General features: G+C 68.2%; 113 protein-coding genes and 3 pseudogenes (2 of these 116 only partly in view). 74 read left to right on the forward strand and 42 right to left on the reverse strand.

Going from position 1 to position 111,168, the window contains the following annotated elements; translation table 11 throughout:
- The 12 genes from rplN to sppA form a co-directional block, all read left to right on the forward strand.
- Positions 1-262 carry the 3' portion of a 50S ribosomal protein L14 gene (gene rplN, locus AC5Y39_RS13110; RefSeq protein WP_499912249.1) on the forward strand. 107 nt of this gene lie to the left of the window's left edge, so the window shows 262 of its 369 coding nt (coding positions 108-369); its start codon lies off the left edge, out of view; the stop codon is at positions 260-262.
- Positions 263-583, forward strand: a complete 321-nt coding sequence (gene rplX, locus AC5Y39_RS13115; protein WP_499912247.1) for a 50S ribosomal protein L24 — start codon at positions 263-265, stop codon at positions 581-583.
- The gene (gene rplE / locus AC5Y39_RS13120; protein ID WP_500020199.1) at positions 580-1,143 is read left to right on the forward strand and encodes a 50S ribosomal protein L5; all 564 of its coding nucleotides are present in this window, start codon (positions 580-582) and stop codon (positions 1,141-1,143) included. The genes rplX and rplE overlap by 4 nt, the downstream gene beginning before the upstream one ends.
- Positions 1,143-1,328, forward strand: coding sequence for a type Z 30S ribosomal protein S14 (locus AC5Y39_RS13125; RefSeq protein WP_500020197.1), 186 nt, complete (start codon positions 1,143-1,145; stop codon positions 1,326-1,328). Before rplE ends, AC5Y39_RS13125 begins: the two co-directional genes overlap by 1 nt.
- Before the next feature lie 13 nt (positions 1,329-1,341).
- Positions 1,342-1,740, forward strand: coding sequence for a 30S ribosomal protein S8 (gene rpsH / locus AC5Y39_RS13130; RefSeq protein WP_499912241.1), 399 nt, complete (start codon positions 1,342-1,344; stop codon positions 1,738-1,740).
- Between the two features lie 15 nt (positions 1,741-1,755).
- Positions 1,756-2,295, forward strand: coding sequence for a 50S ribosomal protein L6 (rplF, locus tag AC5Y39_RS13135; RefSeq protein ID WP_500020195.1), 540 nt, complete (start codon positions 1,756-1,758; stop codon positions 2,293-2,295).
- Entirely contained in the window at positions 2,296-2,694 is a 399-nt protein-coding gene (gene rplR, locus AC5Y39_RS13140; protein WP_500020193.1) for a 50S ribosomal protein L18, read from the forward strand.
- 31 nt (positions 2,695-2,725) lie between these two features.
- The gene (gene rpsE / locus AC5Y39_RS13145) at positions 2,726-3,394 is read left to right on the forward strand and encodes a 30S ribosomal protein S5 (protein WP_499912234.1); all 669 of its coding nucleotides are present in this window, start codon (positions 2,726-2,728) and stop codon (positions 3,392-3,394) included.
- Positions 3,395-3,396: 2 nt separating this feature from the next.
- The gene (rpmD, locus tag AC5Y39_RS13150) at positions 3,397-3,588 is read left to right on the forward strand and encodes a 50S ribosomal protein L30 (protein WP_499912232.1); all 192 of its coding nucleotides are present in this window, start codon (positions 3,397-3,399) and stop codon (positions 3,586-3,588) included.
- Positions 3,585-4,028 carry a 50S ribosomal protein L15 gene (rplO, locus tag AC5Y39_RS13155; protein WP_500020191.1) on the forward strand — a complete coding sequence of 148 codons (444 nt, stop codon included), beginning with the start codon at positions 3,585-3,587 and terminating at the stop codon, positions 4,026-4,028. The genes rpmD and rplO overlap by 4 nt, the downstream gene beginning before the upstream one ends.
- 118 nt (positions 4,029-4,146) lie before the next feature.
- Entirely contained in the window at positions 4,147-4,353 is a 207-nt protein-coding gene (locus AC5Y39_RS13160) for a hypothetical protein (protein WP_500020189.1), read from the forward strand.
- Positions 4,354-4,394: 41 nt separating this feature from the next.
- On the forward strand, positions 4,395-6,164 hold the full coding sequence (sppA, locus tag AC5Y39_RS13165; protein ID WP_500020187.1) for a signal peptide peptidase SppA: 1,770 nt from the start codon (positions 4,395-4,397) through the stop codon (positions 6,162-6,164).
- 8 nt (positions 6,165-6,172) lie between these two features.
- Here sppA and AC5Y39_RS13170 read toward each other — a convergent pair whose 3' ends face one another.
- Genes AC5Y39_RS13170 through AC5Y39_RS13180 form a run of 3 tightly spaced genes read right to left on the reverse strand, consistent with a single transcriptional unit; the run spans position 6,173 to position 8,949 of the window.
- Positions 6,173-7,072, reverse strand: a complete 900-nt coding sequence (locus tag AC5Y39_RS13170) for a class I SAM-dependent methyltransferase (protein WP_500020185.1) — start codon at positions 7,070-7,072, stop codon at positions 6,173-6,175.
- Between the two features lie 10 nt (positions 7,073-7,082).
- Complete coding sequence (locus tag AC5Y39_RS13175; RefSeq protein WP_500020184.1) at positions 7,083-8,021, reverse strand: class I SAM-dependent methyltransferase; 939 nt, start codon at positions 8,019-8,021, stop codon at positions 7,083-7,085.
- Between the two features lie 10 nt (positions 8,022-8,031).
- Positions 8,032-8,949 (reverse strand): SAM-dependent methyltransferase, encoded by a 918-nt coding sequence (locus AC5Y39_RS13180; RefSeq protein ID WP_500020182.1) that lies wholly within the window; start codon positions 8,947-8,949, stop codon positions 8,032-8,034.
- 230 nt (positions 8,950-9,179) lie between these two features.
- On the opposite strand from AC5Y39_RS13180, the gene secY reads away from it, so the two are divergent.
- From secY to AC5Y39_RS13230, 10 genes are all read left to right on the forward strand, one after another.
- Positions 9,180-10,511 (forward strand): preprotein translocase subunit SecY, encoded by a 1,332-nt coding sequence (secY, locus tag AC5Y39_RS13185; protein WP_500020180.1) that lies wholly within the window; start codon positions 9,180-9,182, stop codon positions 10,509-10,511.
- Complete coding sequence (locus AC5Y39_RS13190) at positions 10,508-11,053, forward strand: adenylate kinase (RefSeq protein WP_499912215.1); 546 nt, start codon at positions 10,508-10,510, stop codon at positions 11,051-11,053. Before secY ends, AC5Y39_RS13190 begins: the two co-directional genes overlap by 4 nt.
- A gap of 1 nt (position 11,054) precedes the next feature.
- Entirely contained in the window at positions 11,055-11,852 is a 798-nt protein-coding gene (map, locus tag AC5Y39_RS13195; protein WP_500020178.1) for a type I methionyl aminopeptidase, read from the forward strand.
- Positions 11,853-11,976: 124 nt separating this feature from the next.
- On the forward strand, positions 11,977-12,492 hold the full coding sequence (locus tag AC5Y39_RS13200; RefSeq protein ID WP_499951865.1) for a sigma-70 family RNA polymerase sigma factor: 516 nt from the start codon (positions 11,977-11,979) through the stop codon (positions 12,490-12,492).
- Positions 12,489-13,223, forward strand: coding sequence for an anti-sigma factor family protein (locus tag AC5Y39_RS13205; protein WP_500020176.1), 735 nt, complete (start codon positions 12,489-12,491; stop codon positions 13,221-13,223). The genes AC5Y39_RS13200 and AC5Y39_RS13205 overlap by 4 nt, the downstream gene beginning before the upstream one ends.
- 74 nt (positions 13,224-13,297) lie before the next feature.
- Complete coding sequence (locus AC5Y39_RS13210; protein ID WP_500020174.1) at positions 13,298-15,019, forward strand: thiamine pyrophosphate-binding protein; 1,722 nt, start codon at positions 13,298-13,300, stop codon at positions 15,017-15,019.
- The gene (locus AC5Y39_RS13215) at positions 15,000-15,695 is read left to right on the forward strand and encodes an SRPBCC family protein (RefSeq protein ID WP_500020172.1); all 696 of its coding nucleotides are present in this window, start codon (positions 15,000-15,002) and stop codon (positions 15,693-15,695) included. The genes AC5Y39_RS13210 and AC5Y39_RS13215 overlap by 20 nt, the downstream gene beginning before the upstream one ends.
- 7 nt (positions 15,696-15,702) lie before the next feature.
- Positions 15,703-16,722 carry a 3-oxoacyl-ACP synthase III family protein gene (locus AC5Y39_RS13220; protein ID WP_500020170.1) on the forward strand — a complete coding sequence of 340 codons (1,020 nt, stop codon included), beginning with the start codon at positions 15,703-15,705 and terminating at the stop codon, positions 16,720-16,722.
- Complete coding sequence (locus AC5Y39_RS13225; protein ID WP_500020168.1) at positions 16,722-17,786, forward strand: pyridoxal phosphate-dependent aminotransferase; 1,065 nt, start codon at positions 16,722-16,724, stop codon at positions 17,784-17,786. Before AC5Y39_RS13220 ends, AC5Y39_RS13225 begins: the two co-directional genes overlap by 1 nt.
- A 50-nt stretch (positions 17,787-17,836) precedes the next feature.
- Positions 17,837-18,334, forward strand: coding sequence for a MarR family winged helix-turn-helix transcriptional regulator (locus AC5Y39_RS13230; protein WP_500020166.1), 498 nt, complete (start codon positions 17,837-17,839; stop codon positions 18,332-18,334).
- On the opposite strand, the gene AC5Y39_RS13235 is transcribed toward AC5Y39_RS13230, so the two are convergent.
- Both AC5Y39_RS13235 and AC5Y39_RS13240 read right to left on the reverse strand, forming a co-directional pair.
- Entirely contained in the window at positions 18,331-19,548 is a 1,218-nt protein-coding gene (locus AC5Y39_RS13235) for a GAF domain-containing sensor histidine kinase (RefSeq protein ID WP_500020164.1), read from the reverse strand. The two genes, AC5Y39_RS13230 and AC5Y39_RS13235, sit on opposite strands and share 4 nt — an antisense overlap.
- Complete coding sequence (locus AC5Y39_RS13240) at positions 19,545-20,219, reverse strand: response regulator (protein WP_500020162.1); 675 nt, start codon at positions 20,217-20,219, stop codon at positions 19,545-19,547. The genes AC5Y39_RS13235 and AC5Y39_RS13240 overlap by 4 nt, the downstream gene beginning before the upstream one ends.
- A 92-nt stretch (positions 20,220-20,311) precedes the next feature.
- Between AC5Y39_RS13240 and AC5Y39_RS13245 the strand changes: the two genes are divergently transcribed.
- The gene (locus AC5Y39_RS13245; RefSeq protein ID WP_500020160.1) at positions 20,312-20,815 is read left to right on the forward strand and encodes an HAD family hydrolase; all 504 of its coding nucleotides are present in this window, start codon (positions 20,312-20,314) and stop codon (positions 20,813-20,815) included.
- A 78-nt stretch (positions 20,816-20,893) separates the two neighbouring features.
- Here AC5Y39_RS13245 and mmsB read toward each other — a convergent pair whose 3' ends face one another.
- From mmsB to AC5Y39_RS13265, 4 genes are all read right to left on the reverse strand, one after another.
- Positions 20,894-21,778 carry a 3-hydroxyisobutyrate dehydrogenase gene (gene mmsB, locus AC5Y39_RS13250; protein WP_500020158.1) on the reverse strand — a complete coding sequence of 295 codons (885 nt, stop codon included), beginning with the start codon at positions 21,776-21,778 and terminating at the stop codon, positions 20,894-20,896.
- Positions 21,778-22,938 carry an acyl-CoA dehydrogenase family protein gene (locus AC5Y39_RS13255; protein WP_500020156.1) on the reverse strand — a complete coding sequence of 387 codons (1,161 nt, stop codon included), beginning with the start codon at positions 22,936-22,938 and terminating at the stop codon, positions 21,778-21,780. The genes mmsB and AC5Y39_RS13255 overlap by 1 nt, the downstream gene beginning before the upstream one ends.
- Before the next feature lie 4 nt (positions 22,939-22,942).
- A complete protein-coding gene (locus AC5Y39_RS13260; RefSeq protein WP_500020154.1) occupies positions 22,943-24,463 on the reverse strand; it encodes a CoA-acylating methylmalonate-semialdehyde dehydrogenase in 1,521 nt (506 codons plus the stop codon).
- 142 nt (positions 24,464-24,605) lie between these two features.
- Positions 24,606-24,980, reverse strand: coding sequence for a heme-binding protein (locus tag AC5Y39_RS13265; protein WP_500020152.1), 375 nt, complete (start codon positions 24,978-24,980; stop codon positions 24,606-24,608).
- A 260-nt stretch (positions 24,981-25,240) separates the two neighbouring features.
- Between AC5Y39_RS13265 and AC5Y39_RS13270 the strand changes: the two genes are divergently transcribed.
- The 3 genes from AC5Y39_RS13270 to AC5Y39_RS13280 all read left to right on the forward strand — a co-directional run bounded on the left by AC5Y39_RS13270 (position 25,241) and on the right by AC5Y39_RS13280 (position 26,865).
- Positions 25,241-25,807 carry an RNA polymerase sigma factor gene (locus AC5Y39_RS13270; protein ID WP_500020150.1) on the forward strand — a complete coding sequence of 189 codons (567 nt, stop codon included), beginning with the start codon at positions 25,241-25,243 and terminating at the stop codon, positions 25,805-25,807.
- The gene (locus AC5Y39_RS13275; RefSeq protein WP_500020148.1) at positions 25,804-26,517 is read left to right on the forward strand and encodes a Rieske (2Fe-2S) protein; all 714 of its coding nucleotides are present in this window, start codon (positions 25,804-25,806) and stop codon (positions 26,515-26,517) included. The genes AC5Y39_RS13270 and AC5Y39_RS13275 overlap by 4 nt, the downstream gene beginning before the upstream one ends.
- A 72-nt stretch (positions 26,518-26,589) precedes the next feature.
- Positions 26,590-26,865, forward strand: coding sequence for a hypothetical protein (locus AC5Y39_RS13280; protein WP_500020146.1), 276 nt, complete (start codon positions 26,590-26,592; stop codon positions 26,863-26,865).
- A gap of 17 nt (positions 26,866-26,882) precedes the next feature.
- Here the strand turns inward: AC5Y39_RS13280 and AC5Y39_RS13285 are convergent, their stop codons facing one another.
- The 7 genes from AC5Y39_RS13285 to AC5Y39_RS13315 form a co-directional block, all read right to left on the reverse strand.
- Positions 26,883-29,765 (reverse strand): MMPL/RND family transporter, encoded by a 2,883-nt coding sequence (locus tag AC5Y39_RS13285; protein ID WP_500020144.1) that lies wholly within the window; start codon positions 29,763-29,765, stop codon positions 26,883-26,885.
- Entirely contained in the window at positions 29,762-30,175 is a 414-nt protein-coding gene (locus AC5Y39_RS13290; protein ID WP_500020369.1) for an MmpS family transport accessory protein, read from the reverse strand. Before AC5Y39_RS13290 ends, AC5Y39_RS13285 begins: the two co-directional genes overlap by 4 nt.
- Positions 30,176-30,234: 59 nt before the next feature.
- Positions 30,235-30,717, reverse strand: a complete 483-nt coding sequence (locus AC5Y39_RS13295) for a MarR family winged helix-turn-helix transcriptional regulator (RefSeq protein ID WP_500020142.1) — start codon at positions 30,715-30,717, stop codon at positions 30,235-30,237.
- Between the two features lie 84 nt (positions 30,718-30,801).
- Entirely contained in the window at positions 30,802-31,413 is a 612-nt protein-coding gene (rfbC, locus tag AC5Y39_RS13300; RefSeq protein ID WP_500020140.1) for a dTDP-4-dehydrorhamnose 3,5-epimerase, read from the reverse strand.
- Complete coding sequence (rfbB, locus tag AC5Y39_RS13305) at positions 31,410-32,405, reverse strand: dTDP-glucose 4,6-dehydratase (protein WP_500020138.1); 996 nt, start codon at positions 32,403-32,405, stop codon at positions 31,410-31,412. The genes rfbC and rfbB overlap by 4 nt, the downstream gene beginning before the upstream one ends.
- 19 nt (positions 32,406-32,424) lie before the next feature.
- Positions 32,425-33,279 (reverse strand): LLM class F420-dependent oxidoreductase, encoded by an 855-nt coding sequence (locus AC5Y39_RS13310; protein WP_500020136.1) that lies wholly within the window; start codon positions 33,277-33,279, stop codon positions 32,425-32,427.
- Between the two features lie 11 nt (positions 33,280-33,290).
- Entirely contained in the window at positions 33,291-34,133 is an 843-nt protein-coding gene (locus AC5Y39_RS13315) for an LLM class F420-dependent oxidoreductase (protein WP_500020134.1), read from the reverse strand.
- Between the two features lie 117 nt (positions 34,134-34,250).
- Here AC5Y39_RS13315 and AC5Y39_RS13320 point away from each other — a divergent pair, with 117 nt between their 5' ends.
- The 3 genes and pseudogenes from AC5Y39_RS13320 to AC5Y39_RS13330 form a co-directional block, all read left to right on the forward strand.
- Positions 34,251-35,501 (forward strand): HNH endonuclease signature motif containing protein, encoded by a 1,251-nt coding sequence (locus AC5Y39_RS13320; protein ID WP_500048226.1) that lies wholly within the window; start codon positions 34,251-34,253, stop codon positions 35,499-35,501.
- Positions 35,502-35,835: 334 nt separating this feature from the next.
- Positions 35,836-36,234: a hypothetical protein gene (locus AC5Y39_RS13325; RefSeq protein WP_500017801.1), complete on the forward strand. Its 399-nt coding sequence runs from the start codon at positions 35,836-35,838 to the stop codon at positions 36,232-36,234.
- 60 nt (positions 36,235-36,294) lie between these two features.
- Positions 36,295-36,485, forward strand: a pseudogene (locus tag AC5Y39_RS13330) (SDR family NAD(P)-dependent oxidoreductase); the annotation flags it as partial.
- A 30-nt stretch (positions 36,486-36,515) separates the two neighbouring features.
- On the opposite strand, the gene AC5Y39_RS13335 reads toward AC5Y39_RS13330, so the two are convergent.
- Positions 36,516-37,976, reverse strand: coding sequence for an ATP-binding protein (locus tag AC5Y39_RS13335; protein WP_500017803.1), 1,461 nt, complete (start codon positions 37,974-37,976; stop codon positions 36,516-36,518).
- Positions 37,977-37,986: 10 nt separating this feature from the next.
- The gene (locus tag AC5Y39_RS13340) at positions 37,987-39,651 is read right to left on the reverse strand and encodes an NAD(P)/FAD-dependent oxidoreductase (RefSeq protein ID WP_500017805.1); all 1,665 of its coding nucleotides are present in this window, start codon (positions 39,649-39,651) and stop codon (positions 37,987-37,989) included.
- A gap of 156 nt (positions 39,652-39,807) precedes the next feature.
- Between AC5Y39_RS13340 and AC5Y39_RS13345 the strand changes: the two genes are divergently transcribed.
- The 9 genes from AC5Y39_RS13345 to truA all read left to right on the forward strand — a co-directional run bounded on the left by AC5Y39_RS13345 (position 39,808) and on the right by truA (position 45,121).
- Complete coding sequence (locus tag AC5Y39_RS13345) at positions 39,808-40,080, forward strand: hypothetical protein (RefSeq protein ID WP_500017807.1); 273 nt, start codon at positions 39,808-39,810, stop codon at positions 40,078-40,080.
- 272 nt (positions 40,081-40,352) lie between these two features.
- A complete protein-coding gene (infA, locus tag AC5Y39_RS13350; protein ID WP_003418601.1) occupies positions 40,353-40,574 on the forward strand; it encodes a translation initiation factor IF-1 in 222 nt (73 codons plus the stop codon).
- A gap of 68 nt (positions 40,575-40,642) precedes the next feature.
- Positions 40,643-40,756: a 50S ribosomal protein L36 gene (rpmJ, locus tag AC5Y39_RS13355; RefSeq protein WP_003879483.1), complete on the forward strand. Its 114-nt coding sequence runs from the start codon at positions 40,643-40,645 to the stop codon at positions 40,754-40,756.
- Between the two features lie 217 nt (positions 40,757-40,973).
- Positions 40,974-41,348 (forward strand): 30S ribosomal protein S13, encoded by a 375-nt coding sequence (gene rpsM / locus AC5Y39_RS13360; protein WP_499911296.1) that lies wholly within the window; start codon positions 40,974-40,976, stop codon positions 41,346-41,348.
- Positions 41,349-41,351: 3 nt separating this feature from the next.
- Positions 41,352-41,777 (forward strand): 30S ribosomal protein S11, encoded by a 426-nt coding sequence (gene rpsK / locus AC5Y39_RS13365; protein ID WP_499911298.1) that lies wholly within the window; start codon positions 41,352-41,354, stop codon positions 41,775-41,777.
- Between the two features lie 27 nt (positions 41,778-41,804).
- The gene (gene rpsD, locus AC5Y39_RS13370; protein ID WP_500017809.1) at positions 41,805-42,410 is read left to right on the forward strand and encodes a 30S ribosomal protein S4; all 606 of its coding nucleotides are present in this window, start codon (positions 41,805-41,807) and stop codon (positions 42,408-42,410) included.
- Positions 42,411-42,486: 76 nt separating this feature from the next.
- The gene (locus AC5Y39_RS13375) at positions 42,487-43,542 is read left to right on the forward strand and encodes a DNA-directed RNA polymerase subunit alpha (RefSeq protein WP_499911304.1); all 1,056 of its coding nucleotides are present in this window, start codon (positions 42,487-42,489) and stop codon (positions 43,540-43,542) included.
- 39 nt (positions 43,543-43,581) lie between these two features.
- A complete protein-coding gene (rplQ, locus tag AC5Y39_RS13380) occupies positions 43,582-44,244 on the forward strand; it encodes a 50S ribosomal protein L17 (protein ID WP_500017811.1) in 663 nt (220 codons plus the stop codon).
- 4 nt (positions 44,245-44,248) lie between these two features.
- A complete protein-coding gene (gene truA, locus AC5Y39_RS13385) occupies positions 44,249-45,121 on the forward strand; it encodes a tRNA pseudouridine(38-40) synthase TruA (RefSeq protein WP_500017813.1) in 873 nt (290 codons plus the stop codon).
- A 1-nt stretch (position 45,122) separates the two neighbouring features.
- Here the strand turns inward: truA and AC5Y39_RS13390 are convergent, their stop codons facing one another.
- The 4 genes from AC5Y39_RS13390 to AC5Y39_RS13405 are packed head-to-tail and all read right to left on the reverse strand — an operon-like array spanning position 45,123 to position 52,376.
- Positions 45,123-47,201 carry an FAD-dependent oxidoreductase gene (locus AC5Y39_RS13390; RefSeq protein ID WP_500017815.1) on the reverse strand — a complete coding sequence of 693 codons (2,079 nt, stop codon included), beginning with the start codon at positions 47,199-47,201 and terminating at the stop codon, positions 45,123-45,125.
- Positions 47,198-50,401: an ATP-binding protein gene (locus AC5Y39_RS13395; RefSeq protein ID WP_500017817.1), complete on the reverse strand. Its 3,204-nt coding sequence runs from the start codon at positions 50,399-50,401 to the stop codon at positions 47,198-47,200. Before AC5Y39_RS13395 ends, AC5Y39_RS13390 begins: the two co-directional genes overlap by 4 nt.
- Positions 50,398-50,952, reverse strand: a complete 555-nt coding sequence (locus AC5Y39_RS13400; RefSeq protein ID WP_500017819.1) for a hypothetical protein — start codon at positions 50,950-50,952, stop codon at positions 50,398-50,400. Before AC5Y39_RS13400 ends, AC5Y39_RS13395 begins: the two co-directional genes overlap by 4 nt.
- The gene (locus AC5Y39_RS13405; protein WP_500017821.1) at positions 50,949-52,376 is read right to left on the reverse strand and encodes a hypothetical protein; all 1,428 of its coding nucleotides are present in this window, start codon (positions 52,374-52,376) and stop codon (positions 50,949-50,951) included. The genes AC5Y39_RS13400 and AC5Y39_RS13405 overlap by 4 nt, the downstream gene beginning before the upstream one ends.
- A gap of 191 nt (positions 52,377-52,567) precedes the next feature.
- Here AC5Y39_RS13405 and AC5Y39_RS13410 point away from each other — a divergent pair, with 191 nt between their 5' ends.
- Entirely contained in the window at positions 52,568-53,212 is a 645-nt protein-coding gene (locus tag AC5Y39_RS13410; RefSeq protein WP_500017822.1) for a hypothetical protein, read from the forward strand.
- A gap of 35 nt (positions 53,213-53,247) precedes the next feature.
- Positions 53,248-54,261, forward strand: coding sequence for a polyprenyl synthetase family protein (locus AC5Y39_RS13415; RefSeq protein WP_500017824.1), 1,014 nt, complete (start codon positions 53,248-53,250; stop codon positions 54,259-54,261).
- Between the two features lie 4 nt (positions 54,262-54,265).
- Here AC5Y39_RS13415 and AC5Y39_RS13420 read toward each other — a convergent pair whose 3' ends face one another.
- The 3 genes and pseudogenes from AC5Y39_RS13420 to AC5Y39_RS13430 all read right to left on the reverse strand — a co-directional run bounded on the left by AC5Y39_RS13420 (position 54,266) and on the right by AC5Y39_RS13430 (position 56,688).
- Positions 54,266-54,928 carry a cutinase family protein gene (locus AC5Y39_RS13420; protein ID WP_500017827.1) on the reverse strand — a complete coding sequence of 221 codons (663 nt, stop codon included), beginning with the start codon at positions 54,926-54,928 and terminating at the stop codon, positions 54,266-54,268.
- A 58-nt stretch (positions 54,929-54,986) separates the two neighbouring features.
- Positions 54,987-55,637 carry a cutinase family protein gene (locus AC5Y39_RS13425; RefSeq protein WP_500017829.1) on the reverse strand — a complete coding sequence of 217 codons (651 nt, stop codon included), beginning with the start codon at positions 55,635-55,637 and terminating at the stop codon, positions 54,987-54,989.
- A gap of 2 nt (positions 55,638-55,639) precedes the next feature.
- Positions 55,640-56,688: pseudogene (locus tag AC5Y39_RS13430) on the reverse strand (EamA family transporter).
- 74 nt (positions 56,689-56,762) lie between these two features.
- Between AC5Y39_RS13430 and AC5Y39_RS13435 the strand changes: the two are divergent.
- Together AC5Y39_RS13435 and eccB are read left to right on the forward strand one after the other, a co-directional pair.
- Positions 56,763-57,308 carry a CGNR zinc finger domain-containing protein gene (locus AC5Y39_RS13435; protein WP_499911329.1) on the forward strand — a complete coding sequence of 182 codons (546 nt, stop codon included), beginning with the start codon at positions 56,763-56,765 and terminating at the stop codon, positions 57,306-57,308.
- Positions 57,309-57,372: 64 nt separating this feature from the next.
- Positions 57,373-58,767 carry a type VII secretion protein EccB gene (eccB, locus tag AC5Y39_RS13440; protein WP_500017831.1) on the forward strand — a complete coding sequence of 465 codons (1,395 nt, stop codon included), beginning with the start codon at positions 57,373-57,375 and terminating at the stop codon, positions 58,765-58,767.
- On the opposite strand, the gene mycP is transcribed toward eccB, so the two are convergent.
- Positions 58,687-60,129: a type VII secretion-associated serine protease mycosin gene (gene mycP / locus AC5Y39_RS13445; protein WP_500017833.1), complete on the reverse strand. Its 1,443-nt coding sequence runs from the start codon at positions 60,127-60,129 to the stop codon at positions 58,687-58,689. The two genes, eccB and mycP, sit on opposite strands and share 81 nt — an antisense overlap.
- Positions 60,078-61,409, reverse strand: coding sequence for a type VII secretion integral membrane protein EccD (eccD, locus tag AC5Y39_RS13450; protein WP_500017835.1), 1,332 nt, complete (start codon positions 61,407-61,409; stop codon positions 60,078-60,080). Before eccD ends, mycP begins: the two co-directional genes overlap by 52 nt.
- 118 nt (positions 61,410-61,527) lie before the next feature.
- On the opposite strand from eccD, the gene eccCa reads away from it, so the two are divergent.
- From eccCa to AC5Y39_RS13470, 4 genes are read left to right on the forward strand one after another with little or no spacing between them, the layout of a single operon-like run.
- On the forward strand, positions 61,528-65,313 hold the full coding sequence (gene eccCa, locus AC5Y39_RS13455; RefSeq protein ID WP_500017837.1) for a type VII secretion protein EccCa: 3,786 nt from the start codon (positions 61,528-61,530) through the stop codon (positions 65,311-65,313).
- Complete coding sequence (locus AC5Y39_RS13460; protein ID WP_500017838.1) at positions 65,310-66,533, forward strand: type VII secretion-associated protein; 1,224 nt, start codon at positions 65,310-65,312, stop codon at positions 66,531-66,533. The genes eccCa and AC5Y39_RS13460 overlap by 4 nt, the downstream gene beginning before the upstream one ends.
- Positions 66,534-66,551: 18 nt before the next feature.
- The gene (locus AC5Y39_RS13465; protein ID WP_500017840.1) at positions 66,552-66,875 is read left to right on the forward strand and encodes a WXG100 family type VII secretion target; all 324 of its coding nucleotides are present in this window, start codon (positions 66,552-66,554) and stop codon (positions 66,873-66,875) included.
- An 8-nt stretch (positions 66,876-66,883) separates the two neighbouring features.
- The gene (locus AC5Y39_RS13470) at positions 66,884-67,180 is read left to right on the forward strand and encodes a WXG100 family type VII secretion target (protein ID WP_499911343.1); all 297 of its coding nucleotides are present in this window, start codon (positions 66,884-66,886) and stop codon (positions 67,178-67,180) included.
- Between the two features lie 68 nt (positions 67,181-67,248).
- On the opposite strand, the gene AC5Y39_RS13475 is transcribed toward AC5Y39_RS13470, so the two are convergent.
- From AC5Y39_RS13475 to AC5Y39_RS13500, 6 genes are all read right to left on the reverse strand, one after another.
- Positions 67,249-67,938: a TetR/AcrR family transcriptional regulator gene (locus AC5Y39_RS13475; protein ID WP_500017842.1), complete on the reverse strand. Its 690-nt coding sequence runs from the start codon at positions 67,936-67,938 to the stop codon at positions 67,249-67,251.
- A gap of 26 nt (positions 67,939-67,964) precedes the next feature.
- Positions 67,965-69,617: an allophanate hydrolase gene (locus AC5Y39_RS13480; protein WP_500017844.1), complete on the reverse strand. Its 1,653-nt coding sequence runs from the start codon at positions 69,615-69,617 to the stop codon at positions 67,965-67,967.
- A complete protein-coding gene (gene uca, locus AC5Y39_RS13485) occupies positions 69,617-73,231 on the reverse strand; it encodes an urea carboxylase (RefSeq protein ID WP_500048227.1) in 3,615 nt (1,204 codons plus the stop codon). The genes AC5Y39_RS13480 and uca overlap by 1 nt, the downstream gene beginning before the upstream one ends.
- The gene (locus tag AC5Y39_RS13490; RefSeq protein WP_500017969.1) at positions 73,228-73,845 is read right to left on the reverse strand and encodes an urea amidolyase associated protein UAAP2; all 618 of its coding nucleotides are present in this window, start codon (positions 73,843-73,845) and stop codon (positions 73,228-73,230) included. Before AC5Y39_RS13490 ends, uca begins: the two co-directional genes overlap by 4 nt.
- 65 nt (positions 73,846-73,910) lie before the next feature.
- Entirely contained in the window at positions 73,911-74,777 is an 867-nt protein-coding gene (locus AC5Y39_RS13495) for an urea amidolyase associated protein UAAP1 (protein WP_500017848.1), read from the reverse strand.
- 8 nt (positions 74,778-74,785) lie between these two features.
- A complete protein-coding gene (locus tag AC5Y39_RS13500; protein WP_500017850.1) occupies positions 74,786-76,375 on the reverse strand; it encodes an APC family permease in 1,590 nt (529 codons plus the stop codon).
- Between the two features lie 296 nt (positions 76,376-76,671).
- Between AC5Y39_RS13500 and rplM the strand changes: the two genes are divergently transcribed.
- The 7 genes from rplM to AC5Y39_RS13535 all read left to right on the forward strand — a co-directional run bounded on the left by rplM (position 76,672) and on the right by AC5Y39_RS13535 (position 81,947).
- Complete coding sequence (gene rplM, locus AC5Y39_RS13505) at positions 76,672-77,115, forward strand: 50S ribosomal protein L13 (RefSeq protein ID WP_500017852.1); 444 nt, start codon at positions 76,672-76,674, stop codon at positions 77,113-77,115.
- A gap of 20 nt (positions 77,116-77,135) precedes the next feature.
- Entirely contained in the window at positions 77,136-77,567 is a 432-nt protein-coding gene (gene rpsI, locus AC5Y39_RS13510) for a 30S ribosomal protein S9 (protein WP_499911536.1), read from the forward strand.
- Positions 77,568-77,793: 226 nt separating this feature from the next.
- Positions 77,794-78,483 carry a hypothetical protein gene (locus AC5Y39_RS13515; protein ID WP_500017854.1) on the forward strand — a complete coding sequence of 230 codons (690 nt, stop codon included), beginning with the start codon at positions 77,794-77,796 and terminating at the stop codon, positions 78,481-78,483.
- A gap of 144 nt (positions 78,484-78,627) precedes the next feature.
- Positions 78,628-79,965, forward strand: coding sequence for a phosphoglucosamine mutase (gene glmM / locus AC5Y39_RS13520; RefSeq protein ID WP_500017856.1), 1,338 nt, complete (start codon positions 78,628-78,630; stop codon positions 79,963-79,965).
- Between the two features lie 37 nt (positions 79,966-80,002).
- Positions 80,003-80,305 carry a type VII secretion target gene (locus AC5Y39_RS13525; RefSeq protein ID WP_500017858.1) on the forward strand — a complete coding sequence of 101 codons (303 nt, stop codon included), beginning with the start codon at positions 80,003-80,005 and terminating at the stop codon, positions 80,303-80,305.
- 119 nt (positions 80,306-80,424) lie between these two features.
- Positions 80,425-81,777, forward strand: a complete 1,353-nt coding sequence (locus AC5Y39_RS13530; RefSeq protein ID WP_500048228.1) for a hypothetical protein — start codon at positions 80,425-80,427, stop codon at positions 81,775-81,777.
- Complete coding sequence (locus AC5Y39_RS13535) at positions 81,774-81,947, forward strand: hypothetical protein (RefSeq protein ID WP_500017862.1); 174 nt, start codon at positions 81,774-81,776, stop codon at positions 81,945-81,947. The genes AC5Y39_RS13530 and AC5Y39_RS13535 overlap by 4 nt, the downstream gene beginning before the upstream one ends.
- Here AC5Y39_RS13535 and AC5Y39_RS13540 read toward each other — a convergent pair.
- The gene (locus AC5Y39_RS13540; RefSeq protein ID WP_500017864.1) at positions 81,937-82,791 is read right to left on the reverse strand and encodes a dienelactone hydrolase family protein; all 855 of its coding nucleotides are present in this window, start codon (positions 82,789-82,791) and stop codon (positions 81,937-81,939) included. The two genes, AC5Y39_RS13535 and AC5Y39_RS13540, sit on opposite strands and share 11 nt — an antisense overlap.
- A 55-nt stretch (positions 82,792-82,846) precedes the next feature.
- Between AC5Y39_RS13540 and glmS the strand changes: the two genes are divergently transcribed.
- The 12 genes from glmS to AC5Y39_RS13600 all read left to right on the forward strand — a co-directional run bounded on the left by glmS (position 82,847) and on the right by AC5Y39_RS13600 (position 95,887).
- Positions 82,847-84,712 (forward strand): glutamine--fructose-6-phosphate transaminase (isomerizing), encoded by a 1,866-nt coding sequence (glmS, locus tag AC5Y39_RS13545; RefSeq protein ID WP_500017866.1) that lies wholly within the window; start codon positions 82,847-82,849, stop codon positions 84,710-84,712.
- 112 nt (positions 84,713-84,824) lie between these two features.
- Positions 84,825-86,246, forward strand: coding sequence for an NAD(P)H-hydrate dehydratase (locus AC5Y39_RS13550; protein WP_500017868.1), 1,422 nt, complete (start codon positions 84,825-84,827; stop codon positions 86,244-86,246).
- A gap of 14 nt (positions 86,247-86,260) precedes the next feature.
- Entirely contained in the window at positions 86,261-87,643 is a 1,383-nt protein-coding gene (gene gad / locus AC5Y39_RS13555) for a glutamate decarboxylase (protein WP_500017870.1), read from the forward strand.
- 64 nt (positions 87,644-87,707) lie between these two features.
- Complete coding sequence (gene alr, locus AC5Y39_RS13560) at positions 87,708-88,871, forward strand: alanine racemase (protein WP_500017872.1); 1,164 nt, start codon at positions 87,708-87,710, stop codon at positions 88,869-88,871.
- Between the two features lie 199 nt (positions 88,872-89,070).
- Complete coding sequence (locus AC5Y39_RS13565; RefSeq protein WP_500017970.1) at positions 89,071-90,075, forward strand: alpha/beta fold hydrolase; 1,005 nt, start codon at positions 89,071-89,073, stop codon at positions 90,073-90,075.
- Positions 90,068-90,520, forward strand: a complete 453-nt coding sequence (tsaE, locus tag AC5Y39_RS13570; protein ID WP_500017874.1) for a tRNA (adenosine(37)-N6)-threonylcarbamoyltransferase complex ATPase subunit type 1 TsaE — start codon at positions 90,068-90,070, stop codon at positions 90,518-90,520. The genes AC5Y39_RS13565 and tsaE overlap by 8 nt, the downstream gene beginning before the upstream one ends.
- The gene (gene tsaB, locus AC5Y39_RS13575; protein WP_500017876.1) at positions 90,499-91,146 is read left to right on the forward strand and encodes a tRNA (adenosine(37)-N6)-threonylcarbamoyltransferase complex dimerization subunit type 1 TsaB; all 648 of its coding nucleotides are present in this window, start codon (positions 90,499-90,501) and stop codon (positions 91,144-91,146) included. Before tsaE ends, tsaB begins: the two co-directional genes overlap by 22 nt.
- Positions 91,143-91,622 (forward strand): ribosomal protein S18-alanine N-acetyltransferase, encoded by a 480-nt coding sequence (gene rimI, locus AC5Y39_RS13580; RefSeq protein WP_500017878.1) that lies wholly within the window; start codon positions 91,143-91,145, stop codon positions 91,620-91,622. The genes tsaB and rimI overlap by 4 nt, the downstream gene beginning before the upstream one ends.
- Positions 91,619-92,644: a tRNA (adenosine(37)-N6)-threonylcarbamoyltransferase complex transferase subunit TsaD gene (gene tsaD / locus AC5Y39_RS13585; RefSeq protein WP_500017880.1), complete on the forward strand. Its 1,026-nt coding sequence runs from the start codon at positions 91,619-91,621 to the stop codon at positions 92,642-92,644. Before rimI ends, tsaD begins: the two co-directional genes overlap by 4 nt.
- Before the next feature lie 172 nt (positions 92,645-92,816).
- Positions 92,817-93,119, forward strand: a complete 303-nt coding sequence (groES, locus tag AC5Y39_RS13590) for a co-chaperone GroES (protein ID WP_156687331.1) — start codon at positions 92,817-92,819, stop codon at positions 93,117-93,119.
- Positions 93,120-93,196: 77 nt separating this feature from the next.
- Positions 93,197-94,819: a chaperonin GroEL gene (gene groL / locus AC5Y39_RS13595; protein ID WP_500017882.1), complete on the forward strand. Its 1,623-nt coding sequence runs from the start codon at positions 93,197-93,199 to the stop codon at positions 94,817-94,819.
- Between the two features lie 564 nt (positions 94,820-95,383).
- The gene (locus AC5Y39_RS13600; protein ID WP_500017884.1) at positions 95,384-95,887 is read left to right on the forward strand and encodes a toll/interleukin-1 receptor domain-containing protein; all 504 of its coding nucleotides are present in this window, start codon (positions 95,384-95,386) and stop codon (positions 95,885-95,887) included.
- A gap of 7 nt (positions 95,888-95,894) precedes the next feature.
- Here AC5Y39_RS13600 and AC5Y39_RS13605 read toward each other — a convergent pair whose 3' ends face one another.
- From AC5Y39_RS13605 to AC5Y39_RS13620, 4 genes are all read right to left on the reverse strand, one after another.
- Entirely contained in the window at positions 95,895-96,215 is a 321-nt protein-coding gene (locus AC5Y39_RS13605; RefSeq protein ID WP_500017886.1) for a hypothetical protein, read from the reverse strand.
- Positions 96,212-96,589, reverse strand: coding sequence for a Gp19/Gp15/Gp42 family protein (locus tag AC5Y39_RS13610; RefSeq protein WP_500017888.1), 378 nt, complete (start codon positions 96,587-96,589; stop codon positions 96,212-96,214). Before AC5Y39_RS13610 ends, AC5Y39_RS13605 begins: the two co-directional genes overlap by 4 nt.
- A 217-nt stretch (positions 96,590-96,806) precedes the next feature.
- On the reverse strand, positions 96,807-97,094 hold the full coding sequence (locus AC5Y39_RS13615) for a hypothetical protein (RefSeq protein WP_500017890.1): 288 nt from the start codon (positions 97,092-97,094) through the stop codon (positions 96,807-96,809).
- A gap of 236 nt (positions 97,095-97,330) precedes the next feature.
- Complete coding sequence (locus tag AC5Y39_RS13620; protein WP_500017892.1) at positions 97,331-98,323, reverse strand: MOSC domain-containing protein; 993 nt, start codon at positions 98,321-98,323, stop codon at positions 97,331-97,333.
- 277 nt (positions 98,324-98,600) lie between these two features.
- Between AC5Y39_RS13620 and AC5Y39_RS13625 the strand changes: the two genes are divergently transcribed.
- On the forward strand, positions 98,601-99,473 hold the full coding sequence (locus tag AC5Y39_RS13625) for a hypothetical protein (RefSeq protein WP_500017894.1): 873 nt from the start codon (positions 98,601-98,603) through the stop codon (positions 99,471-99,473).
- On the opposite strand, the pseudogene AC5Y39_RS13630 reads toward AC5Y39_RS13625, so the two are convergent.
- Positions 99,470-99,781, reverse strand: a pseudogene (locus tag AC5Y39_RS13630) (GreA/GreB family elongation factor); the annotation flags it as partial. The gene AC5Y39_RS13625 and the pseudogene AC5Y39_RS13630 sit on opposite strands and share 4 nt — an antisense overlap.
- Before the next feature lie 359 nt (positions 99,782-100,140).
- Here AC5Y39_RS13630 and AC5Y39_RS13635 point away from each other — a divergent pair.
- Both AC5Y39_RS13635 and AC5Y39_RS13640 read left to right on the forward strand, forming a co-directional pair.
- Positions 100,141-100,458, forward strand: coding sequence for a DMT family transporter (locus tag AC5Y39_RS13635; RefSeq protein WP_500017896.1), 318 nt, complete (start codon positions 100,141-100,143; stop codon positions 100,456-100,458).
- Between the two features lie 158 nt (positions 100,459-100,616).
- Positions 100,617-101,366: an SDR family oxidoreductase gene (locus AC5Y39_RS13640; RefSeq protein WP_500017898.1), complete on the forward strand. Its 750-nt coding sequence runs from the start codon at positions 100,617-100,619 to the stop codon at positions 101,364-101,366.
- 7 nt (positions 101,367-101,373) lie between these two features.
- On the opposite strand, the gene AC5Y39_RS13645 is transcribed toward AC5Y39_RS13640, so the two are convergent.
- Positions 101,374-101,664: a WhiB family transcriptional regulator gene (locus tag AC5Y39_RS13645; RefSeq protein WP_500017900.1), complete on the reverse strand. Its 291-nt coding sequence runs from the start codon at positions 101,662-101,664 to the stop codon at positions 101,374-101,376.
- A 351-nt stretch (positions 101,665-102,015) separates the two neighbouring features.
- Here AC5Y39_RS13645 and AC5Y39_RS13650 point away from each other — a divergent pair, with 351 nt between their 5' ends.
- The 3 genes from AC5Y39_RS13650 (at position 102,016) to AC5Y39_RS13660 (ending at position 104,582) form a co-directional block, all read left to right on the forward strand.
- Positions 102,016-102,801 (forward strand): hypothetical protein, encoded by a 786-nt coding sequence (locus AC5Y39_RS13650; RefSeq protein ID WP_500017902.1) that lies wholly within the window; start codon positions 102,016-102,018, stop codon positions 102,799-102,801.
- A gap of 82 nt (positions 102,802-102,883) precedes the next feature.
- Positions 102,884-103,456, forward strand: coding sequence for a sigma-70 family RNA polymerase sigma factor (locus AC5Y39_RS13655; RefSeq protein WP_499911410.1), 573 nt, complete (start codon positions 102,884-102,886; stop codon positions 103,454-103,456).
- Positions 103,449-104,582: an anti-sigma-D factor RsdA gene (locus tag AC5Y39_RS13660; RefSeq protein WP_500017904.1), complete on the forward strand. Its 1,134-nt coding sequence runs from the start codon at positions 103,449-103,451 to the stop codon at positions 104,580-104,582. Before AC5Y39_RS13655 ends, AC5Y39_RS13660 begins: the two co-directional genes overlap by 8 nt.
- A gap of 7 nt (positions 104,583-104,589) precedes the next feature.
- Here the strand turns inward: AC5Y39_RS13660 and AC5Y39_RS13665 are convergent, their stop codons facing one another.
- On the reverse strand, positions 104,590-104,994 hold the full coding sequence (locus AC5Y39_RS13665) for a DUF5319 domain-containing protein (protein ID WP_499911414.1): 405 nt from the start codon (positions 104,992-104,994) through the stop codon (positions 104,590-104,592).
- Positions 104,995-105,153: 159 nt separating this feature from the next.
- Here AC5Y39_RS13665 and guaB point away from each other — a divergent pair, with 159 nt between their 5' ends.
- From guaB to AC5Y39_RS13680, 3 genes are all read left to right on the forward strand, one after another.
- Complete coding sequence (gene guaB, locus AC5Y39_RS13670; RefSeq protein WP_500017906.1) at positions 105,154-106,719, forward strand: IMP dehydrogenase; 1,566 nt, start codon at positions 105,154-105,156, stop codon at positions 106,717-106,719.
- A 112-nt stretch (positions 106,720-106,831) separates the two neighbouring features.
- The gene (locus AC5Y39_RS13675; RefSeq protein WP_500017972.1) at positions 106,832-107,959 is read left to right on the forward strand and encodes a GuaB3 family IMP dehydrogenase-related protein; all 1,128 of its coding nucleotides are present in this window, start codon (positions 106,832-106,834) and stop codon (positions 107,957-107,959) included.
- A gap of 126 nt (positions 107,960-108,085) precedes the next feature.
- Positions 108,086-109,822 carry an FAD-dependent oxidoreductase gene (locus tag AC5Y39_RS13680; RefSeq protein WP_500017908.1) on the forward strand — a complete coding sequence of 579 codons (1,737 nt, stop codon included), beginning with the start codon at positions 108,086-108,088 and terminating at the stop codon, positions 109,820-109,822.
- Between the two features lie 2 nt (positions 109,823-109,824).
- On the opposite strand, the gene AC5Y39_RS13685 is transcribed toward AC5Y39_RS13680, so the two are convergent.
- Positions 109,825-111,168: the 3' portion of a glycoside hydrolase family 65 protein gene (locus tag AC5Y39_RS13685; RefSeq protein WP_500017910.1), read on the reverse strand. Its footprint extends 1,008 nt past the window's final position; only the last 1,344 of its 2,352 coding nucleotides appear in the window; its start codon lies beyond the right edge, outside the window; its stop codon occupies positions 109,825-109,827.

A 111,168-nucleotide genomic window follows, 5' to 3' on the forward strand; every position in this document is an offset into this window, starting at 1 on the left:
CGACGTGATCGTCGCGACCGTGAAGGAGGCCATCCCTGGCGCCAACGTCAAGCGCGGCGACGTGGTGCGGGCCGTCGTGGTGCGTACCGCCAAGGAGCGCAGGCGCGCGGACGGCAGCTACATCAAGTTCGACGAGAACGCGGCCGTGATCATCAAGGCCGACAACGATCCACGCGGCACGCGCATCTTCGGGCCCGTCGGCCGCGAGCTGCGCGAGAAGCGGTTCATGAAGATCGTCTCGCTGGCCCCGGAGGTGCTGTAGATGAAGATCCACAAGGGCGACACCGTGCTCGTCATCTCCGGTAAGGACAAGGGCGCCAAAGGCAAGGTGCTCAAGGCGTTCCCGAAAGACAACAAAGTGCTCGTCGAGGGCGTCAACCGGATCAAGAAGCACACCGCCGTCTCCACCAACCAGCGCGGCGCCCGCTCGGGCGGCATCGTCACGCAGGAAGCGCCGATTCACGTCAGCAACGTGATGATCGTCGACTCCGACGGCAAGCCCACCCGCGTCGGCTACCGCATCGACGAAGAGACCGGCAAGAAGGTTCGCGTCTCCAAGCGCAACGGCAAGGACATCCCATGACGACGGTCGAGAAGACCCAGCCCCGCCTCAAACTCCGCTACCGCGAAGAGATCCGTGCCGCGCTGCAGCAGCAGTTCGGCTACGCGAACGTGATGCAGATCCCGGGCATCGTCAAGGTCGTCGTCAACATGGGCGTCGGCGACGCCGCCCGCGACGGCAAGCTGATCAACGGCGCAGTCAACGACCTGGCGCTGATCACCGGCCAGAAGCCCGAGATCCGGCGGGCCCGCAAGTCGATCGCGCAGTTCAAGCTCCGCGAAGGCATGCCGATCGGCGCGCGGGTGACGCTGCGCGGCGACCGGATGTGGGAGTTCTTGGACCGGTTGATCACGATCGCGCTGCCGCGTATCCGCGACTTCCGCGGGTTGAGCCCCAAACAGTTCGACGGCACCGGCAATTACACCTTCGGGCTCACCGAGCAGTCGGTGTTCCACGAGATCGACGTGGACAAGATCGACCGGCCGCGCGGCATGGACATCACCGTCGTCACCTCGGCGACGACCGACGAGGAAGGGCGAGCGCTGTTGCGGGCACTCGGCTTTCCGTTCAAGGAGAACTGATGGCGAAGAAGGCCTTGGTCAACAAGCAACAGCGCAAGCCGAAGTTCAAGGTGCGCGCGTACACGCGGTGCAGCCGGTGTGGCCGTCCGCACGCGGTGTATCGCAAGTTCGGCCTGTGCCGAATCTGCCTGCGGGAGTTGGCGCATGCCGGTCAGTTGCCGGGCGTGCAGAAGAGCAGTTGGTGAAGAGGACGCCGTTATGACAATGACCGACCCGATCGCAGACTTTCTGACGCGTCTGCGCAACGCCAACTCGGCGTACCACGACGAAGTTCGGCTGCCGCACAGCAAGATCAAGGCCAACATCGCCGAGATCCTCAAGAACGAGGGCTACATCGCGGACTACCGCACCGAGGATGCCCGCGTCGGCAAATCGCTTGTGGTGCAACTGAAGTACGGTCCCAGCCGGGAACGAAGCATCGCCGGACTGCGGCGCGTGTCCAAGCCCGGCCTGCGGGTGTACGCCAAGTCCACCAACCTGCCGCGGGTGCTCGGCGGCTTGGGTGTGGCCATCATCTCCACCTCGTCGGGTCTGAAGACCGACCGTCAGGCGGCCCGCGAGGGCGTCGGTGGCGAAGTCCTCGCGTACGTGTGGTGAGGGGGAACGGAACAGATGTCGCGTATTGGTAAGCAGCCGATTCCCGTTCCGGCGGGCGTCGACGTCACGATCGACGGCCAGAACGTCTCGGTGAAGGGACCCAAGGGCGAGCTCGCGTTGCAGGTTGCCGAGCCGATCACCGTGTCACGCAACGACAACGGTGAGATCATCGTCAGCCGGCCGAACGACGAGCGGCGCAACCGCTCGCTGCACGGACTGTCGCGCACGCTGGTGAGCAACCTGGTCACCGGTGTGACGCAGGGCTACACCACGAAAATGGAGATTCACGGCGTCGGCTACCGCGTGCAGCTGAAGGGCAACAACCTCGAATTCGCGCTCGGCTACAGCCATCCAGTGGTGATCGAGGCGCCTGAGGGCATCACGTTCGCGGTGGAAAGCCCGACCAAGTTCTCGGTTTCGGGCATCGACAAGCAGAAGGTGGGCCAGGTCTCGGCGAACATCCGCCGGTTGCGCCGTCCGGACCCGTACAAGGGCAAGGGCGTGCGCTACGAGGGCGAGCAGATCCGCCGCAAGGTCGGAAAGACGGGCAAGTAAATGACGAGTACCGAAAACAAGCACAAGCCGGTCGGCCAGAGCGTGGCCGCTGTCCGGCGTGCCGGGCGGCTGCGCCGCCACGCCAGGCTGCGCAAGAAGCTGTCGGGAACGGCCGAACGCCCCCGCTTGGTGGTGCACCGGTCGTCGCGGCACATTCACGTGCAGCTGGTCAACGACCTCACCGGCACCACGCTGGCCGCCGCGTCGTCCATCGAGGCCGATGTGCGGGCAGTGCAGGGCGACAAGAAGGCTCACAGCGTGCGGGTGGGGCAGTTGATCGCCGAGCGCGCCAAGGCTGCTGGCATCGACACCGTGGTGTTCGACCGCGGCGGCTACACCTATGGCGGCCGGATCGCCGCGCTGGCCGATGCGGCGCGAGAAGGCGGGCTGAAGTTCTGATGACTTTGACTTTCGACGAAGGGACAGCATGATGGCCGAGCAGGCGGGTGGCCCGCCGGTATCCGAGGGCCGCACCGAAACTCGCGACCAGCGCGACGGGCCCCGCGAGGGGCGCGGCCGCCGCGAGGGCCGTGGCCGCGACGGCGGCGAGAAGAGCAACTACCTCGAGCGCGTCGTCGCGATCAACCGCGTGTCCAAGGTGGTCAAGGGCGGCCGCCGGTTCAGCTTCACCGCGCTGGTGATCGTCGGCGACGGCAACGGGATGGTCGGTGTCGGCTACGGCAAGGCCAAAGAGGTGCCGGCCGCGATCGCCAAGGGCGTGGAGGAAGCGCGCAAGAACTTCTTCCGGGTGCCGCTGATCGGCGGCACGATCACCCATCCCGTACAGGGCGAAGCCGCCGCGGGCGTGGTGCTGCTGCGCCCGGCCAGCCCGGGTACCGGCGTGATCGCCGGCGGCGCCGCGCGTGCAGTGCTGGAATGTGCCGGCGTGCATGACATTCTGGCCAAGTCGCTGGGCAGCGACAACGCGATCAACGTGGTGCATGCGACGGTGGCCGCGCTGAAGCTGCTGCAGCGTCCGGAGGAAGTGGCGGCCCGCCGCGGTCTGCCGATCGAGGACGTCGCGCCGGCCGGCATGTTGCGTGCTCGGCGCGAGAACGCAGCGCTCGCGGCGTCGGCGGCGCGTGAAGGAACGGCGTGACCATGGCAGACGTTCGAATCACCCAGGTGCGCAGCACCATCGGCGCCCGCTGGAAGCAGCGGGAAAGCCTGCGGACATTGGGCCTGCGGCGCATCCGTCATTCCGTGGTGCGTGAGGACAATCCGCAGACCCGTGGCCTGATCGCGGTGGTGCGCCACCTCGTGGAAGTAGAAGCAGTCGAGGCGAACAAATGACGATCAAGCTGCACGACCTCAAACCCGCACCCGGGTCGAAAACCAAGCGCACCCGCGTCGGCCGCGGTGAGGGCTCGAAGGGCAAGACCGCCGGCCGCGGCACCAAGGGCACCAAGGCACGCAAGAACGTGCCGGTGACATTCGAGGGTGGCCAGATGCCGATCCACATGCGGCTGCCGAAGCTGAAGGGCTTCCGCAACCGCTTCCGCACCGAGTACGCCGTCGTCAACGTCGGCGACATCAACCGGCTGTTCCCCGAGGGCGGCGAGGTCGGCATCGACGAGCTGGTGGCCAAGGGAGCGGTGCGCAAGAACACCCTCGTCAAGGTGCTCGGCGACGGCAAGCTCGGCGTCAAGGTGTCGGTGAGCGCGCACAAGTTCAGCGGCAGTGCCCGCGAAAAGATCACCGCCGCAGGCGGATCCGTCACCGAGCTGTCCTAGCCTCATCGCGCCGAGCGTGCCCGCGCGGCGGTGACGAAACGTCGCGGTAACGAAGCGTTTCCTCACGGCAATCTGCAGAAGTTAGCGTGCCTGCGATGCGAAAGCGAGGTGAGCAACTGTGACGAAAACGGTCCTGGTGACACTCGGCGCGGCAGGGATTGCGGCGATGACGGTTCTGACCGTCGTGTTCGGCAGCAGCCAGCAGGCCAGCGCCGACAACAAGTTCGGCGGCGCCGGCACCACGATCACCCAGTCGACGCCGCCGAGCGTTCCGGAGACCCCGTCGGCTGCGCCTGCGGTGAAGGCCACACCGTACGGCGGCTAGCCACCCGGTTGCGCCGGCTCGCCAGCGCATAGGGTGACGGTATGTTCAGCTTCCTGCCCGGCGTACCCGACCTCGACGACCTGAGATCCCTGAGCCGCAAGGTCGACACGGCCCGGCATCACGGCATCCCGAAGGGCTGCGTGCTGGAACTCGATCTGCAGGCGGTACCGCCGGAGACCGGAGGCTTCGATCCATTGGCGGTGATCACCGGCGGCGGGCGCCCGTTGCTGTTGCGCGAGGCCGTCGCCGCGATTCATCGGGCCGCCGATGACAATCGAGTCAGCGGGCTGATCGCGCGCGTGCAGATCCCGGCCGCACCTGCGGGGCCGATACAAGAACTGCGCGACGCGATCGCGGCGTTCACCGCAGCGAAACCGTCGCTGGCGTGGGCCGAAACATACCCCGGCACACTGGCTTACTACCTCGCGTCGGCGTTTCGCGAGGTGTGGATGCAACCCTCAGGCACCGTCGGGCTGGTGGGGTTCGCCGCCCATGCGCTGTTTCTGCGCGGGGCACTGGAAAAGGCCGGCATCGACGCGCAATTCGTCGCGCGCGGCGAATACAAGTCGGCGGCAAACCTTTTCACTCAAGACAGCTACACCGACGCCCACCGCGAAGCCGACACCCGACTGGTGGAGAGCCTGCACAGCCAGGTGTGGCAAGCGATCGCAGAGTCGCGCAAGCTCGATGTCGCCGACGTCGACGCGCTCGCCGACCGCGCGCCCCTGCTGCGTGACGACGCGGTCGCCGGCGGGCTGGTGGACCGGATCGGCTTCCGCGACGAGGCATACGCCCGCATCGCCGAGCTGGTCGGCGCCGACACCGACGACCCCGAGAAGGAACCGCCGCGGCTGTATCTCGCCCGCTACGCTCGCACGCAGCGCCCGAGCTTGCCCACGCCGAAAGTGCCTGGGCGCAAAGACAAGCCGACGATCGCCGTCGTCACCGTGGCGGGTGCAATCGTCAGCGGCCGCGGCGGCCCGCGGCCATTGCCGTTGGGATCGAACAGCTCTGGCGGCGACACCATCGCCGCGGGACTGCGCGAGGCCGGTGCCGCCGACGACATCGCCGCTGTGGTGCTGCGCGTCGACAGCCCGGGTGGGTCCGTCACCGGCTCGGAGACCATCTGGCGCGAGGTCAACCGCCTTCGCGGCCAAGGCAAGCCGGTGGTCGCGTCGATGGGCTCGGTCGCCGCTTCCGGTGGGTACTACGTGTCGATGGCCGCCGACGCGATCGTCGCCAACCCCGGCACCATCACCGGCTCGATCGGTGTGGTCACCGGCAAACTCGTCGCTCGCGAGCTCAAGGACAAGCTGGGGGTGCGCTCAGATGCCGTGCGCACTAACGCAAATGCCGACGCCTGGTCCATGGACACCCCTTTCACCGAGGAGCAGCGCGCCCAGGTCGAAGCAGAGGCCGACCTCTTCTACGAGGACTTCGTCAAGCGCGTCGCCGACGGTCGCAACCTTTCGGTCGACGACGTCGACAAGGTGGCTCGCGGCCGGGTGTGGACAGGCGCAGATGCCCTCGACCGCGGCCTGGTCGACGAACTCGGCGGGCTGCGCACAGCAATCCGGCGTGCGAAGATCCTGGCCGGCTTGGACGCCGACGAAGAGGTCCACATCGTCAGTTATCCCGGCGCGTCGTGGCTGGAGTTTCTGCGGCCCCGGCCGTCGTCACAACCCGCCGCCGCGTCGCTACCGGAAGCCGTAGCCGTGGTCCTGGGCCGATCGGTCGCCGGGCTGGTCGACCAGGCCGGGCGCGCCGTCAGCGGCGCCCAGGTGCTGTGGCTGGGGGAGCACCGCTTCTGAGCGCTTGGCTACATCAGCACCGCGCTGACGTAGCTCAGATCCGCGAACGGCGTCATCGCCTCATCTTCGGGGAACTCGAACCCGTTGTCCGCGTAGGCTTCTCGCATCGTCAGGGCTGACACCTGCCACCCCAGCGAGGTGAGGTATTCGGTGACGTGGCTGCGTTCGCCGTCGTAGATCAGCTCGGAGAAGTCGAAGTCGGGGCCGTACTTCTTCATCCGCTCCTTGATGCGCTGCGACCGTTCGTCGGAGAAGACGTTGGTGCCCGGGATGTGCTCGGTGGCCACCCGACTGCCCGGCACGCTCAACTCGGTGATCGTGTCGAACAGCTTGTCCTGGGCGTCCGGCGGCAGGTAGATCAGCAGCCCCTCGGCGCTCCACGCCGTGGGTGTGCTGGGGTCGAAGCCGTTGTCCAGCAATGCCTTTCGCCAGTCGTCGCGCAGGTCGATGGCGACGGGGGGGTGGCCGGCCGTAGGCTGGGCGCCCAATTGCGCCAGCGTCCTGGTCTTGAAGTCGATGACCTCCGGCTGGTCCACCTCGTAGACCACTGTGCCGTCCGGCCACGGCAGCCGGTATGCCCGCGCATCAAGCCCGGCGGCCAGGATCACGGCTTGACGCACACCGGCGGCGCCGGCGTCGGTGAACACGTTGTCGAAGAACCGCGTGCGCACGGCGATGCCCTCGGCGGAGCGCCGGACGCTGAACTGCGGGTCCACTTCCGACAGGTCGATCTCGCCGTCGAGCACCTGGTTGAAGTAGCGATGGCCGACCGCTCGCACCAGCGGCTCGGCGTACGGGTCGTCGATCAGGCGCTCACGCGTGCCCAGCGCACGCTGCGTCGCGACCATCGTCGCGGTGGCGCCCACGCTCGTGGTCAAATCCCAGGTGTCGTTGTCGGTTCTGGCCATGGCTGCTCCTTCAGTCGCGGACCGCCGTGACGGCAACGCTGTTTCGCATGGGCGCGGTCGAGTCGTCGGTGGCCATCTTGCGGCCGTACTTGGCGAACACCTCGGCCCGCGTCTCGGTCGACACCCGCCAGCCCAGCCCGGCGAGGTAGTCGGTGGCCGGGGTGCGGTCCTCGTGATACATCAGCTCCGAGAGGTCGAGGTCGAAGCCGCGCTCGCGAAATCTGCGCGCCATCTCCTTCTGCCGCTCGGCGATCGCCGACGGGCCGTCCGGGTGGTACTCGGTGGCCAGCCGGCTACCCGCGGCGCTCAACGCGGTGATGTTGTCGAACAGCCGGTCCTGTGCGTCAGGCGGCAGGTAGGCCAGCAACCCCTCGGCGCTCCACGCCGTCGGGCGCGTTTGGTCAAATCCGTTGGCCCGCAATGCCGCCGGCCAGTCGTCGCGCAGGTCGACGGCGACGGTCCGGTGCTCGACGGGCGGCTCGGCGCCGAGCTCGGCCAGCGTGCGGGTCTTGAAGTCGATGACCGCCGGCTGGTCGATCTCGAACACGACGGTGCCAGCCGGCCAGGGCAGCCGGTAGGCGCGGGAGTCCAGACCGGAGGCCAGGATCACGACCTGCCGGATGCCGGCGTCGCCGGAGTCTGGGCCCGATGTCGCCGCCGAAACGGCTTCGACGAAGAAGTCGTCGAAGAACTTGGTCCGCACTGCCATGACCTCGATGATCGGCAGCGTGTCCTGCGGCTCATCCGGGTCGTCGGCCAACGAGATCTCGCCGTCGAGGGCCTTGACGAAGAAATCGATGCCGACCGCCCGCACCAGCGGCTCGGCGAACGGGTCGGTAATTAGCGGATCGGGTGCCCGGCTCGCCATCGCCCGCGCCGCGGCGACCATCGTCGCGGTCGCGCCCACGCTGGACGCCAGGTCCCAGGTGTCGTTGTCGGTGCGTGCCATTGCGTGTCCTCTACTTCAGGGTGGCGTCGACGTAGAGCAGTTCACCAAAACTCGGTACATAGTCGTTGGGCGGCAGCCCGTAGCGCACGAACAGCTCCGAGGCGGTCGCGCCCGTCGTCTCCCAGCCGTGTGCGGCCAGATATGCCGGCGCCGGGGTGCGCTCGCCGATGTACACCAGATCGGCCAGGTTGATGTCGAAGCCGTGCCGCTGCCAGCGTTCCGACGCCGTGCGCATCCGCTTCTCGATCTCGGCTCGGTCCAGGGCGCCGGGGTTGGCCGCCGTCTCGGTGGCGAACCGGCTGCCTGAAGCGCTGAGTGCGGTGACGTCGTCGAGCAGCCGGTCCTGCGCGTCGGGTGGCAGGTAGCCCAGCAGTCCCTCGGCGATCCAGGCCGCCGGCCGGTCCGGGTCGAACCCGGCGTCGCGCAGCGCGCCCGGCCAGTCGTTGCGCAGGTCGACCGCGAGGGCGCGGCGATCGGCCGTCGGCTCGGCGCCGAGCCCGGCGAGCGTGCGTGTCTTGAAGTCGACGACTGCGGGCTGGTCGATCTCGAACACGACGGTGGCCGCCGGCCACGGTAGCCGGTAGGCGCGCGAGTCCAGGCCGGAGGCGAGGATGACGGCCTGGCGGATGCCGGCGTCGCCGGCCTGGAGGAAGAAATCGTCGAAGAACTTGGTGCGCACCGCGATCCCGTCGACGAAGCGCCGCGCGCCCGTCTCCGCGTCGTCGTCGACCTCGGCGAATGTGACCACGCCGGTGGCCAGCTTGGTGAAGACGTCAACGCCGACGGCCGACACCAACGGCTCCGCAAACGGGTCGCTGATCAGCGGGCGCTCGGCCCGGCTCGCCGCGGCACGGGCCGCCGCGACCATCGTGGCGGTGACGCCCACGCTGGACGCAAGGTCCCAGGTGTCGTTGTCGGTCCGTGGCATCGGGCTCCTCATTACTTAGCTGATGTAACTGTACGCCGCTTTTCTGGGCGCCCTCTTCAGCGCACTGACGGCAGTGCGCAACTGTTAGTCTCGTAGACTGTTTGTCGCCTGACATCCGCCTGGGGCGGGGATCGGCGCGACCCGCAAGAACCTGACAGACCCGACCAACCCGACGCTGGTGATAACCAGCTCATTGCATGCCGCCGACGCTCGGCTGCGCAGGAGGAAGAGTGCTTTCGGCTTTCATCTCGTCACTGCGGACAGCCGACCTGCGAAACAAGATCCTGTTCACGCTGGGAATCCTGTTGCTGTACCGGCTCGGCGCCTCGCTGCCGTCGCCGGGGGTCAACTACCAGAACGTCGACAAGTGCATCAACGAGCTGGCCGGCGGTGACAACGCCCAGATCTACTCGCTGATCAACCTGTTCTCCGGTGGTGCGCTGCTGCAGCTGTCGGTGTTCGCGGTGGGCGTGATGCCCTACATCACCGCCAGCATCATCGTGCAGCTGCTCACCGTGGTGATCCCGCGGTTCGAGGAGCTGCGCAAAGAGGGCCAGTCCGGCCAGACGAAGATGACGCAGTACACGCGCTACCTGGCGATCGCGCTGGCCATGCTGCAGGCGGGCGGCATCGTCGCGTTCGCGGGCAGCGGCAACCTGCTGCAAGGCTGTTCGGTGGGCCACGAGATCATCGCCGACCAGTCGATCTTCACGCTGGTGGTGATCACGTTGGTGATCACGGCCGGCGCCGCGCTGGTGATGTGGATGGGCGAGCTGATCACCGAGCGGGGCATCGGCAACGGCATGTCGCTGCTGATCTTCGCCGGCATCGCGGCGCGCATCCCGGCCGAAGGCAAGAGCATCCTCGACTCGCGCGGCCCCGGAATCTTCGCCGCGGTGTGCGTGGCCGCGCTGGTGATCATCATCGGCGTGGTGTTCGTCGAGCAGGGCCAGCGCCGCATCCCGGTGCAGTACGCCAAGCGCATGGTCGGCCGGCGCATGTACGGCGGCACCTCCACGTACCTGCCGCTGAAGGTCAACCAGGCCGGCGTCATCCCGGTGATCTTCGCGTCGTCGCTGATCTACATCCCGCACCTGGTCACCCAGATCGTGCGCAGTCGCAGCGCCACACCGGGCACCAGCTGGTGGGAGAAGTTCGTCGGAAGCTATCTCGCCGACCCCAGCAACCCTGCCTACATCGCGATCTACTTCGGCCTGATCGTGTTTTTCACGTACTTCTACGTGTCGATCACATTCAACCCGGATGAGCGAGCCGACGAGATGAAGAAGTTCGGTGGCTTCATCCCCGGCATCCGACCCGGCCGTCCGACCGCCGATTACCTGCGCTACGTGCTCAACCGCATCACGCTGCCCGGGTCGATCTATCTGGGCGTCATCGCGGTCCTGCCCAACCTGTTCCTCGAGATCGGCAGCGGCGGCGGCGCGCAGAACCTGCCGTTCGGCGGGACCGCGGTTCTGATCTTGATCGGCGTCGGGTTGGATACGGTCAAACAGATCGAAAGCCAACTGATGCAGCGCAACTATGAAGGATTCCTGAAGTGAGACTCGTTCTGCTCGGCCCGCCGGGCGCCGGTAAAGGGACGCAGGCGGCCAAGCTGGCCGAGAAGTTCGGGATCCCGCAGATCTCCACGGGCGACCTGTTCCGCAGCAACATCAGCGAGGGCACCGAGCTCGGGCTGGAGGCCAAACGGTACCTCGACGCCGGCGACCTGGTGCCCTCGGAGCTGACCAACGCCCTGGTAGAAAAACGCATCGACGAACCCGACGCCGCCGAGGGGTTCATCCTGGACGGCTACCCGCGCTCCGTGGAGCAGGCGGAGGCGCTCACCCGGATGCTGGCCGACCGCGGCACCAAGCTGGACGCGGTGCTGGAATTCCGGGTCTGCGAGGAAGAGCTGCTCAAGCGGCTCAAGGACCGCGGCCGCGCCGACGACACCGAAGAGATCATCCACAACCGGATGAAGGTCTACCGCGACGAGACGGCACCGCTGCTGGAGTACTACGACGGCACCGTGAAGGCCGTCGACGCGGTCGGCACCATGGACGAGGTCTTCGCCAGGGCGTTGCGCGCCCTCGGTAAGTGACGTGATCGCGCTGCCGGGACTGCGCAATCGCAAGGTCGTCCCGCAACGCAGCGCGGGTGAACTCGACGCGATGGCCGCTGCCGGGTCGCTGGTGGCGGCCGCACTTCGTGCCGTGCAGGCGGCCGCTGGGCCGGGAGTGTCGACGCACGAACTCGACCAGATCGCCGAAGCGGTGATCCGCGACGGCGGCGGCATCCCGTCGTTCCTGGGCTACCACGGCTATCCGGCCACCATCTGCTCGTCGGTGAACAATCGCGTGGTGCACGGCATTCCGTCGACGACCGAGATCCTGGCCGAGGGCGATCTGGTGTCGATCGACTGCGGTGCGATCGTCGACGGCTGGCACGGTGACGCCGCCGTGACGTTCGGCGTGGGTGAGCTGACTGCCGTCGACGCCGCGCTCTCCCAGGCCACCCGGGAGTCGCTGGAAGCCGGGATCGCCGCGATGGTGCCGGGCAACCGGCTCACCGATGTGTCGCATGCCGTGGAGCAGGCCACCCACGCCGCCGAGGCGCGCTACGACCGCGCGTTCGGCATCGTCGAGGGTTACGGCGGCCACGGCATCGGCCGGCGCATGCACATGGATCCGTTCCTGCCCAACGAGGGCGCGCCGGGCCGCGGGCCGTACCTGGCGTCCGGGTCGGTGCTGGCCATCGAGCCGATGCTGACGTTGGGCACCACCAAGACCGTCATCCTCGACGACCAGTGGACCGTCGTGACCGCCGACGGCTCGCGTGCGGCGCACTGGGAGCACACCGTGGCCGCCACCGACGACGGGCCGCGTATCCTGACGCTCTAGCGCGCTGTAGCAGCGCCCGCCGGCTGCCCGAGGCGAATCGCTGAAAACCCCACGAGCTGCGCATTCGTGGGCCTATGAATGAACCGGAATACCGCCAACGTCGTGTCACAGACGGAGGTTGGTAATGGACGACCCAGAAGCCGCCATGATGCGGGCGCTCTACGACGAGCACGCCGCGGCGCTGTGGCGTTACGCCTTGCGGCTGACTGGGGACAGGGCTCGTGCGGAGGACGTGGTGCAAGAGACGCTGCTGCGGGCGTGGCGTCATCCCGAGGTGACCGGAGACGCCGAGCGATCGGCGCGGGCATGGCTGTTCACGGTCGCGCGTAACCTCGTCATCGACGAGCGGCGCAGCGCGCGGTACCGCAGCGAGTCGAGCAGCCCCGACATCCAGAACCTGCCCGACCGTGCCGGGCCCGACGAGGTGGATTCCGCGCTGGACCGGCTGCTTTTGGCCACCGCGCTCAGCCAGCTCACCGATGAACACCGTGCGGTGATCCGGCGGGCCTACTACCAGGGCTGGAGCACCGCCCAAATCGCGACGGACTTACAGATAGCGGAGGGCACCGTGAAATCCCGCCTTCACTACGCCGTGCGGGCGTTGCGGCTCAATCTGCAGGAAATGGGGGTGACACGGTGACGCAATTCGGGTTTCCCCAAGGCGACGTAGCCGACGGCGACCGCTACGTGACGTGGGACGCCGCCTACGTCCTCGGTTCGCTGTCCAGCAACGACCGTCGTGAATACGAGGCGCACCTGGAAACCTGCGAACGCTGTCGCGCTGCCGTCGCGGAAATCAGCGGCATTCCGGCTCTGCTGGCCAAGCTGGATCTCGACGACGTCCGCGCGCTCGACGACGCGCAACCCGAGCCGCCGCTGCGGCCCGAGGTCCTCGACTCGGTGCTGGACAAGGTGCGCTGGCGGCGCAGGCGTTCGCGCTGGCTCACCTCCGCGGCGGTGGGGCTGGCGGCCGCGCTGCTCGCGGTGGCGGTGATGATCGCGATCCGGCCCGACACGGTGGGATCGCAGAACGACTCTCCGCAGACCACCGCCCAGGGCCTGGAGATGAAGCATGTGTCCGATACGACGATCAACGCCAGCATCACGATGACCTCGTTCAGCTGGGGCACCCGCATCGACATGGCCTGCTCCTACGGCGACTGGGGCAACAGCGGCAGCACCGAACCGCAGACTCTGGGGATGGTGGTCGTGGGCCGCGACGGCAGTCGCACACAGGTTGCGACATGGCTCGGGCTATCCGGCGCGACGGCGCTGCCGAGTGCCAACACTCCGCTGCCGAAGGACGAAATCGCTGCGGTGCAACTGGTTTCGGCCGACAACGATCGCGTTCTGCTCGAAAGCCGGCTGTGATCCTGTTCACGCCGTGAACCCAGCGCCCTGACGGGTCGTGTACTTGTCAGGCGCTACGCAAGGCAGGTGGGTTCATGGCAAGGCAGTACCGGGTGGTCGACCACATCGTCGAACACCTCGCCGCCATCGGGATCACCCACCTCTTCGGCGTCGACGGCGCGAACATCGAAGACCTCTACGACGCCGCGCATTTCCGGCCGGACATCACCGCAGTGCCGGCCAAGCACGAGTTCTCGGCAGCCACCATGGCCGACGGCTACAGCCGCAGCGGCGCAGGCTTGGGCGTGGTGGCGGCCACCTCCGGCGGCGGCTCGCTGAACGTGGTGCCCGGGCTGGGCGAGGCGCTGGCCAGCCGGGTTCCTGTGCTGGCCCTGATCGGGCAGCCGCCCACGGCGCTCGACGGCCGCGGCAGCTTCCAGGACACCAGCGGCCGCAACGGCGCCTTGGACGCACACGCTCTGTTCTCGGCGGTGTCGGTGTACTGCGAGCGGGTCACCACGCCCGCGGACATCATGCCCGCGTTGACCCGTGCGATCGCCGCGGCCCGCACCGGCGGTCCGGCAGTTCTGTTGCTGCCCAAGGACATTCAGCAGGCCAAGATCAACTGCACACCGCCGGGCGATCCGGGCTTGCACCACCAGATCGGCGATCCGCATCCGATCGCGCGCGCGTTGCGCCGTGCGGTCGGGCCGGTGACCATCATCGCCGGCGAGCAGGTGGCCCGCGACGACGCCCGCGCCGAACTCGAACAGCTGCGCGCGGTGCTGCGGGCGCGGGTCGCCACGGTGCCCGACGCCAAAGACACGGCAGGCGTTCCCGGGCTCGGCTCGTCGTCAGCTCTCGGGGTGACCGGCGTGATGGGGCACCCGGGTGTCGCCGACGCGGTGGCGCGCAGCGGGCTGTGCCTGCTGGTGGGCACCAGGCTGTCGGTCACCTCCCGCGCGGGACTCGACGACGTGCTGGCGTCGGTTCCCACAGTCTCGCTGGGCTCGGCGCCGCCATACCTGCCGTGCACGCACGTGCACACCGACGACTTGCGCGGCTCGCTGACGCTGCTCACCTTGGCGCTGGCCGGCTCCGGCAGGCCGGCGGGAATCCGCGTGCCGGATTCCGTTGGGCGCAGCGAACTCTCGCCGCCCCCGTACGACGGACCCGGTATCCGGTACCGCGACGCGATGGCCGTCCTGGACAAGGCACTGCCCGTCGGCGTCGACGTGGTCGTCGACGCCGGCAACACCGGCGCCGCGGCGATCCACTACCTGCCGGTCCGTCGCGACGGACGGTTCCTGGTGGCGCTGGGCATGGGCGGAATGGGCTACAGCTTCGGCGCGGGTATCGGCATGGCCTTCGCTCGACGCCGCCGGACCGTGGTGATCGCCGGCGACGGCTCGTTCTTCATGCACGGCATGGAGATTCACACCGCCCTGCAATACGGGCTGCCGGTGACGCTGGTGTTGTTCAACAACAATGCGCACGCGATGTGCGTGACCCGCGAACAGCTGTTCTACGACGACCTCTACAGCTACAACAGGTTTCGGCCGGCCAACCTCGGGGCTGGCCTGGCCGCGATGTTTCCCGAGCTGCCTTCCGTCGACGTGGCCGACACCGCCCACTTCGCCGATGCTGTGCGCGCCGCGCTGAGCGTCGACGGGCCGTCGGTGGTGAGCGTGGAATGCGCCGCCGACGAGATCCCGCCGTTCGCGCCGTTCCTCACCGCCGGCGCATCCAAAGCCCAAGGCGTCAACAATCATTCGATCCCGAAGGAGAATCCCCGCGATGTCGTTGCCAGCACTTGAGGACATCACCTCGCATCACCTTGCCGAAACCGGTGCCGCTGGCCCCATCGAGGGCCTGATCCGGATCGAGACCACTCCCAAAGAGAAGGCCACCCCGCTGATCATGGAACAGATGCGGTCGGTCTACCCGCACGACATGGTGTTCGGCGAATACTGCACCGTGAACGACTACATCGACTGCCCGCCCGGCGAGCTGTTCGACTACATGGCCGACACCCGCAGCCTCGAAGAGTGGACCTACAGCCTGCGGGGCTTCGCCCCGACCGAGGAACCGGGCCTGTGGATCGCACACGACAAACTCGGAGCAGCCACCGAATCTCAGCCTGGCAGTGCGATTTTCACTCGCACTGTGGCCAACTCGCAAGCGCGTACCGTCGACTATCACTGCGCGTGGGACCAGGGCAAGCACCTGTGGATGATCTACCTGATGCGCATCGTCGACGCGCAGCTGGTGTTCGACAAACCAGGCTCGGTGGTGTTGTGGACCAACTGCCATCACCCGTTCTACGACAAGAATCCCTATCCGGAGACCGCGCCGCCGAAGCGGCCGGTGTGGGTGGGCGATTTCTGGGACATGTTCGGACCCGGGCATCTGCTCGAGCTCAAGAACCTCAAGGCGATTGCCGAATACCGCCACCACAACGGCCTGCCGGTGACCCCGGACTGGATGAGATGAGGATCCGATGAGCAGTATTCCCGTCAGCCTGGTCGACGTGTCGACGTACCTTCCCGGGGCGCCGATACCCGCCGATTACTACGCGCAGTTCGCCGAATCGGACGACTTGCGCGACAACGTGATGTTCCGGGCGCCCAAGTTCCGTCATCACGTCGGTAAGGACGAGACCGCGACCGACATGATCGAGCAGGCCGCCGCCGGACTGATCGCCCGCCACGGCGAAGACGCAGTCACCGGCGCAGACGTGTTGCTGACGCACACGCAGCTGCCCGACATCCCCGTCTTCGGCTGCGGCAGCAGCGTCGCCGATCGCCTCGGTATGCGCCCGGAGTGGGTCTTCGACCTGCACAACGGCGGATGCGCGGTGTTCGTGCTGATGATCAAGCTCGCGCGTCAGCTGCTGACCTCGGGCGCAGGGCGTTCCGCGCTGCTGTGCATCGCGCAGAATTCGGCCGGAAAGGTGTTCGACCAAGAGAAGGTCCGCACGAAGGCGCAGGCAGCGGTTCCCGGAGACGGCGCGGCGGTCGCGTTGGTGACGGTGTCGGACTCGTCGCCCGTGCTCGACGTCGAGTGCCGCACGTATGGCGAGTATTCGGCCGACATGACGATCTCCTTCGACGTGCCGCGCAGGTGGTGGGAAGCCGGTCCGGGACAGGGCAGCGTCGGCTTTACGGAAGGCAAGATCACCAAGGTGCTGGCGCGGGGCAACCGGCTGGTGCCCGAGGTGTCCTACGCAGTCTGCGACCGAATCGGCCTGCAGCCCAAACAGATCGACGTGCTGGTGACGAACCAGCCCAACCGGGCGTTCCTGCGCAACTGGCGCGAAGCGCTCGAGCTGCCGCGAGAGCGGCACGTGGACACGTTCGATCAGTGCGGCAATCTCTTCGGTGCCGGTATTCCGGTGAACCTGGACCGGGCGATCTCCGACGGCCGGCTCGAGGAAGGCGACGTGGTGATGATGTCGGGGTTCGCCCACGCCGGTGACTTCGCCGGTGCTGCGGCAGTGCGGTGGGGCGGCCGGGGCTGATGGCGTTTCCACAGCACGAGACCACCGTCGCCGAGGTCGTCGGGGCGCTGCCCGACGCTGTCGACCCATATGCGTTGTCGCTCAACGAGAATCCGTTCCCCCCGCTGCCCGCCGTGCGCGCCGCTCTCGTGAAGGCAATCGACGTTGCGAACCGCTATCCGGAGTTTCTGCCGCTGCAGCTGCGCAGCCTGATCGCGGGCCGGGTGCATGTCCGGGAGGACCAGGTAGTGCTCGGTGCGGGTGCGACGGGCGTGGTGTTGCAGCTGCTGCAGGCCGTGACGCGGCCCGGCGACAAGATCGCGATGACGTCACCGACGTTCGACGGCTACCCGATCTTCGCGCAGATGGCGCGACTCGTGTCGGTGCCCGTGCCGCTGGATCCGCACGGGCATCATGACCTCGACGCGCTCGCCGACGCGGCGCGCACCGCGAAGGTGGTCGTGCTGTGCCGGCCACACAACCCGTCGGGAACGCTGGAGCCGGCAGCCGACGTGGTGAGGTTTCTGCGGCGCGTGCCGCCGGACACCCTGGTGCTGCTCGACGAGGCCTACGTCGAATTCGTCGCACCCGAACACCGCCTCGACGCACCGGCGCTGGTGCGGGAGTTCCCGAATGTGTTTGTGCTGCGGACCTTTTCGAAAGCGTATGGGCTCGCCGGACTGCGCATCGGATACGGGTTCGGCGCACCCGAGCTGGCCAAGCAGCTGTGGACGCTACAGCTGCCGTTCGGCGTCGGCATCACCAGCGCGGTCGCGGTGGCAGCTTCCTATGATGCGGAAAACCAACTGCGCCAACGCATCCGGTTCATCTCGGCCGAGCGGTGCTATCTGCAGCGGCGGCTCCGGGCGCTGGGCGTATACAGCTATGACGCGCATGCGAACTTCGTGTACCTGCCCGCCCGCGGCGGACGCAGCTGGCGCGAGGCGTTCGACGGGGCCGGTGTGCGGGCCCGGCACTACGCCGACGGGGGAGTGCGGGTGACGGTCGGGGGGCGTGCGTCAACCCGCGCGGTGCTGGCCGCCGTGTCCGCCGATACCTCGTCGCATGACGCGACGCACGAGTAGAGCGACCGTGGCTACGTGTCGACGACCGCCGGTGTGCGGTATGAAGAGGCGTGCCTTCGCAGAAGCGCGATCCGATCGCCCAAGCGCGCGCCAACTGGCAGCGCGCCGGGTGGGGTGACGTCGCCGACGGAATGGTGGCGGTCACGTCGGTGATGCGGGCGCACCAGATCCTGCTGGCCCGGGTCGAAAACGCGTTGCGCCCCTATGATCTGAGCTTCTCCCGGTTCGAGCTGCTGCGTCTGCTGGCGTTCAGCCGCACCGGCGCACTGCCGATCGGCAAGGCATCAGACCTGCTTCAGGTGCACGTAACCAGCGTGACCCATGCGATCCGGCGGCTGGAGGCAGCCGGGCTGGTCGAGCGGGTGCCGCATCCCACCGACGGGCGCACCACGCTGGTCCGGATCACTGCGCTGGGCCGCTCGAGGGTCGAAGAGGCGACAGTCACGCTCAACAAGGAGGTTTTCGCCGACCTCGGGATGTCGCCTGCGGAGTCGCAGGCGCTCTCCGCGTCGATCGAGACGCTGCGCCGCCACGCCGGCGACTTCTAGGCGGGTGTCGGGAGCGGGATCGTCGCGGTGACTGCGGTTCCGGCGCCGGGCCGCGACCGGATGTTGAGCCGGCCGCCGACGATCTCCGCCCGTTCGGCCATCGACAGCAGCCCGTAGCCGCCCATCTCGTCGCTGCCCAGCGGATTCTCGAACGTGTCGAACCCGACGCCGTCGTCGACGATCTCCAGCCGCGCGACCCCGTCCTCTACGGCGAACGTCAGCCTGGCGGTGCTGGCCTTCGCATGCTTGACCACGTTCTGCAGGCACTCCTGCGCGATGCGGTACAGAGCCAGCTCGATGTGGTCGGGCAGCCGGGTGTTGTCCAGGTGCACGTCGAGGTCGATCTGGGGGATCGACCGGGCCAGGCTGGCCAGCCCGCCGGCCAGGCCGAGGTCGTCGAGCACCGGCGGTCGCAGACCTCCGATCGCCGCTCGGGCCTCCTGCAGCGTCAGATCGGCGAGCTCTCGCGCCTTCTCCAGCTGCTCGGCGACCGCGTCGGAGTCGTTGCCGACGGCGCGCTGCGCGGCGTCGAGGCGGTACGACAGCGTGATCAGCCGCTGGCTGATGCCGTCGTGGATGTCCGCGGCCAGCCGGCGGCGCTCCAGCTCCTGCGCCTCGATCACCTGCTCGACGAAGTTCTCGTGCGCGCGTTCGCGGGCCACCAGCTGGCGGTGCAGCCGCGCCTGGTGCAGTGCCCCCGCGATGAGCCGGCCGATCACCAGCAGCAGCTGCACATCGCGGTCGGTGAACTCACGCCGCGCGACCGTGTGCACGTTCAACACGCCGACCAGCCCGCCAGGGTCGGTCTCCATGGGCACCGAGACCATCGACGTGAAGTCGCGGCCGCGCAGCGACTGGAACGGCAGGTAGCGCGGATCGGATTCTTTGTTCTCGGTGATCACCACCGGTTCGCGATGGCTGGCCACCCATCCGGAGATACCGGACCCCAGCGGCAGCCTGATCTTGCCGACCTGGCTGTCGAACGGCGGCGTCGCGCCGGTCAGCGTCAACGACTGGTTGGTGTCGTCGAGCACGTGCACGAAGCACACGTCGGTGCCGGTGGCGTCGGTGATCATCCGGGCCGCGGCCGCAGCCAGCGGTTCCACGCCCGGGCCGCTGGATGCCGCCTGGATCAGTTCCCGCAGCAGTGCCAGTTCACGGTCGGCCCCCAACTTGTACCGGCCGAGGTCGCGGACCGCCCGGGGCCGCGTCATTGGTAGATACCTTCGCGCAGTGCGGTGGCCACCGCGCCGGTGCGGTCGCTGACGCCGAGCTTGCGGTAGATCGACCGCAGATGGCTTTTGACGGTCTCGTCGCCGATCACCAGCTTGTTGGCGATGCCGCGGTTGGACAATCCGCTGACGACGTATGACAGGATCTCGCTCTCGCGCTGGGTCAAGCCGTGGCGCGCGCCGGGCCAGAACTCGTCACGCTGCATGCGTGCGGCGGTGTCGACGGCGCGCGCGGCCATGCCGGGGTCGATCGCGGTTTCGCCTTTGTGGACGAATTCGAGTTGGCGGACGAGCTCGTCGCTGCTGATGCTCTTCAGCAGGTAACCCGACGCCCCGACCCGCAGCGCCTGGAAGAGGTATTGCTCGTCGTCGTAGACCGACAGCATCACGACCTTGCGGTCGGGGTCTTTGCTGCGCAGCGTCTGGCACAGGTCGAGCCCGCTGGAGCCCTGCATGCGCACGTCGCACAGCACGATGTCCGGGCGGAGCTCGTCGATCACGGGCAGCGCACGCTCGGCGCCCACGGCCTGGCCGACGACTTCGACGCGGTCGGCGAACGCGGCCAGCATCGCCTTGAGGCCTTCGATCACCATCTCGTGATCGTCGACCAGGACGATGCGCACCGGTGCCGAAGGCTCTGTGCCGTCACGCATGCGAAAACAATAGAGCCGGGGGAGTGGCAACCGCCTGCACAATCCCCCTTGCGGGGGATGTCGCGGCGGCCCGGCCGTCACATCCTGATGACATGCCGGGCCAGACTCTTGCAGCGAGGTCGTTCTGGTGGGACCGATCCACCGACGTCGACGTGGACCCATTGGCCGCGGTGATCTTCGACCTCGATGCGATGGCCGAACTCGGTGACGACGGCGAGCTGGCACCGCGGCCTGGTCTGATCGACTTGGTGATGAGTTTGTTCGTCGCCGGCGTGTGGGTCGGAGTTGTCAGCACGAAGCGTCGGGCCGAGGTGGGGCCGCTGGTGCGTGACCTGGTCGGGGACGGGCTCGTCGAGACGATCGTCACGATCGACGACATCGACTCCAGTGCGGAATCGGCTCTCTACGAATCGGCGCTGTGGGAGTTCGGCATCGGGCCCGGCAGTGCGCTGGCTGTGGTCGGTCCATCGGGCCGCACCGCCGCCGCCGACGCCGGCCTGGCCGCGGTGTCGGCGGATTTCGACGATCTCGACAGTGCGGCCGCTTGCGAACGGGTTCACCGCCGCAGCTGGACCACGCAAAAGCGAGCCGCCTGACTCGCCAGCCTCCCGGCTGTGCATTTTCGGACGCGCTGATCGGCGTGTCCCGTGCGAAACCGCACACTCGGCGAGGGGCTAGGTGCCGCGCAGCATCTCGATCACCGCACTGAAGTCCTTGACGGCGTTGGCCGCGGCGGACCTGACGAACTCGGCGTAGATCTCGGCAGCATGGCTGCCCAGCGGCGCCGCCGAACCCGTCGAGCGCACCGCGTCCATCGCCAAGCCCAGGTCCTTGTTCATCAGCGCGGCGGCGAACCCTGGCTTGAAGTCGTTGTTGGCCGGCGACGTCGGGACCGGGCCTGGCACAGGGCAATTGGTATGCACCGCCCAGCAGTTTCCGGTGGCGCCGGTGATCACGTCGAACAGCGACTGCGCCGAGAGCCCCAGCTTCTCGGCGAGCACGAACGCTTCGCCGATCGCGATTTGCTGCACCGCCAGGACCATGTTGTTGCACAACTTGGCGGCCTGGCCCGTGCCAGACGGTCCGCAGTGAATGATCTTGCCCGCCAACGGCTCGAGCACCGGCCGGGCGCGTGCCACAGCGTCGTCCTCGCCGCCGACCATGAACGCCAGCGTGCCCGCCGTCGCGCCCTTGACCCCGCCGGAAACCGGGGCGTCCAGTTGCGCGAAGCCGCGCTCGACGGCTTGCGCGTGAATCGTGCGGGCGTCGTCGACCGAGATCGTCGACGTGTCGATCAACAGCGCACCCGGCTTCGCGGCGGGGAGAACCTCTGCGTAGCAAGCCTTTACGACCTCACCGTTGGGCAGCGAGGTGACCACTACCTCGGCGTCCGCGACAGCAGAGGCGCCGTTGTCGAACACCTGCGCGCCCTTGTCGGCGGCGGCAGATTTCAGCGCGGGCACCGGGTCGAAGCCGTGCACGGTATACCCGGCCGCCACCAGATTCGCCGCCATCGGGCCGCCCATGTTGCCCAGGCCGAGGAACGCAATCGTCGTCATCAGTTCTGCCCCTTTACCCGAGCGGCCTCAGCGCGCCCGACGACCACTCGCATGATTTCGTTGGTGCCTTCGAGGATGCGGTGCACACGCAGGTCTCGGACGATTTTCTCCAGACCGTACTCGCGCAGATAGCCGTACCCGCCGTGCAGTTGCAGCGCCTGGTCGGCCACCTCGTAGCACGCATCGGTGACGTAGCGTTTGGCCATCGCGCACAGTGCGACCTTGTCCGGCTCGTCGTCGTCGAGCGCAGTTGCCGCACGCCACAACAACATTCGCGACGACTCCAGGGCAGTGGCCATGTCGGCCAGCGTGAACCGGATCGTGGGCTCGTCGAGCAGGCTGGTGCCGAACGCGTCACGGTCGCGCACGTAGGCGGCGGCCTTGTCGTAGGCGGCCTGCGCGCCGCCCAGAGAGCACGCTGCGATGTTGATCCGGCCACCGTTGAGCCCGTTCATCGCGATCCCGAAGCCGGTGCCCTCGCCGTCGGCGCCGCCGAGCATCGCGTCCGCCGGCACCCGCACCCCGTCCATGATCACTTGCGCCGTCGGCTGTGCGTGCCAGCCCATCTTCTGTTCCTGCGCACCGAAACTCAGCCCGGGCGTGCCGTTTTCGACGATGAACGCCGAGATGCCGCGCGGGCCTTCACCTCCGGTGCGGGCCATCACCACGTAGACGTCGGATCTGCCGGCTCCGGAGATGAACTGCTTGACGCCGTCGAGAACATAGTCGGACCCGTCGCGGACCGCCCGGGTGCGCAACGCGGCAGCGTCGGACCCGGCCGATGGCTCGGTGAGGCAGTAGCTGGCGACGGCCTCCATCGACGCCAGCCGCGGAACCCACGTCTTGCGTTGTTCGCGAGTGCCGTAGCGGTCGACCATCCACGCGCACATGTTGTGGATCGACAGGAATGCGGCGGTGGTGGGATCGGCCATCGCCAGTTGTTCGAAGATCCGCACCGCGTCCAGCCGGCGTAGTCCGCTACCGCCGACGTCCTCGCTGCAGTAGATCGCCGCCATCCCCAGTTCGGCGGCTTCGCGTAGCTCGGCGAGCGGGAAGTGGTCGGTGGCGTCCCACTCCAGCGCATGTGGCGCAAGGCGTTTGGCGGCGAACGCCGCGGCCGTCTGGATGATGACGCGCTCGTCGTCGTCGAGGCGGAACACGGCGCTATTTCATGGCGGGGATCACGAACTCGGCACCGTCCTTGATCCCCGACGGCCAGCGTGAGGTCACCGTCTTGACTTTGGTGTAGAACTGGATCGACGCCGGACCGTGCTGGTTCAGGTCGCCGAAACCCGAACGCTTCCAGCCGCCGAACGTGTGGTAGGCCACCGGAACAGGGATCGGTACGTTGACCCCCACCATGCCCACCTGCACGCGGGACACGAAGTCGCGCGCGGTGTCGCCGTCGCGGGTGAAAACCGCGACGCCGTTGCCGTATTCGTGCTCGCTCGGCAGCCGCAGTGCCTCCTCGTAGTCGTGCGCGCGCACGATGCACAGCACCGGTCCGAAGATCTCGTCGGTGTAGATCGACATGTCCGGGGTGACGTGATCGAACAGCGTGGGCCCGATGAAGTAGCCGCCCTCGAGGTTCGCGTCGCCGAATTGCAGGTCGTCGCTGGCCCGTTCGCGACCGTCGATCACGGCTTCCGCGCCGGCGTCGACGCCCTGCTGGATGTAGTCCTTCACCCGGTTCAGCGCGGCCTCGGTGACCAGTGGGCCGTAGTCGGCCTTGGGATCGAGGCTGTGGCCGACGCGCAGGTTGTTGATCCGGTCGATCAGCCTGGCGCGCAACCGTTCTGCGGTCTGCTCACCCACCGGCACCGCGACCGAGATCGCCATGCACCGCTCACCGGCGCTGCCGTAGCCGGCGCCGATCAGCGCGTCGACGGCCTGGTCGAGGTCGGCGTCGGGCATCACGATCATGTGGTTTTTGGCGCCGCCGAAGCACTGCGCGCGCTTGCCGTGCGAGGCCGCGCCGGCGTAGATGTACTGCGCGATGTCGGAGCTGCCGACGAACCCGACGGCCTTGATGTCGGGATGGGCCAGGATCGCGTCGACGGCCTCCTTGTCGCCGTGCACCACCTGGAAGACGCCCTTGGGCAGGCCGGCTTGCTCGAACAGCTCGGCGAGCCGCACCGGCACCGAGGGGTCACGCTCAGATGGCTTGAGAATGAACGCGTTTCCGCATGCCAGGGCGGGGCCCGCTTTCCACAGCGGGATCATCGCGGGGAAGTTGAACGGGGTGATGCCGGCGACGACGCCGAGTGGCTGACGGATCGAGTACACGTCGATGCCGGAGCCCGCCCCCTCGGTGTACTCGCCCTTCAGCAAATGCGGGATGCCGACGGTGAATTCGATGACCTCGATGCCGCGCTGGATGTCACCGCGCGAGTCGGCGAGCGTCTTGCCGTGCTCGAGGGAGAGCAGCTCGGCCAGTTCGTCCATGCTCTGGTTGACCAGGTCGATGAACTTCATCATCACACGGGCCCGGCGCTGAGGATTCCACGCCGCCCACTGTTTCTGCGCCTCGACCGCGATGGCGACCGCGGCGTCGACATCGCCCGCCGTTCCCATCGGCACCTGCGCCTGCACCTGTCCCGTATTCGGGTTGTAGACGTCGGCCGTGCGCTTCGACTGACCCAGCGTGCGCTGGCCGTCGATGAAATGCGGAATCTGAGTCGTCATGAGAGGCCCCGTGGAATCGGCGAAGATGATTACTAGGACATCCTAGTAAGCGGCAGGCCTCGGCTTCAATACCGGGTCGCCGACGGCGCGCTCAGCTAGGCGACGCGCGAAAAGCGCGTCGCCTGATCCATGCTCAGGAGACTCAGCCCTGGGCGCCCTGCGGCTTGGTGAAGAACGCGCCGCAACGGTTCTTCATGTCTTTCATGGGCTGCCGGATCCCGCGAAGGTCGGACGCCACGGTGGGGTTGGCGTTCATGTAGTCGTGGATCTGGTTGCGCATGGCGTCGTGCGGCTGGCCGGCCAGGCCAGAGAAGAACGCGTTGACGTCGGGGTGAGAGCGCAAATAGTTGGCGGTCGCCGACGAGACGTCGGACATCACCTGCGCGCGGTCGGCTGCACTACAGCCCGGCGGAGGATCCGCGACCGCCGGCGCGGCATTCCACAGCATGGTCCCGGCGAGGGCGGCCCCGCTGACTGCGATGGCGACAGCATGGCGCCTGGAGGTGGATGACTTCATGGCGACTCCTTTGTCGTGCGTTGGCTCCATACCGCTGAGCACAGGGTTCTTCACGGTAACGCGCAGCGCCGGGTGCCGAGGCGTCTTTGACCTGGGTGATTGCTGAAGATGTCGGTGGCTTCGGACCGTCTCCGCACCGAGCCAGGGCTACAGTCGAAGAACTTCGCGCGGACGACCGCCGTGTAACCCGGTGACCTATCTCCTCGAGGACAGCGCCGCCATAGCAGGCGGTGGTCCGGCCACAGTGAGGGAGATCCGCGGTGCCGGTGCCACATGAGTCGGGCCGGGATCTGCGGCTGGTTGCCACCGCGTGCTACCCGAATTGGGAAGCGGTCTACGAAGACAACGTGACGTGGGTGTACCGCAGCATCTTCGGGCGCGTCGGCAACCGCGCCGACGCCGAGGATCTCACTTCCGAGGTGTTCTTGACCGCGATGCGGCCATTGCGGTTGACGGCCAGCGTGCCCGAGGTGCGCGCGTATCTGCGCGCCACGGCCCGTACCGTGCTGGCGGCACACTGGCGAGCCACGATGGGGCGCGAGATCACCACCCTCGACGACGTCGCGGCCCCCGACACCGCACCCGACGCGCAACCCAGCACCGCCCCGCAGCGAGCGGCAGCGGTGCTGGACCGGCTGCCCGACCAATACCGGCGGATTCTGGAGTTGCGCTTTCTGCAAGGCAAGTCGGTGCGCGATTCGGCCAGCGACCTCGGAGTCAGCATCGCGAACGCGAAGGTGTTGCAGCACCGCGCGCTGCGATTGGCCGCGCAGATGAACGAGAGCCAGACGAACGAGGCTCAGAGCAGCGAGGGAGGTGCTCGATGACCCGCCGGGAACTGCGTCGGTACCTCGACGACCTGCTGGCCGGCCGGCGCCCGAAGCCGTTCACGCCCGACGATTTCGAAGCCGCACAGATCCGCACCGCCATCGATCTGCGCGCCGCGCGGCCAGGCAACGACGAGCCGCGCGCAGAGTTCGTCGAAACCCTCAAAGACCGCCTCGCGCAACAGATGTCAGGCCAGGCACCGGAGGCCGGGACGCCTGCGCCGCCGCCAGGTTTGAGCGCGACGCGCCGACAGGTGATCGTCGGCGGCGCGGCGGCTGCCACCGCCGCGGTGGCAGCGGTATCGGTCGATCGGCTGGTCGTGGGCACCCGACACCAGCCGCCCGGTCCAGCGGACACCGCCTCGCGACTGGTGCCCAGTGACGGCACCTGGCAGGCGGTCGCGGACAGCGCCGATGTGCCCGAAGGGTCGGTCCACCCCTTCAACCTGGGATCGATCGACGGATTCGTGCATCGGCGCAACGGTGTGGTCCAAGCGGTATCGGGGGTGTGCACACACCAGGGCTGCAAGCTGTGGTTCGACCAGGGTGCCGACCGCTTGCGTTGCCCGTGCCATTCCACGTCGTTCTCGCCGGCGGGCCAGGTGATCACCCACGCGTTGCCGATCGCTCCGAAGCCGCTGCCGCATCTAGAGGTCAGGGAGCGCGACGGCGTCGTCGAAGTGCTGGCGCCGCCGGCGCAGCCGGCCTGAGGATCGTGTAACCCCGGTCGCTATTTCTTCGTGAGGGATCCACCTCAATCAGCAAGCGGCACTGGAGCTTTCATGATCACTACTGGACTCACCGCACAACTCGCATTTGCGGCCGCCGCCTCGATGCTCGCTGCCAGCCCAGCCGCTGCTCCTACCGACGTCGGCGGGTCGGCCGCCGACGTGATCCAGCAACTCGGTGACGCCGGCTACAGCGTCCAGGTGAACGGCTCGGCCCAAGTGCCACTTTCGCGCTGCACGGTGACCGGCGTGCACGGGTTGCCCATCACCGCCCGACCCGCCCCGCTGACCACCGTGTACGTCGACGTCGACTGTCCGGACGACGACTGACGCTGTGCGGCTTGGACTTACGGCCGTACCGGGATGGCGTCGGTGTCGGCGTCAGGGGCCGGCGTCTTGATCCGACGCAAACCGTAATCGCCGCGCGGATGGATGACTTGCGGCCACCAGAACCACCGGCCCAGCAGCGTGGCTATCGACGGCATGAGCAGTGACCGCACGATCAAGGTGTCGAGCAACAGGCCGATCGCGATCGTCGAGCCCATCTGGGCGAGCACCCGTAACTCGCTGCCCAGCATCGCGGCCATCGTGAACGCGAACACCAACCCGGCCGCGGTCACCACCCCGCCGGAACCGGCCATCGCGCGCAGGTAGCCGGTTTTGAGTCCCGCCTGGATCTCCTCTTTGAAGCGGGAGACCAGCAGCAGGTTGTAGTCGGAACCGACGGCCAGCAGGATGATCACGCACATCAACATCACGATCCAGTGCACGCGGATGCCCAGAAGGTCTTGCCAGATCAGCACCGAAAGCCCGAACGACGCCGCGATCGAGCTGGCTGCGGTCCCGACGATCACCAGCGCCGCCACCAAGCTGCGGGTGATGATCAGCATGATCATGAAGATCAGCGTGAGCGCGGAGACGACGGCGATCATCAGGTCGTACTTGGCGCCGTCGGCCATGTCCCGGTAGGTGGCGGCCGTGCCGCCCAGATACACCTTGGCGCTGGACAGCGACGACTGCTTGAGCCCTTCCTGAGCGGCGGTGCGTTCCGCGTTGACCCGGTCGATGCCCTCCGGGGTCATCGGATCACCTTGATGGGTAATGAAATAGCGCGCCGACTTGCCGTCGGGGGACAGGAACATCTTGAGTCCACGCTGGAACTCCGGGTTCTGGAACGCTTCCGGCGGCAGGTAGAACAGGTCGCCGTTCTTGGCGGCGTCGAAGCTCTGTCCCATGACGATCGCGGTGTCGTTCATCGCCGCCATCTGCCCCTGCAGCGCCGACATGGTGCTGTACGTCGACAGCATCAGTCCGCGGGTCATGCGCATGGTGGCGATCGTCGGCGGCAGCAGCGCAGCCATCTGCGGCATCAAGGTGTCGAGGCGTTCGATGTCGGCGGTGAGCTTGCCGGTGTCGTCGGTGAGGGCATCGACACCGTCGACCGTGTCGAACAGCGACCTCAGAGACCAGCAGATCGGGATGTCGTAACAGTGCGGTTCCCAGTAGAAGTAGTTGCGGATCGGGCGCCAGAAGTCGTCGAAATCCGCTATGTGACCGCGCAATACGTCGACGTCGGCCTGCAGCTGCTTGGTGTCGGCGGTGGTGGCGTGCGTGGCGTCGACGACCTGCAGCATGACGTGATACATGTGCTCCATGGTGTCGGCCATGACGCCCATGTCGTCGGCCATCTTGCGCATGTTCGCGATGTTGATCTGCTGAAACGGATACTGCTGCATGGTGGTCTGACCCTGCATGCTGCTGAGGAACGGAATCGAGCTGTGCTGGATTGGAATGCCCAGCGGGCGGGTGATGTCCTGCACCATCGCGATGCCCGGGATGTTGAGGACGTTGCGCGCCACGCGGTCCAACACGAGCATGTCGGCGGGATTGCGCATGTCGTGGTCCGCCTCCACCATGAGGATGTCCGGGTTCATCCGGGCCTGCGAGAAGTGTCGGTCCGAAGCCGCATAGCCCAGATTGGCCGGCGCACTGGTGGGCAGGTAGAACCGGTCGTTGTAGTAGGGGTGGTAGCCGGGCACGGCGACCATGCCGACCAACACCGCCGCGGCGCTGGCAGCCAAGATCGGCGCGGGCCAGCGCACCACGGCCGTGCCCACGCGCCGCCACAGTTTGCCTTGAGCGCGTTTGGCTTCGAAGCGGCCCGCAAGTCCGCCCAGGAACAGCACTGCCGGCCCGAGCGTCACAGCGGCCGCCACCACCACCAGCATCCCGATCGCGACCGGCACGCCCATCGTCGAAAAGTACGGCAGCCGAGCGAAACTCAGGCAGTAGGTAGCCCCGGCGATGGTCAAGCCGGAGCCCACGATCACGGGTGTGACGGACCGGAAGGTGGTGTAGTACGCCTCTTCTCGGTCCTCGCCAGCGGCGCGGGCCTCGCTGTAGCGGCCGAACATGAAGATGCCGTAGTCGGTGGCGGCCGCAATGCCCAGCATCGTGAGGATGTTGGAGGCGAATGTGGTGAGCCCGAAAGCGTTGAGGCTGCCCATGAGTGCCACCACACCGCGTGCGGAGGCCAGCCCGATGAACGTCAGAAACAGCTGAACCAGCGTGGTGACGATCGACCGGTAGACGATCAGCAGCATGATCGCGATCGCGACCAATGTGAACAGCGTGATCTTGGCGAGGCTCGCGTTGCCGATGACGTGCAGATCGTCGGTCAGCGCCGCCGGCCCGGTGACGTAGGCCTTCACCCCCGGCGGCGGCTGGGTGTGGTCGATGACCTTGCGCACTGCCTCCACGGAGTTGTTGGCTTCCGTGGTGCCCTGGTCACCGGCGAGATAGACCATCACATAGGCGGCTTTCGCATCCGAGCTCTGCGCGCCCGCCGCGGTCAGCGGATCTCCCCAGAAGTCCTGGATGTGCTGAATGTGGGCCGGATCCTGGTTCAGCTGACGAATGATGTTGTCGTAGTAGTGATGTGCGTCGTCGCCGAGCTTGTCCTGGCCTTCGAGAACGATCATCACGGTGCTGTTCGACTTGAACTCGTCGAAGTTGTGGCCCATCAGCTTCATCGCCACCATCGACGGCGCGTCGTTGGGCGCCATGGGCGCGGAGTGCGCCTCGCCAACCTTCTCCAAGGACGGCACGAAAACGTTCAGGGCGATGGTGATCGCCAGCCAGAACAGGATGATCGGCACCGCCAGGAGGCGGATGGCGTGCGGGAAGAACGGCCGCTTGGGTTGCGGCGCTGCATGCTTGGTGTCTGTCATGCGGACTTCACCAGGCAGAAGGTTTGCGGGTTGACGCCATCTGTGTGCCTTTCGTCGCGTACCACGCCGTCCACAGTGATCCGGCAACCGACTTCACCGCCGTCGCTCTGGGCGATGATGTTGCCGCTGACCGCCGGAAGGGTGGTCGATATCGTCGTCGACCACGGCAGCGTCACATCCAGTTCGTGGATGTTGGCCTCGGCGTCGAAGTAGTTGACCTTGGCGGTGCTGCCCGAGGCGCCAAACACGTCGTACACCAAGATCTTTGGATGGAACTGCACGATCTCGATGCCGGCGTTGGCGTTGGCGTTGAGGTCTTGTGAGGCGAAGACCTTGTGCAGTCGTGACACCACCAAGCCCGAGACGGCAAGCACCACGACGAGAACCAACGGTATCCACGCGCGCCTCATCAGGCGGCCGAGCGCCCCCGCCGCCGCGCGCACCCGCTCCCGACCCTTCACCTGTGAGCTCAGGCCTCCTTGCCGCATTTGAGATCCAACGACGCAGCATTTTCGACAAGTCGATTCAGCAGCGGCAGCGCCACCTGCGCCGAAAGCCACAGCGCGAACTGCTCTTCGGCAGACAATGTGGTCAGCAAGGCGGCCAGCCGGTCGCGCCGGGTAGCTGTGCGTTGATCCAGCAGCGCCTGGCCCGCTTCGGTGATCGCGACCAGGCACACGCGGCCGTCGTCGGGGTCGGGCTGCCTGGTCACGATGCCGTGGCGCTCCAGCCGCTGGATCAGCTGAGTCATCGACGGCTGGCTGACTCCCTCCTTGGCAGCCAGCGCCGTGAGCCGGGTCGGACCGTCGCGGCTCACCCTGTTGAGCAGGTACCCGGCCGACACGCTCAGGCCGGACCGGTCGCTCAGGTACCGCACTGTCAGATCCGTCGCCTGATCGAGGACCTCCCCGACGGTGTCGCTACCGTGGCGGGGCAGGGACGACGGATCCACGAGCAGAACTTATATCACGGTGCCTATTTATCGACAACGCATAGGTGCAGGGACTTGCGATGCGGGGTAGGAAGCATCACGGGGCTAATGCAGTCGCCGCAACTGCTCGACGAAGGCGCGAGCGTCGTCCCACGTGGGCAGCAGGCCCGCATCGCGGAGCTCCTGCAGGCTGGGCGCCGCCGCGTCGCGTCCCGACATCCGCGGCTGCGCACCGTCGACCACAGGCCAGTGGATCGCGAGCTGGGGGTCCGTCGCCGAGATCGTGTGCTCGCGGCCGGGGTCGTACGGCGCCGAGCACAGGTACATGACCGTCGAATCATCCTGCAGCGCAAGGAATCCGTGCGCCAGCCCTTCCGACAGATACACCGATCGGCGATCCCGGTCGTCGAGCAGCACGGAATCCCACTTGCCGAAGGTCGGTGAGCCCACCCGGATGTCGACGACCACGTCGAACACCGCCCCCCGCACGCACGTCACGTATTTCGCTTGGCTGGGCGGCAGCTGGGCGAAGTGCAGGCCGCGCAGCACGCCGGCCGCCGACACCGAGCAGTTGGCCTGGTGGAAATCGAAGCGGTGCCCCGCAAAACCACTGAACTCTCGCTGGGTGAACCATTCGAAAAACAGCCCGCGGTCGTCGGGATACATGGAGTGGCTGATTTCCCACGCGCCCGCGATGGCCAACTCGCGCGCCGTCATTGGCCGCGCTCGGCGTATCGCGCCTCGACGGCGTCCTTCAGTGGCCGCCACCACGACTCGTTGTCGCGATACCAGTCGATCGTGGTGCGCAGACCTTCGGTGAAGTCGGCATGTGCTGGCGTCCAACCCAATTCGGAGCGCAGCGGCGTCGGATCGATCGCATAGCGCAGGTCGTGGCCGGCGCGATCCGGCACATAATCGAAATCGTCTGGCTCGCAGCCCATTTCGGTCAGAATCAACCGCATGACCGACAGATTGTCGCGTTCGCCGTCCGCGCCGATCAGGTAGGTCCGCCCGATGCTACCGTCCTCGAGGATCCGCCAGACCGCAGCGTTGTGGTCGTCGACGTGGATCCAGTCGCGCACGTTGGCGCCGTTGCCGTAGAGCTTCGGACGCCGGCCCGTCAGCACGTTGGTGATCTGGCGCGGAATGAACTTCTCCACATGCTGGTACGGCCCATAGTTGTTGGAGCAGTTGGATATTGTCGCTCGCACGCCGTACGAGCGCACCCACGCCCGCACCAGCATGTCGGCGGCGGCCTTGGTCGACGAATACGGGCTCGACGGATTGTAGGGCGTGTCCGCGGTGAACCGGTGCGGATCGTCCAGTGCGAGCTCGCCGTACACCTCGTCGGTGGAGACGTGGTGCAGCCGGACCCCGTGCCGGCGGACCGCTTCGAGCACCGTGAACGTGCCAATGACGTTGCTGCGCAAGAAGGGCTCCGGGTCGGCCAGTGCGTTGTCGACGTGCGTCTCGGCGGCGAAGTGCACCACCACGTCGGCATCGGCCACCAGCGCAGAGATCAGGCCGGGGTCGGTGACGTCGCCCTCGACCACCTCGATCGCGTGCTCCAAGCCGGCCAGCGACTCGCGGCTGCCCGCATACGTGAATGCGTCGAGCACCGTCAGCGACACATCCGGGCGTTCGCGCACGGCGGCGCGGACGAAGTTGGCGCCGATGAACCCGGCGCCGCCCGTCACCAACACCCGCATGGGCAAACAGTAACGGTCGTCAGTCGCCCTTCAGCTCCAATGGCCCGGCGAGCTCGGTGAGCGTGGGGATCAGCCGCTGCGAGCCGCCCAGCACCTGGATCGCGACGTGATCCGCCCCGGCTCGCAAGTGTTCGCCCAGCCGCGCGGCGATCTGCTCCGGCGTGCCGTAGGCCACTACGGCGTCGATCAGCTTGTCGCTGCCCGGCTTGGTGACGTCGGAATCGGTGAAGCCCAGCCGCTTCCAGTTGCTCACGTAGTTCCTCAGGCCGAGGTAGAACTCCACCGTCTTGCGGCCGATCTCGCGCGCCTCGTCAGCGTCCGTGGTGAGCACCACCTTGTGTTCGGGTGCCAAGAACACCGACGGCCCGACGAGATCGTGGGCTTGGGCGGTGTGCTCGGGGGTGGTCAGGTATGGATGTGCGCCGGCGCTGCGACGTGCGGCCAGCTCGAGCACCTTCGGGCCCAGCGCCGCGAGTACCCGTCGGCTGGTCGGGACGCCGGCCGCATCGAGGCGATCGAGGTAGGCCACCAAAGCGTCGTAGGGCTTGCTGTAGTCCTGACTGTGCTCGGGATGCCCGACGCCGATTCCGAGCAGAAACCGCCCGGGGTAAGCCTTTTCGATGCGGTGATACGACTCCGCGACCTCGTCCGCGGGCGCCGACCAGATGTTCACAATGCCCGTCGCGAGCGTGATCGACTCCGTAGCATCCAGGATCGGTTCGGCGAACTTCAGCTCGGCGGCCGGTGACCCACCCACCCAGATCGCGCCGTAGCCGAGTTTTTCGATCTCGGCCGCCTGCTCAGGCTTCACCGGTCCGCCGGTCCAGACGCCGTAGCGGCCGACGTCGGGCTTGAGCAGTGATGGGTCGGTCATGGTGTCCCTTTCTAAGTGCTTCGCGTGGCCAGTCCGAGCGGACCGGCCAGTTCGGCAAGCGTCGGAATCAGTCGGTCTTGGTTACCCAAAATTTGGATCGGAACATGGTTGGCGCCGGCGTCCAGATGTTGTGTCAGCCGCCTGGCGATCGCGTCGGGCGTTCCGTAGGCAACCAGCGCGTCGACGAGCCTGTCGCTGGGCGGGCGGCGTACGTCGTCGTCGGTGAAGCCCAGGCGCTTCCAGTTGCTCACGTAGTTCGTCAGGTTGAGATAGATGTCGAGGGCCTTGCGGCCGATGGCACGGGCCTTCTCGGCGTCGGTGGTCAGCACGACCTTGTGTTCGGGCGCCAGGAACGCCTGTGGGCCGATCAGATCACGCGCCTTGGCGGTGTGTTCTGGCGTCGTGAGGTACGGATGGGCGCCGGCGCTGCGCTCGGCAGACAGCTTCAGCACCTTCGGGCCGAGTGCGGCGATGACTCGGCGCTGCTTGGGCACGCCGTACTCGTCGAGCTTGTCCAGGTACTCGGTGAGCGCGTCGATGGGTTTGCGGTACTCGGTGTGCGCCTCGGGGTGTCCGACGCCGATGCCGAGCACAAACCTTCCGGGATAAGCCTTTTCGATGCGGTAAAACGATTCGGCGACGGGCCCGGGCGCGGCGGTCCAGATGTTGACGATTCCGGTGGCCACCTTCAGCGTGGTGGTCTTCTCGAGGATCGGCTCCACCCACTCGAGCTCGGCCGGGGGAGAGCCGCCGACCCAGACGGCGCCATAGCCGAGTTTCTCGATCTGCGCTGCTTGTTCGGGGGTGACTCCGCGTCCGAACGATCCGAACTTGCCAAGGTTCAGCTCAGTCATGACACCTCCAACCCTGGTTCGGTCGGCCGCTATTCCATGTCGACATTTGGCTGGTCCGGGGCGCCGGCAGAAGTCTGGTACCGGAACTTTGTCGGTGGTGGGTGCGATGCTGTCGTCGTGTCTTCTTCCGCTTCTGGTGGCGCTGTTGCGGTGAGCCCGGCCGAGCGTCTTGAGGTGTTGTTCGGGGAGTTGGCGGAGTTGGCGGGTCAGCGTAATGCGATTGATGGGCGCATCGTGGAGATCGTCGCTGAGATCGATGGTGAGGGGTTGTGGGGGGCGACCGGGGCGCGGTCGGTGCCGGCGTTGGTGGCCTGGAAGCTGGGGGTGTCGTCGTCGACCGCGCACACGATCACTACGGTGGCGGGCCGGCGTGAGCAGTTTCCGCGGTGTGTGCAGGGGCTGGCCGAGGGCCGGTTGTCGTTGGATCAGGTCGGGGTGATCGCCGCACACGCAGCCGAGGGCTCTGATGAGCATTATGCGCAGCTGGCTAGCGTGGCCACGGTGGGTCAGTTGCGCACCGCGGTCAGGCTCGAACCGCGACCCGAACCGCAGCCGCAACGCGAGCCGCAGGCGTCGATCACCAAGAGCTCCGACGAACAGTTCAGTTACTGGCGGATCAAACTGCCGCATCTGGAGGCGGCGACGTTCGAGGCGGCGTTGGCGTCGCATCTGGAGGCGCTGATCGGCGAGTGGAAACACGACCACGACACCGACGACCGCCCGTCAGAGACGGCGCCGCCCATGCCCAGCAGCGTTGAGGCGTTCATGCGGCTGGTCGAGACGGGCTGGGATGTCGAGGCGGCGCGCCGCCCGCACGGCCAGCACACCACGGTGGTGGTGCATCTAGATGTCAAAGACCGTGTCGCGGCGCTGCATCTGGGTCCGGTGCTCACCGACGCCGAGCGCCGCTATCTGACCTGTGAGGCCACCTGTGAGGTGTGGTTCGAACGTGACGGGCAACCGATCGGGGCCGGGCGGGCGAGCAGGGTGGTCAGCCGGCGGCTGCGCCGCGCGCTCGAGCATCGCGACCGCACCTGCGTGGTGCCCGGGTGCGGAGCGACGCGGGGTCTGCACGCCCATCACATCCGCCATTGGGAAGACGGCGGCGCCACCGAGTTGGCCAACCTGGTGCTGGCCTGCCCACATCATCACCGGCTGCACCATCGCGGCCTGATCACCATCACCGGACCCGCCGACGCTCCCGTCGTCGCCGACAGCGCGGGCCGACCACTGAGCGCCGCCTCGCTGGCCCGCCCACCCAAGCACCCCCCGCCCGCGGTCCCACCATGCCCCGGACCCACCGGCGAACGCGCCCAGTGGTGGTGGTACCAACCCTTCCAACCCCAACCACCACCGACTAACAACTGACGTATGTCTCCCAGCGTCGGGCATCGCCACCGCGTTGCCTCGTAACCGATTGGCACACAGCGGAATTCGTTCACAGTCTACGCACCAACCGCAGGATCCGCCTCGCCGCCCGCCCTCACAACGGCCTCTTCGCAGTGCCGTCGTCACGATCCGCGCGACTTCCGCTGCCATCGTCACGTGCTCGATTGTGCATCGCAGCCGCCCGATCGCGCCCTGCTAACCACGCCGCGCCGACGTCGTCGACGAACGACCGACACCCGCCCGCGCCAGTCGATGTGCAGCGCGGCATCGACGAATCTCGGCGCGGGCCGAAACGTCGCGGCTTCGAGCCCGCATGGCAGCCGCTGCCAATCCCGTTGAGGCGGTGGCATGTTGGATCGACGCGCGACTGGACCTGGCGTTCGACGAGCGCAACACGTCCGAACTGCGCCACTTCTCGATCGAGGCGCAATCGCAGATGTTCGCCTCGCCCGACAAGGTCGCGACGGCGTTCGGCGAAATGCTGCGACCGCTCATCGAGCAACTCGAAAAGGGAAGAGAAACAGGATATTTCCGTCGCGTGGATCCCGAGGCCGACGCGGAGGCCATTCACGGCGTGGTGTGGGTGTGCACCCAGCGGCAGTGGATCACCGGTGACCGGACGGGCGGTGAGGCGCGTCGGCACACGAAGCAGTTCTGCTTACGCGGGATCGGCGTCACACCCGACGTGATTGCGTCGGTCCTGGAGGACTAGCGCTTCACCGGAAAGGAGACTGGGTGGACCTCGGATTGGCCGGCGCCACTGCGGTCGTGACCGGCGGTCGTCGCCTACACCGCATCCAAGGCCGCGCTGAGCGGCGTCACCAAGAATCTCGCGAAAGCCTTGCATGAGAAGGCATTCTGGTGAACTGCGTATGCCCAGGCACCATTGTCACCGCGAGCTTCACCGACGCGCTGACCGACGTCCTCGCAGCCGACGGCTTGGACGCCGCGAATCCCGTCGACGGCGGGTCAGTTTCATCTGAATGGCGGGGACTACTCGGGATTGGGCGCATCAGGTGCGGGCGCCACCAACGGCAACACGATGATGAAGCGCGTGTTGCCGGGCTCGGATTCGACGCGCAGGTTGCCGTGATGCTTCTCGACGACGATCCGCCATGCCAGGTCCAGCCCGAGCCCGGTGCCTTCGCCGTACGGCTTTGTGGTGAAGAACGGGTTGAAGATGCGGTCCACGATCTCGTCCGGGATACCTGGCCCGTCGTCGCAGATCTCGATGCGGACGTGGTCGTCGTTCTCGCGCATGGTCCGCACCGTCAGCGTGCCGGCGCCGTCCATCGCCTGCACCGCGTTTTCGATGATGTTGGTCCAGACTTGATTGAGATCGCCTGGGTAACAGAGGATTTCAGGCAGCGACTTGTCGTATTCCTTGACCAGCCGAATCGGATTGTCCTTGCCTACCCGGTCGCCGAACATCATCAGCGTGCTGTGCAGCAGCTCGTGGACATCGGAAGCCTGATACGGCGCGCGGTCCATCTGCGAGTACTGCTTGGCCCCGGCCAGCAGCACCGAAATGCGCTTGCTGGCCTCGGTTATCCGGTTCACCGCGAGCTCGGTGTCGATCGTGTATTTCAGCCAACCGACTGCCCCCTGCAATGACGCGGTCGCGTCCACGTCCTCGATCGACGCGGACACCCGCTCCAGCCAGTCGATGTCCAGGCCGGCTTCGACGAACGTCGGCGCGTAGTCCCACGCACCGGCGATGCCGTGAGTTTCGAGCCAGTCGCCGATCTGGTCCTCACGGTCGGAGGTCTCCAGCGCGGTGAGCTCCACCGGCTTGGCTTTGGCGACCAGCTCGGCGACTTCCTCCTGGATGCCGACCAAGACGCGCAATGCCTCCGGGGTGAACTTGCCGTCGGCGAGCATCGCGAGCTTGTGCCGCATCTTGCCGACGTTGTCGCGCAGGTTGGCCACGTCCCGGGTGATCGCGGCGGCGGGATTATTGAGCTGGTGGGTCAGCCCGGCGGTGATCTGGCCCAGCGCGAGCAGTTTCTCGCGCTGACCGATGATCTGGCGCTGCCGCAGCCCGCCGACTTTGTGCCCCTCGAGCAGGTGCACGGCCATCGGGAATTCGGCCTGCATGAAGCGGGCGAACGCGTCGGCGTCGAGGACGAAGAACCGCGACGGGCGGGTCACGCGCACGGAGGCTTCGTAGACGTGCTCCTCACCGGGGACGTACGCCGACCAGGCCCCACAGTACACGCCGCGTTGCGAGGTGCGGTTCGTTTCGATGTCGACGCCGCCGGAGCGCTTCGACATCACCAACTCGCCGTCGAGCAGCACGTAGAAGCATGTGGCGGGCTCACCTTCGATGCAGATCGGGCCGGGCTCGAAGGTTTCGATGTGGCCGTCCTTGCACAGGGTCGCGAGCTGCTCGTCGGACAGCGCCTCGAACAAGAACAGCGTCCGCAGCTCGTCGGGCAGGCAGTTCTCACCCATGCTGTCTCTCCTACGCCTCGGCCAGGTATCGATGCACCAGCATCACGGCCATCGACCCTTCGCCGACAGCGGCCGCCACGCGTTTGGCGGACTGGGCTCGCACGTCACCTGCAACGAAGACACCGGGCACGCTTGTTTCCAGGTGGTGCGGCGGCCGGGTGAGCGTCCAGCCGCACACGTTCTTCAAGTCAGGGCCGGCCAGCACGAAGCCGTGGTCGTCGCGAGCCACCACGCCGTCGAGCCACTCGGTGCGCGGCTCGGCACCGATGAAGATGAACATCCGCCCGCACGTCACTTCCTCGACCGCACCGCTGCGCCGGTCTTCGAGCACCAGCTTCTCGAGCCTGTTGTCGCCGCACGCCTGTGTGACCACCGTGCAGGTCCTGACCTTGATGTTGTCAATGGCTTCGATCTGCTGGATCAGGTAGTACGACATCGACGACTCCAGCGACGAACCGCGCGCCACCAGCGTCACCGACTTCGCATATCTGGCCAGATTCACGGCGGCCTGCCCCGCCGAGTTGGCCCCGCCGATGACGTACACCTCTTCGCCGTCGCACTCAGCGGCGATCGACGTCGCCGCCCCGTAGTGCACCCCGACGCCGGTCAATCGATCGCAGCCGTCGGCGGGCAGTTGCCGATACGACACCCCCGTGGCCAAGATCACCGCCCGCGCACCGATCGAGCGACCGTCGGACAGTTTGACGCTGCGGGCCGCGCCCTTGACCTCCAACGCGACGGCCTCCTGGGCCGTGATGAGTTCCGCGGCGAACTTCTCGGCCTGGCGCCTGGCGCGGTCTGCCAGCTGGGCACCCGAAACCCCGTCGGGGAAGCCCAGATAGTTCTCGATCCGCGAGCTCTGGCCGGCTTGGCCGCCGGTCGCGGTGCGCTCGATCAGCACGGTTTTGAGGCCCTCGGACGCGCCGTACACCGCCGCCGCCAGCCCCGCCGGGCCGCCGCCGATCACCACCAAGTCGTAGAAATCCTCGGCCGGCGTGGTGGTGAGCCCGAGGGTCGCCGCGAGCTCCGCGTCGGCGGGGTTCACCAGTGTCTCGCCCTGCTCGGTGATCACCACCGGAAGCGTCAGCCCGTCCTCGCCGGCAGCTTCCAAAAGTCGCTGCCCCTCGGGTTCGTCGGCGCGAAACCACGTGTAATACAACTGATTTCGCGCCAAGAACTCGCGCACGTGCGACGATCTCGCATTCCACGGGTGACCGATGATCTTGGTGTGCGGAATCACCCGGTCACCGGCTGCCCGCCACGCCTCGAGCAACGCGTCGACCACCGGGTAGAGCTTCTCCTCCGGCGGGTCCCACGGTTTGAGGAGGTAGTGGTCGAGGTCGACGACGTTGATGGCCTCGATCGCGGCGTGGGTGTCCGCATAGGCGGTGAGCAGGACCCGTCGGGCCAGCGGGTAGATGTCCATCGCCTCTTCGAGGAACTCGATGCCGCTCATCTGCGGCATGCGGTAGTCGGCGACGAACACCGCCACGGTGTCACCGCGCAGCTTGAGCTCGTGCAATGTCTCGAGTGCGTCCGGGCCGGATTCGGCGCGGATGATGCGGTGGTGCTCTCCGTATTTGCGGCGGAGATCGCGGGCGACCGCTCGGGACACGGCGGGATCGTCGTCGACGGTGAGAATGACGGGTTTACGGGGCTGGGAGGGTCCAGTCATCGCTGTCAAGTATGCGCTCACGCGTCGTCTCGTTCGCCGGCGCCGAGGCCGTCGGCCAAATGCAGCAAAGCGCAGCGGGTGTGGTGCGGGCTGCTTTAATTTCCAGGAGAGCGAGCGGCATCGGGTCGTTTGCCTCCGACGACAGAGAGAACCGCGATGAGAAAGACCATCGCAGCCCTGACGGCCGCGGGCTCGCTGACAGCTGCCGGGCTGCTGACATCATCGGTGGGGCACGCGATGCCCCTCGACCCGTACCAGGCGGTGTGCGACGCGTACGGCGCCGAAGCGTCCGGGCTGGTGATTCGCGGGGCGGCTCGCCCTATCTCCGCGCGGATGCTCGTCGAGGCGGGAACCAGCTCGTTCGACGTGCACAACGTCATCGACACGGTGGTCTCGACGCGCTGCCCGCAGTACAGCAACCTGCTGTGACGGGGCGCCTGGGCGATCGCCGGAACGCAGCGGCGTCCAGGTAGAAGCGCCGCGGCGGCCGCCGTGGGACAATTTTGGCTTGCGCCCGTCGACCCGGTATCGTGGAGCGACGGTGCGGCAACGCGCCGGCTCCTGCGTGCCCTGGCATCTCGCGGAATTCCGGAATGATTCCGCGTCCCGCCCACGTTTCGAAGTCGGGGTGAATACTGCACTTGATGGGAGGCTCCCCCAGGGAGCACCCATCGCAGCCGGAGTTAGGGATTGCGGAGGTTATGGCAAAGAAGGACGGCGCCATAGAGGTCGAGGGTCGCGTGGTCGAGCCTCTGCCCAATGCGATGTTTCGCATTGAGCTGGAGAACGGTCACAAGGTGCTCGCCCACATCAGCGGCAAGATGCGGCAGCACTACATCCGCATCCTGCCCGAGGACCGGGTGGTCGTGGAGTTGTCTCCGTACGACCTGTCCCGCGGCCGCATCGTGTACCGGTACAAGTAACCCGACGAACTGGGTGTGACGAGCGCTTGCGCGCGTCACCGACAAACCAAGAAGGATCGAATACAGCCGTGAAGGTCAACCCCAGCGTGAAGCCGATTTGCGACAAGTGCAGGGTGATCCGTCGGCATGGGCGGGTCATGGTGATCTGCTCCGATCCTCGCCACAAGCAGCGGCAGGGATGAGCGCTTGCGCGAAGACCAGAGCGCAGGGATGAGCGCTTGCGCGAAGACCAGAGCGCAGGGCTAACGCATCCGCCTTAGTCGCCACAACTGAATGCAGACCTCCCAGCACCACTGAGCGGATACGCCGCTCATAACGTCCGGACCGGAGGCCGGACCCCTGCAGAGCAGGGAACGGGCTGGGATCAGACCTCCGCATAGAGAAGAAGGACACCGCCTGATGGCACGTCTTGTGGGCGTCGACCTGCCGCGCGACAAGCGCATGGAGGTCGCGCTGACGTATATCTACGGCATCGGCCGCACCCGCTCCAACGAAATCTTGGCCGCCACCGGCATCGACCGGGACATGCGCACCAAGGACCTCACCGACGAGCAGCTGACCCAGCTGCGTGACTACATCGAAGCCAACCTCAAGGTGGAGGGCGATCTGCGCCGCGAGGTGCAGGCCGACATCCGCCGAAAGATCGAGATCGGCTGCTACCAGGGTCTGCGCCACCGGCGCGGACTTCCGGTGCGCGGCCAGCGGACCAAGACCAACGCGCGCACCCGCAAGGGCCCCAAGCGCACCATCGCCGGCAAGAAGAAGGCCAGGTAACCGATGCCACCAGCAAAAAAGGGCGCGACTGCTCCGAAGAAGGGGCAGAAGGGCCAGAAAGGCCGCCGGCGGGAGAAGAAGAACATCCCGCACGGTGCCGCGCACATCAAGAGCACGTTCAACAACACGATCGTCACGATCACCGACCCGCAGGGCAACGTGATCGCGTGGGCGTCATCGGGACACGTCGGCTTCAAGGGGTCCCGCAAGTCGACCCCGTTCGCCGCGCAGCTGGCCGCCGAGAACGCCGCCCGCAAGGCGCAGGAGCACGGCGTCAAGAAGGTCGACGTGTTCGTCAAGGGCCCGGGTTCGGGCCGCGAAACCGCAATCCGCTCGCTGCAGGCCGCCGGCCTGGAGGTCGGCGCGATCGCTGATGTCACCCCGCAGCCGCACAACGGCTGCCGGCCGCCAAAGCGGCGGAGAGTCTAGGGCCTGGGCTAGGAGGAGAAGGACTTCATGGCTCGTTACACCGGACCCGTCACCCGCAAGTCGCGGCGTCTGCGCGTCGACCTCGTCGGCGGCGACCAAGCGTTCGAGAAGCGGCCTTATCCGCCCGGCCAGCACGGCCGCGCGCGGATCAAGGAAAGCGAATACCTGCTGCAGCTGCAGGAGAAGCAGAAGGCGCGCTTCACCTACGGCGTGCAGGAAAAGCAGTTCCGCAAGTACTACGAAGAAGCGGTGCGCCGCCCCGGCAAGACCGGCGAGGAGCTACTGCAGATCCTGGAGAGCCGGCTGGACAACGTCGTGTACCGCGCCGGGCTGGCGCGCACCCGCCGGATGGCGCGGCAGCTGGTCAGCCACGGGCACTTCACCGTCAACGGCGTGAAGGTCGACGTGCCCAGCTACCGGGTGTCGCAGTACGACATCATCGACGTGCGCGATAAGTCGCTGAACACGGTGCCGTTCCAGATCGCGCGGGAAACCGCAGGGGACCGGCCGATTCCGGGCTGGCTGCAGGTGGTCGGGGAGCGTCAGCGCATCCTCGTGCACCAGCTGCCGGAGCGCGCTCAGATCGACGTACCGCTCACCGAGCAGCTCATCGTCGAGTTCTACTCGAAGTAAAAGACTTTCGGCCGTCCGGATGGCGGCCGGGGACGCGGCATCAAATAGCGGGTGCCGTGAAGGAGGAAGAAAACACATGCTGATTTCTCAGCGACCCACACTGAGCGAAGAGGTTGTCGCCGACAACCGGTCGCGGTTCGTCATCGAGCCGCTGGAGCCGGGATTCGGTTACACGCTGGGCAACTCGCTGCGCCGCACGCTGCTGTCGTCGATTCCCGGCGCGGCCGTGACCAGCATTCGCATCGACGGCGTGCTGCACGAGTTCACCACCGTGCCCGGCGTCAAAGAGGACGTCACCGACATCATCCTCAACCTCAAGGGCCTGGTGGTCTCGTCGGAGGAAGACGAGCCCGTGACGATGTATCTGCGCAAGCAGGGCCCGGGCAACGTCACTGCCGGTGACATCGTGCCGCCTGCCGGCGTGACCGTGCACAACCCGGACATGCACATCGCGACGCTGAACGACAAGGGCAAGCTCGAGGTCGAGCTCGTCGTCGAACGCGGTCGCGGCTACGTGCCGGCCGTGCAGAACAAGGCGTCGGGCGCCGAGATCGGTCGCATTCCGGTCGATTCGATCTACTCGCCGGTCCTCAAGGTCACCTACAAGGTGGAGGCCACCCGCGTCGAGCAGCGCACCGACTTCGATCGGCTGATCCTCGACGTCGAGACCAAGAACTCGATCAGCCCCCGTGACGCATTGGCGTCGGCGGGCAAGACGCTGGTCGAATTGTTCGGTCTGGCAAGGGAACTCAACGTGGAGGCCGAGGGCATCGAGATCGGGCCGTCACCTGCGGAGGCCGACCACATCGCGTCGTTCGCGCTGCCGATCGACGACCTCGACCTGACGGTGCGCTCGTACAACTGCCTCAAGCGCGAGGGCATCCACACCGTCGGCGAGCTGGTCGCGCGCACCGAGTCCGACCTGCTGGACATCCGCAACTTCGGCCAGAAGTCGATCGACGAGGTCAAGGTCAAGCTGCATCAGCTGGGCCTGTCGCTCAAGGACAGCCCGGCCGGTTTCGACCCGTCCGAGGTCGCGGGTTACGACGCAGCCACCGGCACATGGCACGGCGATTCGGCGTCGTACGACTTCGACAACGACCAGGACTACGCCGAAACCGAACAGCTGTAATACGCGCCCGTCCTTTTCTCGCACAAGGAGATACGAGCAATGCCCAAGCCCACCAAGGGCCCTCGCCTCGGCGGGTCGTCCTCGCACCAGAAGGCGATCTTGGCCAACTTGGCCACCTCGCTGTTCGAGCATGGCCGCATCAAGACCACCGAGACCAAGGCCCGGGCGCTGCGGCCGTACGCGGAGAAGCTGATCACTCACGCGAAGAAGGGCACGTTGCACAACCGGCGCGAGGTGCTCAAGAAGATCCGTGACAAGGACGTCGTGCACACCTTGTTCGCGGAGATCGGGCCGTTCTACGCCGACCGCAACGGTGGCTACACCCGCATCATCAAGGTCGAGCCGCGCAAGGGCGACAACGCGCCGATGGCGGTGATCGAGCTGGTGCGGGAGAAGACGGTCACGGCTGAGGCCGATCGCGCCAGGCGGGCCGCGGCGTCACAGGCCGCCAAGAAGGCGGCGCCGGTTGCCGCTGCGGCCGCACCGCAGGCGGCGGTGGAGCCGGAGGCGACGGCTGGTCCGGAGACCGAGACTGTGGCTGACGTCGAGGCAGAAGACGCCGCGATCGAGGAGGCTCAGGCCGCCGAGGCCGCCGACGAGGCCTCGGCCGAGGAGCCGACAAGCACCGACGAGGCCTCGGCCGAGGAGTCGAAAACGGACGAGGCCTCGGCCGAGGAGCAGAAAACCGACGACGAGTCGTAGCGTCATGCGCGACGAGCCCGCCATTCACCCGGATGGCGGGCTCGTCCGTCTCCGCCTCGACATCGCCTACGACGGAACGGAATTCGCCGGCTGGGCGGTCCAGGGTGAGCAGCGCACCGTCGCCGGCGTCCTCGAGGAGGCGCTGTCGACGGTATTCCGCACACCGGTGCGGGTTTTCGCCGCCGGCCGCACCGACACCGGCGTGCATGCCACCGGCCAGGTCGCCCACGTCGACGTGCCCGCGAGCGCGCTCGGCCACGCCCGGCCGCGCCGGACACCCGTGGGTGACCCTGAATTCCGGCCGCTGGTGCGACGGCTGGCCCGCTTCCTGCCCGTCGACGTCCGGGTCCGCGACATCACCCGCGCACCCGACGGCTTCGACGCCCGCTTCTCGGCGCTGCGCCGCCACTACGAGTACCGGTTGTCGACCGCACCGTACGGCGTCGAACCGCAACTGTCGCGGTATGTGACCGCGTGGCCGCGGCAACTGGACGTCGACGCGATGACCGCGGCATCGAAACAGCTTCTGGGACTTCACGACTTCGCGGCATTCTGCCGTCACCGCCCGGGTGCCACCACAATTCGCGATCTGCAGTGCTTCCAGTGGAGTCGTGACGGTCATCTGGTTACCGCCCGTGTCAGCGCAGACGCGTTCTGCTGGTCGATGGTGCGGTCGCTGGTCGGTGCACTGCTGGCCGTCGGCGACGGCCGACGCGACGCGAAATGGCTTGCTGCCCTTCTCAATTCGACCCGCCGATCGAGCTCGTTCGCAGCTGCTCCTGCGCATGGCCTCACCTTGGTGGGGGTCGACTACCCGCCCGACGGCGAACTCGCGGCGCGGACACTGGTCACCCGCGAGCTGCGCACCCGCGACTAGGTCAGGGCATGTAGAAACCGCGGATGCGGTGGTAGCGTCCGCGGCCCAGCAGCGCGTTGGCGGCTTCCAGCCCCGACATCACTGCGGCCTCGATGCAGCCGGCGTTCATTCCGGAGTCGGTCCAGTCGCCGGCCAATATCAAACCGCCGTAACCGCTTTCGTCCGGGCGCAGCCGGTAGCGCTCGGTTCCCGGTACGGACTGCACGTAGCGATCCGACGGGTCGACGTTGACGCTGACGTGCTGAGTGGCCAGCGCCGCGCGGCCTCGCTGGCCGTCGGCGCCGCTCAACAGATCCCACCTGAAGCCGTGGTCGTCGAATGCGCGTGGGAAATACGGCCTCAGGTGGCGATCGATGTACTGGGCCGCTTCCGTATGCACCACGTCGCGGTAGCGGCGCGCATAGCCGGCGCCGGTTTCGGTGGTGGGCCACGCCGCGTTCAGCGTGCCGCAGAAGTACGCGACCGCACCGGGACGCTGCTCGTCGGGCCAGTCCTCGGCCCACAACGTCTGCGGCATCGAGGCCCACGTCTCGAACGGGCGCAGGTAGGCGCTGATCGTGACACCTGGCTCAGTCCACCCGAGTTCCGGTTCGCCGGGCCGCAACCAGATCTGGAACGCCTGCGTCGCCACCGTGCGGATGTGCGTCGTCATCTCCTGCCACTCGGGCCGGTCGGCGATGAGCTCTTCTGCGACCACGGGCAGCATGCCGACCGACACCGCGAGCACCACGTGGTCGAAGTCGGCACCGCGTCGCAGCACCCGTGCTTGCGCGTCGGCGTGCTCGGCCCAATGCGTTTCGAGGGCGTGCCAGCCGCCTGGCGGCTCAGGCTGACCGGGGGCAAGTTGGTCGAGCAGCGGCCGATGGGGGAAGACGGGCAGCCCACGCACCCGCGTCAGCGGCTCGTAGTGCTCGACGCCGTCGGCGAGCCGGACCTGGCGTGCCATCGAGATCGCCGCGATGCCTTGGCGGCGTTCGTCCAGATGCAGCGCGTCGAGCCGGTGGAAGAACTCGAAATCGACGCCGCGCCGCCGCAGCGCCTGGTACAACGGCGCGATCACGATGTCGCCCATGCCCGCTGTCATCTTCCAGAAAATGGCGCCCTTGTAGTCGAACAGCACCAGGCCGGTGAGGAACACCGCGAGCCCGGCACCGAAGGCGGGTCGCGCCGGATCGGCGTCCTCGTATCCGAATACCAGGTCGTAAAGTCCTCGCACCAGCGAGAACTCGAGCACGTCGGGATGCGCGCCGTGGCGCAGGATCCAGTCGCCGAAGTCTTCGTCGTTGATGGCGCGGAAGCCGCGGGGATCGGTGACCAGGTTGTCGGCGAGGATGCCTCGGATGACGGCCGTCATGAGCGACAACAACAGCCACGACCGCTTGTGGTCAGCGCGGCGCTCGTAGTCCAGCGCGTGGCGTACGGCGTCGAGTGCGTCGTCGATCATGCGGGTGGCGCTGCGCCGGCCGCGCCGAGGATCGGCCAGGGCCAGCAGTGCGGCGAGCGCGCTGTCGGCCACCGCGGTGAGCCAGCGCTGGGCGGCTGGCGGCTCGGGGCAGCAGGACAGCACGAGCCCGGAAGGACTTGCGCTGCGCTGGGATTCGGCGAAGTCGCGGACCAGCTGGACGGCACGGCGGGTGAACTCGATGACGGTCATCTCCCGGCCGGTGCTGTCCGGCTCGCCGGGTGAGCCGGTGTTGCGGGTGAACGTGCCGAGCCACATCAGCCAGTCGTTGCCGAACCGGTCGGCCAGCCCGAGGTTGTCGCCGGGTATCAGCGCCTGATCCCAGGTGCGGATCGGTGCGCCGGGATCGGTTGCAATGCGGTCTAATTCGGCATAGCACTCTCGCAGCAGGCCGAATGCGTTCTCGTAGGAGCCCAGCCAGATGTGCAGGCCGTGTTCTTCGATGCGGCCGTGCTCGCCGCGGCTGGACGCGCCTTTGCCGCCGAGTCGCCAGCCACGCTGGTAAACCGTGATCGCGTCGAAGCGGTCACGCCAGCCGGGCTCGCTGAGTCGCCAGGCGGCGCTCAAGCCGGCCATGCCGCCGCCGAGGATCGCGACCTTGCCGCCGGGCCTGCTCACGCCAGCAGCGCGCGCGCCCGGTCGAGCTCCGGCCAGGTGCTGTCGGCGGGGAAGCGGCTGATCGTGTCGGCGAGCTGCGCCCGGGCGGCATCGTGGCGCAGCTCGAAATCGTCCATGGCAGCGCGTAATTCGAAGATGTGCGCGTGCTGGCGCCTGGCGACGTCGAGGGCGGCACGCAGGTCGGCGGCCCGCGCCTCGTCGTCGGCGGCGGTGCGCGACCGCAGCCGCAGCAGCTCTGACCGGTAGAAGCACACCCCGGTGTCGTCGACGAGCTTTAGTGCCGTGTCCAACCGCGCCGCGGCCTCCTGGGTGCGGCCGGCCGCGATCAGCAGCCGTGCCAACACCCCGTCGTAGAAGGTGACGAAGAGCCGCGCCTCGGCCTCGCGCCACGCGTCGACGAACATGGCCATGACCGCGATGTGGTTCTGCAGCTCGTCGACGTCAACCGGATCCGCATTCAGCGCGAAAAATGTTGCGACAGTTGCTTGTTCGGTGGTCGCCACCATGGCCCAGAAGTCGAATCCGTGCCTCTCGGCTTGTGCGGCCAGCGATTCGACGAGCCGCGCTGCCGCGTCGAGCTGGCCCGCCTCCAGCCGCATCCATGCCTCGTAGGAGCGCGCGTAGGCCTGACTGAACGGACCCTGGGGGAAGTCGAGCCCTTCGACGATACGCCCGGTTTCGGCGAATTCGGCTTCCGCGCCGGCGAAGTCGCCCTGCACGGCACGGGCCAGGGCCAGATGCGTGTGCATGGACGCGACCGGCTCGTTGGGCACGAACCACACCGTGTCGAAGTCGTCGATCTGCACCTGCGCGACCGACTCGGTGGCCTGCTCGAGCAGGCGCCGCGAGGCCTCGAAATCGCCTGCGTACCACGCCAGCATGCCCATGGCGGCGTCGTTTTCCGACCGGAACCATTCCTTCGCGTTGTCGAGGTTGCCGCGTAACGACTCGGAGACCTGTGCGGCCCGGTGCAGGTCCGCGCGCGGCAAGAAGTACGCCCACAGCGCGACGAGCGTCGCGACGAGTTCGTCTTCGCGCAGATCGGTGCCCGACAGCTCCAGGCAGCGTTCGAAGTCGGCGGCCGCACCGGGACTTGCGGTGCCTTCGGCCGCTGACGCGAGGAATCCGCGGCGCAGCCGCAGCGCGATCTCCCGACGATCACGTGCGGGGCTGGGCGGCATTCGTTCGATCTGCTCCACCGCCCGAGTGAGATAGGTGCGGGCCTCCTCCAACGCGCCGCGCCGCCGGGCGTCGGTGGCCGCCTGTTGATATGCCACCGCGGCGTCCTCGTACCGCAGCGCCTGGTCGTAGTGCAGCGCGACCAGATGCCAGTCCGGATCGCTGCCGCCGTGCGCGCTCACCAGCGCGTCGGCGGCGCGGCCGTGCAAGCGCCGCCGCACGGTCGGTGGCGCCAGTTCATATGCGACCTCCCGCAACAGTTCGTGACGGAACCGCCAGGCGTCGGTGCGAGTCGGCTCGAACACGTGCGCCTGCTCGAGCTCGGCAACGGCAGCGGCGAAATCGTCGTCGGCCATGTCGAGCACCGCGAGCATCAGGCTGCGGTCGAATTCGCGGCCGATCGCGGCGGCGGCTTCGACCACCGGGATCACGTTGTCGCTGGCCCGAAGTCGCGCAAACAGCGGCTCGTAGAGCGCATCGGGAACGCGGTGCCACCGGAATTCATCGGTGGGCTGGTCGTGGATCTTGGTGACCACTTCTTCGACGTACAACGGCACGCCGTCGCAGCGGCGGCGGACTTCGGCCTGCTGCTCTTCGGACAGGCCCGGATCGATCGCGGCGCTGAGTTCGTCGGTCTCGGCTGCCGTCAACGGCTGCAACTCGAATGTCTTGACGTGCGCCAGATTCGGGAAACATCCCGCGTCGCGGGCGGTCAACACGACCAGCAGCCGACCAGTTTCGGTGGCCAGCAGCGCGTCGAGCACGTCGAGGGTCGACGCGTCGAACCACTGCACGTCCTCGGCGAGGACCACCCCAGGTCCGCCGCCCAGGCACGCCACCAGATAGTCGCTGATGGCCGCGACGATCTGGTCGTAGAGCTTGGTGCCCTCCGTGGGCACCGGCTGGTAGCCGTACTCTGCGCCGACGCCCAGCACGGGCGCCAGCAGCGGCAGGGTCGCGTCGACGTCGAGCCCATGCGCCCGAAGTTCTGCCTCGAGGCGGCGGATCCGCTCAGCCTGCTCGGTCAGCCGGTCGATGCCGCAGCGACGTTCCAGCAGTGTGCGCACCGGGTGCAGGCCGGCGTCGGCATGGAACGGGGATCCGACCAGCGTCAGCACGCGGCCACCTGACTGGCGCGCCAGATCGGTGGCGACAGCGGCCAGGCGGCTCTTGCCCATGCCGGCCTCCCCGAAGAACCCCACGCCGGCGACGTCCAGCGTCCCGGCCTGCGCCCGAGCCCAACTGTGCTGCAGGTAGGCGATTTCGCGCTGTCGGCCGATCAAGGGCCCGAGCGGGACTCTGGTGCCGCTGCGTTCGGCGACCACCCGGTAATGCTCGATGAGCTCCTCGATGCCCTTCACCGTCCGGGCGGGCTGCGCCTCGAGTTCGAAGTCGTCGGCAATCAAGCCGCCGATGGCCGCGGACACGACGACGGAGTTCGGCGGCGCGAGCTCTGACACCCGGGCGGCCATGTTGGCTCCCAGCCCGTACACGTCGTCCTGGGAGCGGTCGAGGTAAACCAGCCCGCGGTGCACACCCACCCGCACCGCGATCCCGAAACCGAAACGCGTGCTGACCTTTTCGCTGAGCGCAGCGACGTCGAGGGTGATGTCCAGCCCGGCTTGCACGGCGCGGCGGACGTCGTTCTCGTGGGCGATCGGGTGCCCGAACACGGCCAGCAGCCCGTCGCCTTTGGTGGAGAAGATGTGGCCTTCGTATCGGTCGACGATCTGCTTGACCTGATCGCGGTACCGTCCGATCACCGTGCGGTAGATCTCCGGCTCCACCCGCGTCGACAGCGCAGTCGAACCCACGATGTCGGCGAAAAGGATTGTCAGCCGCCGAAGTTCGCCGCGCCCCGGCGGCGCGGCGAGGATGTCCTCGGCTTCGGGATTGTGGCGGTCCACCTCGAGCACCTGCTCGGCAAGCTCGGCGGCGGTGATGCGATCGCCCCGGTTGATCGCTTGAACTGCCCGGTCAAGCAGTTCTCCGATAGGTGATCTGGGAGCGGCTGGAGTCACAGGTCGACGAGGACCGTCATCGTTTCGTCAACTGGCGCTGTGCCGGTCTGACCGGCGGTGGTCAGCCGCACCTGCCCGCGATACGTCGCGCTTCTCACCTCGGGCCACGCCACTGCGATACGGAACGTGGTCGCGGACTTGGCCAACACCGGCGGAAGGAACGTGACCAGGTGGTCGGGGATCGTGTACGACGAATCGCCCTCTCGGGCAAAGCTTTTCGCGATCGACAGGGCGCGTGGGTGATCGGCGCCGGCGATCGCGATGTCGGCGGACTCCACAGCCCCTGTTGCGCAACATGTCCCGCAGCCGGCGGCGCATCCCGCCGGTCCGCACGGCGCGGACATCATTTCCGATGCGGTGTGCAGCCCAGCGGTGACGGCGATGTCGAAAAGCGCACGCATGGACTGTGCCCACTGCTCGGCGCCGTATGTGCCCTCGTCGATGTGGTCGTTCGCGTCAGTCGCAACCTCACCGGCCCGGGTGATCAGGCACCGGTACAACTCCGCGCATTGCTGAATGCTCGCGGAGATGTGCGCCGTGCGCGAGGTCACGCGCCACCTCCTTCGGTCGATTCGCGCAACCTCTGCAAGTACCGCAGGGGGTCGGTGGCCAGCCGCACCGCGAATTCCGCACCGAACGCCATCATCTCCGGGACGGGCACCACTCCGCCGGCGCACTTCTGCGCAAGCGCCATGCTCTTCTTCGACATGTCGTCGATGCACTCGGTGAGCATGTCGACGGCGACGGTGACGGCCTGCCGGCTGGCGCCGTCGGTTTGGCACGACGGGGCAGCGCCGAGCGCTCGGCACGGATCGAGAGGCTTGGGCGGTGTCGCCGGCGCCTGAGGCGCCCGGGACGCCGTCCAGTTCTGCCATCCCACGGCGTTTTGGCGCCGCTGCTCCACGCCGCCGAGCAGCATCTCCATTCCCTGATCGGCGTATCCGCAGATGCACGCAAGCTTCTCGATGGCGACAGGCGATAAGTTGCGGAACGCAACCACCTTTCGGGTGATCACCCGCACGCCCCGCCTCGACGGGTCGGCGGCCGTGGCGACCATCCGGATGAAGCCCTCGTCGACGAGCGTCAAGCCGTCTCCCGCAGCGGTCGGATCGGGGTGCTCGTCGAGTTCGTAGTTGACCCACGCGGTCGGGAACCCGGTGGAGGCGCCGGCGGGGTCTTCGCCCCTCCAGTACCGAAGCGGTGTCTTCATCACAGGAGAGCCGGCCACTTTGCAAGTCATGCTGACGTGTTCGAGCGTCCAGCTCCACCCGTCGTCGGGATGAATGCCGTGCGGTTCCATGGTGCAGAAGAACGGCAGACACCGGTTCCAATTACGGGGGTCCGCAACGTCTTTCACCTCGTTGAAGGATGCCCTGGTGCTGGTGAAATCAGTGGTGAGCACGACGCAGGTGTGGCCGCAGATCTGGCGCAGGGTGTGGTCACAGAGGGGGATCTCGGCGACCACGGGGTCAATCAGAGAGCGCTCTGTGGCAATCCGCATCACGCGCTGCCAGTCGCCGCGGAACGCGAACTCCGACCGCAGCAGATCAAACAGCTCTTCTGCGCGCGCTTCGGCGGTTCCGCTGCGGTCGTCGGCCGGCGTAGCCATGCCGAGTGCGGTCACGTAGTCCTGTTCGGAGGCGTCGACCGGGCCGCCCTCCAGGTGGCACAACGCTCCCAGCGCGTACACCATCCGAGACAGCTGCGGCTTGGTCAGCGGCTCGCCGCCTTGGTCGATCGGCATGCTGTTGCCTTCGACAAGGTCGCCGATCGCGCCGCGCACGCTCGGGAAGGCCAGCGTCCGGCCCGGCATGTCGTCGAAGAACTGTTCGATTTCGGCGAACCAGCCGCTGTGCGGCCCCGTGGTGCCGGGCAGGTACTGTTCGACGACGGCCGCTGTGGCGGGTTCTTCCGATTCGGAGACCAGCCGGTCCATGGCGCCGTAGAGCGCCATCAGAGATTGCACCGCCGCCATCGGGTCCTCCAGCCGGTATGGCTGGCTAGCATACCGGCGAGCGGAGTGTTTCCACATGTCATCGCGATGATCGATGCTGCTCACTTTCCCGCGGCAGGCGACTTTCCCGATGGACCGCCGTCCCTGCATGTGCTGCCCTAGCATTGCGTTCGGCTGGTCGCCACCAGGCAGAAGTAGGCGGGAGGACGTCGGTGGCACATCGGGCTGACCACGGCAGCACCGACGATCTGCCGTGGTCGTCGGTGTTCGATCCGGCCGCCAACGCCCGTGCGCTCAGCGCGATTCAGGCCGAAGGCTTCCGCGCCGCCAGCCAACTCGTGGATCGGTTCGTCCGGATCGTCACGCCCAACGGATCGCCTGCGACGGGCACCCCGGCACTCGGCAACGGCGCCGAGGCGTCGTCGGCGTCGGATGCCGAGAGACTGACCAGGGCGTGGTGGTCGGCTGTCGGGCAGTTCTTGCTCAGAGCTGCACCCGGCGCTTCCTCCGCTGTCGACCTGACGCACTCGGACGGTGGAGTGTCACTTCGGGCAGCGGCCGGCGGCACGGCATGCGCTGAAGTGTGGTTGCACAACCGCGGCGCCGACGATCTCGGGCAGGTTGTGTTGCGTTGCAGCGACTTACTGGCGCACGACGGTTCGTTGATCACCGCAGACCACGTCACGTTCGACCCGGCCGTGGTTCCGTTGCCGCCACGGTGCAGCCGCGGAATATACGTCAAAGTTCAAGTGCCCCAAGCCTTATCGGCTAACATCTACCGCGGCACCATGCTGGTGAGCGGCCATCCCGAGCTGTGGTCGCCGGTGGTGCTGTCCGTCACCGCAGAGGCGCCGTGACCAGCACTGCGGATCGAACCGATCTCGTTTCGGCCGTGGAGGACCGCCTCCGGGCGGTGGCGAAGCTGGTCCGGCGGTCGATGCTGGACACGATGCCCGACGGCGAACCGAACCAGTGGCTGTACGCGCCGATGCGCGAATACCCGTCGCGCCCGGGCAAGGCGTTGCGTCCCGCGCTGTGTCTTTCCGCCGGGCGCGCGTTCGGCGCCGACGAGAACGATCTGCTCGGCCTGGCGGTGGCCATCGAATTGCTGCACAACGCATTTCTCATCCACGACGACGTGGCCGACGGCAGTGAGATGCGTCGCGGCCGCCCCACGCTTGCGGCCACCTACGGAATCGGCGCCGCGGTGAACGCCGGCGACGGGCTGGCGGTGGTGGCCGGCCAGGTGCTGCGCCGCGCCACCCGCCGGTTCGATCGCGACTTGGCCGACCTCGTCTGGGGCGAATTCGACACGATGGCGATGCGCACGCTCGAGGGCCAGGCCACCGAATTGGGCTGGCGGCTGGACAACGTGGAGGCGCTTCGCCCCGAGGACTATCTGCACCTGATCATGCACAAGACGTGCTGGTACACGATCATCCACCCGCTGCGGGTCGGCGCGATGGTCGGTTCGCGCGGCACCGCTGAGCTTGGCCCGCTGGTGCGGTTCGGATTCCACTTCGGCGCGGCCTTTCAGATCCGCGACGACCTGCTGAATCTCGTTGGCGACGAGGCGATGTACGGCAAGGAGATCCTGGGTGATCTGTACGAGGGCAAGCGCACGCTGACGCTCGTCCACCTGCTCAGCGTCGCGCAAGGCGCCGACGCTGCGTTCATGCGCGACTACCTTCGGCGCGACCGTTCCACGCGCACACCGCAAATGGTGGCGGCCGTGCGCGCGATGATGGACGACTACGGAAGCATCCAATTCACAAGCGAATACGCCGAAGGCATCCTGCTTGTCGCGGAGGAGTACTTCGAGCAGGCGTTCGCCGACGCCCAGCCCGGACCCGATCTCGACTTCCTGCGCGCACTGGTGCCCTACGTGTGGGCGCGCTGGCGCTGAGCAGTCAGAGCCGGCCCGCGGCGAAGTCCGCCGCCTGGTTCACCAGTCCCGCCGAAATGTACGCATTGGCACTGTGATCCGGCCAGTTCTTGTTGGCGTCGCCGAGATCGCTGTTGGAGCAGATCGGGTCGTTGGCGTGGCACAGGTCGATTGTCTTGTCGCCGTAGGCCGGATTGAAGTCGGAGAACGGTCCCAGCACCCGGCGAGTTCCGTTGCCGAACATCACTACCGCGGCGATGTGGGCGTCGGAACCCAGCGGAAGCGGGTTGTTGAAGCCGAACACCGGTGCGGGCACGGCGAGTACGACGTCGACCACACCGGCGCCAAGTGAGTAGCCGCCGAGCACCAGCTGGGTATTCGGGCAATTGGTCGCGTTGTACTGAATGCGCTGGCTCATGTCGTTGGCGCCGAGGTCTACCTCGTAATCGGCCGGGTAGTTGACCGCGTAGAAGCCGACCGACTTGCCCTTGACCCGTGAGCGCAGGGCGTTGACGAATGCGGTGCCGAGTATGCCTGGGCCGGCGGGTTCTTCACGGCCGCGTGCGAAGATCACCTCGACGTTCGGGCAGTTCGCGGCTGTGGCGGGCGGCGCGATGATCAGGGCGCACGCTGCCAAGACTGCGGTGAGAACGGCGACGAAACATTGACGCGGATGCAAGGCGTTCATCGTGACGATGTTAGCGATGATCGCCGGTTGCGTCGTCCGCTTGCCCGATCAGGGGCTCTTACACCAGTCCGGCAACGAAATTCGCGGCTTCGTTCGTCAAGCCCGCAGTCACGTAGTCGTGGTGCGCGAACGGATTGCGGCCGCCGGAGCAAATCGGGTCGCCGTCTTTGCACAAGTCGATGGCTTTACCGGCGACAAGCGGGGCAGCCGACGACACCGGCTTGCCGAATTTGGTCGACGGATTGCCGAACACCGCGACGGCGGCGACGTGGTTGGCTGCCGACGCCGGCAGCGGCACACCGATGTTCGTGCCGAGGATCGGAACGTTCAACAGCATGTCGACCACTGCTGCGCCCTGCGAAAAGCCGCCCAGGACAAGCTTGGTGGACGGGCATGTCTTCGCCATGTCGATGACGTGCGCGCTCGCGTCGGCGGCTCCGTCACCCGCGGCGAGGAAGTCATAGCTGGCGGGGTAGTTGACCGCGTATGCGCTTACGCTGCGGCCGCCGACCTGTTCGCGAAGTGCATCGACGAACGCCTGACCGACTTCACCGACCCCGGCGGGTTCCCTTGTGCCGCGAGCGAATACCACTTCGATGTCGGGGCACGGCTGAGCCGACGCGGCGGGGAGGCCGCCGGGCAACCAGACCACGGCGCCGGCCGCGGTCAGCGCGGCGGCAAAGAAACGACGAAGACTCACGCCGGTCATCCTCACATACCGGACTCGGTGGCAGGCAAACCGGCGGCCAGCGCCGGCCCGTCGGCACGGCCGCGGCCGTGCTGGTCAACGATGTCCGCCGGGCCTACCTCCGGCCAGCCGGCCGCCGCGACGACGTCGACCGGCCGGGCGTGCTCACGACCGGCCAACGCCAGCCCCAGCAACACCACGGCGCCGCCGAACGCCTGTGCCGGGGTGATCGCCTCGCCGACCAAAATCCACGCGGCCAGCACCGCGCACAGCACTTCGCCCAGGCCCATCAGCGACGCGTAGCTGGGGCGCAGCCGCGCCACGCCGCTGATGCCGAGCGTGTAGGCGACCGCGGTGCAGACCACTCCGAGCGCGAGGACGGGAACCCAGATCGGTGTCTGGTGGCCGGCGACGACGGTGTGCTGCGCAGTGAACGCCAGCGGCAGCGCGCCCGTCACACCCAGTGCCGCCACCGCGGCGGCGCCGACGATCAGGCCACCGGCCGCCAGGGTCACCGACGTCAAGCCGCTGCCGTCGGCGGCCACCCGGTCCGACAGCAGGAAATAGCAGGCGGCGCAGACTGCGGCGCCGAGCGCCCACGCCACCCCGGCTGGATCCACATGGGCGCGGAGAACACGTCGAGCACGACGACCGTGCCGGCCAGCGCGAGCGCCGCGCCGGCCAAGGTACCGGCGCCGGGGCGTCGCCGAGTGGTCGCCCAGAGCCAGCCGACCACCAGCACCGGTGCCAGATACTCCAGCAGCAGCGCAACGCCGACTGACAGCCGCGAGACGGCGTTGTAGTAGCAGAGCTGCGCGCCGGCGATCGGGACCACCCCGTAGAGCACCACAGTTCTGGCGTGTTGGACGGCTTCGCGCAGCCAGCGGCGGTGGGCCAGGGTCGCGAACAACGCCATCACCGCGGCGCCGACGGCAAGCCGGATCGTCACCGCCGCGTTGGGCGACCAGCCGGCAGCCATCAGCGCTTTCGCGAACGGCCCGGACATGCCGAACGTGACGGCCGACCCGAGCGCGAACGCGACGCCGAGCCGGAAGGTGCGTTGCGCGCCCATGACACCCTTTCCGCTGGTAACGAGTAAAATCTGCTTTGGTACTGACGCTACAAGCGCGCGTCGTCAGGAGTCAAATGCTTTTCAGTCATGACACGGAGGTCACACTGCGGGCCGCGTGCTCGCTGATCAACAGCGACCGCGTCGACGGTGAGCGGCTGGGGTCTCAGGCGGCGCTCGACGAGTACTTGGACTCTTACGGCTGGACGGGGCGGCGCGACCACGACGACGCCGAGCTGGCGGCAGTGCACAAGTTGCGGGCACGACTGGGCCGCATCTGGGAGTCCGCCGACGACGAGGAGCGGGCCGTCGAGCAGGTGAACGCGCTGCTGTCCGACACGCACGCCGCGCCGTGGCTGACCCGGCATCCGGAGATGCCCGAGTGGCACCTGCATCTGGCGTCGGTGCGCGATCCGCTGGCGCAGCGCATGGGCGCCGAGATGGCGATGGCGCTGGCCGACGTGATCCGGGCGGGTGAACTGCGGCGGCTCAAGATCTGCGCGGCACCGGATTGCCGTGCGGCGGTGATGGATTTGTCGCGCAATCGATCGAGGATCTTCTGTGACACCGGGAACTGCGCCAACCGTCAGCACGTGGCGGCCTACCGCGAACGCAGGCGGTGAAATTGCCGCCGCGCACCCTGCTCTCGCGGAGTTAGGTTGGTGCCGGCGGCACATTGGGGGGACAGTGGCTCGGCAACCGACGACCCGGCTCGCGGTCAGCGGGCATCGATTCCTGTTGCGGCGCATGGGGAATGCGTTGGTGCGCCGGGATGTGCGGATGATCGACGAACCGATGCGCGCGCAAGCCAGGTCGATGGTGACCGGCGCCGTGCTGACCGTGGTGGCGCTGGCGGCGTGTGCGGTCGTCGCGTTGGTGCGCCCGCAGGGCGCGCTCGGGGACGCCCCTATCGTGATGGTGCGCGAGTCCGGTGCGCTGTACGTCCGTGTCGGCGACACGCTGCATCCGGTGCTGAATCTCGCGTCGGCGCGCCTGATCACCGGCACGCCGGCCACTCCGCGAATCGTCAAGCAATCCGAACTGCGCAGGGCCAATCTCGGCGCAACGCTGGGCATTCCGGGCGCACCGGCGACACTGCCGGAGCCGCTCGCAGCCGGTGAAGCGCAGTGGGACGTGTGCGACGACGCGGCTGCGACAACCGTGATCGTCGGGCCGGTGGGCGACAATCGGCCGCTGCACGGTGACCGCACCATGTTCGTCCGCGCGCGCAGCGACTCGGCGACATACCTTCTCTACGACGGGCGCCGGGCCCGCGTGAGCTCGGCCGACTTCGCGGTCGCGAAGGCGCTGCGGTTGGACGGCGTCGAGCCGGTCGAGGTGTCGTCGGCAGTGTTGAATGCAATCCCCGAGGCGCCGGCGATCATGGCGCCGGTGATTCCGTCGTCCGGTTCACCGGGGCCGGCGTCGCTGGGCGGGGCGCCCGTCGGCTCGGTGGTGCGGGTCGCGCGGGCCGACGGCGACGAGTTGTACGGCGTGCTGGCCGATGGTGTGCAGCGGATCGGGCATGTGGGCGCGGATCTGTTGCGGTTCAGCGACTCGCACGGCGCGTCGGACATCACCGCGGTCACCGCCGACGCGATCAGCGATCTGCCGCAATTGGACAGTCTGCCTGTGGCCACGTTCCCCGACGTGGTGACACCACCGGTGAGCGAGCGCGTCGTGTGCGCGCACTGGGGACCGGACGGCGGGGTCACTGTGGCAGCCGGGTCCAGGTTGCCGGTGACCCCGGGGCAGGCGCCCGTCGCCCTTGCCCAGGCAGACGGTGCCGGCCCCAACGCCGACGCGGTGTTCGTGCCGCCGGGGCGCTGCCTCTACGTGGAGGCAACAGGCCGATACCTGGTCACCGACACCGGCGTGCGATTCGGGGTGCGCGACGCCGAAAGTGCTGCGGCACTTGGCCTTCCGACGACACCCGTGCCTGCATACTGGCCGATCCTGAAACTGCTCGCCGACGGGCCCGAACTCAGCCGCGCCGCCGCCTCAGTGGCCCACGACGGAATCGCCCCCGACCGCGGTGGTGTCGCGCTGCCCGGCGACGGCACTGCGACGGCGCCGCGCTAGCCGATTCGCGGGCGCGAGCAGTGCCAGCGCGGCAGCCAGAAATGCCGCGCACCCCGCAAGACCGACGAAAGCCGTTGAGCGGCCGTTGCTTTCGGGCTGACGGGCCGGCGCCGCAGGTGCCAGCGGGCGCTGCGCCCACGCCGGTGAGGCGCTCTGGCGCCCGTCGGTCAGGGCGGCCAGCGGGTCGACGATGCCGTTGCCGACGTTCGGATTCCAGCCGCCGGATGGCCGGTGTGCGGTGGCTTCGATACGTTGCATCACTTGCCGCGCGGTCAACTCGGGGAAGCGCGCACGCACCAGCGCGGCGACTCCGCTGACGACCGGGGCCGCATAGCTGGTCCCGGCGATGGCGGAGCCGCTGGCGCCGCGGTAGGTGTTCGCCAGCCCGGTGTGGTCGGGATTCAGCGACACAACTGCCTCGCCGGGTGCCGCGACGTCGACCCACGGCCCGGCCAGGCTGAACGGCGACGGCGACCCGTCGGGGCCGACGGAGCCGACCGTGAGGACGTAGTCGTCGTACCAGCCCGGGCTGACCGCGACATCGGCGGTCTCCCAGTCGGGTTCGTGCAGCCGCGCGGGTGCCGGGTTCTGTTGCGGGCAGTTGCCGCCGGGGCCGACGTTGCCCGCAGCCACTACGACGACCACGTCTTTGACGTCGACCGCATAGGCGACGGCGGCACCGAGTGCACCGTCGCGCAACGCTGCACCGGCGGTGCATGCGACCGAGGAGATGTTGATCACCGTTGCACCCTTGTCGGCAGCGGTGCGCACCGCCATCGCAAGCGTCTCCACCGTCCCGGTGCCGAAGTCGCGGGCACCTACCGGGCCGTACTTGACGCTGGTCTGCCGGATCGTCAGCACCGACACACCGGGAGCGATCCCGGCGAACCCGTCGGATTCGGCTGCCGCGGCGATGATTCCGGCGACCAGCGTCCCGTGGGCATCGCAATCCTCGCGGCCGTCGCCCGTCGAGGCGTAGTCGCCGCCGGAGATCAACCGGGGCAGCCGGGGATGTGTCGACACCCCGGTGTCGATCACCGCGACGGTCTGGCCTTCGCCGGTGGACAGCGCCCACAGCGGGCGCAGGTCGAACGGTGTCAGCTGGGTGCCCGACGCTTGTAGGTTCCGGTCGAACACGGCTGTGGTGCAGTCGGATTGCTTGCGGGTGGGCGCCGGCGGCCGCGGCGGTGCAGCGGGCGGGAGATCGGACTGGTCGACTGCGGGCGGTCGCACTGCGGAGGCGACCGGCGCGGGTGACAACCCAGCCAGGCCAAGCGTCAGGGCAGTGGCTGCGGCGAGCCGGACGACGGTCACGACAGCGCCAATCCGCGGGTGTAGGCGAATACGCCGCTGGCCCAGCATGTGAGCGGGATGATCGCGGCCAGCGCCACGGACTGAGCTACATCGACGGCTCGGCGTCTGACCGGCGAGCCGGCCATTGCTCGGGGTGCCGCCGCGGCCAGTGACGCGGCGACAATGGCGGCCGCGGCCCCTATCCAGTGCGCATGCTGTGGCCACTGGCCGACCGCCCAGACCGCTGCCGCCGCGAATGCCGTTGCGCCGCAGAGGAGTAACGCCGAAGCTTGCACCAGATCGACATGGAGGTCAGTGCGCAGGGTCAGTGCGACGCCGACGACGGCGGCCAATGCCGCCCCGGCGGCTGACCCGCCGTGAACCGCCAGCCAGGCGCCCAGTGCTGCTGCGGCCCCGAATCCGCACACCAGTCCGTTGACCATGCCGTGCGCGCGCCGTGAAGCGGCAGCGACCACGTCGGCGTGGTCTTCGTGGGCTAGACGAGGTACCGGCAGACGCCCCAGCCAGATGGCCAACCGCGGAGCGACGGCGAGCAGGATGGCCGCTGCTGCGGTGAGCACGGCCCCGGCTGCGGTGACCTCGCCTACCGCGACGACCTGCATGCAGGCGGCGCCCGCGGCGAGAAATCCGAACGCCGCAGCACCAGTGAAGACGACGAGCCCGGTGCGGGTGCAGCGGGCGGTGACCACCGACACCGTTGCGCCCAGCGCACTTGCCAGCATGAGTTTGGGCGCCAGCACGGTCCCGGGCACAGCCAGATAGCCGGCCGTTGATGCCAGTGCGGTCGTACAGCAGCCGAAGATCAACGCTGCCAACAGTTCTCGATACACCCGCGCGCACACCACCGCGGCGACGAGCGCGCCTGTGCACAGCGCTGCCGCCACCACAGCGGCGGCGCCCGATGTCGACCGCAGCACTGCGTAGATTGCCAGCGCGGTCCCGCACAGCGTGGCAGCTGACGCAGCGACGCGCGTCGCCGCCGAATTCCACTGCGGCGTGGCGGCGAGCGCCGCTGCGATCAAGGCGGTCGTGTCGTCGATCGGCAGTGCCGGCGGCTGCAGGCTGCTGCGACGTAGCCACAGCAGATCGCCGTCGTGAATGCCGTTGTCGCGCAGCGAAAGATACGGCGTCAGCGGTCGGCCGTCGACATGGGCAAGGTGCCAGTCCGTCGGCACGTCGGCCCAATGGTGCCCGTCGACCGCCACCTGGTTGACGATCGCGGGCAACAGCCCCGCGATTCCGGCATCCGCCGGTAGCGCGAAATCTGTTCGCTGCGTTCCGAATTGCACGCCGATGCGGCACACATCGGCCATGACGGTTCTCGACATCGCCATTCCCCCTCGTCGTGGCTGACGCTAACCGACGGATGCAGACTGCGGCGGGTTGTGCACAGCCGCCTGTGGATAGCCGGTTGCGGCTCGGCGGGGACGGCGCAAGCGTGGCCGCATGCCGGACTGGCAATCGAGCGCCCGCGCTGCGGGGCCACCACTACCCGACGGTGACGTCGTCGTCGAAGCGCCCGAGGACCCGCCGCGGCCGTCACCGGTGCACCCGCTCACGCGGCTTCTGCCGATCGTGATGTTCGTCGGGATGGCCGGCATGACATTGCTATTCGTCAGGTCAGGTGCCGGCGCCGCCCACAATCCGACGGCATTGCTCTTCCCGGCGATGATGGCGATGTCGTCGATCGGGATGATCGCGCAGAGTCGAGGCGGGGGCGCCCGCACCGCTGAGGTCGACGAAACCCGCAAGGACTATTTGAGATACCTCGACCGGCTGCGAGGCGACGTCGCCGAAAACGCACATCGGCAGTGGGAATCGCTGCGGTGGCAGCATCCCGACCCTTCGGCGTTGTGGACACTTGCCGGCACCCGGCGTATGTGGGAACGCGGCAGCGCCGATTCGGATTTCTGCCACGTCCGCATCGGGCTGGGCAGCCAGCGAGCCGCCGCCGCGATAACCGCACCCGACCTCAGCCCGGTCGACCAGCTCGAGCCCGTGGCAGCGATGGCGTTGCGCAACTTCCTGCGCGTCCACTCCGTCGTTTCGGAGCTGCCGATCACATTGGCGCTCAGGCGGTTCGGCGTGGTCTCGGTGCAAGGGGCGCCCCGGCATGCCCGGGATCTGATGCGAGCGATGGTGTGCCAACTCGCCGTTCTTCACGGCCCGGAGTCGCTCGCTGTCGCCGCGGTGGTCGACGACGCGGCAGCCCAGGAATGGGACTGGCTGAAGTGGCTGCCGCACCATCAGCATCCAAGCGCAACTGATCCTGGCGGCACGGCGCGGATGCACTACCGCAGCATCGAGTCCGTCCAAGGCGGTCCGGCCCGGCACATGGTGCTGGTCGTCGACGGGGCAGACGTGGCCGCGGCGGACCGCCGCCTCGAGCGCGGCGACGTGACGATCTTGGAGCACGGTAACCGGTGCCATGCGGCGGCTTGCCTTCGGCTCGACGTCTCGGCCGACGAGGTCGCGGTGCTCGCAGACGTCCGCGAAGTGGTCGCCCGGCCCGATGCGATGACGGTTGCCGACGCCGACGTGTGTGCACGGCGACTGGCTTCGTACCGGAACGCCACCGGCACGCGCACCGTTGAGGGCCGGCCGCAGGATTGGGCACACCTGGTAGGCATGGCCAACCCCCGAACGATCCATCCCTCGACGGCCTGGCGAGAGCGATTGCCGCAGCACAGGCTTCGCGTGCCCGTCGGTGTCACACCGTCCGGCACTGTGGTCGAGCTGGATCTCAAGGAGGCCGCGGAGAACGGCATGGGCCCGCACGGGCTGTGTGTGGGTGCCACCGGCTCAGGCAAGAGCGAGTTCTTGCGCACGTTGACCCTCGGGCTGATCGCAATGCACCCGCCCGAGTCGCTGAACCTCGTGCTCGTCGACTTCAAAGGCGGCGCAACGTTTCTGGGCCTGGACCGCGCCCGACATGTGTCGGCGGTGATCACGAACCTGTCCGACGAGGCGCACTTGGTCGCACGCATGAAGGACGCGCTGGCCGGCGAGATGAACCGGCGGCAAGAGATCTTGCGGGCGGCCGGCGGGTACTCCAGCGTCGCCGAGTACGAACGGGCACGGCAGGCCGGCGCCTCGCTTCCTGCGCTACCGGCTCTCGTAGTGATCGTCGACGAATTCTCCGAATTGCTCAGCCAGCATCCCGATTTCGCCGAAACCTTCGTCGCGATCGGCCGACTGGGCCGCTCACTGCGGATGCACCTGCTGCTGGCCAGTCAGCGCCTCGACGAGGGCCGGTTACGCGGCCTGGAATCCCACCTGTCGTACCGGGTCTGCTTGAAAACGTTCTCGCCCAACGAGTCCCGTGCGGTGATCGGCCGTCCGGATGCCTTCCACCTACCCGCCACACCCGGCGCAGCGTTCATGAAGGTCGGATCCGACGAGCCGGTGGCGTTTCAGACCGCGTATGTGTCCGGGCCGTGCAGCATCGCGGATGCGGCTCCAGCACACCAGGTCAAACCTGCGGTGCGTGTGTTCACCGCGGCGCCGATGGGCCCGACGGTCACCCTCCAGCAGCCGGCCGCTTGGGCGAGCGGCAAGACCGTCATGGACACGGTGCTCGACCGGCTAGCCGGACACGGCACTCCCGCGCACAAGGTGTGGCTGGCACCGTTGACTCAGTCGCCGCCGCTCGACGAGCTGCTCAGCCACTGGCGCGGGCTGCTCACCGTGCCGATCGGCGTGGTCGACCGGCCGTTCGCGCAGCGCCGCGACCCGCTGCTCGTCGACTTGTCCGGCGCGGCCGGCAACGTCGCGATCGTCGGAGGGCCGCAGTCGGGCAAGTCGACGGCGGCGCGGACGCTGGTCACCGCATTGGCCGCCACCCACGGACCGGATCAGGTGCAGGTCTACTGCATCGACCTCGGCGGCGGTGTGCTGTCGTCGCTCGCCGCGCTGCCGCACGTGGGTTCGGTAGCCGGCAGAACCGATGCCGACGTCGTGCGCCGGACCGTCGCCGAGCTCGCCGCGGTGTTGCGCACGCGCGAGACGGTGTTTCAGCGGCTCATCATCGACTCGATGGCCGAATACCGACGGCGCCGCACGGCTGGCGACCCTGGTGTCGCCGACGACCGGTTCGGTGACGTCTTCCTGGTGGTCGACGGATGGGGCAGCCTGCGTGACGATTTTGACGACTTGGAACCCGCGATCACTGCGCTGGCGACACGCGGCTTGTCATATGGCGTCCACGTGGTACTGACGGCCTCTCGGTGGGCGGAGATCCGGCCTGCGTTGAAGGATCAGCTCGGTACCCGCGTCGAGCTGCGGCTCGGCGAGCCGGGCGACTCGGAGGTCAATCGCCGTGCAGCTCAACAGGTTCCGCTGGGCCAGCCGGGGCGCGGCATCACCTCGGACGGCATGCACATGCTCGTCGGGCTGCCACGGCTCGACGGCAAGCACGACACCGCGGACCTTTCCGCGGCGCTCGCCGACGCGGCCGCGGCGATCCGGACCCGGTACCCGGCGCTCACCGCACCTCCAGTGCGGCTGCTGCCGCAGCGCGTCGACCACAGCGCGATTGTTCAACAGCTGCCCGACGCAATGGCGCTCGGCCTCTACGAGGACGAACTCGATTGTGTTGCACTGGAGTTCACTCAGCAGCAGCACATGCTGATTCTCGGTGACAGCGAATGCGGCAAGACGGCGACGCTTCGGCTGCTGTGCACTGAACTCGTCCGCAACCACAGCGCCGACGAAGCGCAGCTGGTGATCGTCGACTACCGGCGCACGCTGCTGAGTGTGGTCGAATCCGAGCACCTGGCCGGATACGCGATGTCTGAACCGGTGTTGTCGGCACAGCTTTGCGCACTCGTGGACCGGCTGAGGGCGCGCCTGCCCGGGCCGGACGTCGACCAACGGCAATTGCGCTCGCGGTCGTGGTGGTCGGGCCCGGAACTGTACGTGATCGTCGACGACTTCGATCTCGTCTCGGCCGCTCAATTCGCACCGGTGGTCGAATTGCTGCCGCACGCACGCGATGTGGGCCTTCATGTGGTAGTGGCGCGCCGCTCAGGAGGCGCGGGGCGGGCACTGTTCGACCCGCTGCTCGCGCGGATGCGTGAGCTCGGGTGCATCGGGCTGATGATGAGCGCGAGCCCCGACGAGGGTGTGCTGCTGGGCACCTCTCGACCGGGCCCGCTGCCGCCGGGACGTGCACGTTTGATCACCCGCGGCAGCGAACGGGTCGTGCAACTGGCCTGGGTGCCAGGCCCGTGACCGACACGCCCGTGACCGTCGTGGCCGTCGGCCCGTGCGTCGTGAAAAGCGCAGCGACAACCCATGATCGCGCAGCCGTGGCCATCGACGGCATCGACGACGAGTTCGTGTCGGTCGACGGACAGCCCGTCGCCGTGGCGGCGTTGTGGCATGAGATGTTCGCCGCCATGCTCGACGGCGCCGCGGTGCTGATCTGCTCGTCGTGGTGGCCGCAACGTCGCATCGCGACCATTCGGGATGCCGCATGCAGCGTGGTGTCCGAAGTCGAGGTGATCCGCCGGGCGGCAGTGCTCGCAGCCGCGGTCCGGCGGCACCCGGCGGTGGTCGTCGAGATCGCCGAATCGCTTGTGGCGCTGAGTCGTCCGGCCGATGACAGGCCGGCCCGGGCCGTCACGCGGTTGGGCGAACCAGCCGAGGTCGCCGCCGAAGTGGCGGATGCGGTGAGGTCACTGGCCGGTGGACACGGCGCGGTTGTCGTCGACTGCGCCGACGGCGTCGGCGGGGCGGCGGAACTCGGCCGACTGATCGCCGACGTGGGTGCATTCGAGGTCACCGTCGTCGACGACAACCGGCTGATGGATGTGGCCGGGACACTGGCCGCCCATCACGACTCGCCCGCGCCGGTCGACGCGCCGCCGGCGTCGCGACGGCCGTCGCGCCGGCTGTGGCAGACGATGGGCGCGGCCGTGGCGGCGGTTGCCGTGGGGGCGATCGTCGCCGTCGCGGGCGGGCCGGCCCGCCCGTCGCCGACCATGCTGGTCGAGGGCAGGGTGGTGGTCGAAGTGCCCGCGGATTGGACCGCGCGGCACATCACGAGCGGCCCGGGATCGGCACGGGTACAGGTGAGCTCGCCGGCCGATCCGCACGTTGCCGTTCATCTCACGCAGTCGCCGGTACCGCCCGGCGAGACGCTGCAGACCACCGCCGACACGTTGCGTCGCGCACTGCGCCAGGAACCACCCGGCGTCTTCGTCGACTTCGATGCGGCCGCCCGTCGGGCGGCCCGGCCTGCGGTCACTTACACCGAGGTCCGGGCGGACCACGACGTGCGCTGGACAGTGCTGCTCGACGGCAGGGTGCGGATCAGCATCGGCTGCCAGAGCCCCCGCGGGTCCGAGGAGGCGGTGCGGGCGGCGTGCGAGCGGGCCGTCGCGACCGCTCGAGATGCCGGCGAAATCGCGGGAACCGTTGCGCCGCAGCCACAGTCCAACACCACATAACCACCTGAAAGGACCGACATGACCTCACCCGGGCCGGGCAGTCTCAGCACCGACTTCGACCTGATGCACAACGTCGCGGGCAAGATCGACGCCCGCAACGACGAAATCCGCACCATGCTGCGTGGCTTCATCGACCGGATGACGAACGTGCCCGCGTCGGTCTGGGGCGGCAACGCCGCGACGGCCTTCAAAGGCGTCGTCGACCGCTGGAACAGCGAGTCGGTGAAGCTGCACCAGGCGTTGCAAGGCATCGCAGAAACCATCCGCGCCAACGAGCGGGTGCTGCGCGATGCGGGCGAGACCCACTCGCAGCAGATCGGCGCCATCGGCGGAAACCTCTAGGAGACGTGATGGATCCGGTTCTCTCGTACAACTTCGCCGAGATCGAGTTCTCGGTGCGCCAAGACATCCATGCGACTGCGGGGCGCCTCAACGCCGCGCTCGACGACCTGCGCGCGCAGATCACCCCGCTGCGCCAAGTCTGGACACGCGAGGCCGCCGACGCATACCAGGTCGAGCAGTCCATGTGGGATTCGTCGGCCGCCGCGCTGAACGACATCCTGTTCCGGCTGGCCAACGCCGTCCGGGATGGCGCCGACGATGTCGCCGCCACCGACCGCCGGGCCGCGAACGCCTGGGGGCGCTGAGCCCCGAAGACCACTGTGCGGGTCTCGATGGAGGGGAGCCGTCGGGACCCGCACAGGCATGCCCGCTGTCAGACGAGCGCGGCCAGCGCGGCGGCCTCCGTCCGGGCCGCCTCGACGGCCCCGTCGGAGAGTCCGCACACCCGCAGGCACGCCGCCCCGATCACACCGGCGTCGGACTGGTCAGGGTCGCGTGCCCGGCGAATCTGGATGACCACCTCGGTGAGCTGGATCAGCAGCTCGCCCAACTGCGTCGCCGTGACGCCCGCGCGCACCGACGGGGTGGCCGCGAGCATTCCCAGCCGGCCATAGGCCTCCTGCAGCTGGCGTCGCTCGGCCCGGAAGCTGTCGTAGCGTTCGTGCTGAATCTCCGGCAGCAGGTAGAGGGTGCCGACGTTGTGGGGAATGCGGGTCAGCGTGCCGACGTCGACCGTGGCCAGCAGGTACAGCGCCGCCGCGGCGCTCGCCCGTTGCGGCACCAGCGCCTCGATCGCCTCCACCGCGTCCAGACTGGGCCTGACCGACGTGGTGAGTAGCTCGATCAGCAGCTCGTCCTTGCCGGCGAAGTGGTAGTACAGCGACGCCTGCCGGATGCCGACCCGTTCGGCGATCATCCGGGTGGAGGTGGCGGCGAAGCCGTGTTCGACGAACAGCGCGGCGGCGGCGTCGAGGATCTGCTGGCGCGGCGACGTGTCGGCGTCGGGCTCCTCCGGCGTGTGGCGGGGTCGCCCGAGCCGAGGCCGCGACACCATGTCGCTCATCTTCGCACGACCGGTCGGCGGGCCGGTCACGTCGCGACGGCCGCGAGGTAGTTGCGCCAGCCACCGCAGTCGCTGATGTCGGGCGCGTCGGCCACTGCGGCCGGTTCGACGAGAAAGCCGCTGACCTCGCGGCCGTCGGCCAGAGCCACCTTGCCGATCACCATCGGGGCCGGCACCGTGGCGACGAACGTTCCGAACCCCGCGGCGGGCAGCCGCCACAGTTCCCCGGCCACGCTGACCCCGCCCCCGCCGACGCGCACCAGACCCGGCTTAGCGGGCACTGTGCGCAGCGCGTGCAGCCGGTACTGCGGGGCCGTCGCCGCCGGGCCGACCAGCGTGCCGCCGGCCTCGACCAGCTGACGGTTCAACGGTTGACCGCTCAGATGCGCACCCACGACGAACAGCTCGACCGCCGGATTGGCGAACCGCTGGGCCAGCTCGGCGAGCGTCCGGTCGCTGAACGCGTCCCCGGTGAGCATCACACCGAACGGCAGACCGTCGACGAAGCCGGCGGGAATGGCCAGCGCCGCGAAGTCCAGAAGGTTCGCGAAGTTGGTGAACCTGCCCATGCGGTCGTTGGCGCCGACGGGATCGGCGGCGACCTGCGCCAGCGTGGGATGCCACGTGGTGGTCGGAGTCAACAGTGCGGCGCAGCCGTCCAGGGCGGCGCGCGCCGCGGCGGCAAGGTACGCCAGCTTGGCGGTGTCGGCTGCCCAGTCGGCGGCGGTCTTGGTGCGGGCGGACAGGATGATCGCCGCCACGGTGGGGTCGAGCGTGGTGCCGACGAGGTCGGTGTGCTGCTCGATGTGTGCGCCGACCGTCGCGTAGCGCTCGGAAACGAATGCCCCGCGATACAGCAGCGCGGCGGCCTCCAGCAGCGCGGTGATGTCGGTCTCGACGATCTCGGCGCCGACCGCCGCGAACCGGTGCACCGCCGCGGTGAAGGCCTCCCGCCAGCCGTCGGCCAGCCCGTCCAGCTGGTGTGCCGCCGGAACCGCGATACGCGGGTGTGCCGGCGCGGGCGGGATCGGGGATTCGGTGCGGCACAACGGGGAGCCGTCGGGACCGGTCATCGTCTCGGCCGCGGCGCGGGCCAGCGCCATATCGCGGGCGAAGACACTGACGCAGTCCAGCCGGTAGCAGGCCGGCACCACACCGGTCACCGGAATGAGACCCCGTGTCGGCTTGACGCCGACGATGCCGTTGAGCGCGGCGGGCACCCGCCCCGACCCGGCGGTGTCGGTGCCGAGCGCGAAGTCCACCATGCCCAGCGCCACCGCGACCGCCGAACCTGACGACGAGCCGCCGGCGATGCGCGCCGGGTCCCACGCGTTGCGCACCGCGCCGTACGGGCTGCGGGTGCCCACCAGCCCGGTGGCGAACTGATCCAGGTTGGTCTTGCCGAGCACTACCGCCCCGGCCGCGCGCAGGCGGGCGACCGCGGTCGAATCGCGTTGCGGCACATAGCGAAACGACGGGGCAGCCGCCGTCGTCGGCAGCCCCGCGACGTCGATGTTGTCCTTGACCGCGAACACCCGCCCGGCCAGCGGCAGGCCGGGGTCGACGGCGCCGGCTTCCTCCAGTGCCTCGTCGCGGTCGCGCAGCGTGATCCACACCTCCGGGCGGTCCGCCGCACGGATCCGCTCGAACGCCGACGCGACGCTGCCCCGGGGGTCCATCAGCGCACCGCGGCCAGCAGCTGGCCCGGCGCCACCTGGTCACCGGCCTTGACGTAGACCTCGACCAGCGTGCCGCTGGCCGGCGAGGTGACGTGGCTTTCCATCTTCATCGCCTCCAACGAGAACAGCGGGTCGCCCTCGGTCACCGGGCTGCCGACGTCGGCGCGCACCTGCCACACCGTCGCGGTGAACGGCGCGGTGACCGGGGCGGCGCCGTCGGGAACCGAAACCTGTTGCGGCGCAGCCTCGGCCGGCTCGTCCCGGCGGTCGAACTCGCCGGCCAGCCGCCAGCGCTGCTTTTCGGCCTCGAACGCGGCCGACTGCCGGGCCCGGAACTGCGCAATCGAGTCGGCGTTGTCGGCGAGGAACCGGGTGTAGTCGGCGAGGGCGAAAACCGAGTCGACGGTGTCGAATTCGGCCCGCCCGGCTTCGGTTTCGGCACGCAGCTCCAGCAGTTCGTCGGCGCCGACGGGGTACCACTCGATGCGGTCGAAGAACCGCAGCGCCCACGGGTTGCCGCGGAACAGGCCGCCGGAGCGGAACCGGTTCCAGATCTGCACGGTGCGTCCCACGAACTGGTACCCGCCGGGTCCCTCCATGCCGTAGATGCACAGGTACGCCCCGCCGATGCCGACCGAGTTCTCCGCGGTCCAGGTGCGCGCCGGGTTGTACTTCGTGGTGACCAGACGGTGGCGCGGGTCCAGCGGCGTGGCCACCGGTGCGCCCAGGTACACGTCGCCCAGCCCCAAGACCAGGTAGCTGGCCTCGAAGACGATGCGGTGCACGTCGTCGACCGACTCCAATCCGTTGATGCGCCTGATGAATTCGATGTTGTCCGGGCACCACGGTGCGTCGTCGCGCACGCCGGCCATGTACCGCTCGATCGCAAGCCGGGTCGCCGGGTCGTCCCAGCTCAGCGGCAGCCGCACGGTGCGGGACGGGACGACGAGCTCGTGGGTGGGCGGCACCTCGGTCTCCAGTTCAGCCAGCAGCGCGGCGAGGGCGCGAGGCGACAGGAGGCTGGGATCGGTGTGGATCTGCAGCGACCGGATGCCGGGGGTGACGTCGACGATGCCGGCCGGGGCGTGCGCGGCCAGCGTCTCCTGCAGGGCGTGCACCCGCATCCGCAGCGACAGGTCGAGCTCCATCGGCCCGTACTCGACGAGCAGGTTCGCGTCGCCGTCGCGCCGATACGTCACGGCGGGACGATCGTCGTCGGCGTCGAGGCGGGCGAGCACTCCGTCGTCACCGTCGCCGCCGCGGCTGCGGACGGTGCGCGACGAGCATTGCGCCGCAAGCGAACTCGCGTCGGCCTCGCGGACGGCGACGAAGCGGACGGTGTCGCCGGGGCGCAGCTGGCCGAGTTTCCAGCGCTCCGCGGTCGCGACGACCGCCGGGCAGACGAAGCCGCCGAGCGACGGGCCGTCGGGGCCGAGGATGATCGGCGTGTCGCCGGTGAAGTCGATGGCGCCGACCGCGTACGCGGTGTCGTGAACGTTCGACGGGTGAAGGCCCGCGTCGCCGCCGTCGCGGCGCGCCCACTCGGGTTTCGGTCCGATCAGGCGAATCCCGGTGCGCGCCGAGTTGTGGTGAACCACGTAGTCGGTGGTGAACAACACGTCGATGTCGGAGCGGGTGAAGAACTCCGGCGCGGCGTGCGGTCCTTCGAGAACCCCGATCTGCCAATGGCTTTGGATCGCGGGCCGTCGATGCGCGGGGGTGGGCCCGGCGATCCGGCCCAGCCCGCTGGCGTTCTCCGCCGAGTCGGCCGAGCGGGTGCGCAGCACGTCACCGGACACCAGCGCCCGGCCGGCATGCCCGCCGAACCCGCCGAGGGTGAACGTCGACGCGCTGCCCAGATACGACGGCACGTCGATGCCGCCGCGGATCGCCACGTACGTGCGCAGGCCCGGTCCCGCCGAGACGCCGAGCGCCAGCACGGCGCCGCCGGGAACGTCGAACGGCTCCCACATCGCGACCGGCTGGCCGTCGACACTCACCGACACAGGTGCGCCGGCGACACACACCACCGACGGCGCCGAGAAACGCACGCGCAGACCGCCGGCGGTGACCTCGAGCCCGGCCGCGCCGGCGGGATTGCCGACCGCGAGGTTGGCCTCGGTGAACGAGACCGCGTCGAACGGGCCGCTCGGCGGCACGCCGACGTGCCAGTAGCCGAGCCGGCCGGGCAGGTCCTGCACCGTGGTCAGCGGGCCGGGGTCGAGCACGTCGATGCGCGGGTCGGGATCACCGCTGCCCGCGAGGCTGGAGGTGCAGTGCGCCGCCGCGCGCAGCGCGGTGTCGTCGGTGAGCACGCGCAACAGCCCGAGGTTGGTGACGACGCCGTCCACGCGGCTGGCTGCCAGCGCCTCGCGCAGCAGGTCCAGCGCGTCGTCGCGGGTCGGCCCGGTGGCGACGAGCTTGGCCAGCATCGGATCGTAGAACGGCGAAACCTCAAGTCCCGCCTCGATGTAGCCGTCCACGCGCACGCCCGGGATCGCGTCGGCGCCCTGCCCGGGAAAGACCGCGTAGGTGACCAGGCCGGACGACGGCAGTGAGTCCTTGGCCGGGTCCTCGGCGTAGACCCGCGCCTCGACCGCGAACCCGCTGGGAGCCCAAGTGCGGGTGAACACGTCGTCGACGCTGCCGTCGCGGGCCAGCGCCAGCATCAGCTCCACCAGGTCCACCCCGAAGATCTCCTCGGTGACCGGATGCTCCACCTGCAGGCGGGTATTGACCTCCAGGAAGGCGGCTTCTTCGCGGATCGGGTCGTAGACGAACTCGACGGTGCCGGCGCTGCGGTAGCGCACCGACGCGAGCAGGTCGCGCGCCGAGGTGTGCAGCAGCTCGCGCACGTGGTCGGGCAGCGCCGGGGCAGGAGCCTCCTCGATCACCTTCTGGTTGCGCCGCTGCAGGGAGCAGTCCCGGTCGCCCGGCACGGCGACCCGTCCCGTTCCGTCACCGAACACCTGGACCTCGACGTGCCGGGCCGGCCGCACCAGGCGTTCGAGGAACACGCCCGCGGAGCCGAAGTTCGCCTCGGCCATCGCCGCGACCCGGGTGAACGCCGCCCGCACCTCGTCGGCGTCGGCGCAGGCCTGCATGCCGATCCCGCCACCGCCGCCGGTGGCCTTGACCATCACCGGGTAGCCGATCGCCTCGGAGGCGGCCACCGCCTCGTCGGCGTCGCTGAGCAGTGCAGTTCCGGCCAGCAGCGGCACGTTGGCCGCGCTGGCGAGCGCGCGGGCGGTGTGCTTTTCGCCGAACGCGGCGATCTGGCGCGCCGTGGGCCCCGCGAACCGGATGCCCTGCAACTCCACGGCCTGGGCGAAAGCCGCGCTCTCCGAAAGGAATCCGTAACCGGGGTGGATGATCGTCGCGCCGCTGCCCAGCGCGGCCTCGACGATCGCCTCACCGCGCAAGTACGAGTCGCGCGCCGGGGCCGGCCCCAGCCGCACCGCGTGGTCGGCTTCACGCACATGGGGCGCGGCGCGGTCGGCGTCGGAGTAGACCGCCACCGCCTGCATTCCCATGCGGTGCACGGTGCGGATGACGCGGCGGGCGATCTCGCCGCGGTTGGCGACCAGGACGGTGCCGGAGTTCGTCGCGCTCATGCCGGTTCGACCACCAGCATCCGCAGCGGCGTCGGGTTGAAGTCGTTGCACGGGTTGTTCATCTGCGGGCAGTTCGAGACGATCACCAGCACGTCCATCTCGGCGCGCAGCGCGACCCGCTTGCCGGGCGCGGACATTCCGTCGACGATGCCCAGCGCGCCGTCGGGCTCCACCGGAACGTTCATGAACCAGTTCAGGTTCGACACCAAATCGGCCAGCCCCAGCCCGTGGCGGATGGCCTCGGACAGGAAGTTCTCCCGGCAACCGTGATGGAACATCACGTGGTGGCCGTAGCGCAGGGTGTTCGATTCCTTGGAGCAGGCACCGCCGATCGTGTCCTGGCGGTCGATCTCGTTACCGACCACGGTCATCAGGGCTGCACCCTCGTTGCTGCGCAGCACCGTGCCGGTGCGGACGTAGGCGTTGTGCTGCCAGGCCAGTGTGTCGGGCACGCTGTAGCGCTCGGCGGTGTCGGCGGCGTTGTAGATCAGGCAGTCCGCCGACTGGTTGCCGCCGACGTCGACGATCGTGAGCACCTGTCCGGTGCGCACGACCGCCGACCATGGGCCGTTGGGAGGGACGCGGTCGTCGAGCACGATCCGTCCGGGCACCATGGGTTCGCCCCAGTCGAGCGCAGTGTCGTCGCCGCACGCCGCGCCGACGGGAACGGTTGAGTTGGTCACAATCCTCGGGCCTCCGCGTAGTCGATGGTGTTCAGATAGGCGCGGTTGAGTTCCGGTGTGGCGCTGAATCTTTCGTATTGTGGGCCGGTGGGCCGGCCTCGCCAGGCGTGCACCCGCAGCGGGCCTACCACGTAGTCCGATCGCGGGTCGAGCGGGTGCGCGACGTTGGCGAGCAGCACCAGCAGGGGCAGCTCGGCGATCAGCTCGACGTGCGTGCCCGGGCCGGCAGAGCCTTGCCACACCAGCTCGCCGTCGGCAGCCACCCGCACGCCCTGGAAGAACGACACGCTCGGTGGAAGGTCGCGCCGACCCAGGCCGTGTTTGGCTGCGGCCTTGACGAACAGCGCCCGGCCCGACGGGTACGGGCCGTGCGCGCGGGCGTCGCCGTATTTGCGCAGGTTCCACGCGTCGGTGGAGGTGCCGCAGAACGCGTCGTGGCGCCCCGAGGTGTCCGCGCTGATCGTCGCCAGCACTCGGCCGTCGCCGGAGAGCAGCGGGTGATCGGCGCCCAGGTAGGCCTGCCACGGGATCTTGGTGGTGTCGGCGACGTTGAGCCGCTCGACGGGCTCGAGCGCGTTGAACACCAGCAGGTGCGCGCAGGCGTCGCCGGTCGGGTCGTCCAGTCGCAGCCGGGTGCCGCGAGCGAGCACCTTGTGCGTGTATCCGCCCGGCGCAACGGTTTCGGCCCACACCAGATCTCCGGGCGTCACCCCCGGTGGGCAGTGCGGGCTCGACGAGGCCGGCAGGTACGGCATCCACTGGCTGGTCTGGCCGGCCTGGGCACGCGCGTCGGCCCGGGCGTTGCCGACGCTGTCGGTGCGGCGGGTGTCGCGTGCCGGAGGCTGGTGATGCGAGATCGTCATCGGTGTCCTCACGCGGTCTCCGGCACGCCGGCGTGCACGTGGGTGTGGGGGATGTGGGCCAGTTCGATGCGCCGGTGCAGGCGCCGCAGCACGAAATAGACGGCGCCGACGGCCAGCGACACGCCGAGGAAGAGCAGCGCGCTCCACTGCAGCCACCACGTCTCACCGGTCAGGTCGTAAATCTCCCGGCGCGGCCACATCAGGTTGACCACCATTCCGATCTGGTAGATCACGGCAGCGAATGTGACTGGCACACCCCACTTTCCGAGCGAGAACTGCGGCGCGCCGTCTTCGTCGACGCCGCTGGGGAACCGGTCGGTGTTGCGGTGCCTGATCCGCTGCACCAGCAGCGGCAGCGTGACACCCAGATACGCCAGATACAGCATCGCGATGCACAGACTCGACAGCGCGGTGAAGATCGCGGCCTGCTTGATGTTGACCAGCAGTGCGATCGCGGCGCCGGCGCCCACCACGACCGTGGCCAGGATCGGTGTTCCGGTGCGGGGCGACACCCGGTTGAGGTAGCGGTGTAGCGGCAGCGCCCGCTCCCGGGCCATCGAGTAGATCATCCGGGTGCCCGAGGTCTGCACGGCCAGCGTGCACGCGAAGATCGCCACCGCGACACAGCACAGCAAGAGCCGGCCGGGGACCTCGCCGAGCCGGTCGGTGAGCACCCAGGCCAGCCCGCCGGTCGCCAGGTTGCCGTCGGTGAGGCTGCTGGCCGACATCAGCGCCGCCAGGATCAGCAGCCCGCCGCCGATGCCCGAGATGACCAGAGCGCGAAGGATGGTGCGCGGAGTGGTCTTGCGGGGGCGGTGCGTCTCCTCGGCGAGCTCACCGGCCGAGTCGAAGCCGACCATCACGTACGCCGCCATCAGCGACGAGGCGAGGAACGCCGACAGGTAGCCGCCGCTGCCGGACCAGCCCTCGTTGCTGAGGACGACGTCCGGGCCGCGCTCGGGCAGGAAGAACAGCAGCAGCACCAGCGCGATGACACCGGCGATCTCGATGACCACCCCCACGCTCGTCGACACCGCCATCCGCCGCACGCCGGAGACGTTCACCAGCGTGGCGATCACCAGCATGATCACGCCGAGCAGCACCGCGTTCTGCGCTCCGGTGGGCGACGTCAGCGCCGGGTCGGCCGCCGAACCGCCGACGATCTGAAAGCCCGACCAGATGCTCGGCAGCACCGCCTGGGTGGCGATCGCGGCCGCCGCGACCGTGAGGATCTGGCCGATGATCATCGTCCAGCCGACGAACCAGCCCATCGTGGTGCCGGCCAGGCGACTCGACCACTGGAAGATGACGCCGGAGATCGGCCACCGCGCCGCCAGCTCGGCGAAGCACAGCGCCACCAGCATCTGGCCCACCCACACCACCGGCCAGGTCCAGAAGAACGGTGCGCCGCCGAGCCCGAAGCCGAGCCCGAACAGCTGGAACACGGTGGTCAGGATCGACACGAACGAGAAGCCGGCCGCAAACGAGGCGAACGATCCGACGCCGCGGCGCAGCTCCTGCTGGTAGCCCAAATGGACATGACCGCGGGCTGGGCTGCCGTCCGGCCGGGATGGTGCGGTGAGTTCCGGTGCGCTCATCCGTGCTCCTGACGCGTGAGGAATACCTGTCGATTGACAGGTAAGAGCGTCGGACGTTTCTGTCGCGGTGGTGAGTCCTCGGCGTAAATTCCGTGTTTCGGATCACCGGGGAGCCGGGCGGCCCGCGCCGACGCGCGTTTGACCAGCGATTACGCGCACAGGTAGGCTGCTCGGTTGGCGCGCGGTACGCCAACTGGGCCTCGGGTCAATGTCGGTCGCCGAGAGCATGCCCTGCCGCGACGCCGTGACCGGCGCCCGGGTCATCCGGGATCCACCCGAGTCGAGAGGTAAGCGCTGTGCCCACGTACACGCCGAAGGCCGGTGACACCACGCGCACGTGGTACGTCATCGACGCCACGGACGTCGTGCTCGGCCGCCTTGCCGCCGCAGCTGCCACATTGCTGCGGGGCAAGCACAAGCCGACGTTCACCCCCCACGTCGACGGCGGCGACTTCGTCATCGTCGTCAACGCCGACAAGGTCGCCATCAGCGGCAACAAGCTGCAGAACAAGTTCGCGTACCGCCACTCGGGATATCCCGGCGGCCTGCGGGCCCGTTCCGTCGGCGACCTGATGCAAAAGCACCCCGACCGCGTCGTCGAGAAGGCGATCGTCGGCATGCTGCCCAAGAACCGGCTGGGCCGCCAAATCAGGCGCAAGCTGCGCGTCTACGCCGGGCCGGAGCATCCGCACACGGCCCAGCAGCCGGTTCCATACGAGATCAAGCAGGTGAGCCAGTGACCCAGCCAGTTGACACGACCGTGGAGACCACCGAGGAAACGGCGGCGCGCGAGCCGGTTGTCATCGACCGCCCGATCCAGACCGTCGGCCGCCGGAAAGAGGCCGTCGTGCGCGTGCGGCTGGTGCCCGGCACCGGCAAGTTCAACCTGGACGGGCGCACCCTGGAGGACTACTTCCCCAACAAGGTGCACCAGCAGCTGATCAAGGCGCCGCTGGTGACCGTCGACCGGCTGGACAGCTTCGACATCTACGCGCACCTCGACGGCGGCGGCCCCTCCGGGCAGGCCGGGGCGCTGCGGCTGGCGATTGCCCGTGCGTTGATCCTGGTGCAGCCCGAAGACCGGCCTGCGCTTAAGAAGGCCGGGTTCCTCACCCGTGACCCGCGTGCGACCGAGCGCAAGAAGTACGGCCTCAAGAAGGCCCGCAAGGCACCGCAGTACTCGAAGCGCTGATTTCCCAGCAGCTCCATCAGGCGCCGGGCGTGTGAGATCTATCACGCTCGGCGCCTGGTTTTTTGGGTATTTCCGCAATCGAGGTTTGGCTTCGCCGCCAAGTGTGGAAACCCCCTATGCGGGAGCAGGGGGCGTTTCTTCGCGCCAGGCAGGCCGACCCTGCCACCGGTGCTACCAAGCACGACGGTGTCGGTGATCGCTGCTTCCTGACGAAAAGGAGTTATCCATGCGAAACAACCTCAAGCGAGTTGGCGCGGGCGCGGTGCTCGCCGGATCGCTGGTGTGTACCGGCGGACTTGCGATCGCCACTGCGGCGCCCGGTGGCAACGTCATCAACGATCAGCTGGTCAACCTCGGTGTGGGCAACGACCAGAATTTCCTGCAGGACGTGAACGTCAACGTGGCGTCGCAGATCGCGGGACTGCTGTGCGGCACTACCGAGAACGGTCAGAACGCGAACACGCCGACGGCAAACACGCCGAACTCGAACGGCGCGAACGTGACGGGCGTGGCCAACAACCAGTCCACGGTGAACGTCCGCGACATCACCGCACTGGCCAACCAGGTGGACGCGGGGCTGCTGCCCACGACCACCTGTGACAGCCCGCAGGGTGTCGTGACGATCGCCCAGAACAACCCGCTGACTTCGCCGAACGCCAACAACGCGCCGGCGGCGAACACGCCGAACGGCACCAACACGCCTAACGGCACCAACACGCCGGCGGGCAACCCGAACGGCAGCACTGAGCCGGCGGGCAATCCCACCGCCAACAACGCGCCGGCGGGCACGCCGAACGCGACCAACGCCGGCCCCAATACCGAGAATGTCTCGGAGCAGCCCAACGGGGCGCCGGCAGGCCAGCCGAACTTGGCCCAGATGACGCCGACGTCGGGTGGCGTGACGGCTTCGAGCTAACGAGGCAGAGCTCACCGCCCGCGCCCACGAGGTGCGGGCGGTGAGTGCTGTCAGGGGTATCGCCGGGGTCGCGATCGGGCGGCAACATGGCTGACGACCTCATTGTTTGTGTCTTCCCCGGCCGACTATGAGAAGTTTGTGCGCATGGCGCGACTCTTCGGCACCGACGGTGTCCGCGGCGTGGCCAACCGCGAGCTGACCGCCGAGCTTGCCTTGGCCATCGGATCCGCGGCCGCGCGCCGGCTGGGCGTCGCCTCGCGCAACGGCCGCCGCATCGCGGTCATCGGCCGCGATCCGCGAGCCAGCGGCGAGATGCTCGAGGCCGCGGTGATCGCCGGCATCACCAGCGAGGGCGTCGACGCGCTGCGCGTCGGCGTGCTGCCCACGCCTGCGGTGGCTTATCTCACCAGCGCCTATGACGCCGAGTTCGGTGTGATGATCTCCGCGTCGCACAACCCCATGCCTGACAACGGCATCAAGATCTTCGGGCCGGGCGGCCACAAGCTCGACGACGCCACCGAAGACGACATCGAGCGCCTGGTCTCCACCAACCCTGCCGAGCGGCCGGTCGGCGCCGCCATCGGACGGGTCGTCGACGCCGAAGACGCGCTCGAGCGGTACCTGCGCCACGTCGGCAAGGCTGTCACCACCCGGCTCGACGGGCTGACCGTGGTCGTCGACTGCGCTCACGGAGCTGCCTCGACAGCAGCGCCTCGCGCATACCAGGCCGCCGGGGCACGCGTCCTCGCGATCAACGCCGCGCCCAACGGGCTGAACATCAACGACGGCTGCGGGTCCACCCACATCGATGCGCTGCGGGCCGCTGTCCTGCGCCATGGGGCCGACTTGGGGCTGGCCCACGACGGTGACGCCGACCGGTGCCTGGCCGTCGACGCGCACGGCGACGCGGTCGACGGGGACGCGATCATGGCGATCCTCGCGCTGGCGATGCGCGAGGCCGGTGAACTGACCTCCGACACGTTGGTGGCGACGGTGATGAGCAACATGGGCCTGCACCTGGCGATGCGGGCGGCCGGAATCGAGGTCCGCACCACGGCCGTCGGCGATCGCTACGTCCTCGAGGAACTGCGCGCCGGCGGCTATGCGCTGGGCGGCGAGCAGTCGGGTCACATCGTGATGCCCGCGCTGGCGACCACCGGCGACGGGATCGTGACCGGTCTTCGGCTGATGTCGCGGATGGCGCAAACCGGCCGGCCGCTGCGCGAACTGGCCTCGAGCATGCACACGCTGCCGCAGGTGCTGATCAACGTCGAGGTCGCCGACAAGACCACCGTGGCGGCAGCGCCGTCCGTGCAGGCGGCCGTCGCCGACGCAGAAGCCGAGCTCGGTGACACCGGACGAATCCTGTTGCGCCCCAGCGGAACCGAGCAGCTCGTGCGCGTGATGGTGGAAGCTCCCGACGAAGACACCGCCAAGCAGGTTGCGATTCGCGTGGCCAACTGCGTCAGCGAGCAGAAGTAGCCGGAACCGCCTTGCCCTGCCGCGCGTCGTAGCCGGTATGGGATCAAACAGCGCGCGGGTCGACGCGGACGCGGTGCGTGACATCGCAGCGGAATTCGACGCGACGGCCGACGACGTGCAGGCGGCGGTGCGAACGCACCTGTGGCGGTTGAGTTTCGGTGGTGCCACCGCGGGCCGTATGCATGCCGCCCGCGGTGACGCACTGCGCGCGTCGCTCGACCCGGTGGCGGACGGGCTGACCGAATGGGCGCGTGCGTCGTCGGAGATCGCGGCTGCGTTGCGCGCGAGTGCCGACCGCTATCTAAGCGCCGACCAGCACAGCGCTGCCCGGTTTGGCTAGCCATGGGCGCCGAATTCGACGTCGCCGCCAGGCTGGCGGAAGCACGCCAAGCTGTGGACGACACCCAGACGTACGTGTGGGCATGCCACCTCCTGGACTATTAGAACCCCGACCTGACTTTGCATCCGGCGCAGATCCGCGACTGGTTCGCCAGTGAGGACGGCATGGATCTGCGGGTGCTCGACGCCGACCGGTCGGCGTTGCAGGAGGTGGCGACAACCGCCGAGGGCGCATTGCGACGGCAACGCGACCAATTAGGTCGGCTCCCGGCGGCATGGCAGGGAGCCGGTGCTGCGTCGGCGCAGGACTTCGTGCGCGGGCATTGCGACGCGGCCGACAGCGTCGCAGCCCTGGCGCGCACGGCGGCGGATGCCCTCGGGGGCCTACGGGACACGCTGTGGAAGCTGGTGGATTCCAAGGTGGCTGCGGTGAGTGCGATCGACGAGCGCCGCAGCGGCGACCGGCCGGCCTGGCTGGCCGCCGCGCAGACCGTGATCACCGGTGTCGGTGACCGCGCGGCAGCCAGTGAACTGCTCGACCGACAGGTGAAACCTTTCGTGGACAACGACATTCGTGTCGACTGGTTGACAGCGGTGCGAACGGCGATGGCATCCGTCGACAGCAGCTACGACGCCGCGATCTCCGGGTTGACGTCCGCGGCGCCCGTGCGGTTCGACGTGCCGGGCGATTTGGGGCCGCAGCCGGATCCGACGCCGCCGCCGGCGGATTCAAGGACCGACGACATGCACGCCGGCGATGCCGCACCCACCACCCAGTCGGCGCAGGCGCCGCCAGCCGCGCCGGGACCACCGCCGGCAGCGTCGTATCCGGCGCCGTCGTATCCGGCCTCCGCGCCGTCGTATCCGCCGTCAGCCGTGATGCCCGCGAGCATGCCGGCCACAATGCCGGCCACAATGCCGGGCGCCATGCCGGGCGCCATGCCGGCGGAAACTCCAGCGGCGCCAACCCCGACAGCGTCGCCGACGACGGCACCGTTGGCCGCGCCGGGCCTCGACGGACTCGGTCAGCGCTTCGCCGATGTTCTCGGCGGGCTCCTGCCATCGGCGGACGATGCGGGGCTGTCGGATCTACCGGCGCTCGACGACGCGCCGGAGACCGACGACCAGGGCTCCGACGACACCGAAGACCAGAAGCCGGACGACACGCCACCCCCCGACGAGGGCGTGGACGACGAAAACCCTTGCAGCGCAACCGAAGACGATGAGGATGGGAATCTGGAGCCGACAGCGGACAGCACGGAGGAAACAGCGCCGGGGGAGCCGCCGCCGGAAGGAACGCCGCCGGGGGAGTCACCACCGCCTGCTTCGCCGGAGCCGTTGCCGCCCGCGGAACCACTGCCGCCAGCGCCCGAACCGCCAGCGCCGGAACCGCCGCAACCGCCGGCTCCGGCGCCCGGCACTGCCACACCGTGTGAAATCGCCGCCGACGAGCTGCCGCAGGCCGGGCAGTGACCGACGTCAACGGCCGACTGGCCGACATCCTCGCCGAATACGCCGACACCATCAGCCACCTCGAGCGACCAGCAGAAACGCCGAGAGCCGACACGCGCGACGGCCGGATCCTCAAACCCGCCGACCGGCAACGGCGCTGCAGCGCGCCGACCTTCGGTGCTAGGGCTTGAGCAGCGCGACGACCTTGTCCTCGATCTCCACCGGATCGGCCTGGGGGTCGACAGGCTGGGTCTTCGGCAGCACCACGTCGGGGTCGGCGAACTCGCGGTACGTCTTGTCGCCCGCCACCACGTGCAGCAGATATCCGGTCAGCAACGCGCGCACCACCTTCTGCGTGCTGCGGTTGGCGGCCGGCAGCCCCACCACGCGCGCCAGCCGCCGCCCTTCGATCAGCCCGCCCGGCTTGGCCTTCTTGACGATCCGCAGCACCGCGCCGTCCCAGGCGCGGGCCAGCTCCGCGGCGTTGGACCGCAGGGTCTGCGGATCCCCAGGTGCGGTGAGCACCAGCCCCGGGATCGTCAAACTCTTGGCCACCTGCTCGGCGGCCGGCCGGGTGACCGTCGGGAACAACGCGGCGAGCGCCTTGGGTGTGAAACGCGATTCCTGCGAGCGGCCGGCGGAGGCCAGCACTGCGGCCGACCCGCCGAAACCATGCCCGACCAGCCCGAGCTTGTTGGGATGCACGCTGATCTTGCCGGCGCCGAGGCGCACGCCTGCGACGATGTCCAGCGCTGTGCGCAGGTCGTAGGCGAAGTTCAGTGCCGACGGCGCCACCCCGCGCTCGGTGGCGGGCGCCGCAGCGACGATTCCCCAGGACGCCAGATGCTCCAGCGTGCCGTGGTAGCGGTCGGCGGATGTGAGCCAGTCGTGTCCGAACACCACCGCAGGCAAATTGAAGCCCGACTCAGGCGTGTAGACGATCCCCGGCAGCCCGGCAAACGCCAGGTCACCGCGCAGAACCCGATGGGGGCCGCGGCGGGTCAGCGCGCTGAAGAGTTTGCGGGTCCGGGCCATGGGTGAACGGTAGCGGACCCCGCCGGACCCCACGGTTCCACTACCCTGGTCACCTATGTGCGGGATCGTCGGCTACGTCGGGCAGCGTCCTGCCTGCGAGGTCGTCGTGCAGGCACTGCACCGCATGGAGTACCGCGGCTACGACTCGGCCGGCATCGCGATCCTCGACGGCAACGGCGGCATGGCCGTGCACCGGCGCGCGGGTCGGCTCGCCAACCTGGGCGAGGCGCTGGATTGCACCGACCCGGTCGCATTGCGCGGACACGCCGGCCTGGGCCACACCCGCTGGGCCACGCACGGCCGGCCCACCGACCGCAACGCCCACCCGCACGTCGACGCCACCGGCAAAATCGCGGTCGTCCACAACGGGATCATCGAGAACTTCGCGACGCTTCGCCGGGAGCTGGAAGGCGCCGGCGTCGAATTCGCCAGCGACACCGACACAGAGGTCGCGGTGCACCTGGTGTCGCGGCAGTACCACTTCGGCGACACCGCAGGCGATTTCGTCGCGTCGGTGCTGGCCGTGCTGCGCCGCCTCGAAGGCCATTTCACGCTGGTGTTCGCCAACGCCGACGAGCCCGGCACGATCGTCGCCGCACGCCGGTCCACGCCGTTGGTGCTCGGCATCGGTGACGGCGAGATGTTCATCGGCTCCGACGTCGCCGCGTTCATCGAATACACCCGCCACGCCGTCGAACTCGGCCAGGACCAGGCGGTGGTGATCACTGCCGACGGATACCGCGTCACGGATTTTGCCGGCGAGGACGTGGGCGGCTACCGCGATTTTCACATCGACTGGGACCTGTCGGCTGCCGAGAAGGGCGGCTATGAGTTCTTCATGCTCAAGGAGATCGCCGAGCAACCCGCCGCGGTGGCCGACACGCTGCTCGGGCACTTCGTCGACGGGCACATCGTGCTCGACGAGCAGCGGTTGAGCGACCAGGAGCTGCGCGAGGTCGACAAGGTGTTCGTCGTCGCGTGCGGCACCGCCTACCACTCCGGGCTGCTGGCCAAGTACGCGATCGAACACTGGACGCGCCTGCCGGTGGAAGTGGAGCTGGCCAGCGAATTCCGCTACCGCGACCCGGTGCTGGACCGCAGCACGCTGGTCGTCGCGATCTCGCAATCCGGGGAGACCGCCGACACGCTGGAGGCGGTGCGGCACGCCAAAGAGCAGAAGGCCAAGGTGCTGGCGGTCTGCAACACCAACGGCAGCCAGATCCCGCGCGAGTGCGATGCGGTGCTCTACACCCGCGCCGGACCGGAGATCGGGGTGGCGTCCACCAAGACGTTCCTGGCCCAGATCGCGGCGAACTACCTGGTCGGCTTGGCGCTGGCCCAGGCGCGCGGCACCAAGTACGCCGACGAAGTGGCACGCGAGTACCACGAACTCGAGGCGATGCCCGAGCTGGTGTCGCGGGTGCTTGCCGGTGTCGAACCGTTCGCCGACGTCGCACGCCGGTTCGCGTCGTCGCCGACGGTGCTGTTCCTCGGCCGCCACGTCGGCTACCCAGTGGCGCTGGAAGGAGCGCTGAAGCTCAAGGAGCTGGCGTACATGCACGCCGAGGGCTTTGCGGCCGGCGAGCTGAAGCACGGACCGATCGCGCTGATTGAGGACGGTCTGCCGGTGATCGTCGTGATGCCGTCGCCGAAGGGCTCGGCGCAGCTGCACGCCAAGCTGCTGAGCAACATCCGCGAGATCCAGGCGCGCGGTGCGATCACGATCGTCATCGCGGAGGAGGGCGACGATACGGTGCGGCCCTACGCTGACCACCTGTTCGAAATACCAGCTGTCTCAACGCTTTACCAGCCACTGCTGTCCACGATCCCGCTGCAGGTGTTCGCCGCGTCGGTGGCGCAGGCCCGTGGCTACGACGTGGACAAGCCGCGGAATCTGGCCAAGTCCGTCACCGTCGAATAGCCGGCACTCCGTTGCGCCGACTGTGCGGTTTTGTACGCGACACGCCGAGGCGACCGTACGAAACTGCACACTCGGGCGTCCGGCGTGAGCTGATCGACTAGAACGGGAGCTGATGCGGCACTACTACACCGTCGAGGCGATCCGCGCCGCCGAGGCCCCGTTGCTGGCCAGCCTGCCCGAGGGTGCGCTGATGCGCCGCGCCGCCTATCCGCTGTCGGTGGCGGTCGCGCGTGAACTGAGAGCCCGCACCGCCGGTGTCGCGGGGCGGCGGATCTGCGCGGTCGTCGGCTCAGGTGACAACGGCGGCGACGCGCTGTGGGCGTCGACGTTTCTGCTCCGCCGGGGAGTAAGGGCCGCGGCGGTGCTGCTCAATCCCGAAAAGGCGCACAAGAAGGGGTTAGCGGCCTTCCTGCGAGCCGGCGGCCGCATCGTCGAATCTGTGCCCGCCGCAGCCGATCTCGTGATCGACGGGGTTGTCGGCATCTCCGGCTCCGGGCCGCTGCGGCCGGCGGCCGCCGAGGTGTTCGCCGCGGTCGACGACGCCGGCATCCCCGTGGTGGCCGTCGACATCCCCAGCGGCGTCGACGTCCACACCGGCGCAACAAGCGGCCCGCACGTCCACGCCGCGCTGACCGTCACGTTCGGCGGACTCAAACCCGTGCACGCTCTGGGCGATTGCGGGCGCGTCGAACTCGTCGACATCGGGCTGGATCTGCCGCCGACGGACGTACTCGGCTTCGAGGCCGACGACGCGCGGACACGCTGGCCGGTGCCGCACCGCAACGACGACAAGTACAGCCAGGGCGTCACCGGCATTCTCGCGGGGTCCGCCACGTATCCCGGTGCCGCCGTGCTGTGCACGGGCGCTGCCGTCGCTGCCACGTCGGGAATGGTTCGGTACGCGGGAAGTGCTGCAGCACAAGTGCTTTCGCACTGGCCGGAGGTGATCGCCACAGCCACCGCCGAAGCTGCCGGCCGGGTGCAGGCGTGGGTGGTCGGGCCGGGCATCGGCACCGGTGACGCCGGCGCCGGTGCGCTGTGGTTCGCGCTGAACACGGAGCTGCCCGTGATCGTCGACGCCGATGCGCTGACGATCCTGGCCGACCACCCCGAGGCCGTCACGAATCGCAAGGCGCCGACCGTCCTCACCCCTCACGCCGGCGAATTCGCCCGCCTCGCAGGCGAACCCCCCGGCGACGACCGGGTCGGCGCGACCCGCCGGCTCGCGGAGCGGTTCGGCGCCACCGTGCTGCTGAAGGGCTACGTCACCGTGATCGCCGAGCCGGGCGGCCGGGTCTACCTCAACCCGGCGGGCGCGGCATGGGCGGCCACCGCAGGCTCCGGCGACGTGTTGTCGGGGATGATCGGTGCGCTGCTGGCCCACGGACTGCCCGCCGCCGAGGCCGCCGCCGCGGCCGCGTTCGTCCACGCCCGCGCTGCGAACCTCTCGGCCGCCGACCCGGGCCCGGCGCCGGCGCCCACGTCGGCGTCGCGCATCCTGGCCCACATCCGCTCAGCCGTCGCCGCCCTGTAACGAAAGGTTTTGCCGTGCCGCGTGTTTCGCACCCCTCGCCGTCGATTGCCCCGGCTTACACTGGTCGGCTGGCATGCTCGCCGATCCCGTCGTTGCGCCTGCCGGACGACCCGATGGATCCCGAAGCGGCGTACCGGTTCATCCACGACGAGCTGATGCTCGACGGCAGTTCGCGGCTGAATCTGGCGACGTTCGTCACGACGTGGATGGACCCGCAGGCCGAGAAGCTGATGGCCGAGACCTTCGACAAGAACATGATCGACAAGGACGAATACCCGGCGACCGCGGCGATCGAGCAGCGCTGCGTGTGTATGGTCGCCGACCTGTTCCATGCCGAGAACCTGCGCGACGACGACCCGTTCAGCGCGGTCGGCGTGTCGACGATCGGCTCGAGCGAGGCGGTGATGCTCGGCGGCCTTGCGCTGAAATGGCGGTGGAAACAGCGCGCGGGAGACGGTTGGCGCACGCGCACCCCGAATCTGGTGATGGGCTCCAACGTGCAGGTGGTGTGGGAGAAGTTCTGCCGCTACTTCGAGGTCGAGCCGCGGTACCTACCGATGGCTGAGGGCCGCTACACCATTACGCCTGAGCAGGTGCTCGAGGCCGTCGACGAGGAGACCATCGGCGTGGTCGCGATCCTGGGGACCACCTACACCGGCGAATTGGAGCCGATCGCCGAGATCTGCGCGGCGCTGGACGACCTGGCAAAGGGCGGCGGTCACGATGTGCCGGTGCACGTCGACGCGGCCAGTGGCGGCTTCGTCGTCCCGTTCCTGCACCCCGATCTCGAATGGGATTTCCGGCTGCCCCGGGTGGTCTCGATCAACGTCAGCGGCCACAAGTACGGGCTGACCTACCCGGGAATCGGGTTCGTGGTGTGGCGCAACGCCGACTGCCTGCCCGACGACCTGGTGTTCCGGGTCAACTACCTCGGCGGCGACATGCCCACCTTCACGCTGAACTTCTCCCGGCCGGGCAACCAGGTGGTCGGGCAGTATTACAACTTCCTGCGGCTGGGCCGCGGCGGCTACGGGCAGGTCATGGGTGCTCTGCAGGCGACGGCGCGGTGGTTCGCCGACAGACTGGAGGCAACCAAGCACTTCCAGGTGATCTCCGACGGCTCGGCAATTCCGGTGGTGGCGTTCCGGCTGTCGGGCGACTTCGGGTACACCGAGTTCGACGTCTCCGCGGGGCTTCGGGCATACGGCTGGCAGGTACCCGCCTACACCATGCCGGAAGGCGCCGAGAACGTGTCAGTGCTGCGCGTCGTGGTCCGCGAAGGATTTTCGGCCGATCTGGCGCGTTCGCTGTACGAAGATTTGGCGAAGGTGATCGGCCACATGGACGAGCTGAAGCCCGGCGGCGAGTTCGACGACCAGCAGCACTTCGCGCACTGAGCCTGAGCCCGCGCTCGCGGCGTCGACCGTGCGCTCCCCGGGTTCTGGGACAATCGGTGCCAGCATGCACACGATCCCGCCCAGCACGACGTCGACGCCAGCGCCCGAGGCCGTCGTCGACCTCGACGCGATCGCCAACAACGTGCGCGTCCTGTGTGAACACGCCGGCTCCGCTCAGGTAATGGCCGTGGTGAAAGCCGACGGCTACGGCCACGGCGCCACCCCCGTGGCCCGGGCAGCACTGGCCGCGGGTGCCGCCGAGCTGGGGGTTGCCACGATCGACGAGGCGCTGGCCCTGCGCGCCGACGGGATCACCGCGCCGATCCTGGCCTGGTTGCATGCCCCGGGCACCGATTTCGCACCGGCGCTGGCCGCCGACGTCCAGATCGCGGTCTCATCGGTGCGCCAGCTTCGTGAGCTGCTCGACGCCGTCGAACGCACTCGAATCACAGCGGCGCTGACGGTCAAGATCGACACTGGACTCAACCGCAACGGGGTGAGCGCCGCGGAGTATCCGGCGATGCTCGACGCGCTGCTGCGCGCGCAGGCCGACGAGGCGGTGCGGGTGCGGGGGCTGATGTCGCATCTGGTCCACGCCGACGATCCCGAACACCCCACCAATGACCTTCAAGCGCAACGTTTCTCGGACATGCTGGCGCAAGCGCGGTCGGCCGGCGTGCGCTACGAGATCGCACACCTGTCGAACTCGCCGGCGGCGATGTCGCGACCCGACCTGGCCTACGACATGATCCGGCCGGGCATCGCGGTGTACGGGCTCAGTCCACTGCCCGAGCGCGGGCAGATGGGTTTGATTCCGGCGATGACGCTCAAATGCCCTGTCGCACTGGTGAAGCCAGTGCGCGCTGGAGAGGGTGTGTCGTACGGGCACACGTGGATCGCCGAGCGGGACACCACGCTGGCGCTGATTCCGATCGGCTACGCCGACGGCGTGTACCGCAGGCTCAGCGGCAGGTTCGACGTGCTGATCAACGGCCGGCGCCGACGCAGCGTCGGCCGAGTCTGCATGGACCAGTTCGTCGTCGATCTGGGTCCTGAGGAAACCAGCGTGCGGGAAGGTGACGTCGCGATCCTGTTCGGGCCGGGCACGTCGGGAGAGCCGACCGCTCAGGAGTGGGCCGACCTGCTGGACACCATCCACTATGAGGTGGTGACCAGCCCGCGTGGCCGCGTCGTCCGCGTCTACCGTGAGGGTGAAAACGTTGGCTGACAACGCTTCTCAGGGCCGCACCAAGCGCAGCCTCGACGAGCGGCTCGCGAAGACGGCTGCGAAGAACGCCGAAAAACTCGCGCGCCTGGCAAGCGGAGAACAGCCGCGGCGCAAACGCTTCAAGGATGCACGGTGGCTGGCGGGTGTCACCGGACTGGCTGCCGTCGGCGCCGTCGCAGGGGTGTCCGCTGCTCGCTCGATGGGCAAGCACCCTGCGGTCGACGATCCGTACGCCACTGAGGACTTCACGCTGCTGGACGCGGACCGCGGCAGCGTCGTCACCACGCTCGACGGGGTGCCGCTTGCGGTTCGAGAGGTGGGACCGCCCGACGCACCGCTGACGGTGGTCTTCGCCCACGGCTTCTGTATGTGTATGGGCGCCTTTCACTTCCAGCGAGCCCGTCTCGAACAGGAGTGGGGCGATCAGGTTCGCATGGTGTTCTACGACCAGCGCGGGCACGGTCAGTCGGGGCGGGCGCCGGTGGAAACCTACACCGTCGAGCAGTTGGGCCGGGACCTGGAAACCGTACTGAGCGTGACGGTTCCGAGCGGGCCCGTCGTGCTGGTCGGCCACTCCATGGGTGGGATGACGGTGCTGTCGCACGCGCGGCAGTTTCCGCAGCACTACGGCACCCGGGTGGTCGGCGTCGCGTTGATCTCCTCGGCGGCCGAGGGGGTGTCGCGGTCACCGCTGGGTGAGATCCTCAAGAACCCGGCGCTGGAAGCCGTGCGGTTCGCTGCCCGTTATTCGCCCAAACTCGTTCTGCGGGCCCGTGGCTCGGCGCGGGCACTGATCAGGCCCATCCTGCGTGCTGCGTCCTACGGCGACGAGCAGGTCAGTCCCGCCGTGGTGGCGTTCTCGGAGAAGATGATCCACGACACCCCGATCGACACCATGGTCGAATTCCTGCACGCGCTGGAAGTGCACGACGAAGCAGCCGCCCTGAGCGTGATCGCGAAGGTCCCGACGATGGTCGCGTGCGGCGACCGCGATCTGCTGACACCAGTGGGTAATTCGCGCGAGATGGCGGCGGCCCTGCCGAAGTGTGAGCTGGTGGTGGTGCCCGGTGCCGGCCACCTGGTACAGCTGGAGCAGCCGGACGTCATCGACGACGCGCTGGTGCGGCTGGTGGAGCGGGCCACCCCCTCCAAGCTGGTGAGGCTGGCCCGGAAGGTGCGCGAAAAGGTGCGCCGAAGTGGCTGATTCGGAGCGTCTGCCTACCGCAGAGGACACGTTCAAGCTGGGTGCTCGGCTGGGGGCCGAGTTGCGCGCCGGCGACGTGGTGGTGCTCTCCGGGCCATTAGGGGCCGGAAAGACGGTGCTGGCCAAGGGGATCGCGCACGCGATGGACGTCGACGGTGCGGTGATTTCGCCGACGTTCGTGCTGGCGCGTGTGCATCCGGCCCGGCGTGCGGGAGCGCCTGCGATGGTGCACGTCGACATGTACCGGCTGCTCGAAGACGCCACCGACTTGCTCGCCGAACTGGACTCACTCGATCTCGACACCGACCTCGCCGACACGGTCGTCGTCGTCGAATGGGGTGAAGGGCTGGCCGAACGACTCTCCGACCGCCACCTCGACGTCCGCCTTCACTACGACGACGACTCCGAGGTACGGACCGCGACATGGCAGTGGAGTCAGCCATGATCGCGCTGGCAATAGACACCGCGACCCCCGCGGTGACAGCCGGAGTGGTGCGGGACGGAAGTCTGCTGGCAGAGCGGGTGACCGTCGACGCGCGCGCGCATGCCGAGACGCTGACGCCCAATATCCTTGCGGCGCTTGCTGATTCAGCGCTGTCTATGAGCGACCTCGACGCGGTGGTCGTCGGCTGCGGTCCGGGCCCGTTCACCGGCCTGAGGGTCGGCATGGCGACCGCTGCCGCGCTCGGACACGCGCTGGACATCCCGGTGCACGGCGTCTGCAGCCTCGACGCTGTGGGCGTCTGCACCACGGGCGACGTTCTGGTGGTCACCGATGCACGTCGGCGCGAGGTGTACTGGGCGCGCTACCGCGACGGCGTCCGCACCCGAGGTCCCGCGGTGAGCGCGCCGTCCGACGTGCCATACCAGGGCGCTGCCGCGGTGGCGGGCTCGCCGGAGCACGCGGAGCTGTTCCCGCTGCCGCGGCTCGACGCGACGTATCCCAGGCCGGTCGGGCTGGTGCGCGCGGTCGCCGATTTGACCGCGCCACCCCAACCTCTGGTGCCGTTGTACCTTCGGCGGCCCGACGCGAAGACTCTGGCTGAACGCGAAGCGGCGGTGCCGCGATGACGGTGACGATCGACGAACTGACCCCCGCGGACGCGGCCCGCTGCGCAGAGTTGGAGGCCCAGCTGTTCGAGGGCGACGACCCCTGGCCCGCAACAGCTTTCCTCGCTGAGCTCAAGGGCCGGCACAACCGCTACGTCGCCGCGCGGTCTGCCGACAAACTCGTCGGCTACGCCGGTATAGCGCGCTTGGGCCTGCTGCCGCCGTACGAGTACGAGATCCACACCATCGGGGTCGATCCGGCTTTTCAGGGGCAGGGCATCGGTCGGCAGCTGCTCGACGCGCTGCTCGACTACGCCCACGGCGGTGCCATCTACCTGGAGGTGCGCACCGACAACACCCGCGCCATCGAGCTCTACCGCCGCGCCGGGTTCGTCGAAGTCGGACTGCGCAAACGCTATTACCGGGTCAGCGGCGCGGACGCCTACACCATGAAAAGGGATCGTCACGCGACTTCAGTAGGGGGACAACCGAGATGACGACCGTTCTTGCCATCGAGACCTCCTGCGACGAGACCGGCGTCGGCATCGCGCAGGTCGGCCTGCACGGCGAGGTGAGGCTGCTCGCCGACGAGGTGGCCTCGAGCGTCGACGAACACGCCCGCTTCGGCGGCGTGGTGCCCGAGGTGGCCTCACGCGCGCACCTGGAAGCCCTCGGGCCGACGATGCGCCGCGCACTCGCGTCGGCCGGAATCGACAAGCCCGACGCCGTCGCCGCCACGATCGGCCCCGGCCTGGCCGGCGCGCTTCTGGTCGGTGTCGCGGCGGCGAAGGCCTACGCCGCGGCGTGGGATGTGCCCTTCTACGCGGTCAACCACCTCGGGGGGCACTTGGCCGCCGACGTCTACGAGCACGGTCCGCTGCCGGAATGCGTGGGTCTGCTGGTGTCGGGCGGGCACACGAACCTGCTGCATCTGCGGTCGCTGGGGGAGCCGGTGATCGAGTTGGGGGCGACCGTCGACGACGCGGCGGGTGAGGCTTACGACAAGGTGGCCCGCCTGTTGGGGCTGGGTTATCCGGGCGGCCGGGTGCTCGACGAGCTGGCCCGCACCGGGAACAGGGAGGCGGTGGTATTTCCGCGCGGCATGACCGGGCCGCGCGACGACCCGTACTCGTTCAGCTTCTCGGGCCTCAAGACCGCGGTGGCGCGGTATCTGCACCGCAATCCCGGCTACGTGGCCGCCGACGTCGCCGCCGGTTTTCAGGAGGCGGTGGCCGACGTGCTGACGGCGAAGGCGGTGCGTGCTGCGACCGACCTCGGCGTCGGCACGTTGCTGATCGCCGGTGGGGTGGCGGCGAATTCGCGGCTGCGTGAGCTCGCCGAGTTGCGTTGTGCGGCAGCCGGACTGGTGCTTCGGGTGCCGCGACCGCGGCTCTGCACGGACAACGGTGCGATGATCGCTTCGCTGGCGGCGCATCTGATCGCCGCCGGGGCGCGCCCGTCGGCGCTGACCGCATCCGCCGATCCGGGGCTGCCGGTGGTCACGTCGCAAGTGTTCTAGGACGTGCTTGAGTGCTAGCACTCTCATGTATAGAGTGCTAGGTGGCAGGCGCGCTGCTCTTTGGGTCGGCACCCGCGACGACGGCGCAACGGCGGTGGCGCATGCCGAAACCTGTAATGCCGAATGCCCGGAACAAGCCGGGCCGCACCCAGATAAGTGGAGGGCTCACATCGTGGCGAAGGTGAACATCAAGCCACTCGAGGACAAGATCCTCGTCCAGGCCAACGAGGCCGAGACCACGACCGCATCCGGTCTGGTCATTCCTGACACCGCGAAGGAGAAGCCGCAGGAAGGCACCGTCGTCGCCGTTGGTCCCGGCCGCTGGGATGAGGACGGCGAGAAGAGGATTCCGCTGGACGTCTCCGAAGGTGACACCGTGATCTACAGCAAGTACGGCGGCACCGAGATCAAGTACAACGGCGAGGAGTACCTGATCCTGTCGGCCCGCGACGTGCTGGCCGTCGTCAACAAGTAATCACCCGTGTCCGCCCCGGCGATCCACCGCACACCGCGGCGGATTACCGGGGCGGTGCGCGCTAGACAGGAACTCAGATGAGCAAACAGATTGAGTACAGCGAAACCGCGCGCCGGGCAATGGAATCCGGGGTCGACAAGCTCGCCGACGCCGTTCGGGTGACGCTCGGGCCGCGCGGCCGCCACGTGGTGCTCGCCAAGGCGTTCGGCGGGCCGACGGTCACCAACGACGGCGTGACCATCGCCCGTGAGATCGACCTGGAAGACCCGTTCGAAAACCTCGGCGCGCAGCTGGTCAAGTCAGTGGCCACCAAGACCAACGACGTCGCCGGCGACGGCACCACGACGGCGACCGTGCTGGCGCAGGCGCTGGTGAAGGGCGGCTTGCGACTGGTCGCGGCGGGTGCGAACCCGATCGCGCTGGGCGCCGGCATCGGCAAGGCGGCCGACGCGATCTCTGAGGCGCTGCTGGCGGCGGCTATTCCGGTCACCGAGAAGAACGCGATCGCGCAGGTGGCCACGGTCTCGTCGCGCGACGAGGAGATCGGCGAGATGGTCGCCGAGGCGATGACCACGGTCGGCCACGACGGCGTCGTCACCGTCGAGGAGTCCTCGACGATGAGCACCGAGTTGGAGATCACCGACGGCGTGCAGTTCGACAAGGGCTTCTTGTCGGCGTACTTCATCACCGACTTCGACGCGATGGAAGCGGTGCTGGAAGACGCCTACGTGCTGTTGCACCGCGAGAAGATCAGCTCGCTGCCCGACCTGCTGCCGCTTTTGGAGAAGGTCGCGCAGGCCGGCAAGCCGCTGCTGATCATCGCCGAGGACGTCGAGGGCGAGGCGCTGTCGACGCTGGTGGTCAATGCGATCCGCAAGACGCTCAAGGCCGTCGCGGTCAAGGCGCCGTTCTTCGGCGACCGCCGCAAGGCGTTCCTCGAAGACCTCGCGATCGTGACCGGCGGCCAGGTGGTCAACCCCGACGTCGGCCTGCTGCTGCGTGAGGTCGGCCTGGAGGTGCTGGGGACCGCGCGGCGGATCGTCGTCACCAAGGACACCACGACGATCGTCGACGGCGGGGGCAGTCAAGAGGCCATCGAGGCGCGGGCCAAGCAGCTCAAGTCCGAGATCGAGACCACCGACTCCGACTGGGACCGCGAGAAGCTGCAAGAGCGGTTGGCCAAGCTGTCCGGCGGCGTGGCGGTGATCAAGGTCGGTGCCGCGACCGAGACCGCGCTCAAAGAGCGCAAGGAGAGCGTCGAGGATGCGGTCGCGGCGGCCAAGGCGGCCGTCGAGGAGGGCATCGTCGCCGGTGGCGGCTCTGCACTGGTGCAGTCGCGGGGCGCGCTCGACGAGCTGCGGTCGAGCCTGTCAGGTGACCAGGCGTTGGGTGTCGACGTGTTCGCCGACGCGCTGTCTGCGCCGCTGTACTGGATCGCGACGAACGCCGGGCTGGACGGCTCCGTAGTGGTGAACAAGGTTGCGGAGCTGCCGAAGGGCCAAGGCTTCAACGCCGCGACGCTGTCCTATGGCGACTTGGTTGCTGAAGGCGTCGTCGATCCGGTCAAGGTGACACGCTCGGCGGTGCTCAACGCGGCATCGGTGGCACGCATGGTGCTGACGACCGAGACGGCGGTGGTGGAAAAGCCGGCCGAGGAGGCCGACGACCACGGCCACGGCCACGGTCATCACCACCACTAGGTGACTGACATGGAGCACCCCCGGCCTCATGGCCGGGGGTGTTCTGTCTCAGCGATCCGGCTGCTTAGACAGTTCTCCTCAAGAGATCCGGCGGAGGGGGAGGGAGCCGCTGTCGAGCGGCGAAAGTGGGCCAGTACGGACACTGCTGGCTGACAGCAGGGCGCGTATACCACAATTCCGCGACGTTTCTCATCAGCGACACGCCCTCCGATCAGAATTTCAGAGATGTCATACACAACATGTTGTGGTGTTTTTGAATGTCGGACACTAGGTGTAGTGTTTGGTGAGATTGGTAACGCCCGATCATCATCACGTCGAACTAGCCGGTAGGAGCTGAACATGAGTAGGTGCACAGCACCCGTCGAGGGCCATCGGTCAGCGTCGGCGGCCGCGAGGTGTCCGGCATGCCGAGGACGCCGTTCGTACGGTCGTTCGTCCTACTCCACGCCGACTTACCCGCGGCGCTCTTACTCCGCACCGGCGTACCAGCCGCGAGCCGGTATCGGTTCCGGGGGGTCATCCGGCAGCCGGGTGCGGCCGAGGTGGTCGCCGAGCAACTCGTCCGTGACCTACACCCCTCAGCAGGTGCAGGCCCTCGCTCCGGTACGTCAACAGATCGAGGCGCGTGCGCTCGCCTATCCCGACCTCCGCGATGGGTTCCTGTGCCACGCATGGGATGACCGGCGGGGCGTTGCGAAGGAACTGCACGACCTGCTGGAGGCAGCGGGCGTGTCGGTCTGGTTCAGCGAGAAGGACATCCTTCCAGGCGTCCCGTTCCTTCGTGCGATCGACAAAGGTCTGGCGAACTCACGTATCGGGTTCGTGATGGTCACCCCCGCGTTGATGACGCGCATTCAGGCCGAGGGAGTTGCCGACAAGGAACTCTCCGCGCTCTTGGCGGGCAATCTCCTGGTTCCCGTAGTGCACGGCATCACCTTCGACGAAGTTCGAGCGGTCAGCCCCCTGCTGGCTTCGCGGAACGGTTTCGATACCGGCGTGGACTCGCTGGAAGTCATCGCCGTCAAGATCGCGGAGTTGGTCGACTTTACGAGGCCGGTAGACGCCTAAGAGCGGCCTACCTCCGCACCATGACGTGCTCGACGTGAGCCGTTCGGCGGCTGCCGTTGTAGATCCTCGGCTCCCCGTCGATCGCGTACCGCTTGCCGTTCCACTCTACGGCGCTCTGAGCGCCGAGCAGATCGGGGTAGCCGATCATCCTCAGTCGGTACTTCGAAGTGGTGCCCTCGCCGTCCTCGGTCGATGACAGCGGTTGCACGACCGCACGGGACAGGACTCCGACCGTGCCGGGTGCGGTGATCGTGTTGCCGTCCGAGTCGGTCCTGACGACCTCCGGGAAGGCGGTCACGGTCTCGGTTCCTCGGTCGAGAAAGCTCACGACGCACCTCCGAGGTTCGGCGCGATGGAGAACATGCGGCTCGGCTTGATGCCGAGCGTCTCCCATTTCGAGGCCAGGAACTCGAGTCGGCCGGAAGCCGTCTCGCGGTTGAACTGGTAGCTGTAGGTGCCGTCCGACTCCGAGGCGTACCCCTCGGGGTTGCGGATGAGCCTCAGCACAGCCTCGCCCTTAATGTCGATCACGTCTGCCTCGTCCTGCTCGCCAGCGGCGATGCGCTCGGCGAGGTCCGGGACTCTGCGGAGAATTATGCGCTCAACCTGAGCCAGTCGGCGCGTGACGAGCGCCGTGTCCTCCGTGCTCAATGTCTTGCCGTGGACGGCCTCAATGTCTGCGGCCGTGGCGTAGGTGCTCATCTGACGGCCCTTTCTAGGTGGTCGAGCAGGGCGGCGGTCGCCGGGTTGGCGAGTTGTCCTGCGGCTTGCTTGGCGCTCATGTCTCGCAGGAAGTCCGCGTCCGAGCGCGGATCGCGGCTCGTCAGTCGTCGACGAAGGAAGTCGACCATCCGGAGATCGGTCTTGTTACTGACCTGAGTCTGTTTGTGTCGCTTCGTCTTTCGTCCAGCTCTGGACATCAGTCCTCGGCCTCCGCGAAGTTCATCCGGCCGAGCAACTGCGCCAGGAGTCCGCGCTGGACGCGGGCCTCTGCGATGAACGGGGAGATCACCGGCTGTCCCATGCTGCCCTTCACGGTCAGCGGGGCCTCGGCGGCTGCCTCGTCCAGTTCGGCGATCTGATCGGCTGTTTTGCACGCCTGAAACAGCAGTTCAAGCCTGTCTGGCTCGTTTTCCAGGTCGAACTCACCTGTGATTTTCTTCCACAGGGCAGTACCCTGTGCCTGCAAACCCGCAGGTGTACGCATGTTTCTCCTCTGCTAACTGACTCTCGAAAAATAGGGGCTTATCGCTCGCAAGATTCGGCACCCGCTAACCGACCGGTCGACAGGGGGGCGGGAGGGGATCCTCCCTGCGAAGAACGGGCGCAAAAAGGGGGGATCTGTCGGGGTTGCAAGCAAGAATGGCTCAGTATGGTGCCGACACGGCATACGGAGCCTGAAGTCGAGGCAATTGAGCTTGCGCGGAGGAATCGCAGCCGCTGCTAGCGGGACAGCCGGTCCGCAGCCGCCGTCGCAAGTCCGAACGCCAACCGCTTCGTGCGCCGGGCGGCGTCATTCAGCAATCGCCGTGGCCGCGACGAAGCGACAGCGCGGACGGTGAATTGATCGCCAACTCTGACCGTGCCGGTGCGCTCGACACTGCAGTACACACCGAGGCACCTCTGGGCTCTGGCCGCCACTGCCCGGGTGACTTGCCGATTGACGTCCAGACCCGGTTGCGCGCGACTGGGAACGACGCAGCGCACCGTCGGCATCGAAACGTTCAGGGTGACGTCGCCGAACACGAGGTGCGCCCCGACCCACTGCGTCTCGGGGAGTCCGTCGTCCGAATCCTCCACGGCCACAAACACATTGGGCCGGAAACGGCGAACGTCGAGTTCGTCGCCGACATCCGCGCCGATGGTTGCCAAGCTCGTCGTCGACAGCACATGGACCGGCGCCAGGTCGACGAACGTTCCCGGCGGCGTGGAGTAACGGCCAAGGGTGAGAAGGTCGGCCATCGGAATCATCGACAGGTCCGGGAGCTTGTCCCCGTCGGCAACGCCGAAGTCCGAGCGCAGCGAAGTAGCCGACAGGCCGTCCGTCCGATGGTCGCGGCGCAGCCGATGCAAGCTCGTGTCGTCTGCCGGGGGCAGTGCCGTCAACCGCACCTCGCGGCCGGCCCACTCCGACAGCTTCGCGTGCACCTCGGAGTCGCTGCTGGACAGCACCGTACCGTCGGGGAAGGTGATGTCGACGTCGGGCACGTTGCCTGGGCCGGCGTCGGCCGGAACCTTGCGGGGATAGCGGGCCGTGGCGGTCAACAGCGCGGGCAGGCGGCGCGCCGACGCAGTGATGTCGCGTTGCAGGTCTCGCACAGCCCAGAGCCGATCGCCTCGCACTCCGCGAGCGCCGATCTCGGCTTGCTCGACCTGTTCCCCGCCGAGAGACTTGACCGGATAACGCCAGAGTTGGGCTACCTCGCCGACCGTCATCCTCATACATTAGGCGCGAACGCACTGTGATTTCGGCGCGCTGACGGTCGCAGAGGATGTTTTGCGCGCCCAATCGCGTCACGGCGCCGGGGGCGGGGGTGTTTCGTATCAACTGGATGACTGCACCATCACGTAATCGACGTGTGTGGTCCGCCCGGGAACCATTTCCCGCAACCGCGAGTTACCGTTCACCCAGGACAAGGGGGTGGCTGGTGATCTCATCGACCGGCACTAGCCCAAGTGGGGCTGTCGAGTGCGCAGTTCCATGATGGTGAGCATGAGCAAGTCGGGCGTCCTACGGGCCGTCGCGGGTGCAGCGCTGATCGTCGTATCCGTTGTGGGCTGCAACCCTCGGCTGATGCAGTCGTCACGGCCGATGGCGCCCGGTGAAGCGTCGCGCGTCAAGGTCAACCTGACCTACCAGCCGAGCGGCACGGCGGCGCTCAGCTGGGATCGGCAAAGCCGCAACGTCACCGCCAAGCTGCAGATCGCCGGCTTCGTGCCAAAGGGCATCTACGCGGCGGAGATCCACAAAGGCACCTGCGCCGCGATCGGCGACGTGGCAGTTTCGTTTCCGCCCGTGAGCGCCGACAGCGGCGGAACCCTCAGCACCACCGTGATCGGTGAGAAGCCTGCCCCGGCAGGGCTTCTTCCCGGCACCACGTTCACTGTGCGCCCGGTGGCAGGCGCGGAGCCCGCCGGTTCCGCCGACGCGAGCGCCGCGCCGTTCGCCTGCGCGGACATCACCGCCGCGGTCGTGACGGCCAATCTCAACCTGGCGCCCGTGGGCCAACGGCCAGAGGGCTGGGCGAACCTGACGTACAACGCGGGCAACAAGACGTTGATCGTGGCCACGGCCCTGAGCGGCGTGGCGCCAACCAGCGTCCACGCCCAGAGCATCGGACAGGGCACGTGTGCGGCCCAGGGCGCGGTGAAGTACCGACTGACCGATTTGGTCGCCTCACCCAACGGCACCGTCTACCAGACCACGGTCGTGCAAGACGTCGACCAGCCGCCGCCTTCCTCGGGCGGGTGGTATCTCAAAGTGCAAGTCGGGTCGTCGGCTCAGATCCCGTCGAACAGCCCGCCGACGCCCTTCGTCGCACCTATTGCTTGCGGAGACATCGGCAAGTCGGCGTCGACGTCCTAGTGGCTCTCCATGGCTTGAAAACCGTTGTCCTGGTACTCAGTTCGCCTCGCGGAGTGGATGCCGTAGGGCACGGCTTTGAGGAGCGTGACGGTCAGCTGCGCGCCGCTGGGCAATCTGTACGTGCGCCGCGCGCCCGGCCGGGCGCCGAGAACGGCAGCGCCAAGCGGTGATTGGATGGAGTACACCTCGATATCGCCGTACTCCGCGCCACGCACACCAAGCAGAAACGTTTCGGTATCGCCGGTATCGTTGTAGCGGATCGTCACGACCATTCCAGGTTCGGCGATGCCGTCGTCGGGCGGGTCCTCGCGGGACTTGCGGAGATATCCAAACTCTTTGTGCCGCAGTCATTTCGATCTCCTTTCGCTCGCTTGGTCGTCGCCAGGGGCGGGCTGTGTCGAGAGAGCGCCGCCCCTGACGACTTGGTGCACGCCGAGTGGTCTGGTCGATGCCGATTCAGCGCAAGAGTTCGAGCTTGCGCAGCGCTTCGGATTGCTATGTCTCGTCAACGTCCAGCGTGGCGTAGGTAGCCTCGGAACCGGTTGCCGGAACTGGACAACCGGACAGCTGTGCGTTGTCGTCCTGCGACAACGCAAAGGGGCGGTACAGAGCAGCCGACCTGAGATGAGAGCTGTCCTCGTGCGGCGGTACGCGTTCGGAGGATGAGATGGCCTGGGTGATCCTCGTGCTGTCCGGGGTCATGGAAGCAGTCTGGGCGGTCGCCCTGGACAAGTCTGAAGGATTCAGTCGCCTTGTGCCGTCCGTAGTGTTCGTCGCGGCGTTGGCGTTGTCGATGGTCGGCCTCGCGACCGCGCTGCGCCAACTGCCGCTTGGCACGAGTTATGCAATCTGGGTGGGGATCGGCGCATTACTCACCGTCGCCTACTCGATGCTGACCGGCGAAGAGTCGGCGTCGGCAATCAAGGTAGTGCTCATTCTCGCGATCATCGGCTGCGTCATCGGCCTCAAACTCGTCAGTCACTGAGCTCGCGATTGATCAGTGTGTCAACGCAGTAGTTGGGTTGCGCGACTTGATGTTCAGTGACGCAGCGCTCGCCGTGTCAAATGAAACCGCTGGATGTATCGGGCGGTGGCGTCCACTCGCCGCCGAGAGCTCGGTTAGCGTGTCAGCGGAGGTGCACCATGCGAGTTGCTGTCGCCGGAGCAACCGGCAACATCGGTGCCCGTACTGCCGCGGTTCTCGAGCGGCAGGGGCACGAGGTCGTCCGGATCAGTCGCGCCCTCGGGGTCGACCTGATGACGGGCGACGGGCTGGACTCGGCGCTCGAGCGGGTCGATGCGGTGGTCGATGCCATCAGCGCCCCGCCGATGAGCAGCGAGGAAACCCGCAATTACTTCGGCACGACCACGCGGAATCTTCTCAGCGCCGAACAGCGGACGGGTGTGCGGCACCATGTACTGCTGTCGATCGTCGGGATTCACCGAATCCAGGGCGGCAGTGCGCACTACGCGGGCAAGCGCGAGCAAGAGCGGTTGGTCGAAGAAGGGCCTGTGCCGTGGACCATCGTGCCCGCCACGCAGTTTCACGACTTCGCGGCGATGGTGTGTAGCTGGACCGAACAGGACGGAGTGGCGACGATCGCTCCGCTTCTGGTGCAGCCGATCGCGCCCGACGACATCGCCGAGGTGTTGGCCGAGGTCGCCGTCGGCAGGCCGCAGGGCCGCCACGTCGACGTCGCCGGTCCAGAGACCCAAGACCTCGTCGACATGGCGCGACGCACCAACGACGTTCGTGGCCGCGCGATCAAGCTGGTACCCACCTGGGCGGGTCCGTTCGACGAGTCGATGGCCGGCAGTGTGCTGCTGCCGAGTGAGAACGCGCGCATCGCCCCGACGACCTTCGACCAGTGGCTGGCAGCCGGCGCGCGCTAGCGGATCGTCAGGCGCTGCGGCGGATCCCCCGTTTCAGCAAGAGTTCGCGCTCGGATTCCGAAAGTCCGCCCCAGATGCCGTAGGGCTCTCCGACGGACAGCGCGTGCGCCCGGCACTGCGCGATCACGGGGCAGCGGCGGCACATCTCTTTGGCTCGCATTTCGCGTTGCGCCCGCGCGCGGCCACGTTCACCGTCCGGGTGGAAGAACATCGACGAGTCAACGCCTCGGCACAGGCCGTGCATCTGCCAGTCCCAGATGTCTGCGTTGGGTCCGGGTAGCTGTTGCGGCTGCGGCATGGAAAACCCCTCTCGCCGAGTCCAATTCGCGAAGCTTCACTGGACACTCGGGTGCGAAACGATCGAGACATGTCGCCGATGACCACTCGTGCTGACAAGGTAGGGGTGCTTACAAAAGGGCGTCAATAGCTACGTAGTGTGCGCAACTGCATAACAGCAGGCCCAGAATTTACATCACGTTCATCATTGCGACCCAACAACAACGATCGCCGTGCTAACCACGACCACGCAGACAGTGCCCGTCGACAGATTTGTGCTGTTGGGCTGACGGCTGTGTCGCGGCGGCATTCCACACGGCGGGCAGGCAGTTGACACGGTGTTAACACTTCGACCACAAACTGTTAACCACATATGAGCGATCCAGTGCTGGCCGCGGCGGCCTTCGGTGACCACCCGAGCCGCTGGCCGCTGCCCGCCGCCACCACGCCCCACGGCCACTGGCTGCGTGCCGTCGCCTCGGGCGGCCAGGGCCACTACGGCAGCGCCACGGCCGATCTGGCGGCCCTGCGTCGTGATGTCTCGCGCGGCCCTCTGGCCTCGCTGGCACACAGCACCCAGGCGTCGTTCATCCGCCAGCTCGGCGGGCACCGGGAGGCTCGGGCTTGGGATGGCCGGGCGCTGGCACTTGCCGGCAACGATCCACAAGCACGCGTCGACGCTCTGCTCGGGCTGGCCGCCGACGCCCTGGGCGTCGGCCGGTTCGCCGCTTCGGCAGCCCTGCTCGACCGGGCCGCGGACGTGCTCAACGGACCGTCGCTGCCGGCTCGGTTGCCGTTGCGCTGGCAGTGGGTGGCCGCCGAGTTGGCGATGGCCCGCGGGCACGGTGCACAGGCCGTCGAGCACGCCCAGCGCGCGGCCGAGTTGGCGTCCGCTCTACCGTCGGTGCGTCACCGCGTGAAGACCCAGGTCGTACATGCCGCCGCGCTCTGCAGCGCCGGCCGGATATCGCGCGCGCGCACCGTCGCCGTCGAGGCCCTCACCGCGACAGGCGAACTCAAACTCATGCCGCTGCGGTGGGCGGTGGCGAGTTTGCTGGCAGACATCGGCGGCGATACCGCCCCACGGGCCGACATGGTCGCGATCCGCGACGACTGCGCTGCCTTCGTGCGCCGCGCCGGTGGGGTTTGGCGTCGCTGAAGCGGTCGAACGTTGTTGGATCGTTATTGTCGTTAAGTCGCCGAGAAGCGCTCGGCTCGTAACGTTGGGGACGCCGTCGTCGATGACAAATTCGGGAGATCGCCTCGAAGCTGTCGTTGCTGACGCGGTGGCAGGTAATCGTGGCGCACTCCGGGAAGTGCTGGAGATCGTTCGGCCGATCGTCGTGCGGTATTGCCGCGCAAGGTTGGGGGCGGCGGAGCGGAGCGGTCTGTCAGCAGACGATGTGGCTCAGGAGGTGTGCTTGGCCGCCATCACGGCGTTGCCTCGCTACAGGGACCAGGGGAGGCCCTTCTTGGCGTTCGTGTACGGCATCGCGGCTCACAAGGTGGCAGACGCCCACCGGGCTGTCGCGCGCAACCGTGCCGAACCCACCGACGTCATCCCCGAACGCCCCACCTTCGAGGCCGGTCCTGAGCAGATGGCCCTAGACGCCGAAGCGTCGGCCCGGATGAACGCGCTGTTGGCCGTCCTGCCCGAGAAGCAACGCGAGATCTTGATTTTGCGGGTGGTCGTCGGGCTGTCGGCTGAGGAGACCGCTGAAGCCGTCGGCAGCTCGCCGGGCGCCGTGCGGGTCGCGCAGCATCGGGCGTTGACGCGGCTGCGCGAAGAGATGATCGGGGCGGGCTATGCCTGATTTCAATCGGCCCGCCGAACCCGACTTCGAGGCCGTCGTGCGCACCGATCGCTTCGTCGACGCGCTGTCGTCCGGGGCGCGGATGTCGCCGGTCGATCCGCTGTCGGCGATGCTCGGCGCGTGGCGCGACGAGGTCCGCAGCCGGCCCGACGCGCATGTCGTGACACTTGACCAGGCCGTCGCGGCGCTGGCAGGTACGCGAAAAGCGCCGCGCCGCAACCGCTTTGGGCTTGCCGTGGTAGGAGCAGCGGCGGCCGCGGTGCTGGGCGTCGGCGGCGTCGGCGCCGTGGTGTACGACGCCAAGCCCGGCGATTCGCTCTACGGCCTGCACACCATGCTGTTCGGCGAGTCGACCAAGACCCGCGACGACGCGGTGGTGCTGGCGGCGAAAACCGAGCTGGCACAGGTGCAGCAGCTGGTGCAGCAGGGCAAGTGGGACGAGGCGCAGGCGAAGCTGTCCACGCTGTCGTCCACCGTGCAGGGCGTCGACGACGTCGCGAGCAAGCAGCAGCTGGTCGAGCAATACAACGCGTTGACTGTCAAGGTGATTCAGCGTGATCCCGAGGCCGCGCTGCCGCCGCCGGGACAACCGTTGCCCCCGCTGCCGTCGTCGCCGCTGACCCTTCTGCCGGTGCCCGCGGTGGAGGTGCCCACGACGTCGTCGCTGCCGCCGAGCACACCGGGCGAGTCCACGCCGCAGCCGACGCCGACGACGACAGCGCCGACGAGTCCGTTGCCGACGACTCCGCTGCCGACGAGTTCGGTGCCGACCAGTTCGCTGCCGACGCCGACTTCCAGGCCGACGGGTTCGTCGTCCACCGCGACGTTGCCGGCACAGACGCCCACCGGTCCGCTACCGACGCCGAGCGCACAGTTGCCTACGCCCACGGGTCCGGTGCCGACGTCTCAGCTGCCGCGGGCCGGCAACCCGCAACCCACCGCGACAGCGTCGGCGACCGCGGCTCCGTCGCCCACGGCGAAGGCGACCCCGACGACAGCGGTACCGACAACCAACTCGACGTCGGCGCGGTCGCTGCCCACGCCGTCCGAGGCGTCAGCAACCACGCAGTCCCAAGCAGCGCCGACGACCTCTCCGCAAACGTCAGAGGGTCCGATCGTCCGCTAGCGGCGGCTCAGCGGTAGTTGTCGGAATCAGAAGTCGCCTCGTTCAGCGAGGCGTCCGCATACCCGCGGCAGTAATCCCAGGTGACGTAGGCGTCGGGCTCCGGATCATAGGCCGGCTCATGCGGCCGCACGGTGCCGTCGACAAGCAGCTGCAACAGGTTGGCGCGCAGCATGTCCCAGTCGTGGTAGTGATCCTGTTGGCATTCGTCGCACGACACCACCAGGCCACGAATTCCCTTGTGCGCCAACAACGCCTCGTACACCGCGAGGTCGGCCAGGTCGGCTTCGACCGCGGTGCGCTCCTGCGGATCCAGCGGCTGACCGGGCTCGATGGCGTCCAGTGCGGCCGACGGGTCCAGCGGATCGTCGGCAAAGGGATCGGGCGGCAAACCCGGCGGGAGATGGTCGCGCACGCCTCTACATTACGGGGACGGTCCGATATTCCGCCAGCCGCGGTGGCCCCGCAGCGGTGCCTGCGCACCGCCCCCAGCTGGGCCCGTGCGCCGCCCGCAGCGCCGGGTCCGTGCGGATAGGATGGGCGCCTAGCCCCCGGCGCCGATGGAGGCCTTTCCATGTCGATCACAGACGGCCGTACCACGGTGAGTTCGGCTGCTCCGCTTCAGGACGACACGCCGGTGCCCACCGGCGGTGACGACCCGAACAAGATCGCCATGCTGGGGCTGACCTTCGACGACGTGCTGCTGCTGCCGGCCGCCTCCGACGTCGTGCCCGCCGCTGCGGACACCTCCAGTCAGCTGACCAAGCGGATCCGGCTCAAGGTGCCGCTGGTGAGCTCCGCGATGGACACCGTGACCGAGGCCCGCATGGCGATCGCGATGGCCCGCGCCGGCGGCATGGGTGTGCTGCATCGCAATCTCGCGGTGGCCGAGCAGGCCGGTCAGGTGGAGATGGTCAAGCGGTCCGAGGCCGGCATGGTCACCGATCCCGTGACGTGCTCGCCGGACAATACGCTGGCCGAGGTCGACGCGATGTGCGCGCGGTTCCGGATCTCGGGCCTGCCCGTCGTCGACAACGACGGCGCGCTCGTGGGGATCATCACCAACCGCGACATGCGCTTCGAGGTAGACCAGAACAAGCGCGTGGCAGAGGTCATGACCCGCGCGCCGCTGATCACCGCCCGCGAAGGCGTCTCCGCCGACGCAGCGCTAGGCCTGTTGCGGCGCAACAAGATCGAAAAGCTGCCGATTGTCGACGGGCAGGGTCGGCTGACGGGGCTCATCACCGTCAAGGACTTCGTCAAGACCGAACAGCATCCGCTGGCCACCAAGGACAGCGACGGCCGGCTGCTGGTCGGCGCGGCCGTCGGCACCGGCGACGACGGCTGGGTGCGCGCGATGACGCTCGTCGACGCCGGCGTCGACGTGCTCGTGGTCGATACCGCCCACGCGCACAACCGGCTGGTGCTGGAAATGGTGGGCAAGCTCAAGGCCGAGGCCGGCGACAAGGTGGAGGTCATCGGCGGCAACGTCGCGACCCGCAGCGGGGCTGCCGCGCTGGTCGAGGCAGGCGCCGACGCGGTGAAGGTGGGGGTGGGACCCGGCTCGATCTGCACCACTCGCGTGGTCGCCGGCGTCGGGGCGCCGCAGATCACCGCGATCCTCGAAGCGGCCGCGGCCTGCGCGCCCGTCGGGGTGCCCGTGATCGCCGACGGCGGCCTGCAGTACTCGGGCGACATCGCCAAGGCGCTGGCTGCCGGCGCATCCACCGCGATGCTGGGCTCGCTGCTGGCCGGCACCGCTGAAGCGCCCGGTGACCTGATCTTCGTCAACGGCAAGCAGTTCAAGAGCTACCGCGGCATGGGGTCGATCGCCGCGATGCGCGGGCGCGACGACAACAAGTCGTTCTCCAAGGACCGCTACTTCCAAGACGACGTGCTCTCCGAGGACAAGCTGGTGCCCGAGGGCATCGAGGGCCGGGTGCCGTTCCGCGGCCCGCTGGCCACGGTCATCCACCAGCTGACCGGCGGCTTGCGCGCGGCCATGGGCTACACCGGCTCGGCCACCATCGAAGATCTGCAGCATGCGCAATTCGTGCGGATCACCGCGGCCGGCCTGAAGGAGAGCCATCCGCACGACATCACGATGACCGTCGAAGCGCCAAATTACTACAGCCGCTGAGGCACACTTTTCGATGAGCAACGCGCCGAGAGTGACGTTTTGCAGGCTGCTTCTCGCATTTTCTCTGCAAAACGTTGCTCTCGCCGAGAACCGGGACTAACACATGCGAGACATGGTCGAGATCGGCATGGGCCGCACCGCCCGCCGCACCTACGAGCTCGACGACATCAACATCGTGCCGTCGCGGCGCACCCGCTCCAGCAAGGACGTCTCCACCGCCTGGCAGCTGGATGCGTACCGGTTCGAAATCCCCGTGCTGTCGCATCCCACCGACGCGCTGGCCTCCCCGGAGTTCGCGATCGAGCTGGGCCGGCTCGGCGGATTGGGAATCCTCAACGGCGAAGGGCTCATTGGCCGGCACGCCGACGTCGAGGCGAAGATCGCCCAAGTCGTCGAGGCCGCCGAAAAAGAGCCGGAGCCCGGCGCCGCGATCCGGCTGCTGCAGCAGCTGCACGCCGCGCCGCTCGATCCGGATCTGCTGGGCGCGGCGGTCGCGCGGGTGCGCGACGCGGGCGTCACCACCGCCGTGCGGGTCAGCCCGCAGAACGCGCGCTCGCTGACCCCGGTGCTGCTGCAGGCCGGCATCGACCTGCTCGTCATCCAGGGCACGATCGTGTCGGCGGAGCGGGTCGCCCGCGACGGCGAGCCGCTGAACCTCAAGACGTTCATCGCCGAACTCGACGTGCCGGTGGTCGCCGGCGGCGTGCTCGACCACCGCACCGCGCTGCACCTGATGCGCACCGGCGCGGCGGGCGTCATCGTCGGCTACGGCTCGACCAGTGGCGTCACCACCAGCGACGAGGTGCTGGGCATCAGCGTGCCGATGGCCACCGCGATCGCCGACGCCGCCGCAGCCCGGCGCGAATACCTCGACGAGACGGGCGGCCGCTACGTACACGTGCTGGCCGACGGCGACATCCACACATCCGGGGATCTGGCGAAGGCGATCGCCTGCGGCGCCGACGCGGTGGTGCTCGGCACCCCGCTGGCCGTGGCGGCCGAGGCGTTGGGCGACGGCTGGTTCTGGCCGGCGGCCGCCGCGCATCCGTCGCTGCCTCGGGGCGCGCTGCTGCAGGTGGCCGTGGGTGAGCGGCCGTCGCTGGCGCAGGTGCTGGGTGGCCCCTCCGACGACCCGTTCGGATCGCTGAATCTGGTCGGCGGGCTGCGCCGGTCGATGGCCAAGGCCGGCTACTGCGACCTCAAGGAGTTCCAGAAGGTGGGCTTGACGGTCGGCCGCTGACCCCTGCGCGAGCAGACGCGCATTCGCGTTAACCGAGGCCGGTCTGTGCGAGTTGGTGTCTGCTCGCGCACATCAACGGCCAACCCGCTCTGGTTTGTTACCCATGGGTACGGCAATACTGGCTCTATGCAGCCTGACTTCGACGTTCTCATCATCGGCTCCGGTTTCGGCGGCAGCGTCACCGCCTTGCGATTGACGGAGAAGGGTTATCGCGTTGGCGTGCTGGAAGCCGGCCGGCGCTTCGCCGACCACGAGTTCGCCAAGACGTCCTGGCATCTTCGGCAGTTCCTCTGGGCGCCGAAGCTGGGCATGTACGGCATCCAGCGCATCCACTTGCTGCGCAACGTGATGATCCTGGGCGGTGCCGGCGTCGGCGGCGGCTCGCTGAATTACGCCAACACGCTCTACGTGCCGCCGGAGCCGTTCTTCGCCGACCGCCAGTGGTCGCACATCACCGACTGGCGAGCCGAGCTGATGCCGCACTACGAGCAGGCGCAGCGAATGCTCGGCGTGGTCACCAACCCGACGTTCACCGACGCCGACCGCATCATGAAGGAGGTCGCCGACGAGATGGGCGTCGGCGACACGTTCACCCCCACGCCGGTGGGGGTGTTCTTCGGTCCCGACGGCAAGAAGGCACCCGGCAAGACCGTGGCTGATCCGTACTTCGGTGGCGCCGGGCCCGACCGCACCGGTTGCATCGAGTGCGGCTCGTGCATGACGGGCTGCCGCTACGGCGCCAAGAACACGTTGGTCAAGAACTACCTCGGCCTCGCGGAATCCGCTGGCGCACAGGTGTTTCCGATGCGCACGGTCACCGGATTCGAAGAACAGCCCGACGGCTCGTGGCGCGTCGACACCGTCGTCACCGGCCGATGGGTGCGCCGTCAGCGCAAGTCGTTCACCGCGCGCCATCTGGTGCTGGCCGCAGGCACCTACGGCACCCAGCGACTGCTGTTCAAGATGCGCGACGAGGGCAAGCTGCCCAGGATTTCCGACCGGTTGGGCGTGCTCACCCGCACCAACTCCGAGTCGATCGTCGGGGCCGGCCGCTACAAGGTCACCCCGGATTTGAACCTCACCCACGGCGTGGCGATCACCTCGTCGATCCACCCGACCCCCGACACCCACATCGAGCCGGTGCGTTACGGCAAGGGCTCCAACGCGATGGGTCTGCTGCAGACGCTGATGACGGACGGCGACGGGCCGGAGGGCACCGACGTGCCGCGCTGGAAGCAGTTCTTCCAGCAGGTCGCCGCAAACCCGCGCGGCACGATTCGGCTGCTCAACGCCCGGCGCTGGAGCGAGCGGACCATGATCATGCTGGTCATGCAGCACCTGGACAACTCGATCACGACGTTCACCAAGCGCACCAAGCTCGGCATCCGCCGCGTCACCAGCAAGCAGGGCCACGGCCAGCCCAACCCGACGTGGATCCCGGTGGGCAACGCCGTCACCCGGCGGGTGGCGGAGAAGATCGACGGCGTGGCAGGCGGCACCTGGGGAGAGTTGTTCAACATCCCGCTGACCGCGCACTACCTGGGTGGCGCCGCGATCGGCGACAGCCCGGAAACCGGCGTCATCGACCCGTACCACCGGGTGTACGGATATCCGACGCTGTCGGTGGTCGACGGCGCCGCGATCTCGGCGAATCTCGGTGTGAATCCGTCACTTTCGATCACCGCGCAGGCCGAGCGGGCGGCGTCGCTGTGGCCGAACAAGGGGGAAACCGACCTGCGGCCCGCGCAAGGTGAGCCGTATCGGCGCCTCGACCCGGTGCCGCCGAAACACCCGGTGGTCCCTGCAGACGCGCCGGCGGCGCTGCGGCGCTTGCCGATCGAGCCGGTCAGTTCGGCGGGCTGAGATCAGCCGCGGCGCCGACTCGGCTCCCGGCCCACCGGTTGCGGCGGAGGCGGCAGCAGTGCCTGACGTTCCTTGATCGCGACGGTCGACGGAGAATCGGTGCTCAGCGTCAGCTCGTCGCCCGCGTGGCGGATGGTCAGCTCGCCGTGGGGGCCGTCGCGCAACGTGTAGGTGACGTCGTCGTGGGTGACGCTGACCGTCAGCCGAAATCCCCTCCACCGCAAGCGGAATCGCAGGCCCGAGATGCCTTCGGGAAGGTGCGGGTCGAGCGAGAGGACGCCCTCGTCGTCGCGCAGACCGCCGAATCCGGCGACCAGTGCGGTCCACGCTCCCGCCAGCGAAGCCATGTGCAGGCCGTCGCGGGTGTTGGAGTGCAGATCGCGCAGGTCCACCATCGCGGCTTCATACGTGTAGTCGTGCGCGAGCTGCAGATGCCCCACTTCTGCGCACATCACCGCCTGCGTGCACGCCGACAGCGACGAGTCACGCACCGTGCGCCGCTCGTAGTAGTCGACGTTGCGGGCTTTCTGCTCAGGGGTGAACGCGTGGCTTTGCCAATGCATCGCCAGGATCAGGTCGGCCTGCTTGCAGACCTGCGCGGGATACAGCCGCACGTACGGCGCGTGCATCAGCAGCGGGTAGGTGGTGTTCTCGGTGAAGTTCCACTCGGCCAGGGTGGTGAAGCCCTCGCACTGCTGGTGCACACCCAGCTCCTCGTCGTACGGGATGTGCGCGGCGTTTGCGGCGTCACGCCATGCCGCCATCTCTTCGGTGCTGACGCCCATCGCGCGGGCGGCGTCGGGGTGGCGCGCGCACGCCTCGGCCGCCGTGCGCAGGTTGTGGGCGGCCATCAGATTGGTGAAGACGTTGTCGCGCACGATCGCGGTGTACTCGTCCGGACCGGTGACGCCGTCCAGATGCCACACGCCGTTGCGGTCGTGGTGCCCGAGCGAGCGCCACAGCCGAGCGGTTTCGACGAGCACCGCCAGACCGCACTCCTTTTCCAGTGAATCGTCGCCCGTGACGATGCGATACCGCTCGAAAGCCATTGCGACGTCGGCCGTTACGTGCCATGCCGCGGTGCCGGCGGGCCAGTAGGCTGAGCATTCCTGCCCGCGGATCGTGCGCCACGGGAAGCTGGCACCTTCGAGGTCGAGTTCGGCGGCGCGCTCCTGGGCCAAGTGCAGCGTCGAGGCGCGCCACCGCAGCGCGTCGGCCGCCGCGGACGGAGCGGTGTAGGTGAGCACCGGCAACACGAATCCCTCGGTGTCCCAGAACGCGTGGCCGTCATAACCCGTGCCGGTCAGTCCCTTGCCGGGAATCGCACGACGCTCGGCGCGCGCGCT

The sequence above is a fragment of the Mycobacterium sp. NGS39 genome (assembly GCF_059812765.1).

Bases quoted from the DNA above. Each gene is read 5' to 3' on its own strand.
- rplX (WP_499912247.1), top strand. From the start codon at position 263: ATGAAGATCCACAAGGGCGACACCGTGCTCGTCATCTCCGGTAAGGAC.
- rplE (WP_500020199.1), top strand. From the start codon at position 580: ATGACGACGGTCGAGAAGACCCAGCCCCGCCTCAAACTCCGCTACCGC.
- AC5Y39_RS13125 (WP_500020197.1), top strand. From the start codon at position 1,143: ATGGCGAAGAAGGCCTTGGTCAACAAGCAACAGCGCAAGCCGAAGTTC.
- rpsH (WP_499912241.1), top strand. From the start codon at position 1,342: ATGACAATGACCGACCCGATCGCAGACTTTCTGACGCGTCTGCGCAAC.
- rplF (WP_500020195.1), top strand. From the start codon at position 1,756: ATGTCGCGTATTGGTAAGCAGCCGATTCCCGTTCCGGCGGGCGTCGAC.
- rplR (WP_500020193.1), top strand. From the start codon at position 2,296: ATGACGAGTACCGAAAACAAGCACAAGCCGGTCGGCCAGAGCGTGGCC.
- rpsE (WP_499912234.1), top strand. From the start codon at position 2,726: ATGGCCGAGCAGGCGGGTGGCCCGCCGGTATCCGAGGGCCGCACCGAA.
- rpmD (WP_499912232.1), top strand. From the start codon at position 3,397: ATGGCAGACGTTCGAATCACCCAGGTGCGCAGCACCATCGGCGCCCGC.
- rplO (WP_500020191.1), top strand. From the start codon at position 3,585: ATGACGATCAAGCTGCACGACCTCAAACCCGCACCCGGGTCGAAAACC.
- sppA (WP_500020187.1), top strand. From the start codon at position 4,395: ATGTTCAGCTTCCTGCCCGGCGTACCCGACCTCGACGACCTGAGATCC.
- AC5Y39_RS13170 (WP_500020185.1), bottom strand. From the start codon at position 7,072: ATGGCCAGAACCGACAACGACACCTGGGATTTGACCACGAGCGTGGGC.
- AC5Y39_RS13175 (WP_500020184.1), bottom strand. From the start codon at position 8,021: ATGGCACGCACCGACAACGACACCTGGGACCTGGCGTCCAGCGTGGGC.
- AC5Y39_RS13180 (WP_500020182.1), bottom strand. From the start codon at position 8,949: ATGCCACGGACCGACAACGACACCTGGGACCTTGCGTCCAGCGTGGGC.
- AC5Y39_RS13200 (WP_499951865.1), top strand. From the start codon at position 11,977: ATGGACGACCCAGAAGCCGCCATGATGCGGGCGCTCTACGACGAGCAC.
- AC5Y39_RS13210 (WP_500020174.1), top strand. From the start codon at position 13,298: ATGGCAAGGCAGTACCGGGTGGTCGACCACATCGTCGAACACCTCGCC.
- AC5Y39_RS13215 (WP_500020172.1), top strand. From the start codon at position 15,000: ATGTCGTTGCCAGCACTTGAGGACATCACCTCGCATCACCTTGCCGAA.
- AC5Y39_RS13220 (WP_500020170.1), top strand. From the start codon at position 15,703: ATGAGCAGTATTCCCGTCAGCCTGGTCGACGTGTCGACGTACCTTCCC.
- AC5Y39_RS13225 (WP_500020168.1), top strand. From the start codon at position 16,722: ATGGCGTTTCCACAGCACGAGACCACCGTCGCCGAGGTCGTCGGGGCG.
- AC5Y39_RS13235 (WP_500020164.1), bottom strand. From the start codon at position 19,548: ATGACGCGGCCCCGGGCGGTCCGCGACCTCGGCCGGTACAAGTTGGGG.
- AC5Y39_RS13240 (WP_500020162.1), bottom strand. From the start codon at position 20,219: ATGCGTGACGGCACAGAGCCTTCGGCACCGGTGCGCATCGTCCTGGTC.
- AC5Y39_RS13245 (WP_500020160.1), top strand. From the start codon at position 20,312: ATGCCGGGCCAGACTCTTGCAGCGAGGTCGTTCTGGTGGGACCGATCC.
- mmsB (WP_500020158.1), bottom strand. From the start codon at position 21,778: ATGACGACGATTGCGTTCCTCGGCCTGGGCAACATGGGCGGCCCGATG.
- AC5Y39_RS13260 (WP_500020154.1), bottom strand. From the start codon at position 24,463: ATGACGACTCAGATTCCGCATTTCATCGACGGCCAGCGCACGCTGGGT.
- AC5Y39_RS13265 (WP_500020152.1), bottom strand. From the start codon at position 24,980: ATGAAGTCATCCACCTCCAGGCGCCATGCTGTCGCCATCGCAGTCAGC.
- AC5Y39_RS13275 (WP_500020148.1), top strand. From the start codon at position 25,804: ATGACCCGCCGGGAACTGCGTCGGTACCTCGACGACCTGCTGGCCGGC.
- AC5Y39_RS13280 (WP_500020146.1), top strand. From the start codon at position 26,590: ATGATCACTACTGGACTCACCGCACAACTCGCATTTGCGGCCGCCGCC.
- AC5Y39_RS13285 (WP_500020144.1), bottom strand. From the start codon at position 29,765: ATGACAGACACCAAGCATGCAGCGCCGCAACCCAAGCGGCCGTTCTTC.
- AC5Y39_RS13290 (WP_500020369.1), bottom strand. From the start codon at position 30,175: ATGAGGCGCGCGTGGATACCGTTGGTTCTCGTCGTGGTGCTTGCCGTC.
- rfbC (WP_500020140.1), bottom strand. From the start codon at position 31,413: ATGACGGCGCGCGAGTTGGCCATCGCGGGCGCGTGGGAAATCAGCCAC.
- rfbB (WP_500020138.1), bottom strand. From the start codon at position 32,405: ATGCGGGTGTTGGTGACGGGCGGCGCCGGGTTCATCGGCGCCAACTTC.
- AC5Y39_RS13310 (WP_500020136.1), bottom strand. From the start codon at position 33,279: ATGACCGACCCATCACTGCTCAAGCCCGACGTCGGCCGCTACGGCGTC.
- AC5Y39_RS13315 (WP_500020134.1), bottom strand. From the start codon at position 34,133: ATGACTGAGCTGAACCTTGGCAAGTTCGGATCGTTCGGACGCGGAGTC.
- AC5Y39_RS13325 (WP_500017801.1), top strand. From the start codon at position 35,836: ATGGCAGCCGCTGCCAATCCCGTTGAGGCGGTGGCATGTTGGATCGAC.
- AC5Y39_RS13335 (WP_500017803.1), bottom strand. From the start codon at position 37,976: ATGGGTGAGAACTGCCTGCCCGACGAGCTGCGGACGCTGTTCTTGTTC.
- AC5Y39_RS13340 (WP_500017805.1), bottom strand. From the start codon at position 39,651: ATGACTGGACCCTCCCAGCCCCGTAAACCCGTCATTCTCACCGTCGAC.
- AC5Y39_RS13345 (WP_500017807.1), top strand. From the start codon at position 39,808: ATGAGAAAGACCATCGCAGCCCTGACGGCCGCGGGCTCGCTGACAGCT.
- infA (WP_003418601.1), top strand. From the start codon at position 40,353: ATGGCAAAGAAGGACGGCGCCATAGAGGTCGAGGGTCGCGTGGTCGAG.
- rpsM (WP_499911296.1), top strand. From the start codon at position 40,974: ATGGCACGTCTTGTGGGCGTCGACCTGCCGCGCGACAAGCGCATGGAG.
- rpsK (WP_499911298.1), top strand. From the start codon at position 41,352: ATGCCACCAGCAAAAAAGGGCGCGACTGCTCCGAAGAAGGGGCAGAAG.
- rpsD (WP_500017809.1), top strand. From the start codon at position 41,805: ATGGCTCGTTACACCGGACCCGTCACCCGCAAGTCGCGGCGTCTGCGC.
- AC5Y39_RS13375 (WP_499911304.1), top strand. From the start codon at position 42,487: ATGCTGATTTCTCAGCGACCCACACTGAGCGAAGAGGTTGTCGCCGAC.
- rplQ (WP_500017811.1), top strand. From the start codon at position 43,582: ATGCCCAAGCCCACCAAGGGCCCTCGCCTCGGCGGGTCGTCCTCGCAC.
- truA (WP_500017813.1), top strand. From the start codon at position 44,249: ATGCGCGACGAGCCCGCCATTCACCCGGATGGCGGGCTCGTCCGTCTC.
- AC5Y39_RS13405 (WP_500017821.1), bottom strand. From the start codon at position 52,376: ATGGCGGCGGTGCAATCTCTGATGGCGCTCTACGGCGCCATGGACCGG.
- AC5Y39_RS13420 (WP_500017827.1), bottom strand. From the start codon at position 54,928: ATGAACGCCTTGCATCCGCGTCAATGTTTCGTCGCCGTTCTCACCGCA.
- AC5Y39_RS13425 (WP_500017829.1), bottom strand. From the start codon at position 55,637: ATGACCGGCGTGAGTCTTCGTCGTTTCTTTGCCGCCGCGCTGACCGCG.
- AC5Y39_RS13435 (WP_499911329.1), top strand. From the start codon at position 56,763: ATGCTTTTCAGTCATGACACGGAGGTCACACTGCGGGCCGCGTGCTCG.
- mycP (WP_500017833.1), bottom strand. From the start codon at position 60,129: ATGCTGGGCCAGCGGCGTATTCGCCTACACCCGCGGATTGGCGCTGTC.
- eccD (WP_500017835.1), bottom strand. From the start codon at position 61,409: ATGTCGAGAACCGTCATGGCCGATGTGTGCCGCATCGGCGTGCAATTC.
- eccCa (WP_500017837.1), top strand. From the start codon at position 61,528: ATGCCGGACTGGCAATCGAGCGCCCGCGCTGCGGGGCCACCACTACCC.
- AC5Y39_RS13465 (WP_500017840.1), top strand. From the start codon at position 66,552: ATGACCTCACCCGGGCCGGGCAGTCTCAGCACCGACTTCGACCTGATG.
- AC5Y39_RS13470 (WP_499911343.1), top strand. From the start codon at position 66,884: ATGGATCCGGTTCTCTCGTACAACTTCGCCGAGATCGAGTTCTCGGTG.
- AC5Y39_RS13475 (WP_500017842.1), bottom strand. From the start codon at position 67,938: ATGAGCGACATGGTGTCGCGGCCTCGGCTCGGGCGACCCCGCCACACG.
- AC5Y39_RS13480 (WP_500017844.1), bottom strand. From the start codon at position 69,617: ATGGACCCCCGGGGCAGCGTCGCGTCGGCGTTCGAGCGGATCCGTGCG.
- uca (WP_500048227.1), bottom strand. From the start codon at position 73,231: ATGAGCGCGACGAACTCCGGCACCGTCCTGGTCGCCAACCGCGGCGAG.
- AC5Y39_RS13490 (WP_500017969.1), bottom strand. From the start codon at position 73,845: ATGGTGCCCGGACGGATCGTGCTCGACGACCGCGTCCCTCCCAACGGC.
- AC5Y39_RS13495 (WP_500017848.1), bottom strand. From the start codon at position 74,777: ATGACGATCTCGCATCACCAGCCTCCGGCACGCGACACCCGCCGCACC.
- AC5Y39_RS13500 (WP_500017850.1), bottom strand. From the start codon at position 76,375: ATGAGCGCACCGGAACTCACCGCACCATCCCGGCCGGACGGCAGCCCA.
- AC5Y39_RS13515 (WP_500017854.1), top strand. From the start codon at position 77,794: ATGCGAAACAACCTCAAGCGAGTTGGCGCGGGCGCGGTGCTCGCCGGA.
- glmM (WP_500017856.1), top strand. From the start codon at position 78,628: ATGGCGCGACTCTTCGGCACCGACGGTGTCCGCGGCGTGGCCAACCGC.
- AC5Y39_RS13525 (WP_500017858.1), top strand. From the start codon at position 80,003: ATGGGATCAAACAGCGCGCGGGTCGACGCGGACGCGGTGCGTGACATC.
- AC5Y39_RS13540 (WP_500017864.1), bottom strand. From the start codon at position 82,791: ATGGCCCGGACCCGCAAACTCTTCAGCGCGCTGACCCGCCGCGGCCCC.
- glmS (WP_500017866.1), top strand. From the start codon at position 82,847: ATGTGCGGGATCGTCGGCTACGTCGGGCAGCGTCCTGCCTGCGAGGTC.
- AC5Y39_RS13550 (WP_500017868.1), top strand. From the start codon at position 84,825: ATGCGGCACTACTACACCGTCGAGGCGATCCGCGCCGCCGAGGCCCCG.
- alr (WP_500017872.1), top strand. From the start codon at position 87,708: ATGCACACGATCCCGCCCAGCACGACGTCGACGCCAGCGCCCGAGGCC.
- AC5Y39_RS13565 (WP_500017970.1), top strand. From the start codon at position 89,071: ATGGGCAAGCACCCTGCGGTCGACGATCCGTACGCCACTGAGGACTTC.
- tsaB (WP_500017876.1), top strand. From the start codon at position 90,499: ATGGCAGTGGAGTCAGCCATGATCGCGCTGGCAATAGACACCGCGACC.
- rimI (WP_500017878.1), top strand. From the start codon at position 91,143: ATGACGGTGACGATCGACGAACTGACCCCCGCGGACGCGGCCCGCTGC.
- tsaD (WP_500017880.1), top strand. From the start codon at position 91,619: ATGACGACCGTTCTTGCCATCGAGACCTCCTGCGACGAGACCGGCGTC.
- groL (WP_500017882.1), top strand. From the start codon at position 93,197: ATGAGCAAACAGATTGAGTACAGCGAAACCGCGCGCCGGGCAATGGAA.
- AC5Y39_RS13610 (WP_500017888.1), bottom strand. From the start codon at position 96,589: ATGAGCACCTACGCCACGGCCGCAGACATTGAGGCCGTCCACGGCAAG.
- AC5Y39_RS13615 (WP_500017890.1), bottom strand. From the start codon at position 97,094: ATGCGTACACCTGCGGGTTTGCAGGCACAGGGTACTGCCCTGTGGAAG.
- AC5Y39_RS13620 (WP_500017892.1), bottom strand. From the start codon at position 98,323: ATGACGGTCGGCGAGGTAGCCCAACTCTGGCGTTATCCGGTCAAGTCT.
- AC5Y39_RS13625 (WP_500017894.1), top strand. From the start codon at position 98,601: ATGAGCAAGTCGGGCGTCCTACGGGCCGTCGCGGGTGCAGCGCTGATC.
- AC5Y39_RS13635 (WP_500017896.1), top strand. From the start codon at position 100,141: ATGGCCTGGGTGATCCTCGTGCTGTCCGGGGTCATGGAAGCAGTCTGG.
- AC5Y39_RS13640 (WP_500017898.1), top strand. From the start codon at position 100,617: ATGCGAGTTGCTGTCGCCGGAGCAACCGGCAACATCGGTGCCCGTACT.
- AC5Y39_RS13645 (WP_500017900.1), bottom strand. From the start codon at position 101,664: ATGCCGCAGCCGCAACAGCTACCCGGACCCAACGCAGACATCTGGGAC.
- AC5Y39_RS13650 (WP_500017902.1), top strand. From the start codon at position 102,016: ATGAGCGATCCAGTGCTGGCCGCGGCGGCCTTCGGTGACCACCCGAGC.
- AC5Y39_RS13655 (WP_499911410.1), top strand. From the start codon at position 102,884: ATGACAAATTCGGGAGATCGCCTCGAAGCTGTCGTTGCTGACGCGGTG.
- AC5Y39_RS13660 (WP_500017904.1), top strand. From the start codon at position 103,449: ATGCCTGATTTCAATCGGCCCGCCGAACCCGACTTCGAGGCCGTCGTG.
- guaB (WP_500017906.1), top strand. From the start codon at position 105,154: ATGTCGATCACAGACGGCCGTACCACGGTGAGTTCGGCTGCTCCGCTT.
- AC5Y39_RS13675 (WP_500017972.1), top strand. From the start codon at position 106,832: ATGGTCGAGATCGGCATGGGCCGCACCGCCCGCCGCACCTACGAGCTC.
- AC5Y39_RS13680 (WP_500017908.1), top strand. From the start codon at position 108,086: ATGCAGCCTGACTTCGACGTTCTCATCATCGGCTCCGGTTTCGGCGGC.